The sequence below is a fragment of the Flavobacterium flavipallidum genome, assembly GCF_038289905.1.
Classification (GTDB): Bacteria; Bacteroidota; Bacteroidia; order Flavobacteriales; family Flavobacteriaceae; genus Flavobacterium; species Flavobacterium flavipallidum.
The window spans coordinates 1-115,343 of the sequence record NZ_JBBYHU010000005.1; the positions used below are offsets into that span (position 1 = coordinate 1).

Below are 115,343 nucleotides of genomic sequence, written 5' to 3' on the forward strand. Positions count from 1 at the left end.
AGTTTGAGCCGGAGTGATAGTATATGTAGCAGTTCCACCAGCCGGAGTAATTACCACCGAACCGTCATTACCACCTTTACAAGATACATTTACTTGGTTAGAAGCCGTAGCTGTTAAAGCATTAGCAGGTTCCGTGATTGTAACATCTACCGTTGTAGTACAACCTTTAGCATCTGTTACAGTGAAAGTATGTAAACCAGCAGTTAACCCAGTTTGAGCCGGAGTGGTAGTATATGTAGCAGTTCCGCCAGCCGGAGTAATTACCACCGAACCGTCATTACCACCTTTGCAAGATACATTTACTTGGTTAGAAGCAGTTGCTGTTAAAGCATTAGCAGGTTCCGTGATTGTAACATCTACCGTTGTAGTACAACCTTTAGCATCTGTTACAGTGAAAGTATGTAAACCAGCCGTTAAACCAGTTTGAGCAGGAGTGATAGTATATCCAGCAGTTCCGCCAGCCGGAGTAATTACCACCGAACCGTCATTACCACCTTTACAAGATACATTTACTTGGTTAGAAGCAGTAGCTGTTAAAGCATTAGCAGGTTCCGTGATTGTAACATCCACAGTTGTAGTACAACCTTTGGTATCTGTTACAGTGAAAGTATGTAAACCAGCAGTTAACCCAGTTTGAGCCGGAGTGATAGTATATGTAGCAGTTCCACCAGCCGGAGTAATTACCACCGAACCGTCATTACCACCTTTACAAGATACATTTACTTGGTTAGAAGCCGTAGCTGTTAAAGCATTAGCAGGTTCCGTGATTGTAACATCTACCGTTGTAGTACAGCCTTTAGCATCTGTTATAGTGAAAGTATGTAAACCAGCAGCTAACCCAGTTTGAGCCGGAGTGATAGTATATGTAGCAGTTCCACCAGCCGGAGTAATTACCACCGAACCGTCATTACCACCTTTACAAGATACATTTACTTGGTTAGAAGCAGTAGCTGTTAAAGCATTAGCAGGTTCAGTGATTGTAACATCTACCGTTGTAGTACAACCTTTAGCATCTGTTACAGTGAAAGTATGTAAACCAGCAGCTAACCCAGTTTGAGCCGGAGTGATAGTATATGTAGCAGTTCCACCAGCCGGAGTAATTACCACCGAACCGTCATTACCACCTTTACAAGATACATTTACTTGGTTAGAAGCCGTAGCTGTTAAAGCTGATGAAGGTTGAGAAATAGTAACTGTATTCGTTTTTGAAGAACAATTATCAGTAACAGTAAGAGTATAAACTCCAGCAGGAAGATTATTAACTGTAGTACTAGTTCCTACTACAGTATTTGAACTGTTTTTCCAAGAATAATTTACCGTTCCCACAGCACCTGTAACAGTACCAGCAGTTACAGAACCAGTACTGGTTCCGTAACAAGTTGCATCCGTTTTAGATGAAACACCAAGGTTTAATGTTGGATTTACTGTTACTGTTACTGTAAATGGAGTACCTGTACAAGCACCTGATTTAGGAGTTACAGTATATATTACATTTAATGCAAAATTATTTGTATTTGTTAAAGTGCCACTTATATTGTTTTGATTTGTTCCTGCAACATTTCCTGAAATACCTGAACTGTTTGCTGGAGCAGGCCAACTAAATGTTGTATTAGCTGGAACGGTATCGTTACCACCATTTGTAGGAGTGATAGTGAATGTTCCTCCACTACAAATTGTTGTTGTTTTGTTAGTTATTACTGGTGTTGTACAACATGGTGCTGCAGTAATATTAGATATAATTTCACTATCTACATTTTGAGGAGAAGATGAGTCCGTTACTGTTAATTTGATAAAGTAAGGAGTGCTGTTTCCAGGAGAGAATGTAGGTGATTGAATTGTAGAAAATTGAGTCCATGTCACTCCATCTGTTGAACTTTCCCATTTGTATGTATAAATATTATTTCCTCCTGTTGTAGTACTAGTTAAATTTATGCTTTGATATGATGTTCCTCCCGGACACGAAGCGGTATAATTAAATTTAGCTACTAATGGAGTATAGATAATTGTATTTCCATAAGTTCTGCATTTAGATTTGGCTATTCCACTACAGTCAATTCCGCAAATTGAACCACTACCACTTCCCCAACCAACAAAAGGGCTAGTCATTGTTAGTGCTTCACCACATGTCCATTGAAATGGTGTTGGGTCTACTGCTATTGTAGGGCTGCCATTACTTAATGATACATCAAAACATCTTGAATACGATATTGTATTTGAACCCGATGAAATATCTCCAGCTAAAAATATACCTTGTCTAGCTGAACCAGTTTCGTTTGTTATACTTACTGCCAGATATACATTTATAGTTCCCGATGAAGATGAACAGGCAGTAGTTGATAATGGTGTACCAATTAAATCAGATGCAAGATAGATTTTGTTTAGAGTAAATTCATTAGCTGAGCCCGGTGAATTCCAACAGGCTTTAGTGACCTGAGCTGTAGTAGTAAATGAGATAAAAGTAAAAAGTATAAAACAAAATAAATGTTTTAAAAAACTTTTCAATCCTACATCAAATTTTTGATTGGGTAAAATTGTTTTCATAATGATCAATTTTAAGGTGATTGGAGCTAGTTACAATAGCTAGTATGTAATTTTAATTTTAATGCTAAGCTACTTACATTAGATTTTTATAATAAATTTTCTCTTTGAACAACATAAATACTCGTTAAAAAGCGCTTTTTTTTGTAAAACAAACCCTAAAATTGAGTTAATGTTTTTTAGTGTTTTTGTTTAGTTCTAAAAAAAAAGGATAACTTAATTTTTTTTAAACTATTGATTGTTAATGAAATTTGCTTTAAATCATTAGTTTATTTCATGTTTTACTTGTTAACTAAATCGAAATTATATATTTAATATTAATCACGCAACAAAAATATCGATAAAATGCATAAAAAAAGGGTTAAATGCGTTAAAAATTAACAATTGAATTATTATTACTACAAATTAAAAGTCTTTTTTTTCTTTGTTAAAGAAAAAGTGTTAATTTATACTTTTCCACTTTTTTGAAATTATTAAAAAAATTTCCGATAATAGTTGTATCTTTCTATAAATGAAATTTTATAGAAAACTCTAAATGTAAAAACGAGATAGTATGAAGAATTTAGTATTAGTAAGGCATGCAAAATCCAATTGGGATATGCCATTAAAAGATATAGACCGGCCACTGGATCAAAGAGGTCTAATGGATGCACATTTAGTTTCTTCTAATATTCAAAAACATATTCCTAAAAAATATATTATTTGGAGTAGTCCTGCAAAAAGAGCACGCGATACAGCAGTTATTTTTGCTCAAAATATTTTGTATCCCATTGAAAATATTGAATTCAAAGACGATTTATACACTTTTGATGAAAAACAATTAGAAGGAATAGTCAAATCCTGTGAAAATACATTTGACAGTGTAATTCTTTTTGGTCATAATGCTGCAATTACAAATTTTGTTAATAAATTTGGTGATGTTTTTGTTGATAATGTTCCTACAAGTGGCTTTGTTTCGATGCAATTTGATACGGATAATTGGGACGATATTAATAAAGGGTTGACTAAAAAAATAATAACACCAAAAGATTTAAAATAAAGAATGTTTGATCAAAAATATATTGATAGAGAAAAAAGTTGGTTAGCATTTAATGCCAGAGTACTTCAGGAAGCAGCTGATGATTCGGTTCCATTATTAGACAGATTACGATTTTTAGGGATTTTTTCGAATAATTTAGATGAGTTTTTTAGGGTTCGTTTTGCTGCAATTCGTAGGCTGAGTTTGTCTGGAAAAACAGGAGAAAAAATACTTGGTGGAATTTCAGCTCAGCAATTGATTAAAGATATTACTGAAATTGTAATTGAACATCAAGCAGAAAGTTTGGCAATATTAAAAGATATTGAATCTAAACTTGAAACCGAAAATATTTTCATTATCAACGAAGATCAAATATCCGAGGAACAGGAGTTTTTCTTAAAAGATTTCTTTATCCAAACCTTAAGCCCTGAATTAGTAACAATCATTTTGAATGATTTGGCGGAGTTTCCTCTTTTGAAAGATAATGTAGGTTATTTGGCGGTTAAATTGGTAATGAAAAAAGATGCCGAAGTGCATTATGCTATTATCGAGATTCCTAAAACAATCAACCGTTTTGTTGTCTTACCATCAAATGATAATAAAAAATACTTAATACTTATTGATGACGTTATCCGACATAATCTAAAAAGTATCTTTAATATTTTTGATTATGAAAGTGTTAGCGCTCATATGATAAAAATTAGTAGAGATGCTCAATTAGAGATTGATAGTGATTTGAGCAAAAGTATGCTTGAAAAAATTTCTACTAGTGTAAAAGACAGAAGGATAGGGGAGCCAGTTCGTTTTATATATGATCAAACAATTGAGGACGATACTTTGAAGTTTTTTCTTGAAAAAATGAAAATTGTATCTACTGATAGTATTATTCCAGGTGGGAGATATCATAATAGAAGGGATTACATGGATTTTCCAAACTTAGGTAGATATGATTTATTGTATAAAAAAAATATTCCACTTCCTATTCCGGGACTTAGTTTAGAAGGTAGTATTTTAGAAAAAATTAATAAAAAAGACTATCTTTTGCATGCGCCTTATCAGTCGTTTTCTTATTTAACTAAGTTTTTAAGAGAAGCTGCTTTAGACCCAAAAGTGACAACTATTAAAATAACCTTATATCGTTTAGCTAAGAATTCGCAAATTATCAGTTCCTTAATTAATGCAGCCAAAAACGGTAAAAAAGTAACTGTTCAAATTGAATTACAGGCACGATTTGATGAAGCTTCTAATATTTCTTATGCTGAACAAATGCAGCAAGAAGGAATTGAGCTTATTTTTGGTATCAAGGGATTAAAAGTGCATAGTAAAATTTGTGTAATAGAAAGAATTGAAAACGGCAAAAACAAACGTTACGGTTTTATTTCAACAGGTAACTTTAACGAAGCTACTGCTAAAATTTATACCGATGTGACGCTTTTTACTAGTCACCAACAAATTTTAAAAGATATTTCAAAAATATTTGAATTCTTTAATATTAACTATCGAGTGCATCGTTACAAGCACCTAATTGTTTCACCACATTATACACGTTCTAAATTTTATAAATTCATAGATAGAGAAATTCTAAATGCCCGAGCGGGAAGAGTAGCTTATATGAAGTTAAAAATGAATAGTTTGTCTGATTTTGAATTAATTGACAAGTTATATGAAGCAAGTAACGCCGGAGTAAAAATTCAATTGGAAGTAAGGGGAATTTGTTCTTTAATTCCAGGTTTAAAAGGAATGAGCGAAAATATAGAAGCTATTAGTATTGTTGATAATTATTTAGAGCATTCCCGTATTTATATTTTTGCAAATGGTGGTCAAACCGAAGTTTATATTTCTTCAGCTGATTTTATGACCCGTAATTTAGATGGAAGGGTAGAAGTAACTTGTCCTATTTATGATCAGGATATCAAAAATGAATTGATAGAAAATTTTGATATTGGCTGGAAAGGAAATGTAAAAGCGCGTTTTCATTCGTATAAATTAGATAATAAATATCGTAAGAATGATGGCCAAAATATATTTAGAGCGCAACTTGAGACTTATAAATACTATCAAAGAAAAGTAGATTTATTGAAAGAGATTGTCTTTTAAAAATCAAAATAATAAAATTCAGAATGATTAAAATAAAAAAATTTGCTGCTATTGATATTGGATCTAATGCCATGCGATTATTGGTAACTAATATTGTGGAGCAGGAAGGTAAAGAAACTCAATTTAATAAAAGTGCATTAGTTCGTGTACCAATTCGTTTGGGACAGGATGCTTTTACCGTGGGGGAAATTTCTAGTGAAAATAGGGAAAGAATGGTTGATGCGATGAAGGCTTTTAATTTGTTAATGAAAGTTCACAAAGTTGAAGCTTACAAAGCTTTTGCAACTTCAGCAATGAGAGAAGCATATAATGGTAAAGAAGTTGTTGCACTTATAAAGAAAAAAGCAGATATTAAAATTGAAATAATTGATGGAAAAAAAGAAGCCGCAATCATTGCTTCAACCGATTTACACCATCTTTTAAAAACTGATCAAACCTATTTATTTGTTGATGTAGGTGGGGGAAGTACTGAATTTACTCTGTTTTCGAATGGCAAAATTGTTACTTCAAGGTCTTTCAAAGTAGGTACCGTACGTTTGCTTAACGAAATGGTTTGTGATGTTGTTTGGCAGGAAATTGAAAAATGGATTAAGACAAATACAGTTGATTTTGATGAAATTTCATTAATTGGATCCGGCGGAAATATCAATAAGTTATTCAAAATGTCAGGGAAAATGCAGGATAAACCATTGTCTTATTTATATATTAATTCGCAATATGCCTTTTTAAATTCTCTTACTTACGATCAAAGAATTTCCGAATTAGGATTGAACCCTGACCGTGCCGATGTAATTATACCTGCTGTTCGTATTTATTTAAATGCGATGAAATGGAGCGGTGCCAGAAATATTTATGTGCCAAAAATTGGACTTTCAGATGGTATTGTCAAAGCCATGTATTTTGGTAAAATATAAATAGTAGTATAAAATACGATATGAATAAAACAAGATTAGAAGCTTTTAGTGATGGTGTTTTAGCAATTATTATTACCATAATGGTCTTAGAATTGAAAGTACCCGAAGGAGAAAATTTTAATGATTTATTATCACTTCTACCTGTATTTGTAAGTTATATATTAAGTTTTATTTATGTAGGGATTTATTGGAATAATCACCATCATTTATTGCATAGTGCTACTAGGGTAAACGGAAAAATATTATGGGCTAATTTGCATTTACTGTTTTGGTTGTCTCTAATTCCTGCTTCTACTGCCTGGATGGGTGAACATGATTTTGCTAAAGCTACAGTGACTGTCTATGGTGTAGTACTTTTTATGTCAGCAATTGCTTTTACCATTTTACAGACTACTATAATTTGTATCGATGGGGGAAAATCATTTTTGGCTGAAGCCATTGGAAAAGATGTCAAGGGAAAAATTTCTCAGGTTTTATATTTGACTGCTATAATTGTTTCCTTTTTTAACCAATGGATTTCATTAGCAATTTATTTGATTGTTGCTTTGATGTGGTTAGTTCCTGATTCTAGAATTGAAAAGAAAATTTTAGAATCCAAATAAAACAAAAATTAAGCATTTAGATCCAATCCAAAAGTGGTTCTTAATAAATCAATATGCGGATTTATTTCATGTAAACGATTGTATCGATCTTGATCGTTTAAAGCTTTTTTAACCGCTACAGCTTCGTTTACAATAACTTCAATTGTAATGTTATGGTTGTGTAAGTGACCTTTTAAATGCCCTAAAAGTCCATTCATTTCCTTTTCGAAATCTAATTTAGATCCCTCATTAGGTAATTCAATACTGATAGTAGTTCCATTTAAAACCGGATCATTGATAAGCAATAATGATTCCATAATTTTGAAACCTTTGTCTCCTAAACGTTTTGCATAATTAGTCCATTGCAATAACATTTCTGTTTCTGTAAATGCTTCGGTAGGTAAGTCTAAAGTAGGTCTTACAACTGTTTTTTTGTTTTGTTCCAATTCTTTTTTGGCACGGATACTGGATAAGGATAAGGCCGAAAATTTTGGACCGGTAGATTCTACTTCAATTTTTTCTGAAGTTTTTGTTGGTTCCTGAACGGTAACTTCTATCGTAGGTTGATTTGTTGTATTAGGTATATTGGTATTTGTAACAACAGTAGTAGATTCAGTAGTTTTCGTTTGTTCAACTATTGAATAATCATTTTTCCTGAAATAAGTAGGCGGAATTATAAAGGACTCAGCTTTTTTTTTTCTCCATCAAAAGTGATAGAGGCTAACTGCATTAGGCAAAGTTCTACTAATAATCGTTGGTTTTGGCTTAATTTGTACTTCAAATCGCATTCATTAGCAATAGCAATTCCCTGTAAAAGGAATTCCTGAGAACATTTTTGAGCCTGAATACCATACATTTTTTGTGCCTGCTCTCCTGCTTCCAATAGACTTAAGGTAGAAGGTGTTTTGCATACCAATAAATCTCTGAAATGAGATGCTAGTCCAGCAACAAAATGATGTGCATCAAAACCTTTGGCTAAAATATCATTGAAAGTGATTAATAAATCTGGTATTTTATTTTCCAGAATTAAATCGGTTACATTTATGTAGGTTTCGTAATCTAAAACATTTAGATTTTCAGTAACTGCCTGACGCGTCAAATTGGTACCGCAATAAGAGACGACACGGTCAAAAATAGACAAAGCATCTCGCATAGCACCATCGGCTTTTTGAGCAATGATGTGCAAGGCATCGTCTTCAAATTCAATTCCCTGATTTTGTGCAACTCCGGCTAAGTGTTCTTTAGCGTCTTTTACGGTTATTCTTTTAAAATCAAATATCTGACAACGGGATAAAATCGTTGGAATGATTTTATGTTTTTCAGTGGTTGCTAAAATGAAGATGGCGTGCTTAGGTGGTTCTTCTAATGTTTTCAAAAAAGCATTGAAAGCTGCCGAAGACAACATGTGTACCTCATCAATAATATAGACTTTGTATTTTCCAGTTTGTGGTGGAATACGAACCTGATCAATCAAATTACGAATATCATCAACGGAGTTGTTGGATGCAGCATCCAATTCGAAAACATTGAAAGCAAAGTCTTCGTTTGGATCATCGTAACCCGGTTGATTTATTTTTCTGGCCAGGATTCGGGCACAGGTTGTTTTTCCCACACCACGAGGTCCGGTAAAAAGTAAAGCAGAAGCCAAATGATTATTTTCTATGGCATTTAATAAAGTATTGGTAATCGCTTTTTGACCTACAACATCATTAAATGTTTGCGGACGGTATTTGCGGGCTGATACTATAAATTGTTCCATAGAAATTTTTATTCGAAAGCAAATATAGGGTTTGAAAAATCAAAAAACAAGTTCCAAATTCCAAATAAAAAACTAAAGTTAAGTTTAATTTATAGATTTTATATTCTTTAGTAAAAGTAGAATTAATGCTAATAAAAGTATCCCATTAATTATTAATGAAGTAATAAGGATTTTAAAGTTAAAATTCTCTTTTGTTTTTTCAATATTTAAATTTTGTGATAATTTGTAAGCTCTTAATTGTTCCAATTGATAAAACCAATTTGACATTGTTCTATTTCGAATTTTTAAATTATCAATTTCACTACTAATTGAATCTAATTTTGTTGGATTATAAGTTGGTATTATTGGAATAGGAGGTAAACAACCTGGAGGAATTTCTACAGTTTGTGAAGGTAAACAGCTATCCAGAGAGATTGTATTATCGTTATCCAAATTAGCATAAACAATCCATAGATCTTTTTTGAATGGAAAAAAGTCACAGTTGTTATTTGAATCTTTACCTTTTATTATTGCGGATTTATAATTGCCTTTATAGAGTTCAATGATTCTAAAAGAATAAGTTCTTTTTATAGTATCTAGACTTATTAATTCTCCGTAAAAAACAATGTTTGAATATTTAAGACCTTGCGAAACCATCGTTTCTCTTTTATGTGGAGGGCAATCGCAACAATATATAGTATTAAACCATAAACAGAGCATTAATAAGAAGCTATTTTTCATTTTTTTATTTTATGAAATACTATCAATTTATGAAATTAATAGTAAATTATTTTGATGTTAAGTTCTACCTTTTCCTTGCTTTTATAGTAATATCCAATAACAATTGAGTGGTTTCATTATTAGAATTAGCAGCAAAACCTGATACATAAACACCTTTTTTTCCTGATTTGGATTGGATACCAAAAACGATAGCTTCATCATCTGGATTGGATTCTCCTTCATAACGATAAATATGTCTTATTTCAAATTTATCCGGATTCTTTAAAATAACATCTTCATGTTTGTTAAAGTCATAATTAAAACCGTTCTCATTTAATTCGTCCAAAGCTTTTGAAACCGAATCATAGTGGTAAATAGGATCCATGATGTAGAAAATTTTGAGGTTAAATAGACTTAAATATAATTAAATTATTTTAAATAGCTTGCAAATCCTTGCTAAAACAAGAGTTTTGTGCTTGTTGACATGGTTTTAAAATTGTAGTTTTGTACCACAGACCGCCTTATCGCTGTTCGCCTTGGCGGAGAGAGGAAAGTCCGGACACCATAGAGAAGCATAGCGGGTAACACCCGTCATCCCGTCTTTCGTGACGGGATAGGACAAGTGCAACAGAAAGTATGTACAGGTAATGCTGTAGTGAAACCAGGTAAACTCTATGCGGTGAAATACCAAGTATATCAGCATTTAAGGGTTTCTCGCCCGTTGCTGAAGGGTAGGTAGCTTGATCTTGTTGGTAACAACAAGGCTAGATAAATGATAAGGCTCCAATTCTATTGGAGACAGAATCCGGCTTATAGGTCTGTTTTTTTTCTTAAAAAATAAACCATTAAGAATTTAAGTTTCATTAAGTTTCTAACACTTAATTTTCTTTATCTCTTAATGGTTTAAAATTGAAATTTTATTGCTTATTCTTCTTCGCTGTCGTCATCAAAGTCATCTTCTTCTGTTTCTTCGTCAGTTTCAAATTCGAAAAAACTAAAAATAGATCCGCCGTAACTTTTTTGAAAAGAAAAATTTGGTAGTTGATCTAAAGTAGTATGTTTGGAATGTTCAATAATCATCATTCCTTCTTCATTTAATATATTGTTTTCAAAAACCAGTAAAACTACTTTTTCAAAAATAGACTGATCCAATCCATAAGGCGGATCGGCAAAAATGATATCGTAAGAAGTATTGCATTTTTCCAAAAACTTAAAAACGTCACTTTTGACAGCTGCAATCGGAAAATCAAATTCGGCAGCCGTTTGTTTAATGAATTTCACACAACCAAAATCACCATCGACCGATGTTATAGGTTCGCTTCCTCGGGATGCAAATTCATAACTGATATTTCCTGTTCCGGCGAATAAATCTAAAATTTTTAAACCGTCAAAATTGAAATGATTGTTTAAAATATTAAATAAGGATTCTTTGGACATATCGGTGGTAGGACGAACGGGCAAACCTTTTGGAGGATTGATGCGTCTTCCTTTGTATTTTCCTGAAATAATTCTCATGAATTGAAAAGTATAAAATGATTTCTGTTTTCAGCCTCGGTGAAATAATTATTCCACTTTAAATCTTCCACATCAATAAGCGAAACATTGCGAATGTATTTGTAAGCCATTTTGAAAAACGGACTTTCGGTTGTAATGTTTCCAATTAATTCCAATGGGAAATTTTCGGGATTCATATTCAGTTGTTCGGCTGTGAACAAAATGTAATAAATAAAATCTTCGGGAGTTTGAAATTCGAAAGAATTAAATAAAAGTAATTTTTGATTTTGAATAACGATGATTTCAAAATGAGTGGCACTAAAATGAACCATCATTTTTTTAGTATCAATATTTTTGGATGCATCCAATAATTTAGTGACTAAAATACTGTTGGCATGTTTGTATTCGAAAGAGCCAAATTTGTCAATAAAAAAATTATTCATATTTACATACGGAATATAAACTGCATTGATTCCATAGTTACTGATTTCGTCAAAGGCAAAAAAGTCAGTTTCAAAAACCTTAGTATTGTATTGCAAATAACTTCCCAGGTAATTTTCGTCAAAAAGTGGTTCTGGAACAAAGGTGGACAAATTGTTGTTGTGGATTACCAAAACCTCATCATATTGTTCATTCAATTCCGGATGTTCTTCAAAAGCATTGGCAAACAAATCTTCGATTTTTAAATTTTTATCAAAATTGCCAAACGGAATGTCCTTGAAAGAAGAAACCGTATTGTTAAGTGTGTCAAAACAACAAAAAGAAAGTCCGGTCAGTGAAACCTGAATGGATAGTTTTTTATATTTCTTTTCGGTGATGTCCATTGATGAAGATTTTTTCTGAAAGGCAAACTTACAAATTTATAATAGCAATATCAATTTAAAATTTAACACAAAGTATTACAATGGAAACACGATGATGTGCAAAGAATTTGTAATTAAAATTTACTCTTATATATATAGGTATAAAAACTTATGTTGGCTTCATTAAATTTTATAGTTCTACAGAGATACTTATATGACTTATGTGTTTCAAAAAAGCTATCTTTGAAACTAAATTATACTTCATGAATTCCGCTCAGTTTTATAGTCTTTTAAAAAAGAAATTCCCTTTTAATCCTACTTACAATCAGGAAATTTTTTTTCAAAAGATTGCCATTTTTTTGACAGAAACGACCAATGACCGACTTTTTGTCTTAAAAGGTTATGCCGGAACAGGGAAAACTACTGTAATTTCTACGATTGTAAATAATCTGACGGAAATTAATAAAAAATATGTTTTACTGGCGCCTACAGGTAGAGCAGCCAAAGTAATTGCTAATTATTCCGAAAAACCGGCTTTTACCATTCACAAGAAAATTTACTATCCTAAGAAATTTTCAGGTGGAGGAGTGACTTTTACTTTACAACCTAACAAACATAAAAATACGGTTTTCATTGTCGATGAAGCTTCGATGATTTCAGATGTAGATTCTGATTCTAAAATGTATGCCAATGGTTCTTTGTTGGACGATTTGATTATGTATGTTTATTCAGGAACCAATTGCAAAATGATTCTTTTGGGTGATACGGCTCAGTTGCCTCCGGTTAATTTAGATATAAGTCCGGCTTTGGATATCGATACTTTGAGTTTACATTATAATATGGATGTGGATCACATCGAGTTGAATGAGGTGATGCGACAGGAGGAAAGTTCGGGAATCTTATTTAATGCTACCGAATTACGTGAACTATTAAAGGATAGTTTCATTACCGATTTTCAATTTGATGTTCGGAAATTTAAAGATATTGTTCGATTAGTGGATGGCTATGATATTCAGGATGCCATTCATTCGGCTTACAGTAATTATAGTATTGAGGATACTGCTTTTATTGTTCGTTCCAATAAAAGAGCCAATCAATATAATGAGCAAATCCGTTCCCGAATTTTAGATAAAGAAAGTGAATTGGCTACCGGAGATTTTTTGATGGTGGTTAAGAACAATTATTTTTGGTTAAAAGATTCGGATGAAGCTGGTTTTATTGCCAATGGTGATATCATTGAGGTTTTGGAAATTTTTAAAATCGTAGAATTATACAGTTTCAAATTTGCTAAAGTCAAAATCAGAATGGTTGATTATCCCAGCCAAAAGCCGTTTGAAACTGTTTTATTATTGGATACCATAAAAAGTGAATCACCCTCATTGACTTATGAAGAATCCAACCGATTGTATCAAGAAGTTTTACAAGATTATGCAGATGAACCCAAATACAAACAATTCCAGAAAGTAAAAGCTAATGAATATTTCAATGGTTTGCAGGTAAAGTTTTCGTATGCTATTACTTGTCATAAATCGCAAGGGGGGCAATGGAATACTGTTTTTGTTGAGCAACCGTATTTGCCTAACGGAATTGACCGAGATTATATTCGCTGGTTATATACTGCCATGACTCGTGCTAAAAACAAATTGTACTTAATAGGTTTCAAAGACGAAAGTTTTGTGGATTAATTTTGTGTAATAAACCATTAAGGAATTAAGTTTAGTTAAGAGTTTTGAAAACCTTAATTTACTTAATGTCTTAATGGTAAAAAAAAAATACTATTACTTTTTAATTTTTAGATAGTGTTGCTATGCGATGTTGCAATCCCCATTCTAACATTTTGTCAAGAACATCACTCAATAATTTCCCTGATTCAGTTAATTCATATTCCACAGTAATTGGAGTAGTATCGTAAACTGTACGTTTAACCATACCGTTCATTTCTAAATCTTTCAATTCTTTGGATAACATTCTCGGAGTGATTTTTCCGATGGTTCGTTGAATATCACTAAAACGTTTCTTTTCAAATAATAAAGATCCAATTATTGGCAATTTCCATTTTCCACTTATAACATTCAAAGTATCATTTACTGCCAATACAAATTGTATTGGACAAGCTTTGGCTTCTTTAAAACTAACAATGTTTTTCATAAAGTATTCATTTAGTTGTTACTATACAAAAGTATACTGATATACTTTAGTATAGTAGTATATTTTATATAGCAAATGTACTTAACTTTGTCTAAAGATAAATTATAAAATATAAAAAAATGAATACAAAAATTTTAGTAACAGGTGCAACAGGGCATTTTGGAAAAGCAACAATAGAATTTTTGATTAATAAAGGAACTGACGCAAAAAATATTTACGCTTTAGTAAGAGATGCTACTAAAGCGGATGATTTATCAGCTAAAGGTGTAAATTTAAAAATTGGAGACTATAATGATTATGAATCATTAGTTTCTGCTTTTCAAGGAATAGATAAATTAGTATTGGTTTCGGGAACCGATTTAGCTAATAGAAGTGCGCAACAATTAAACGCAGTGAAGGCTGCCAAAGAAGCAGGAGTCAAACATATTGTTTATACTAGTTTTGAACGTAAAAATGAAACCGAAACTTCTCCGATTGCCTTTTTAGCACAATCGCATATTGATACTGATAATGCTATTAAAGCTAGTGGATTGACTTATACTATTTTGAGAAACAATCTATATTTGGATGTGTTACCAATGTTTTTAGGGGAAAAAGTTCTAGAAAACGGAATTTATTTTCCTGCAGGAGAAGGCAAGGCTGCTTATGTTTCCAGAAATGATTTGGCCGAAGCAGCTGCAAATATTTTAATCTCTGAGGGACATGAAAATAAAGAATATGCAACAAATAATATCGAGAATTATTCGTTTCAAGATGTTGCTGAAACTCTAAGTCAAATAACAAATAAAAATATCAGTTATTTTAGTCCGGCTTCAGAAGAATATGCTGAAGTTTTGAAAAATGCTGAAGTTCCGGCAGAATACATTGGAATGTTTGTAGGTTTTGGAGCAGCAATTGAACAAGGAGAATTTAATGCTGATAAATCTGATTTAGAAAATTTATTAGGAAGAAGGCCTCTTAGTTTAAACGAGTTTTTAGAACAAGTGTACTTATAATATAATAGGTATAAGTATAACTTTAAAAACGGACTTCATTTAGTCCGTTTTTTTATAAAATGATTTCATAGATAAAAAAGATGATTATATTTAATACCTAATAATAAGAAGTGATGAATACATTAAACGACCTACATAAAATTTCATCTACTTTTTCGAATACCGATAAAATGCCGGTGTTGTTCCTGGGACACGGTAGCCCCATGAATGCGATTGAAGAAAATCAGTTTGTAACTGGTTTTAGGAATTTAGCGAAGACACTGCCACAACCCAATGCGATTTTGTGTATTTCTGCGCATTGGTTTACACGAGGAACAAAAGTGACTGCTATGGAAATGCCCCGAACGATTCATGATTTTGGAGGTTTTCCCAGAGAATTGTTTGCAGTACAATATCCGGCGCAGGGAAGTCCTGAGTTAGCGATGGCAACTAAAGAATTGTTATTACCAACCGAAGTCGAACTCGATCATGAATGGGGATTGGACCATGGTGCCTGGAGTGTCATTAAACATTTGTATCCTGAAGCCAATGTTCCGGTGATACAGTTGAGTATTGATTATTCAAAACCGGCACAATATCATTTTGAGTTGGCACAACAATTAAGCAGTTTGCGACATAAAGGCGTACTGATTGTAGGCAGTGGAAATATTATTCACAATTTACGATTAGTTGATTTTTACAATATGGACAAAGATAATTATGGTTATGACTGGGCAATTGAAGCCAGAGAAAAAGTGAACTCTTATTTATTAGATGGAAATTTTCAGGCTTTGATTGATTATGAAAATCAGGGTAGCGCTTTGCAGTTAGCCGTTCCTACACCGGATCATTATTTACCGTTGATTTATACTTTAGGCTTAAAAGAAAAACAGGAAGAATTGAGTTTATTTAATGACAAATTATTAGGCGGTTCTTTGAGTATGACTTCCGTGAAGATTATGTAGGTAATTTGTATTTTGATTTTTTCTATATTTGTTAAATAAAAGTAATGATTATGAGTACGATAACATTTGAAGTTGACGATAAAAATCTTTCGTTTGTGAAAACACTTTTGGAACATCTGAAAGGGGTTAAAAATGTAACAGTTCAGGAGGAAGAGAGTTTTTATAAAACTGATTTTGTAAATTCAGTTAAGGAAGGACGAGAGGAATATAACAAAGGGGAATGTACGACCATTTCTGTTGAAGATTTATGGAAGTAAAATTTACCAAAAAAGCATTAGAACATTTAGAATTTTGGAAAAAATCTGGAAATAAGGGAATTCAAAAAAAGATTCAATTATTAATTGAGGATATTATGAAAACACCTTTTACAGGAATTGGGAAACCAGAAGCTTTGAAATATGAGTTGCAAGGAATTTGGTCCCGAAGGATAAACGAAGAACACCGAATTGTTTATGAAATTCCGGATGATGGAGTTTTATTAATACATAGTTTGAAAGGACATTACACTCGTTTAGTTATTTAATAAAACCTCACTATTAAGTGAGGTTTGTTTTTTTGTTGTTGAACTGATTTTGCTTAAAATGTTTTGTTAAAAATCTTATATTTGGAACTTTAAAAAATGGGATTACTAATTTAAAAAAATAATATTGAGGATAAAACAATTAACATTTACCCGCTTTATAGCTGCAATTTGTATTGTGATTTTTCATTATGGGAGTGGTTGTTATTTATTCAACAATGAATATTCATCATTTATTTTTAAACAAGCAAATATTGGTGTTAGCTACTTTTTTATTTTATCAGGTTTTGTAATGATTATTGCATATAATAATAGAAAACAAATCTTTTTTTTTGAATATTTCAAAAATCGTCTGGCTCGGATTTATCCCGTATATTTATTAGCAATTTTATTAATTTTAGGAATTAAGTTATTTAGAGATGTTAACTATATTGATTTAATTTTGAATGTGTTAATGTTACAATCTTGGATTCCTGATAAAGGACTTACAATTAATTATCCAGGATGGTCATTATCAGTAGAATTATTCTTTTACATAACTTTTCCATTTTTATTCAATTACATTTATAAAAAAATCAGTTTAAAAAATATTGGAATCTGTATTGTTTTATTTTGGTTGTTTAGTCAAATTATATTTAATATATCGGTAGGGACTGATTTGATGAAGCCTTTTATGTATAGTATTAAAGATCTACATTACAATCCTTTATTGCATTTTAATGAATTTTTAATTGGAAATTTAACAGGCTTGTATTTTGTTAATAAATTAAATATGAAAAAGAAAAACTATCTAGGATATATTTTATTTACATTTTTAGTTTTGTTTTTAGTATTGAGATTTTCATTTGGTATTAATTATCATAATGGATTACTTTCAGTAGTATTTGTTCCTTTGATTCTTTTAATTTCATTAAGTACTGATAGATTGACTAATTTATTCACTAAAGATATTTTTATCTTTTTAGGAGAAATCAGTTTTGGAATATATATATTACAAATGCCTGTTTGGATTATATTTTCAGATTATAGGATGAATAAATATTTTGGATTAGATAAAGAATCTGATTTTAGTATATCATTTTTTATTAGAGTAGGAATTCTATTTTTAATAGCAACAATTAGTTATTTGTATTTTGAAAAACCAATTAGGGATAAAATAAATAATTCACAATTAGTAAAATAATTAAATTAAAACAAACTTTGTAACGGAGAAATTATGTTACAAAAAACAAAAGAAATGAAAATAATAGCAGTCATTCCCGCCCGTTACGCCTCAACCAGATTCCATGCCAAATTAATGCAAGACCTTGGAGGGAAAACAGTCATTTTAAGAACTTATGAAGCAGCGGTAAACACCAATTTGTTCGATGATGTTTTTGTGGTAACGGATTCCAATTTGATTTTTGACGAAATTGTTACTCATGGTGGAAAAGCCATTATGAGTATCAAAGAACACGAATCGGGGAGCGACCGAATTGCTGAAGCGGTGGAAAACATGGATGTGGATATTGTAATCAATGTTCAGGGCGACGAACCATTCATCAATGCTGAACCTTTGAAAGAAGTTATCGAAGTTTTCAAAAATGATTTTGACAAAAAAGTAGATTTGGCTTCGTTGATGTATGAAATCAAAGATGAAGAAGAAATCAATAATCCGAATAATGTGAAAGTGGTGGTGAACCAAAATAATTTTGCGTTGTATTTTTCACGTTCGGTAATACCTTATCCAAGAGAAAAAAATGTTGGGGTTCGTTATATGAAACACATCGGAGTTTATGCTTTTAGAAAACAAGCTTTATTGGATTTCTATCATTTACCTATGAAAACTTTAGAAGCTTCAGAAAAATTAGAACAACTGCGTTATTTGGAATTTGGCAAACAAATTAAAATGGTCGAAACTACTCATGCAGGAATAGGAATCGACACCAAAGAAGATTTAGAAAAAGCAAGAAAGATTGTTTAGTCTTTTTTGCTTTTTTCAAAATAACCTTTCGAATCTATTTTAGTAGAATAAAAATTCAAAAATAAAACCACAAACATTAATACCAAAAGCGATTGGGTCATTACTAAGAATTTTCCAAAAGTGGCAACAGGATATAAATCGCCAAACCCAATTGTAGAAGATGTTACCATGCTGAAGTATACGGCATCAAACCAATGATTGAATTTTTGGTTGAGATAATTTCCGGTAGAATACAAGACAGCAAAACCAAAAACAATTTCCAGATAATTAAAAAACAATAACAGCATTGATCGTTTGTACGAACGCGGTTTTGAAAACAAGTCTGATGCAAATATTAATGTTGGAATATATAAAACAGTTTCAAGCATTACATAAATCATCAAACCTAAAATAACAGGAAATTGTTGCCATTGGTTTGAAATAATGATAAGTGGCATCGCTACTTTTGACAGGATGTAAAAATCCATTGCCAGATCTTCGTATTCTGTTCCTTTTTTCGAAGCAAAATATTTGATATAAATTCCAGGAAAAATTAATTGTGAACTGGATAAAAACAAACGCACAATTTTTTCAATTCCGTTATCATCCTGATGATCATTGTTCCAAATTGCCTTGATATTTTGAATACGTTTTTGAATCGGATTCAATTTTGGATCACGTAAATTGGTTACATTTCCTAAGAGCAATTTTCGCAAAATTTTTCTCATGAATTAAATTTGTTTTCGTGAATCTAAATTACAAATTATAAAAATTAGTATTCAAGATTATTAATTCATTTTTTCGATAATAATTAATTCATTGTGTTTTTCAACTCTGGGAACAGTTTTAATGATAAAGTTATCTTTATTAAATTCACTAACTAATTTTTGATTTCGAATATTATCGGCCTGATTCAATAACATGGTATTGAAAAGTATGTTTCCTTTATTATTAAGGAGAAAGCAAATTCGGTCTATAAAATAATTTTCAAAAAGAAAATTAGGCATTGTCGTATCCTGAAATATATCTACAATAATCAAATCATATTTCTCATGAGTTTTTAATACAAATTCAAAAGCATCGTCAATGATAATTTCGAGCTGCGGAATTTTATCTAATTTAAAATATTGATTAGCAAGTTTAGCCATTTCCGAATCAATTTCTACTCCAGTTATCTTTCCAGAAAAACCAATATCTTTAATTAAAGTTTTAATTACACTTCCTCCAGCAACTCCCAGTAAAAGAATATTTTGTGTTTTTTTTATTTTTTCAAAGCCAATATTTTTTAAGCCTAATTTTAAAATACGTTGTAAACTTCCATAGGAGTAATTTGTGTTTTCAGAATCCATGACTAAATCACCATCGGTCCAGGTAATTTCTATTGTTTTGCTATAGGTAGATTTTTGGGTGTGGATTTTTATAGGGTATAGATAACTTAATAGGCGTTTTAACATAAATAGGCTTTTTCTCAAAAATAACCTTTATATTCTAATTATTGTTTTTAACTACTAAAAATTCTTACCTAAAATAGTTAAAAAAAAAATAAAAAATTTAAAACCATGTGGTTTTGTTTTTCGTAGATAAGATAACCTTTAAAAATTTTAGCTATGAAAAAACTATTTATCTCTTGTATTGTGATTGCATTGACAATCAGTTCATGTTCTAATGACAACGTAATGATGTATACTCCGGAATTAACCATGGTTACTTCAAGTAATACATCAGGAAAAGTGACCTATGTAGATCTTTTGAAATCTCCTACGATGGTATCTTCTTTTATGATTTCTTCTTTGGATGCTGAAGGTATTTCGTATGATAGTAATGCTGATAATATTATTGTTGCTTCAAGAACGAATAATAGACTGGAAGCTTACTCAGGAGTAAAAAATGCCGTTTCTACTGGGGCTACGACTTTAAATTTAGCTTTTAGTGGTTCAAATCTTGATTTTACCAATGCGAGAGAAACAGCGGTTTCAGGTGATATTGTAGTAGTTGCTCAGGATCAATTGGCTTCAAATGGTTTGGTAAATAAATTATTGGTATACCAAAAAAGTGAAATGGGTTTTACACTTTTGAAATCCTTCACTACTGATTTTAAATTATGGGGTATTCATATGGAAGGAAACGATTTATATGCAGTTGCTGACTTAACATCAGATATTGTTTATTTTAAAAATTTCATGAGTAATTCCTCTGGAACAATTTCAGCTACTAAACGTATTACTATTGAAGGACTAGTACGTACGCATGGGATTACCTACTCAGCAAAGGATGATTTGATGGTTCTTACCGATGTAGGTAGCGCTGCTTCAGATTCAGATGGTGGATTAGTATATATTAAAAAATTCAAATCTGTTTTTGCTTCAACAGCTAACATGGGAACTATAGCTATGAGTAATCAAATTCGAATTTACGGAACCAATTCTCAATTAGGCAATCCTGTTGATGTAGCCTATGATCATGTTACAAATACAACTTACGTAGCTGAACGTTTAAACGGTGGAGGAAAGGTTATGAGCTTTTCGATGCCTACCATGTCTAGTGATGCTACCCCAATGAATGTAAGGGCTGAAGCTGGCGTTACTTCAATTTTTGTTGTAAGAAAGTAAAAGAAATAAGTTTTAAAAAAAATAGCCTTGAATATTGTAATTCAAGGCTATTTTTTTTGATTAGGAATGAAACTTTTAAAAGTTCCGTCTTTGTAGAAAAATACAATTTTTTCAATTTCTTCATCAAATAAAGGAAAGTTGTTTTGATTGTTGTTTTCAAAAGTATTTTCTTTTAGGTCTTGCTTGTTTTCTGAAAAAATAAGTTCGTTTTTATCTGAAACTTCGGGAGAATCGAAAAGAGAAGAGGAAATAGGTGTTTCTTTTTTGTTGCTTGAATTGGTTTTGGGAAAATTACCTTTCCCGTTCAAAATCCAATACAAATCAATTTCAGGATAAACTTCTAAAATTTTGAGAATAAAATCTAAACTAGGCTTGTTTCTGCCTGAAAGGAGATGGGATAAACTGGAACGTTGTACACCTATTTTATCAGCAAAAGCAGAAGCATTAATGCTATAATAATCTAGTATTATTTCAAGTCTTTTTATGAAATCATCTGTGTTTACCATTGTAAAATAGAAGTTTGATAGTGCTATTTACAAATGTAATCAAAAAAAAGTTGAATATCAAATTTACACGTGTAAACAGCTGTTTACAGGCTGAAAAGGTTCAATTTAAACTTGATATATAAATATTTAAATAACTGAAATAAATGTTTTTAGTAATGTTTTATGTGTATTGTAACATTTGTCAATTTCTTTTCGAATAGAGCTATATTTACTTTATCGAAGTGTGTTTACAATATTGAAATATTTCAAAAATATTATATTTACAAATGTAAAAATAAAGATGTTTACTTTTGTAAATCAAAATAAAACAGATATGAATTTAGAACAATTGTTTCTTGAAAATAAAGAAAAAACTATTGAAGGTCGTTATTTGACATTAGAGTCAATTGAACCGATATTAAACAAAATCAACACTAATAATCAACTCTCAATTATTGGTCAGTCTGTACAAGGTCGCCCAATTTATAAATATAATATAGGTGAAGGAAAAACTAAAATTTACCTATGGTCACAAATGCATGGTAACGAAAGTACCACAACAAAAGCTTTGTTTGATTTTTTAAACTTGCTTCATAATGGTTCTGATTTGGCGCAAAAGTTTTTATCTCATTTTACTTTTTGTTGTCTGCCAATGCTCAATCCAGATGGGGCTTTTTTATACACTAGGGCTAATGCTAATGAAATTGATTTAAATAGAGATTCTCAAGATTTGACGCAACCGGAAAGTAAATTATTAAGAGCTGTTTTTGAAGATTTCAAACCTGATTATTGCTATAATCTTCATGATCAGCGTACAATATTTGGTGTTGCTGATACGGGAAAACCAGCTACAGTTTCTTTTTTAGCACCTTCTTATAATCAAGAGAGAGAAATTAATGATTCAAGACAAAAAGCAATTAATATTATAGCTGAAATGAATTCGGTATTGCAGCAGTTTATTCCAGGTCAAGTAGGGCGTTTTGACGATTCATTCAATATTAATTGTATAGGGGATACTTTTCAATATTTAGGTGTGCCAACTATTTTGTTTGAAGCAGGACATTTTCAAGGGGATTATCACAGAGAAGTTACTAGAAAATATATATTTATGGCTTTAGTTTCTAGTTTTACAAAACTTAGCGAAAACGTTATAGATATTAATAGAACAGAAGAATATTTGAATATTCCTCAAAATAAAGTCGTATTTTATGATTTTATATATAAAAAGGTTAAAATAAATTATGATGGTAATGAAAAATTAACGAATTTTGCTGCTCAGTATAAAGAAGAATTAATAGATGGAGAGATCAATTTTAATGCTTACATAGCTAAAATTGATGATTTAGAAGGTTTCTTTGGACATGAAGAATTTGATGCTCAAGGTGCTTTATATAATGATGACCTAAATAGTTTTCCAAAAATTGATCAAAAAGCGAATTTTTCTTTAGGTAAAGAATATAAATTTGTCAATGGATTAATAAAAAAGTAATTTTTTGCATGACTTTATCATTTTTATGTATATTTTTATGCTTTAAAATGATAATAAATAATATAATTAAAGAAATATGAGTAAGTTCCGTTTAGATGAAGTAGATCATCAGATTTTAGACATGTTGATAGATAATACCAGAGTTCCGTTTACGGATATTGCTAAAAAATTATTGATTTCAGCTGGTACTGTGCATGTTAGGGTTAAAAAAATGGAAGATGCTGGGATTATCATGGGGTCTTCTTTAGTGTTGGATTATGATAAACTAGGCTATTCTTTTATTGCTTATGTAGGTGTGTTTTTAAATAACACTTCGCAAACTAAGTTTGTTTTACAACGCATTAATGAAATCCCTTTTGTTACTGTTGCTTCAGTAACTACAGGAAAATTTAATATTTTCTGTAAAATCAGAGCAAAAGACACTAAACATGCAAAAGATGTAATCTTTATGATTGATGACATTGATGGTGTTTATAGAACTGAAACTATGATTTCTCTTGAAGAAAGTATCAACGATAAGAAGCGTTTGATGCATACTATTTTCAAAAACATGTAATTTTTGACTTGAATGTTATTTGTAATAAATACCTCAAGTTTACTCTTGGGGTAATTTTTTATAGAAAAATCACAAAACAACTCAATTAACTAAATAATTAAACATAATTTATGTATACGCTCCCTAAAATAGAACGTTTCAATCAAAACGTTCTCTCTAAATATCATATTTACAACAGCGTTTTCATTACTTTACCTTTTGACTCAATTGATAATACAGGTGCTTTACTACCTCTTTTTACAGAGGTTTGTGATACAGGGTATAAAAAAATGGAAACACCAAAGGAGATTTTTGAATTCTTTTCTAAAAAATATTTACATACTGATGTAGAGGCAGATAAAATTGATTTAATGTTTCGTTTTATCCAATATATCGAACGTCAGATTGTATTGTTTGATGCTATAGAAGATGCCGCTTTTCCAATTGTAAATAATATGGAGGGACGCGGTTCTTTAAGAGATATTAAAGAAAAATCAGAAGCTAGAGGTAAAAACGAAGAACTAGCTGAATTTTTGGAAAACTTCAATGTAAGAACAGTTTTAACAGCACATCCTACACAGTTTTATCCTGGTCCGGTTTTAGGAATTATCAACGATTTGACTCAAGCTATTCGTGATAATAATCTGTTGCAAATCAAGCAACTTTTAGCACAATTAGGAAAAACACCTTTTATTAAAAATGAAAAACCAAATCCTTTTGATGAGGCGGTAAGTTTGATTTGGTATCTTGAAAATGTATTTTACAATACTGCAGGAGATTTGATGCACTATTTAGAAACAAATATTGCTCCAAATGGAAATATTAAGAATCCTATTATCCAACTAGGTTTCTGGCCAGGAGGAGACAGAGATGGAAATCCATTTGTAACTACAGACATCACCCTTAAAGTTGCTGATCGTTTAAGAACTTCTATTTTAAAATGTTATTATTTTGAAATGAGAAACTTAAAGAGAAAACTAACTTTCTCAGGTGTAGATTTCTTAGTTGCAGAGCTTGAAAATAAATTATACCGTTCAGTTTTCTATTCTACAGGTGAAATTTTTATCACTTTAGAAGAGTTTAAATCTCAATTAAATAAAATTAAAACTATTATAGTAGAGCAACATCAATCTTTATATGTTGATGAATTAGAAGCTTTATTGATAAAAGTAAACTTATTTGGATTCCATTTTGCAACATTAGATATTCGTCAGAATAGTAAAATACACGATGCAGTATTCAGAGATATTTTTGATTTCTATTTAGCAAATGGAAGTGAAGTTTTCCCTAAAAACTATTATGAATTATCTGAAGCAGAAAAATGTGAAGTTTTAACTCAGGTAAAAGGGAATTTGAATTCGGCTGATTTTAAAAATGAAATGACACAATCTACGATAGATTCAATCAGAGCGATTCAACAAATTCAAAAATCTAATGGTGAATTAGGTGCTAACCGTTATATCATTAGTAATAATGAAAATGCAGTAAACGTTTTAGAAGCTTATGCATTATTCAGATTGAGTAATTGGGAGCATCCATCTGTTGATATTGTGCCTTTATTTGAATCAGTAGACGATTTGCAAAATGCGCATAATGTTATGGAGCAATTGTATACAAATCCGGTTTATGCTGAGCATTTGGCTAACAGAGGTATGAAGCAAACTATTATGCTTGGTTTCTCTGATGGTACAAAAGACGGTGGTTATTTAATGGCAAACTGGAGTATTTATCAGGCTAAAGAACAGCTTACGGCTATGTCAAGAAAATACGGAATTAAAGTAATATTCTTTGATGGACGTGGTGGACCACCTGCTCGTGGAGGAGGAAAAACACATAAGTTTTATGCTTCTTTAGGACCTGAAATTGAAAATAAAGAAATTCAGGTAACTGTTCAAGGACAAACTATTAGTTCTAATTTTGGAACTTTAGATTCTTGTCGTCATAATTTAGAAAACTTATTGAGTGCCGGTGTAACAAATCAGGTTTTTAATAAAGATTTGAATAAATTATCAGATAGTGATAAAGAAACAATGACTCAGTTATCTGAGCTTGGATATGAAAAATATTTAAGTTTCAAGAATCATGATAAATTTATCCCGTACTTAGAAAAAATGAGTACGTTGAAATATTATGCTAAAACTAATATTGGAAGTCGTCCTTCAAAAAGAAGTAAGTCTGAAAAATTAGATTTTAAAGATTTAAGAGCTATTCCATTTGTGGGATCATGGAGTCAATTGAAACAAAATGTCCCAGGTTTCTACGGTGTTGGTTCGGCTTTGAAGCATTTTGAAGAAACTAATCAATGGGATAAAGTTCAGGACTTGTACAACCGTTCTATGTTTTTCAAAACATTGTTAGAAAATAGTATGATGTCATTGGCTAAGTCATTTTTCCCATTAACAGCCTACATGAGAAACGATCCTGAATTTGGAGAATTCTGGCAAAACATTTATGACGAGTTTTTAGAAACTAAAAGATTGTTGTTGAAAATTGCAGGACATAAAGAATTGATGGAAAATTACCCTGACGGTATAGCTTCAATTCAAATCAGAGAACGTATTGTATTGCCTTTGTTAACAATTCAACAATATGCCTTATTGCGTATTAATGAATTGAATAAAGAAGCAAATCCGGATGAAAAACTGATTAAAGTTTACGAAAAAATCGTAATGCGTTCTTTATTTGGTAATACCAATGCAAGTAGAAATTCAGCTTAATTTTTTATGAAAGCAATTGAGATTCCTGAAAACGAGTACTCGATATTCAATGCTACTTATATAAAAGCAGCTGGAGACGGAGATTTATATGAAGACTTAGAAATAAGTCTTCATGATTTTATTCGTTTTGTTCAGGATATTCCAATGGATAAATTTGATTATCGTTATGCTGAAGGCAAATGGACGATTAAAGAAATTATTCAGCACATCATTGATACTGAGCGTGTTTTTGCTTACAGAGCATTACGGATTTCCAGAAATGATAAAACCGCTTTACCGGGATTTGATGAAAATGCATTTGCTTTAAATACGGAAGCTAATAGTCGACATTTGCAAAGCTTATTGACTGAGTTGTCAATTGTTCGTCAAAGTACTTTGGCTCTTTTTAAAAGTTTTTCGGAAGAACAATTAAAAAGAATAGGAGTCGCTTCAAATAATGATATTTCAGTACGTGCGATTGGTTTTATTATTATTGGACATTTAAAGCATCATCAAAAAGTTTTTAAAGAAAGGTATTTGTAATATTATTGAAAACAAGAAGACCAAATTTCTAACTTGTTTTCAAATGACATTGTATTAGCAGGACTTGTAGAAGGCATTACGTAATAAGTAATGCCTTTTATTTGCCCGAAATTTTTAATAAAGTAGCGATGACTTTCTTTTCCGTTGAAGATGATTTTTTTGATATTAGGGTATTGCTTCAATTGGCTTTCAAAATCATTTGGTTTGTGATTTTTAATGTGAATATCTAAACTTCCTTTACGTTCGCAATTTTCCAAAACATCCCAGATTCCAATTTTATGTTTTTGTAATACTTTTATTTTTTCTTCGAAAACGTTAGCTACTGGTAATTGATTAAATAGCGTATAAATGATTTTCCAAAAAAGATTGCGCGGATGCGCATAATATTCCTGTTTTTTTAAAGAAGCAATTCCAGGCATAGTTCCTAAAATTAAAATTTCTGTATCTGAATTAACAAAAGGAGGAAAGGAATAAATCATAAAAACTTAGTTTATATTTTCTTCTTTTTCAATAATGGCTAAAGCCAGTCTGATTTTTTCGTAAGCCATTTTTTCTTCGAAATAATCAAAATAGGGTTTTAGAGCTGAAGGTTTTTCTAATTTAATTTGAGCTTTGGCAATTAAGTTAACTTCTTCTTTTGAAACAAATTGGTGTAAATCAATTGCAGCTCCGTCTGAATATAATTTAGCTAAATGTGACATAATGGTTCCAATGCCTAATTTTCTTTTTGAAGCAATTTCATCAATTGGTAAACCTTCCTGATACAAAGTTAAAGTTTCTTTATAAGTGCTGGATTCTTTTTTAGTTTTAATCTTTTTATCTTTTTGAAAAGCAATAATAGCTTTTATAAATGCGTTGCCATATTTTTCCAGTTTGGTTTTTCCAACACCATCAATTATTATAAATTCTTCTTCGCTCATTGGTCGATTAATTTCCATCTGGCGTAAAGTAGCATCGCTGAAAATAACATAAGCAGGTACTTCTTCTTCGGTTGCTATTTCGTAACGTAGTTTTCGTAAGGTTTCAAAAAGAGAATTATTGGCAACTTTTAGTTTATTGTTGCTTTTTTCGCTCTTTTGTTCTGTTGGTTTTTGAACTGTGGAGAGTTGTACTTTTTCACCTTCAAACAAAACTTTTTTTGCTAGTGGAGTAAGTCTAATTTTGTTTTGCTGATGAAAAGCAATTTCACAATAACCTAAATTGATTAATTGAATTATATATTGATTCCAGTCGTGCCAAGAAGTTTCGATACCTACACCATAAGTTTTTAAATTCTGGTACTCTTTTTCGTAAATATAAGCGTTTTTAGAACCTCTTAAAAAATCAACAATCACATGTAATGGTTCTGATTCATTAAGGCGGATAATGGCCGAAAGTGCTTTTTGAGCATGAATAGTTCCGTCAAAAAAAGCAGGAGGATTTTTGCAAACATCACAATTTCCGCAATTTTCGGTTACGATTTCACCAAAGTAGGAAAGCAATATTTTTCTACGACAACTTTGTGCATCGGCATATTGTTTCATTCGTTCCAGTTTGGCTAACTGGATTTCTGCATTTTGTCCTTGTGAAGCAAACTTTTGTAATTGGATCAAATCACCATAACTTTCGAATAAAATAGTTTCAGACGCTAAACCGTCACGACCTGCACGACCAATTTCCTGATAATAGCCTTCAATGTTTTTAGGCAAATTGTAATGAATTACCCAACGAACATTGGATTTATCAATTCCCATTCCGAATGCAATGGTTGCACATACCACCTGGCATTCATCATTTATAAAATCATCCTGAGTTTTAGAACGAAGTTCGGCATCTAAACCTGCATGATACGCTTTGGCTGCGATCCCAGCTTTCTGAAGTTTCTCAGCAAGTTCTTCGGTAGTTTTTCGGCTAAGACAATAAATAATACCCGAATCAGTAGGTTTTGAATCGATGAAATCAATAATTTGTTTTACTCGATCCAATGCAGGACGAACTTCCAAGCTTAGATTTTTTCGATCAAAAGAAGCGATGAAAACTGCCGGATTTTTTAAATTTAATTGATTGCTAATATCTTGACGTGTAGCTTTATCAGCAGTAGCAGTTAAAGCTAATATTGGAGTAGAAGGGAAGCGGTTTTTTAGATAACCTAAATTGGTATAAGAGGGTCTAAAGTCATGTCCCCATGATGAAATACAATGCGCTTCGTCAATTGCTATTAAACTTATCGTGAGTAAGCTAAAAATATTATCCAGATAGGATAAACTCTCCGGAGCAATGTAAATAAGTTTTACTGTATTATTTTTTAAATTATCAATATGTTTTTGTTGTTCTTCATCTGTTTGAGTACTATTGATGTAGCAGGCAGCAATTCCATTGGCTTTCAAGCTATCGACCTGATCTTTCATTAAAGCAATAAGCGGAGAAATTACAACCGTAATGCCTGGAAGCAATAAGGCTGGTAATTGAAAACAAATCGATTTTCCACCTCCGGTAGGCATGATTGCTAAACAATCCTGAGTATTTAATATGGTGTTGATGATTGCTTCTTGATTAGTTCTGAATTTTTCAAAACCAAAATTTTCTTTAAGTGTAGTGTGTAATATTGCAGAAGAGATCATTGTTGTGATTGGCTAAAAATTAAAAAGGAACTCTTTTTTTGAGTTCCTTTTTTGTGTTTTGTTTTATGAATTAATCTTCATCTTCGTCGTCGTCATCAGCGATGTCCTTGCTATCACCATCTTCATCATCCTCGTCATCAAGTTCAGGTTTGTCGCTATCATCATCGTCATCGTCGTCATCATTAATGTCGTCATCCAAATCTAAACCTTTGATAGGAGCGATTGGTTCGATTACATCATCGATATCATCATCTTCATCAAAGTTTTCAATTCTGTCAGCTAATTTAGTACTCACTTTTACTAAGTATATAGTGTCTTCAGTGCGAACTTCAACAGCTTCTACTAATTCGTTTTTAGCATTTTTAAAACGAATGATATCTTCGTCGTCATATCCATCAGGAAATTTTTCAACTAATAAGTTTAAAATTTCGTTTGTCAATTTAGCATACTCAACTATAACTCTTCTCATAAAAATGGTATTATAAATCTAATAAATAAGCAAAAATTAATGGTGCTACAATGGTAGCATCTGATTCAATAATAAACTTAGGAGTGTTGATGTCTAGTTTACCCCAAGTAATTTTTTCATTAGGAACAGCTCCTGAATAAGAACCGTAACTAGTTGTCGAATCGGAAATTTGACAGAAATAACTCCAGAACGGTACGTCATGCATCTCCATGTCTTGATACAACATTGGTACAACACAAATAGGGAAATCTCCTGCGATACCTCCACCTATTTGGAAGAATCCAATTCCGTTTTCACAATTTTTTGTATACCAATCAGCTAAGAAAGTCATGTATTCAATACCTGATTTCATAGTTGAAGCCTTCAATTCTCCTTTGATTACGTATGAAGCAAAAATGTTCCCCATTGTACTGTCTTCCCATCCAGGAACAATAATAGGTAAATTTTTCTCAGCAGCAGCATACATCCAGCTGTCTTTTAAGTCAATTTCGTAGTATTCTTCTAAAACACCTGAAAGTAACATTTTGTACATAAATTCATGAGGAAAATAACGTTCTCCTTTATCATCAGCATCCTTCCAGATTTTGTAGATATGTTTTTGTAATCTACGGAAAGCCTCGTGTTCAGGGATACAAGTATCTGTTACACGGTTTAATCCTCTTTCTAATAAATCCCACTCGTCTTGCGGAGTTAAATCACGATAATGAGGTACTCTTTCATAGTGAGAGTGAGCCACTAAGTTCATGATATCCTCTTCAAGGTTAGCACCTGTACAAGAAATAATTTGAACTTTATCCTGACGAATAACTTCGGCGAAAATTTTTCCAATTTCAGCTGTACTCATTGCACCTGCCATACTCACTAACATTTTAGATCCTTTGGCAAGTTGTTCTTCGTATGCTTTAGCGGCATCAACTAATGCTGCTGAATTGAAGTGTAAATAATGTTTTTCAATAAATTGACTGATAGGTCCTTTACTCATTTTATGGGATTTAAATGTTTAGTAAATTGTCGTATTTTGAATCTAAACCGGTTCAAATATAATGAAATTATAAATCTACTAAAGCTTGTATTTATTAATTATTTATTATTTGTAGCCTAAAATTTTTAATACTTCTTCAGAGGTTTGTTGCTCTGAAAAAACTTCTGTAGCCAGTATACCATTTTCGTCTCTGTCAATCAGAATATGTTTAGGTTGAGGGATTAAACAGTGGTGTAAACCTCCATATCCTCCGATAGTTTCCTGATATGCACCTGTATTAAAGAATCCAATATAAAGTGGCTTTTCTTTATTATATTTAGGTAAATAAATAGCATTCATATTTTGCTCCGAGTTATAGTAATCGTCGCTGTCGCAGGTTAATCCACCTAAAAGTACTCTTTCGTAAGTGTCGTTCCAGCGGTTTACAGCAAGCATAATAAAACGCTTATTGATAGCCCAAGTGTCAGGTAGAGTAGTGATGAATGAAGAATCAATCATGTTCCACTTTTCTCTGTCATTTTGTTGTTTTTGATAAAGAACCTGATAAATTGCCCCACCGCTTTCACCAACAGTAAAAGATCCAAATTCGGTAAAGATATGCGGAACATCTACTTCAGCCTCATCACAGGCAATTTTAATCTGATTGATAATTTCGTCAATCATGTATTGGTAATCATACTCAAAAGCCAAAGAATTTTTGATAGGGAAACCACCACCAATATTCAATCCGTCAAGAGTAGGGCATTCTTTTTTAAGAGCAATATATACTTTGATACATTTTACTAATTCGTTCCAATAATAAGCGGTATCGTTGATTCCGGTATTAATGAAAAAGTGAAGCATTTTTAATTCAAGATTTGTGTTTTCCTGAATTTGTTTTCTGTAAAAGTTAACAATGTTTTTGTAACCAATACCTAATCTTGAGGTATAAAACTCAAATTTAGGTTCTTCCTCGGCAGCAATACGAATTCCAATTTTGAACTTTCCTTTAATTTCTGCCTGAAGTAAATCTAACTCTTCGTAGTTATCAATAATCGGAATAGTGTTTTTATGTCCGTTATTGATTAATCGGGCAATATTAGTAACGTATTGGTCTCTTTTAAAACCATTACAAAGAATGTAAGTGCTTTTGTTTATTTTACCATTCTGCAAAAGATTCTCAACAATATTGATATCAAAAGCAGAAGATGTTTCTACGTGAATATTGTTTTTGAAAGCCTCATTCATAATGAACTCAAAGTGAGAGCTTTTAGTGCAATAGCAGTAGTAGTACTTTCCCTCATATTTGTTTTTCTCCATCGCGCGACGAAACCAGCTTTTGGCTTTGTTGATGTTGTTTGAAATTTGAGGTAAATATGTAAACTTTAATGGTGTTCCATATTTTTCAACCAACTTCATCAAATCGATGTTGTGAAATTGAAGGTTGTCTTTGTTTAATTTGAATTCTTCTTGAGGGAAGTAATAGGTTTGATTAATTAAGTCCGAATATTTAGTATTCATTTTGTTTAGGGATTTGTGTTTTTATTATAGTTTGACAAATTCAATTAGACTATAATTTAAACCCTAATATTTGCATAAATAATCTGTAGTTTTTCGTTTTCTAAGTTTAAAATCTGAAATACATCAAAGATAAAATGACTTAACACATAATTAGAACGTTTTAACATTCTTAAGAAAGAACGTTTGTCAACGTTTTGATTTGAGTTGTGATTTCTTTGTCTTTGATTTTTTTTCATTGCGACAAATGTAAAAAATAATATATAAGTGATGCAATCCTTTTTTTTAAAAAAAACACTTAAGATTTGTAATCTTCAAAGGCTTTAAGAATCAATTCATTCTCAACTTCTTGGTTGATTTTAATCTTTCCAATACCCTCAATTAAGGCAAACTGAATACTTCCGTATTCGTTTTTTTTGTCATGGATTAGCAATTCCATGATGGGTTCCATATCTTCTTCTTCAAAAATCACATCTTCATAGATTGATTTTAAAACACTTTTAATTTGGATGTATTCTTCTTGAGATATAAGTCCTTTTTTCCAAGAAATAAAACTTTCTAAAATCATTCCTACAGCAATTGCTTCTCCGTGAAGTAAGGTAGTTTTTGTTTCGCTTTCAAGAAAATATCCTTCAATCGCATGTCCTAAGGTATGACCAAAGTTCAGGGCTTTTCTAATATTCTTTTCAGTAGGATCTTGTTTTACTATTTCGTTTTTGATTTCAACCGATCTATAGATTAATTGATCAAGCGCGTCAAAATCAATTGTTGATATATCAAGAAATTCTTCCCAGTATTTTTTATCGTAAATCAAACCGTGTTTCAACATTTCGGCAAGACCGGAACGCATTTCATTTTGTGGTACAGTTTCTAAATATTGTGTATCTATAAGCACCATACTAGGTACATTGATTACTCCAATTTGATTTTTTAAATTTCCTAAATCAACTCCGTTTTTTCCACCAACAGAAGCATCTACCATAGAAAGTAAAGTAGTAGGAATGTGGATAAAATCAACACCACGTTTAAATGTTGATGCCACAAAACCACCTAAATCAGTTACAACACCACCACCTAAATTTAGAACCAAACTTTTTCTGTCTCCACCAAGTTCCGTAAGTACCTTCCAGATTTCAACACAGGTTTCAATGTTTTTATTTTCTTCACCCGCTTCAAATTCTATAATTTCAACATTTAAATCGGTTTCAATTTCCGGTAATAATTTTGGTAAACAAAACTCATTAGTGTTGCTATCTACGATAATAAAGATGTTTGAAAATTTATTATTACGAATATGTAGATTTAAAGCTTCTGTAGCATTTTCGTTAAAATAGATAGGATAATTATTGGCTTGGATTGTTTGCATTGTCATTAATTAATTTGAAATGCAAAATAAGGCATTTTCGATTAATTATTATTCATAACTCTGCTATATTTGTTCCAAATTTTGTAAAATAAATGAAAAAGATTTTTAAAAATACCGAAATAGCTTTTGCTTTAAAGAGCGATACCGAATTAGATAGAGCTTATTTTCTATTTAAGATGATTTCCAGTCAGCCTTTAGTTCGTATTGGAACCGCGGTGACTAACTTTGCTTTAAAAGTACATCTTCCTGTTGAAAAATTAATTCGTGCCAGCGTTTTTGATCATTTTTGCGGAGGTGTAAATGAAGAAGATTGTCTTTCAGTTGTTGATAAAATGTACACCAAAGGAGTATCTTCCGTTTTGGATTATTCCGTGGAAGGAAAAGAAGAGGAAGATCAGTTTGAAGCAGCATTGAAAATGACGCTAAAAACTATTGATTTTGCTAAGGAACGCAAAGCTATTCCATTTGCTGTATTTAAACCTACCGGAATCGGGAGAATAGATTTGTATGAAAAAGTAGGATCGAAAATTGCCTTAACAGCTGCTGAACAGGCTGAATGGAATAGAGTGGTGGAACGTTTCGATATAATCTGTATTGAAGCTCATAAAAAAGACGTAGCCTTATTGATTGATGCAGAGGAAAGCTGGATGCAGGATGCGGCCGACGATATCGTTGCCAATATGATGCGCAAATACAATAAAGAAAAAGCGATTGTTTTTAATACATTACAAATGTACCGTTGGGATCGTTTGGATTATCTGAAAAAATTACACGAAGAAGCTAAAACGGAAGGATTTCATATTGGGATGAAAATTGTTCGTGGTGCTTATATGGAAAAAGAAAATAATCGTGCGGCAGAAAGAGGGTATCCAACTCCAATTTGTCCTTCAAAAGAAACAACAGATATCAATTATGATGCAGCCATTGTGTATATGATGGAAAATATTGAGCAAATGGCCATTTTTGCAGGTACTCATAATGAAGAAAGCACCTATTATTTAATGCAGTTGATGGAGGAAAAAGGAATCCAAGCAACGGATTGTAGAGTTTGGTTTGGTCAATTGTATGGGATGAGTGATAATATCAGTTATAATTTGGCTTACAACGGATACAATGTGGCTAAATATTTGCCTTTTGGACCGGTAAAAGATGTAATGCCTTATTTAATCAGACGTGCTGAAGAAAATACTTCTGTTGCCGGACAAACCAGTCGCGAACTGAAGATGTTGAAAAAAGAACGTAAAAGAAGAAAAAACGGTTAATAAAACTGTTTACATAATAAAAAAAGCTGTCGGAACGATACGTTTTTCGACAGCTTTTTTGTTTATAGAAATTTAGCTTTTAATTCCGGAGTAGGAATCATACATTGTTCTTTTTTGCCGTACCATTTGTAGCGGTTTTTAGCAATGTAATCGTAAATGGAATCCCGAATTCCTATTGGAAATATTTTAAAAATCTGCAATAAAGTATAAATAGAATGAAATTCGGCAGCTATTTTTATGGCAGCATCCGATTTTAAATAATAAGCCTTTCCCGGTTCGTACAAAATAATACTATCCGTAGTTTTCTGGTCTATACCAATGTAATTACAAATTTCCTGACCTAATTCAGATTGTAAAGCCACAAATCGAAAAATATCCTTTTTGTCTCTTTCGATGATAAATTGTACCGCCGAATCACAAAGATTGCAAACGCCATCAAAGAGAATTATTTTTTTGTTTTTAGGTAGGTTTTGCATTTTGTGGTTATTGCGAGAAACGAAGCAATCTCATGAAGTTTATTGCTTTGATTTCATTATGTTAAATTATCTGATATAAATCTCCGATTTCGGATTAGTATCCAAGAAAATATTAATATTAGTAGTTTTTACTTTTATAATTTTTGTTTTAAAACCATTTAAATTGAAAACTAAAATATCATTTTCATAAGCAATTAACGAGTAGTTTCCATTCGAATCAGTTCTAAAAGATTCTTTGCTGTTTAAATTTGAAATATTAACATTAGAGATAGGTTTATTATCGGAATCATAAATCATTCCTGAAATTTTTTGCTTTTTTGAATTGTTGTTAAGAAGATCAAAAACTTCTTTAAATTTTTCAATTGTATTAATATTTTGATCTTTCAATGTGATTTTTATTACTCCATTTTTTCCTTTATCACCATAGATATTAAAATCTTTATCTTTTAAGACTTCAACTTCTTTAATATTATTTGGCTCAAAGAGATTTAAAATACTATTATCATGCCCCCAAATAAAATCATTGACAATTAATAAAGGATTTTCAGGTTTTTCATTTATAGCTTTGTAAAGTTCATGAGGGTTATCAGTATTTAGGCTTTCAGTAATGTTATTTGAATTTTGATTTTGCGCATAAATTGCAAAAGCATTTACAAAAAGAAGAATAAATACGAATGTGTTTGAATTTTTCATCAGTTAATTAATTAGTTTCGTAAATATAAGATGTTTCTTAAATAAAAATACCAATTACTAATAAAAAAGTGATTGTTTCGTGCCTAACAATGAACTTACTGAACATTATTTCTTCACCGCTTCCACCAAGTCTAATTCATCTAAACTCACCTTGGAAGTAAATAAACCATAATTTACAACAGCCTTATTTTTCTCAATCTTATCAATACTTCCCACGGCTTTTCCGTCCAACATTCGTACGCGGTCGCCTACTTTCAAAATCGGTTTTGGTTTTTCAACAACAGGTTTCAGTTTCTTTTCTTTCTTTTCCTTTCTGATTTCTTCAACCTGAACTTTTACTTCCTCGATAATTTCTTTTTTCTTAGCTACATTGGCCTTAGTTTCTTTTGGAGTTGCTTTTTTTCGTTTCGAATTTTCAATTTCTACAATTTTCAAAAATTCGCCAATCAGCTCTTTTTTATTTTTATTATTGAAATATTTTTCGGCCAAATCGTCTATTTTTTGACCAATATAAATCACTTTTTGGTTGCTGTCATACAATTCCTGATAGCTTTCCAGTTTTTGCTTGATTTTGCTATTGATGGATTCCATTTTTTTTCCTTCTTCCCGAGCCCTGATTTCTTCCTCTTTCAGATTTTGAGAAGTTTTTTCCAGTTTGGAACGTTCTTTTTGCAAATTAGCAATGGTTTTATCAAAACGCACTTTACCTACTTCAATTTTCTTTTTGGCCCGATTAATCAAACCAAAAGGAATTCCGTTTTTCTGTGCCACTTCAAATGTAAAGGAACTACCGGCTTGTCCCAGTACTAATTTATACATCGGTTCCAATGATTTTTCGTCAAAAAGCATATTGGCATTGGTTGCAAATGGTAATTCATTAGCCAGAATTTTTAAATTGGCATAATGAGTAGTGATAATCCCAAAAGCTTCCCGATGATAGAATTCTTCCAGAAAAATTTCTGCCAAAGCACCTCCTAATTCCGGATCAGAACCCGTACCAAATTCGTCAATTAAAAACATGGTTTTGCTATTACACTTTTTCAAAAAGTAGTTCATGTTTTTAAGGCGGTAACTATAAGTACTTAAGTGATTTTCAATAGATTGGTTATCTCCAATATCTGTTAAAATTCGATCAAACAAAAAGGTTTCTGAACGTTCATGAACCGGAATCAACATTCCGGATTGTAACATTAGTTGCAGTAAACCAACTGTTTTTAACGAAATAGTTTTTCCTCCCGCATTAGGTCCCGAAATCACAATGATTCGGTTTTCCTGATGCAATTCGATGGTTTGCGGATAGGTGATTTCCTTTTTTTGTTTGTTAGTCAAATATAAAATAGGATGATAAGCTTCTCTGAAATATAAACGACGTTCTTCGGTTATATTAGGAAGAATTCCGTTGATTTTGTTAGCATATTTTGCTTTGGCAGCAATAACGTCAATATCACTCAAAAAGTCCTCATATTCTTTTAGCAGCGGAACAAAAGTCCGAATTACATTGGATAATTGTTTTAAAATACGGGTGATTTCCTCTTTTTCCTCGTATTCTAAATTACTTAGTTCACGTGAGTATTTCAAAGTCATTTCAGGTTCAATATAAGCAATACTACCTGTTTTTGAACTTCCTAAGATGGTTCCGCGTACTTTTCGACGGTACATTGATAAAACAGCTAAAACACGACGGTTTTGCACAAAACTTTCTTTTATATCATCCAGATAACCCAAACCATTGTATTGTTGTAGCGCAACACCAAAACTTTGATTCACTTTTCCGCGAACCAAATTCATATTTCGGCGAATATCTGACAGAGCAGGAGAGGCGTTGTCTTTAATTTCGCCATATTTATCTACAACCACATCAATTTGAGTTACAATTTCCTTAGTAAATTCAACTCTGGACGCTCTGGCGTTGATATTTGGATAATAATCATCAAATTTTTTAAGAAATTGCAGCATCACATTAACTGTGGAAGAAAGTGTAGCAATTTTTCTAAAACTGCCTACTTCAAGAAAACTATCTTCAATAGACAGAAATTTGATTTCATGTGTGATGGCATCAAATCCGTGATTAGGAATCGCATTGTTATTTTGAAATGAAGAAACATATTCTGAAGTTTGTTTTAAAGCCTGCATCAAATCTTCCTTATCTCTGAATGGTGTGATTTTTAAAGCTTTTTCTTGACCAATTTCAGTATTACATATCTCTGAAATGGTTTCGAGAATGGTGGGAAACTGTAAATCTTGTAATGTTTTTTCGGTAATGGAAATCATTTTGTGTACTAAGTTGTAAAGGGTCAAAGTTACAAAGTTTAGTAGTTAAAATAGATGTAATTGTAGTGTAGTTTGCTAAAAACTTTACGAACTTTGTCTGAAAATTTTAAGAATGCAGCTCAACTTATCCTCAGAATGGCAAGTAATTTTGTCTGATGAAATACAAAAACCTTATTTTTCTGATTTGATGATGGAAGTGGAAAAGGAATATCAAGCCGGTATTTGTTTTCCGCCAAAAGAATTGATTTTTTCCGCTTTTAATTATTGTGATTTTTCAAATGTAAAAGTGGTTATCATCGGACAAGATCCTTATCATGGAGAAGGAGAGGCAAATGGTTTGTGTTTTTCGGTTAATGATGGTGTTAAAATTCCGCCTTCGTTGCGAAATATTTACCGAGAAATAAACGATGATTTGGATAATTTGATGATGCCTGCTTCGGGGAATTTAGAACATTGGGCTAAACAGGGAATCCTATTATTGAATGCTTCTCTTACAGTTCAAAAAGACAAACCCAATAGTCATAAACATTTGAAATGGAATCTTTTTACTGATGCTGTGATACAGAAAATTTCTGATGAAAAAGAAGGAGTTGTTTTTTTACTTTGGGGAGCTTTTGCACAAAAAAAAGGTAGCAAAATTGACCGCAACAAACATTTGGTTCTCGAATCCGGACATCCTTCACCTATGAGTGCTAATCAAGGGAAATGGTTTGGAAACAAGCATTTTTCGAAGACAAATACTTATTTAAAAGAAAAAAATAAATCAGTAATTGATTGGTTGTTTATTTAAGTGCTTCCCATTCTTCTTCGGTAGCTAATGATTTTTGATATTCCATTTCAACTAACCATTTTTCACCATGTTTTAGTAACAAAGCTTCAAAATGTATATACTGTTTTGTTGCTTTTTGAGTTGCTGTATTTGTAGATTCGAAACAAAATATTCCAGTTTCGTGGGCTGTTGTTGGACTGCCTATTCTTTGTGAAAAACGAAAGCTAACAGCATCTTTAGTTATTCCGTTTTTAGTATTTGAAAATCCAGGCTTCCAATGTTCTAACGCCACAGTCATTGGTTGTGAACGTTTATTGTTGCCAATAGATACCACCAAAACAGCATTTGGATTACATAAAACTTCGTATCCTTTAAAATCACCTTCCTTTACCGTTCTTGCTATTTCATTCCAATACGTTTTATTAATTTCAGCAATTCGAAGAGAATCCTGTCTGGTTTTATTTTGACTGATTCCTTTTATCGTGAATAAGAAAAAGAGCGTTACGAAGTAGGAGAAGTTGATTAAGTATTTCATGTTTGAGGAATATTCAAATTGGTATGTAAATCAAATTTAAGAATTTTAAAAATTAAATAAGCCATCTAAATTTCAATTAGAAACTTAAATGGCTCATTTTAAAATTATGATGTAACTAATCTATTTTTTAATAATATTCTCTAAAGTGGCTTTATTAGCTTCGTTTTTAACAGTGATGATGATTTCGGTATTGTTTTTAGTTTGTCCTTCGATCACATATAATTTAGTATTTTTCCCAAATTCAGTATCACTTTTATCAAAGTCAACATCACCAAATTTTAATGTGTTTCTGATATCGGCTGTATCAACCCACTTTTCATTTAAAACCTGAGTAGCTCTGGCAGAGTATTCAAAAGGTTTATTGCTAATATCATTCAAAACGCGGGCATTTGGGAAATAGTTGCAACGGGTATCTTTTCCACTAAAAACAAGGGCTACGAAGAAGCAACCTATTACTAAACCTACTAAATAGTAAGCAAAACGTTGTACAAATTTCATGAATTTAATTTTTGGGTAAAGGTAATTGAAAGTTTACTTAAAAAACAATTAAATTAATATCGTTATTAGGTAAATCAAACCATTCTCCAATGGCTCTGTTGGTTAGGATTCCGTGGTAAGTATAAACCCCGTTTTTTAAGCCTTTATCACAGCGAATAGCACTTTCTAAGCCCCCATCTTCGGCAATTTTTAATAAATAGGGAGTGATAATGTTACTAATTGATAAAGAAGCGGTCTTAGAATAGCGGGAAGGAATATTGGGAACGCAATAATGAAGAATATTGCTCTTTATGAAAGTTGGTTTTTCGTGTGTAGTAACTTCGGATGTTTCAAAACAACCTCCCATATCGATACTGACATCAACAATTACAGCACCTTTTTTCATGTGTTCTACCATTGTTTCTGTGACAACAATTGGACAACGTTCTAATCCGCGAATGGCTCCTATGGCTACATCACAACGTCTTAAGGCCTTCATCAAAGCTTTTGGTTGGATAGTTGAAGTAAAAATACGTTCGTTTAAACTATTTTGAAGTCGTCTTAATTTGGTAATCGAATTATCAAAAACTTTTACATTAGCACCTAATCCAATAGCTGCTCTTGCCGCAAATTCTCCAGCAGTTCCGGCACCTAAAATTACGACTTCAGTAGGAGGGACACCAGTAATATTTCCAAAAAGTAGTCCTCTTCCATGAGCATTAGCAATCATTAATTCGGAGGCAATTAAAATAGAAGCGGTTCCTGCAATTTCGCTAAGTGATTTTACAACCGGATAAGTGTCGTCAACATCTTTAAGGTATTCAAAAGCCAAAGCCGTAATTTTTTTCTTTGTTAAAGCTTCAAAATATTCTTTTTTCTTAGTTTTTAATTGAATTGCCGAAAGTAGAATCGTTTGATTATTCATCATATTGATTTCAGCAATTGTAGGTGGTTCGACTTTTAAAATCATCGGACAACCAAATACTTTTTGGGTATCTTTTGTAACTTCTGCACCGGCTTCAGAGTATTCTTTATCAGAATAACTGGCACTTTCTCCTGCTCCTGATTCAATCATTACGCGATGTCCATGACATACTAACGAACTTACCGCATCAGGTGTTAAACAGATACGACGTTCCTGATAGCTGGTCTCTTTTGGAATACCAATAAATAGTTCACCTTTTTTTTTGGCTACTTCCAGCTTCTCTTCTTGAGGTAACAACTGTTGTTTTGTAAATGGAGTTATTGATATTGACATCGTTTTTGGTACAATTAAAAAAGTAAAATTACATAAAAAGATTAAAAAAATAAGTTTTATAGTATGATAAAAACGTAAACGAATTCATTAATTAACATAAAGTTAGATTTTTAATAGTTTTGTTGTTTTCTCTTAAGAAGTATTTTCGGAAAAACACAAAAAATCAATTTAAAATACTGATATTCAGTAGTTAAAATTATTTTATTTTGGTTAAATTATTTTAGTTTTAAAAGCCTTTTTCCATCCGGAAGGGCTTCTATATTTATGACGGAATGATTATCGGGAATAAGATTAGCTATGTTTTCGGCCCATTCGATAAAACACCAATTTCCGGAATACAAATAATCATCCACTCCCATGTCAAGCGCTTCTGTTTCTTTTTTAAGGCGATAAAAATCAAAATGATAAATGATTTGATTATTTGCTGCTTCGTATTCGTTAACTAAAGAAAAAGTTGGACTACTGGTTGCTTCATTTACACCCAATGTTTTGCACAATTGTTTGATAAAAGTAGTTTTTCCAGCTCCCATTTCTCCATTAAAAAGGATGACTTTATTGGGTTTAGCCGCTACAATCAATTCGGCAACATTGCTTATTTCGTTTAATGAAAAAGTGATTTCCATGTTTTTAGTTTATTAGTCCTTATTCCTTAGTTCTTAGTCCTTCATTTTTGTTTACTAAACTAAGGACTAAGGACTAAATTCCTATTTTGGATTAAATATCAAGCAAGGAACAATCATTTCTTCTAATGAAATACCGCCATGCTGATAGGTATTTTTATAATAACTCACATAATGATTGTAGTTATTGACATAGGCCAAAAACAAATCATTTTTTGCAAAAATAAAAGAACTGCTCATATTTATTGCCGGTAAGCCAATTTTTTTTGGGTCTTTTATGGCATAAACATCCTTGCTTTCATAAGTTAAACTTCGGCCGGTTTTGTAGCGTAAATTCAAGCTGGTATTTTTATCACCAACCACTTTTGAAGGATTTTTTACGTTGATAGTTCCGTGATCGGTGGTTAGGATTAATTTGAAACCTAGTTTTTGTGCCTGTTGGATAATTTCCAGTAAAGGAGAATTTTTAAACCAACTTAATGTCAGTGAACGATAGGCTTTATCATCTGGAGCGAGTTCTTTTACGACATCCATTTCGGTTTTAGCGTGCGAAAGCATATCGACAAAATTGTAAACAACTGCAACTAAATCATTATCTTTTAGTGTTTTAAAGTTGTCTAAAAGTTTTTTTCCTGAAGCTATATTGGTAATCTTAAAATAGTCCGATTTGATATTCAAATTTAAACGCTTTAATTGTGCCGCCAAAAATTCGGCCTCAAATAAATTTTTTCCGCCTTCATCGGGATCATTTTTCCACAAATCCGGATGTTTTTTTTCCATATCAACCGGCAATAAACCAGAGAAAATAGCATTTCGGGCATATTGAGTAGCTGTAGGTAAAATGGAATAATAAGGAACTTCTTTTTCCAGTTTATAATAATCAGCTACTACATTTTCGAAGGCTTTCCATTGATCGTATCTTAAATTATCGATAACCACAAATAACACCGGTCTTTCTTTCTTTTTCAATTCGGGAACAACCAATTCCTTGAATAAAGTATGCGATTGAATAGGAGTATCGGCTTTAGGTAAAAACCAGTCTTCGTAATTGCGTTCGATGAATTTTCCAAACTGCGAATTGGCTTCTACTTTTTGCGATTCCAAGATTTCAATCATGGCTTGATCGTTGATATCTTCGAGTTGTAATTCCCAGAATAATAGTTTTTTATACAATTCTATCCAGTCTTCATAACTATTCACCATGCCCATTTCCATGGCGATTTTTCGAAATTCCTTTTGGTAATCCAAAGTGGTTTTTTGCGAAATCAGTTTCGAATTATCCAGATTCTTTTTTAAACTCAGCAAAATCTGATTCGGATTTACGGGTTTAATCAGGTAATCGGCAATTTTAGCGCCAATGGCTTCCTCCATGATGTATTCTTCTTCGCTTTTGGTAATCATAATCATCGGAATAGCGCTTTTTTTCTCTTTCATCTCCGAAAGGGTTTCCAGTCCGCTCATTCCGGGCATGTTTTCGTCAAGGAAAACAATGTCAAAGTTTTCGTTATCAAATATCTCGATGGCATCAAGACCATTGTTGCAAGTAGTGACTTCGTAATTTTTTTTCTCTAAAAAAAGGATGTGCGGTTTTAGATAATCGATCTCATCATCCACCCAAAGTATTTTTATTTTGTCCATATTGTGTAAAAATATTTTATCGTTCTTAATTGTCATTCCGAAGAATGAGGAATCTCATGAAGTACTGCTTAAAAAGTATAGAATACGATTTAAAACAGTTTATGTATAAACGCAAATAGTGCTGCATCATTGTGCAAAATACAGATTTTATGCGCTCTAAATTCCTAATATTATTATAAAATTTCTTTCTTTAGTCTTAGAGAAGAAAGAAAAAAGATGTAAGAAAATAGAACAGAGACTAACAACTATTACTTTAAAGTTGTTGATAACTTAGGATTTTCGTTGTGATGAATTATCTTATATTTGAATTTATTATTAATGGAAAATAAAAATGATAAAAATTTGGCTTAGTAACATCGAATTCAATGACAATAGTAAAGTTTCTCTTAATGAAAATGATATTGTTGTCATAGTTGGCCCAAATAATGCGGGAAAAAGTGCTACTTTAAAAGAAACTTCTTCAATGATTCGCAATAAAACGAAAAGAGGAAAAATTGTCTCTGATATTACAATTAATAATAGTGGTACTGAAGAAGATCTTGTTACTTATGTAAATAATTTTTCTCAAGAAATTTATACAGGCAGTCGTCAACCAGATTTACAAGGTTTCAATTTTAGAATTAATCAAGCTAATCTACCTCATTATTGGAATAATATGAATGATGGGATTGACCAATTAGCAAACATTTTTGTAAATATATTGTCAACAGAACAAAGACTAATTGCAGCAAACCCTCCACAGAGTATAAAAATAACAACAAATCCTCCTCAGCATCCTATTCATTTTCTCCAAAAAAATGATAAATTGGAATTACAATTTAGCGAATATTTTAAACAAGCATTTGGAACAGATTTAATTGTTCATAGAAATGCTGGTAATGAAGTTCCATTATATGTTGGAAAAAAACCAAAACCGAAAAAAGGTGAAGATAGAATTTCTGAAGGATATTTAAGAGAATTAGAAAAATTAGATTTACTACAACTTCAAGGAGATGGTATGAGAAGTTTTGTAGGATTTTTATTAAATGCATTCATATCACATCATAAAATGCTTTTTATTGATGAACCTGAAGCATTTTTACATCCACCACAAGCAAGATTATTAGGGAAAATGCTGGCAAAAGATTTGCCTTCCGAGAGACAGTTATTCCTAACTACACATAGTGAAGATTTTCTCAAAGGTTTATTAGATTCCAATGTTCAAAACTTAAAAATAATAAGAATTCAACGTAAAGATTCGATAAATGAAGTTAGCGTTTTAAACAGTTTAGATATAAACGAAATATGGGCTGATTCTTTATTGCGACATTCAAATGTTTTAAGTGGTTTATTTCATTCAAAAGTTATTATTTGTGAAAGTGATTCTGATTGTAGATTTTTTTCTGCAATATTGTCATCTTTATACGATGATTTAGGGCAAATTGCACCTGATGTATTATTTATTCACTGTGGTGGTAAACACAGGGTTCCAGTAGTTATTAAAGCATTAAAAAAACTGAATGTTCCTATGTCAATAGTAACAGATTTTGATGTTTTAAATAATATCAATCCTATAAAATCTATTTATGAGAGTCTTGGAGGAACTTGGAGTGAAGTGGAAAAAGACTGGAATCTTGTAAAGGCTGAAATAGAAAGTAAAAGACCTGAATTTTTAACAGAGGATTTAAAAGATGAAATAAAAGAAGTTTTTGATTCAACTTCTGAAAGAATTTTTCCAAAAGAAAAAATATCTGAAATTAATAGAGCTCTTAAAAAAGCTTCACCTTGGACAGAAGCAAAACAAGTAGGTAAAGCATATATTCCAAGTGGAAATGCTACCAAAGCATTCGAAAGATTGCAAATAAATTTTAAAGAAAAAGGCTTTTATATTCTTGAAGTAGGAGAGTTAGAATGTTTTGATAAAACAATAGGTAATCATGGACCAAAATGGGTTAATGATGTATTAAGTAAAGATTTGAAAAATGATTTGGAATTAGAAATAGCCAGAAATTTTGTAAAAGAGATTATTTAAAAACATTTTTTATGAAACCAAGAATAACTGTATTTTCGGAAAAAAAGTTGGTAGGTTTTAAGCAAAACATTAATTATGCTGTTTACGATCAATTTGAAAAATTGTGGAAGAAGTTTTAGAAAATTTAATTCAATTAGCAACTGAATTGCATCAAAGGAAAATAAAATGAATAGAAATAAAGAAAATAAAGATGAAAAATCAGTAATCCGTTCTTCTACCGCGGAGTACTTAACCTTTATTGCAGCTACGGGAGAAGGAGGCGTTGAAGCCATTTATGCGGATGAAAATATTTGGTTGACACAAAAGATGATGGGAGCACTTTACAACGTTAATGTAAGAACCGTTAACGAACATCTACAAAAGATATTTAAAGACAATGAATTACAAGACGAAGCAGTTATCCGGAAATTCCGGATAACTGCTTCAGATGGTAAAAATTATGATACGCAGCACTACAATCTTTCTGCAATTATTGCTGTTGGCTACAAAGTAAATTCTGAGAGAGCAGTACAATTTAGAAAATGGGCGACACAAATCGTACAGGAATTTACCATCAAGGGGTTTGCAATGGATGATGAGCGATTGAAAAATGACGGTACTATTTTAGGTAAAAAATATTTTGAAGAACAACTTCAACGGATTAGAGAAATTCGCCTAAGCGAACGTAAATTTTATCAAAAAATCACAGATATTTATAGTACAGCCATAGATTATGATATTTCAGCCAGTGCAACACAACGATTTTTTGCTACTGTTCAAAACAAACTCCATTGGGCAATACACGGACAAACAGCTGCTGAAGTTGTTGTGAATAGAGCCAATCACCAAAAAGAAAATATGGGTTTAACCAGTTGGAAAGATGCTCCTGGTGGAAAAATCCAAAAATTTGACGTCAGTGTAGCTAAAAATTATTTGACTGAAAACGAAATACAACAATTACAACGTTTGGTTTCAGCCTATTTAGATATAGCTGAAGATATGGCTATCCGTCAAATTCCGATGACTATGGAAGATTGGGAAAGTCGCTTGAATAAATTTATTGAAGCTACCGATAGAGAAATTTTACAAAACGCAGGAAAAGTAACTGCTGAAATAGCCAAAGCACACGCAGAAAGTGAGTTCGAAAAATACAGAATTATTCAGGATCGATTATTTGAAAGTGATTTTGATAAAATTATCAAAAGTCAACTTACTCCTAAAAAAGATTAAAATACGTCAAATTTAATATACATATTAACCCGTTGGGTGAAATTAGTTTTTTATGGTGATTTTTCGTCAGTTCGAGTGATTTTCCGTAGAAAATCGTATCGAGAACAAGAAAAATTTCATTAAAAACGGTTCTCGATACATTTTTTGTTTCGTTTCACTACACAAAAAACACTCGAACTGACGTTTTTAATAATTTCACCCAACGGGTTACATATTATACGGTTTAATACTTTTAAATGAAACCCAAAATCATAGCCCTCGAAGAAAAAAAACTAGTAGGTTGTAAGCAAAACATGAATTATGCGGCTTATAATCCGGTGCCGTTGTGGCAAAGTTTTATGCCAATAAAAAAGGAAATTACAAATACCATTGGTTCTGATTTGTTTTCGGTACAACAATTTCCAATAGATTTTTGGACTCATTTTAATCCTGAAACGGCGTTTGAAAAATGGGCGGCTGTTGAAGTAAGTGCTTTTGAAAATATTCCGTCAAATATGCATACGCTGGTAATTCCGGGTGGCTGGTATGCGGTTTTTGATTACAAAGGCGATGGTAGTAATGCTCCCGCTTTTTTTGAAGCCATTTTTAGTGATTGGATTCCCAATTCGGCTTATGTGGTGGATTATCGACCTCATTTTGAAATTTTGGGTTCCAAATACAAAAAAGGAGATCCTAATTCGGAAGAAGAAGTTTGGATTCCTGTTCGATTAAAATAATTATTTATGAATACACTAAGCTATTTTGATTTTCCTGCTATTTTATGGCAACTTTTTGTTATTGTTGTCTTAATCGGTTTTTTATTGCTAATCTATAAATTTGTCAAAAAATAAAGATTAGTTCATGACTGAAAAACAACGCTTAAAAGAATTGGCTCAACTTTTTCTAAAATTAGGAATCATTGGTTTTGGTGGGCCTGCAGCTCATATTGCTATGATGCAAAATGAAGTGGTCTTTAAACGAAAATGGCTTGACGAACAGCATTTTCTTGATTTGTTAGGAGCAACTCATTTAATTCCGGGGCCAAACAGTACCGAATTAGCTATTCACATTGGTCATGAAAGAGCAGGAGTAAAGGGTTTAGTCGTGGCAGGACTTTGTTTTATTTTGCCTGCCGTTTTTATCACCGGATTTTTTGCTTGGCTCTATAAAGAATACGGCCAATTTCCCGAAATTCAGCCTTTTTTGTACGGAATCAAACCTGCAATTATTGCGATAATCTTAGGCGCTATTTTTCCTTTGGCAAAAAAATCATTCAAAACCATTTCGCTTGGAATAATTGGTGTAATTGTGTTAGTACTATCACTTTTACATTTTAACGAAATTGCCTTACTTTTTGGAGCAGGATTTTTGTCGTTATTTTGGTTTTCGATACAAAATAACAAATCGGTTCAAAGGAATTGGATTCCTATTGGTATTTTGTCTGTTCCTAAGACAATTTTGATGACTAGTAATTGGAATTTATTTTTGATTTTTTTGAAAATAGGTTCGATTCTCTACGGAAGTGGTTATGTTTTGTTTGCTTTTTTGGATGCCGAATTGGTTTCAAAAGGACTTCTTAGCAGAACCGAATTAATTGATGCTATTGCAGTGGGACAGTTTACTCCAGGACCCGTTTTTTCATCGGTAACTTTTGTAGGTTATCAAATCAATGGTTTTAGCGGCGCAGCGGTTTCTACATTGGCTATTTTTTTGCCTTCCTTTGTTATTGTTGCTTTATTGAATCCTTTGGTTAAAAAGCTGCGCAATTCGAAATCTTTTTCGGTCTTTTTAGATGCAGTTAATGTAGCTTCGGTAGCTATCATTATATCCATTTGTATACAGATGGGAGCGGAAACCATTACTGATTGGCGCACCATTGTAATTGCCATTGTTGGGATTATTATCGCTTTTAGTTTCAGAAAAATAAATTCGGCATTTATTGTTGTTGGTGGCGCTTTTTTAGGATACGTATTGACTTTGGTTTAAAAAAAGAAGCCACTAAGTAAAACTTAATGACTTCTATGAACAAATAACTAATTAATAACTAATTAATAATAAATATTATTGCCAGCCACCACCAAGGGCTCTGTATAATTGAATGATGGCTTTATATTGTTGGAATCTATTGTCAACTAAATTCAGTTTAGCATTCAATGCATCGTTCTTAGAAGTTAAAACTTCCAGATAATTAGCTAAACCATAAGTCAACAATTCATCTGAAAAACTCGCTGCCGTTGTTAATGCTTCGGCTTGTTTTTCGCGAATGATTATTTTTCTGGATTCATTATTGTATAATGCTAATGCATCTGATACTTCTTTACCAGCTTTTAAAAGCGATTGTTCAAATTGTAAATAGGCTTTTTCCTGATTCGCTTTTGCAATTTCATATTTAGTTTTCAACTGTCTCTGATTGAAGATTGGTTGAGTTAAACCTGTTACAATATTGGCAAAAATAGAATTGGCACTAAATAATTCTTTAATGTCAATACTTTGTAAACCTCCGGTAGCAGTTACTTTTAAACTTGGATAAAAACTGCTTTTGGCTACATTTGTCAATTCAAAATTTGAAATCAAATTGTATTCGGCAGCAATTACATCCGGACGATTTCGAAGCAATTGTGAAGGTACTCCTAAAGTTATGGCAGGTTGTAATTTTTGAGCATTAAAATTACTGCGTTCTATTTTTGCCGAAGGTTCTCCTAAAAGTGTACTTAAAGTGTTTTCAAGAATGATCACCGAATTTTTTAAATCGGCAATAATAATTTCTGTGGCATATTTTTGAGCTTCTGTTTGTTTAACTCCCACTTCAGTTACATTTCCTGATTTTTTAAGTTGAATAATTGTTTCAACGCTTTTATTTCTGTTAATTAAAGTTTCCTCGGCTACTTTAATTTGTTCATCAACTGCCAGCAATTGATAATAAGTAGATGCAATATTAGCAATCAGTTCTGTTTTAATAGCTTGATTGGCAGCTGTAGTTTGTAAAAAAGCAGCGTTAGCAGAACGTTTATTACTTCTGATTTTACCCCAAATATCTGCTTCCCAGGAAAGTGTTCCTGTAAATTGATATTGGTTAATTGTTGTGTTTCTAACAATTGAACCCATTTGAGAATTTTTCGATAACTCCTGATGTGTCCAGTCAGTTCCTACTGAAACATTTGGTAAATAACCTGCTTTTCCTTGTTTCATAGTCGCTTCGGCTGCAACAAGGTTTTGCATGGCAATGCGGATATCTAAATTATTTTGTAAGCCTTTACGAATATATCCCTGCAAAATAGGATCAGTGAAAATTTTGTCCCAGCTTACATTGGCCAACGAATTTGTATCAGAAACTACGGTTTCACTGCGATACAAATTATCTGTTTTTACTTCGGGTCTTTTGTAATCTTTAGCTACAAAGCAGGATTGTACAGCAATTGCGGTAAAGCTTACTAAGGCAATTTTATATATATTATTTTTCATTTTCTTATTCTAAAGATTTAACATCCGATTCGTCAATAGGAGCAGGAAGTGGTTTTGTAGAAATTTTTTCCTGTAAATTTTGGAAAACAATAAACAAAACCGGAATTACAAAAACTCCTAAAATCGTTCCTATTAACATACCACCAATAGCTCCTGTTCCAATAGCTTTGTTACCTACAGCACCGGCTCCCTGAGCAAGCATCAATGGTAATAAACCTAAAATAAAGGCAAAAGAGGTCATTAAAATAGGTCGTAAACGGGCAACCGCACCTTCAATTGCGGCTTGTTGAACACTAAAACCTTTTCGTCGTGCATCTGCAGAGAATTCTACGATCAAAATGGCATTTTTAGCCAATAAACCAATTAACATGATTAGGGTAATTTGCAAATAAATGTTGTTTGTAACTCCAAATAAATAAGCAAAAATATACGACCCAGCTAATCCAATTGGTAATGATAATAATACCGCAAATGGAAGAATATAACTTTCATACTGTGCTGACAATAAGAAATAAACAAATACCAGACATAAAATGAAAATGAACAATGTTTGTCCACCAGCACTAATTTCTTCACGAGTCATACCCGAAAATTCATAACCATAACCCAAAGGTAACTTTTCACTGGCTACTTCTTCTACAGCTTTAATAGCATCTCCAGAACTAAAGCCTTTATTTGGTGCTCCAGTGATTTTAACTGAAGTAAATAAGTTAAAACGTTCGATAGCCTGAGGACCAAAAACTTTTTCCAGTTTTACAAATTGTGAAATAGGTGCCATTTGTCCGTTATTGTTTCGAACCAAAACTTTATTGAATGATTCAGGATCATTTCTAAACTGTGGTTCTGACTGGTAAACTACACGAAATTGTTTCCCAAATTTATTAAAGTTGGACGCATAAACACCTCCATAATAACCTTGTAATGTTCCTAGAATGTCTGTAACTGTTAATCCTGATTTTTTAATTGCAGGTACATTTAAATCAATACGGTATTGTGGATAATTAGCCGAAAAAGACGTGGTAGCATACTGAATTTCTGGACGTTTTGTTAGCTCGGCTAAAAATTCATCTTTTACTTTACTAAATTCTTGAATACTACTTCCTTTTTGGTCTTGCAATTGCATTTCGAAACCGTTTGAAAAACCAAAACCAACTAGGGTAGGACGGGCAAAAAACAATACTCTGGCGTCTTTTACTACTGCAGCACGTTTAAATAATTCTTGTACAACAGCTGTAACTTCCTGATTCGCATTTTTACGTTCGGCCCAAGGTTTTAATTTTACGATAACCATTCCGTAGTTACTTCCGGTACCACTAATTAAACTTCGACCAGAAATACGTAATATTTCTTTAATTTCCGGAATATCTTTAATTTGATTTTCAATTTTCAACAATACCTCTTCGGTTCTTTTTAAAGAAGTTCCCGGCGCCAATGAAACATCCGACATGATAGAACCTGTATCTTCATTAGGAACAAAGGCTTTAGGGGTAATTGTTGTCAATAAAATATAAAGTCCGGTAAAAAGTGCAATTCCGGCAAAAGCCATCCATTTTCTTTTTACAAAAAATTGTACAGAGCGTTTGTATTTAGCCGTAGTAACATCAAATCCTGAGTTGAAAGCAGCATAAAAACGTTCTAAGAAACCTTTTGGTTTGTTACTTCCGTGCTCTTTTAAGAAAATGGCACAAAGAGCAGGGGATAAGGTAAGTGCATTAATTGCTGATAGAACAATTGAAACCGCTAATGTTAAACCAAATTGTTTATAGAAAACACCCGAAGAACCACTAATAAACGATACCGGAATAAATACCGCCGACATTACCAGGGTAATCGAAATAATAGCACTACTAATTTCACCCATGGCGCTATGTGCAGCTTTTTTAGGATCGTGTTCACCGGCTTCCATCTTGGCGTGTACGGCTTCCACAACAACGATCGCATCATCCACAACAATACCAACGGCTAAAACCAAAGCAAATAAAGTCAATAAGTTGATGGTAAAACCAAATAAACTTAAGAAAAAGAACGTTCCAATAATAGCTACCGGTACTGAAATAGCCGGAATAAGTGTAGATCTCCAGTCTTGTAAAAAGATAAAAACTACGATAAATACTAAAATAAATGCTTCAATTAAAGTATGAATTACTTTAGAAATAGATTCGTCAAGGAAATCATTGGCATTAATTAAAGTGGTGTATTTTACCCCTTTCGGGAAATTTACAGATGATTTTTCTAATACCTGTAAGGAGTTTTCAATTACTTCCTGTGCATTAGAACCTGCGGTTTGGGCAATTGCTATCGCTACTGATTGATTACCATTAGTAAGTGTATTACTGGCATAATTTACAGCTCCCAATTCAATTTTAGCGACATCGCCTAATTTCAATACTTCACCATTAGGAGTGGAGCGCACAACAATTTCTTCAAATTCTTTTGTGCTTTGCAAACGTCCTCTGTATTTTAAAATATATTGAAAAGACTGGTCACTGCTTTCTCCCAATTGTCCTGGTGCAGCTTCAATATTTTGTTCTGCCAATAAAGAAGTAACATCTGAAGGAACTAAGCCATAAGCCCCCATTACGTCCGGTTTTAACCAAATACGCATCGAGTAGTCTTTTTGACCAAAAATCATCGCTTCACCTACACCAGCAACCCTCTTAATTTTTGGCAGAATGTTGATGTTGGCATAGTTTTGAAGAAAAGTCATATCATAATTTGGATTTTCACTGTATAAAGAGAAAATCAAGATATTATCACTTTGTCTTTTAGAAGTAGTAACTCCGGCTCTAGTAACCTCCTGAGGTAAAAGTGGTGTAGCACGTGAAACACGGTTTTGAACGTTTACTGCCGCTAAATCAGGATTAGTACCTAATTTAAAGTAAATGTTTATGGTTGCCGAACCATCATTATTAGAGGTAGAAGTCATATAAGTCATGTCTTCCACACCATTAATTTGTTCTTCTAACGGAATAACTACTGAGTTCATCACCACTTCAGCACTTGCACCTTGGTAATTTGCAGAAACAGTTACTGTAGGTGGCGCGATTTCCGGATATTGTGAAATGGGAAGAGAAATCAATCCCAATAAACCCAATATGACGATGATAATGGAAATCACCGTTGACAATACGGGTCTGTCAATGAATTTTGAAAACATATATCTTTATTTATTCGATTGTTAGTTAACTTTCTCTTTTTCAGTATTGATGATAGTTGTGTAGTCAACTAATTGCGGTTTGATTTCTGTTCCTTCAGCCACAATTCCTACACCTTCAATAAGAATTTTGTCATTTATATTTAATCCTTTATCAACAACAAAAAATTGTCCTCCTGGTACAGCTCGAACCTCTATAGGTATGGCTTTAACTTTATTTTCTTTATCAACTGTTAGAACTACACGTTTGTCTTGCATTTCTATTGTTGCGTTTTGAGGAATCAAAATAACATCTGTTAATTTAGTTGGAATTTGAATTGTACCACTTCCGCCAGAACGTAATAATTTGTTTCCGTTAGCAAAACTTGCTCTAACATTAAAAGATCCAGTTTGAGTATTGGCCTGACCACTTACTGTTTCTATTTTCCCCTTTTGAGAATAAGTTTCTCCATTGCTCAATATTAAGTTCACCATTGGCAAACGATTAATTTTTTCTTGGAAAGTTTTTCCTTCAGCAGTCATTGTAAAATCCAATTGCTGTTTTTCATTTACAGAAAAATAAGCATAAATGGTACTTACATCTGAAATTCGGGTAAGTGGTTCTGTAGTTTGACTACTCACATAACTTCCTAATCGTAAAGGTAAAGTCCCAACAATTCCATTCACAGGACTTTTAATAGTAGCATAATTAATGCGGGCAATAATACTTTGATAAGTACTTTTGGCACTTGCTAAATTGGCTTTGGCTGTTTCTAATTGCACATCACTAATGATATTTCTCTCTACAAGTGGTTTCAAACGATTCACTTCAACCTGTGCAGCAGCTACTTTTGCTTTAGCAGCACTCGCTTCTTGATCAGCTGTTTGTGTTTCTAATTTAAAAAGTAATTGTCCTTTTTTTACTTCCTGACCTTCCTGCACGTAAATTTTTTCAATATAACCATCTACTTTGGCACGAATATCTATATCAGTAACACCTTCTAATGTAGCAGGATATTCCGCAATTAGCGAAGTATTTGATTTAGACACATTAACTACTTTGTAAGGCATTACAGTAGGAGCTGCTTGCTCTTCTTTTTTTCCGCAAGCTACTAAGAGTATTAAACTCATAACGGTTAATGAAAGTTTTTTCATTGAGAAGGATTTATTTATTATTGTTATTTTTTAGTTCGATTTGTTTAAAATTATCAATTGTTTTTATAAACAATTTTTTTGCTTCAATTATGTGTGTCCTGTAAGCTTTCACGTTTTCTAAATTGCATTTTTCTTCAGAACAAGAAGCGGTTGCTTCTCTGTAATCAATAAGTCGGTCGATAATAATCATTTCTGAATCAATCAGTTTTAGAAAATTTGCAAGACGTTGACTCAAATTTGCAGGTTTGAAATATTTTTTACGATCACCGGCTTTTGTAAAAAAGGTGATCTTTTCTATGTTCAAAAGTAAATTCAAATTTGTCGAGATGGAACTCTTACTCGCTCCTAATTTTTCTACCAGAGCGTCAAATGTCAAGCCTGTTTTACAGCCGTCAGTTATTAGTGTTCCTAAAATTCTTGCAGCAAGAGGTGGAATATTATAGAGTTTTTCAAAATAGTTGCCGTACAACTCTATGATTTCTTCTCTTTCTTGTTTAATATCCATGTTTTTTTGTGCAAAGGTATGGTTAGTTCGGTAATTACCGAACTAACCGAACTTAAATTTGTGTTAATTTTATAAGAACAAATCTTTTTTTTAAATCTTAACAAAAAACTATAATAGTGAAGCCTTCATGTTGACTTAAAAAATAAAATTGAATTTCATTATATTTGCCGTCAAAACCAACTTATAGTGACGCAAATCAATAAACTTAAAATATTTAATGATCCTATCTATGGATTTATAAGTATCCCAAATGCTTTAATTTACGATTTAATTCAACATCCTTATTTTCAAAGATTAAGACGTATATCTCAAATGGGATTGTCCTATTTAGTTTATCCAGGTGCTAATCATACTCGTTTTCATCATGCCTTAGGTTGCATGCATTTAATGCAAAAAGCGGTAGATGTTTTACGTTTTAAAGCTGTTGAAATTTCAGAAGAAGAAGAAAATGCTTTATACATAGCTATTTTATTGCATGATATTGGACATGGACCTTTTTCACATGCAATGGAAAAAAGTATTGTTGAAGACGTTCATCATGAAGAGATTTCTTTATTGTTTATGCGCCAACTGAATGTGGAATTCAAAGGCAAATTAAGTCTGGCAATTAAAATTTTTGAGGGAGATTATCATCGAAAATTCATGTTGCAATTGATTTCCAGTCAGCTAGATATGGATCGAATGGATTATTTAAAACGCGATAGTTTTTATTCAGGTGTTGCTGAAGGAAATGTCAATTCAGAACGTTTAATCCAGATGATGAATGTTGAAGATGATGTTTTAGTCATTGAAGAGAAAGGGATTTATTCTGTCGAAAAATTTCTAATGTCGCGCCGTCTAATGTATTGGCAGGCCTATTTGCATAAAACAAGTCTGGTAGCAGAACTGGTGTTGACCAAAATTTTAAAAAGAGCCAAAGAGTTAACGATTAAAGGAGCAATCTTACCTTGTAGTGAACCCTTACAGTTTTTTATGCAAAATAAAATTGATTTAAATTCATTTGACACTGCTACTTTGGATTTGTTTTCACAATTAGATGATTTTGATATCATTAGCGCATTAAAAGCTTGGCAAAGACAGGACGATTTTATTTTGTCTTCTTTGAGCAAAATGATAATCAATCGTGATTTGCTAAAAATTCATTTAACAAGTGATAAAGTAGCCATTGATGATTTAACACCGTTAAAAGAACGTTTGGCATTAGAATACAATATTAGTATAGCAGATACTAATTATTTTATTTTTAAGGGAAAAATTAAAAATCAAGCTTATAATAAAGAAGCGGAGCCCATACGAATTTTGAAAAAAGATCGAACCGTGGAGGATGTAATTGAATCATCAGACCAGTTGAATTTGAAATCTTTATCAAAATCGGTGACCAAGTATTACATTTGTTTTCCAAAACAACTAGTTTAAAACCCTATTTGAAATCTATTTTTTTATATTTTTGTCGCAATGAAATTTACAGCAGAACAAATAGCGGGCGTTTTAGAAGGAGAAGTCGTAGGTAATCCTTTGGCTGAAGTACACGAACTTTCTAAAATAGAAGAGGGAAAAGTTGGTTCTTTGACTTTTTTATCTAATCCAAAATACAATAATTACATTTATACCACCGAAGCTACAATTACAATTGTAAACAAAAGCTTCATTCCTGAAACCGATTTAAAAACAACACTAATTAAGGTTGATGATGCTTATATGGCATTTTCAAAATTATTAGAGTTTTACGATCAATATAAAAAATCAAGCAAGCAAGGCATTGAACCACATACGGTATTAGCAGATGATGTTAAATACGGTGAAAACTTATATTTAGGAAGTTTTAGTTATGTAGGTAGTAATGTAGTTATTGGTGATAATGTAAAAATTTATCCCAATTGTTTTATTGGAGATAATGTTGTCATTCGTGATAATGTGACTATTTTTGCCGGCGCAAAAATATATTCGGAATCAGTAATTGGAAATAATTGTATTATCCATGCGGGAACTGTTATAGGTTCGGATGGTTTTGGATTTGCACCTAATCCTGATGGCAGTTATAAAAAAATACCTCAAATAGGAAATGTTGTCATTGAAGATGATGTAGAAATAGGAGCTTGTTCTACTATTGACAGAGCTACATTAGGTTCTACAAGAATTAGAAAAGGAGTAAAATTAGACAATCAAATTCAGGTTGCACATAATGTAGAAATTGGTGAAAATACCGTAATTGCTGCACAAACAGGAATTGCAGGTTCAACTAAAATAGGTAAGAATGCAATGATTGGTGGCCAAGTAGGTATTTCCGGACATTTAACAATAGGAAATAATGTTAGAGTTCAGGCACAATCAGGAATTGCAAGGAATATAAAAGATGATGAAGTTTTGCAAGGAAGCCCAACTTTTGGTTATTCTGACTTTAGCAAATCGTATGTTCATTTTAAAAATTTACCTAAAATAATTGCAGAAATAGACGAATTAAAGAAACAAATATTAAACCAAAAAAATGGAAACAATGGTTAAACAGAAGACCATCAAAACAGAAATCTCATTAACAGGGGTTGGGTTACATACCGGAAAAGAAGTTACAATGACTTTTAAACCTGCTCCAGTAAATAATGGTTTTACTTTTGTCAGAGTAGATCTTGAAGGACATCCTGTTATCGAAGCAGATGCTAATTATGTAGTGAATACTCAACGCGGAACTAATTTAGAAAAATTAGGAGTGAAAATTCAAACACCTGAGCACGTTTTAGCTGCTTTGGTAGGTTGTGATTTAGACAATGTAATCATTGAATTGAATGCTTCTGAATTGCCTATTATGGATGGTTCTTCTAAATATTTTGTTGAAGCATTAGAAAAAGCCGGTGTTGATGATCAAAATGCGGAACGCAAAGTTTATGTGGTAAAAGAAGTAATTTCTTTTACTGATGAAGCTAGTGGAAGTGAAATTCTGGTTATGCCTAGCGACCATTATACTGTAACTACAATGGTTGATTTTGGTACTAAAATTTTAGGTACACAAAATGCAACTTTAAAAAATATCAGTGATTTCAAAACTGAAATTGCTTCTTCAAGAACTTTTAGTTTTTTACATGAATTAGAATCTCTTTTGGATAATGGTTTAATTAAAGGAGGGGATTTGAATAATGCTATTGTTTATGTTGATAAAGAAATTTCTGCATCTACAATGGAAAATTTAAAAGTGGCTTTTGGTAAAGAAACAATCACTGTTAAGCCAAATGGAATTTTAGACAACTTAACATTGCATTATCCAAACGAAGCAGCTAGACACAAATTACTTGATGTAATTGGTGATTTAGCTTTAATTGGAACAAAAATCCAAGGAAAAATTATAGCTAATAAACCGGGTCATTTTGTAAACACTCAATTTGCAAAGAAAATGGCTAAGATGATTAAAATCGAGCAACGTAATTACGTTCCTGTTTATGATTTGAATCAGGAGCCTTTAATGGATATTCATAAAATCATGGCTATGTTGCCACACAGACCTCCATTTTTGTTGATTGACAGAATCATCGAAATGTCAGATAGTCATGTGGTAGGTATGAAAAATGTAACGATGAATGAGAATTTCTTCGTTGGACATTTCCCTGATGCACCAGTTATGCCAGGAGTTTTAATCGTTGAGGCAATGGCTCAAACAGGTGGAATTTTAGTGTTAAGTACTGTTCCAGATCCAGAGAATTATTTGACTTATTTCATGAAAATTGATAATGTTAAATTCAAACACAAGGTGTTACCTGGAGATACATTGATTTTCAAATGTGATTTGATTACACCTATCAGAAGAGGTATTTGTCATATGCAAGCTAATGCTTACGCTAATGGAAAATTAGTAGCTGAGGCTGAATTAATGGCACAAATTGCAAAAAAACAACAATAAAACAGTTACCCTCACTGTTACTTTAAATAGTAATTAATATAATTAATTATAAAAAACGAAAATAGATGAATCAACCATTAGCATATGTTCATCCTGGCGCAAAAATCGCCAAAAATGTGGTAATTGAGCCTTTTACAACCATTCACAACAATGTGGTAATTGGTGATGGTACTTGGATAGGTTCTAATGTAACTATCATGGAAGGAGCTAGAATTGGGAAAAACTGTAATATTTTCCCGGGTGCAGTTATTTCGGCGGTTCCTCAAGATTTAAAATTTGGTGGTGAAGATTCATTGGCAATCATTGGAGATAATTGTACTATTAGAGAATGTGTAACCATTAATAGAGGTACAGTAGCTTCAGGACAAACAGTTTTAGGGAATAATTGTCTTGTGATGGCTTATGCACACATTGCTCACGATTGTGTTATTGGGAATAATGCTATTATAGTAAACGGTGTGGCACTTGCCGGGCATGTGGTTGTAGGTAATCATGCGGTAATTGGAGGTTTAGCAGCTATTCATCAATTTATTCATATTGGTGATCACGCTATGATTTCAGGAGGATCTTTAGTTCGTAAAGATGTGCCTCCTTATACTAAAGCAGCCAAAGAACCATTGTCATATGTAGGGATTAATTCGGTTGGTTTAAGAAGAAGAGGATTTTCTACTGAAAAAATTAGAGAAATTCAGGATATCTACAGAATTCTTTACCAAAAAAATTATAATACAACTCAGGCTTTAGGAATTATCGAAGCCGAAATGGAGGCGACTCCTGAAAGAGATGAGATTATTGATTTCATCAGAAATTCATCCCGTGGTATTATGAAAGGTTATAGCGGAAGCTATTAATCATTTTAGAGTTTAGATTTCTAAACAGAATGTGTTCAATATAACAGAGTAATAAAAATTAAAATAAATATAGATGACTGATTTTTTCTAAAATCAGAAATCTTAAATCAAAAATTAAAATAATGGCATCTACATCAGATATTAGAAACGGACTTTGTATAAAATTCAATCACGATATTTATAAAATTATCGAATTTTTACACGTTAAACCAGGTAAAGGACCTGCTTTTGTGAGAACAAAATTAAAAAGTTTAACTACTGGTAAAGTATTAGATAATACTTTTTCGGCAGGACATAAAATTGAAGATGTTCGCGTTGAAACACATACTTTTCAGTATTTATATGCCGAAGGAGATCAATTTCATTTCATGAACAATGAAACTTTTGAGCAAATTACTTTGAATAAAAACATTCTTGATGCACCGGATTTATTGAAAGAAGGAACTAATGTAATGGTTCAAATTAATACTGAAACTGATTTACCTTTATCTGTAGATATGCCTGCTTCAATCATTCTTGAAGTAACTTATGCAGAACCTGGAATTAAAGGAAATACTGCTACTAACGCTACTAAACCAGCTACAGTTGAAACTGGTGCTACAGTAAACGTTCCGTTGTTTATCAACGAAGGTGATAAAATCAAAATTGATACCGCTTCAGGTTCTTATATGGAGCGTGTAAAAGAGTAATTTAATTGAAAAATTTAAAGATTGGAAAATTAAATAATTTTGAGCTTTATGTTTACAATATATTTTTTCAATCTTTAAATTCTTCAATCTTCAAATTAGTTTATGAAATTTACAAAAGCATATTCTTTAAAAGAAATTGCAGATTTACTAAAATGTGAATTTGTAGGAGACGAGAGTTTTGAAGTTTTAGGCATGAATGAAATTCATGTGGTAGAAAAAGGAGATATTGTTTTTGTGGATCATCCTAAATACTATGATAAAGCTTTAAATTCTGCTGCAACGATAGTATTGATTAATAAAAAAGTGGATTGCCCGGATGGGAAAGCTTTGTTGATTTCTGATGATCCATTTAGAGATTTCAATAAATTAACGAATTATTTCAAACCATTTCAGTATTCTACTGTTGCTATTTCGTCAACCGCTGTTATTGGAGAAGGAACAATTATTCAACCTAATTCCTTTGTAGGTAACGGAGTTGTAATTGGTAAAAACTGCTTAATTCATTCTAATGTTGCTATATATGATAACACGATCATAGGAGATAATGTAATCATTCATGCAGGTACAGTTTTGGGAGCCGATGCTTTTTATTATAAAAAACGTCCTGAAGGTTTTGATCAATTGCTTTCTGGAGGTAGAGTAGTTATACAAAACAATGTTGGTATTGGTGCACTTTGTACTATTGATAAAGGTGTTACCGGAGACACAACCATTGGAGAAGGAACTAAAATCGATAATCAGGTTCATGTAGGTCATGATACAGTTATTGGTAAAAAATGTTTAATTGCTTCTCAAACCGGAATTGCAGGCTGTGTTATTATTGAAGATGAAGTAACACTTTGGGGACAAGTAGGAACAACAAGCGGAATTACCATTGGTGAAAAAGCTGTTGTACTAGGGCAAACTGGTGTAACTAAATCGGTTACAGGAGGGAAAACATATTTTGGAACTCCAATTCAGGAATCCAGAGAATCCTTAAAGCAAATGGCTAATATCAAAAAGATACCTGAAATAATGGATAAATTAAATAACAAAGAAGCTTTGCATTAATTATTTGTTTTTTTCAATTAGCTTTATTTGTGTTATAGCTAACAAATGATTTCAATATATGACTTTTTTTTTGATAAGAAAACTGCACAAATAATTTCGAAAACCTTACTTTTGCATCATAAAATTTAAAAATCACATAAAATATATATCATGAGTGTTTTAGTTAACAAAGATTCTAAAATAATTGTTCAAGGATTTACAGGAAGCGAAGGTACTTTCCATGCTTCTCAAATGATTGAATACGGTACAAACGTTGTAGGTGGTGTAACTCCAGGAAAAGGAGGGACTTTACATTTAGAGCGTCCTGTTTTTAACACTGTGAAAGATGCAGTTGAGCAAGCAGGTGCTGATACTTCTATCATTTTCGTACCACCAGCTTTTGCAGCTGATGCTATTATGGAAGCTGCTGATGCAGGAATTAAAGTAATCATTGCTATTACTGAAGGTATTCCTGTTGCTGATATGATTCTTGCTAATAACTACGTTAAACAAAGAAACGCTAGATTAATTGGACCTAACTGTCCAGGTGTTATTACTCCAGGTGAGGCAAAAGTTGGTATCATGCCAGGTTTCGTTTTCAAAAAAGGTAATGTAGGTATCGTTTCTAAATCAGGAACTTTAACTTATGAAGCTGCTGACCAAGTTGTAAAACAAGGTTTAGGTATCACAACTGCTATCGGAATTGGTGGAGATCCAATCATTGGAACAACTACTAAAGAAGCTGTTGAATTATTAATGAATGATCCTGAGACTGAATGTATCATCATGATTGGTGAAATTGGAGGTCAATTAGAAGCTGATGCTGCTAAATGGATTAAAGCTGATGGTAACCGCAAACCAGTTGTAGGTTTTATCGCTGGAGAAACTGCTCCTGCTGGTAGAACAATGGGACATGCTGGTGCTATCGTTGGTGGTTCTGATGATACAGCTGCTGCTAAAAAACGTATCATGAGAGAAAATGGAATTCACGTTGTTGATTCTCCAGCTGAAATTGGTAAAAAAGTAAAAGAAGTTTTAGGTTAATTCTAAAATTCAATTTTATAATAATTAAGCCTCACATTTGTGGGGCTTTTTTAGTTTAAACAGAATTAATGAAATACATTTGCAGCCAATTAAAAATTAGCTTGCACAAAATATAAAATAAATACTATGTATAAAGAATTAGAAGGATTTAAAGTTACCAATCAGTTTTCATTAACAATCGAAGATAGCCTTGAAGAAGTCTGTAATGCCTCTGAAGGATCAGGTGTATTTTTAGTTTATGATGTTACGGAAGAAAAAGAGTTAATCATGGTAGGTTCAACAGGAACTGTTCAAAATGATGGTACTTTAAAAACTAAAAATGGCGGATTGTATGATAAAATTGTAAATGGTCATCAATTTGCTAAAACAGGTAGAAAATATTCCTGGCCTGCACAAATGAAAAAAGAAGCTATTACTCGTTTAGAAGTGGTTTGGTATGAAACTTACAACAGCGATTCAAAATTGATTCCAACTTTTGTAGAAGCACAGGTTTTACAAAATTTCTTAAATGAAAATGATAAATTACCTAGATGGAATGTAGCTTTCTAGTTTATTTTCAATAAAAAAGATCCTATTTTTAAAAAGCCTTACCAGAGTAAGGCTTTTTTTATAGCATTAATTTTATTAAACAGCTAAATGCTTTATATTTGTACCTCAAAATTTAAAATAAATTTATATCATAATATGAAATTACTTGAAGGAAAAGTAGCTATTATCACAGGAGCAAGCCGCGGAATTGGTAGAGGTATTGCTGAAGTTTTTGCAAAAAACGGAGCTGATGTAGCTTTTACTTACAGTTCTTCTGCTGAATCTGCTCTAGCATTAGAAAATGAATTAAACGCTTTAGGTGTAAAAGCTAAAGGATACAAATCAAACGCTGCTGATTTTGATGAAGCTCAAACTTTAGTAGACGCTGTTTTAGCAGATTTTGGAACTGTTGATGTATTAATTAACAACGCCGGAATTACTAAAGATAACTTATTAATGCGTATGTCAGAAGCTGATTTTGATCAGGTTATCGATGTAAACCTAAAGTCAGTTTTCAATATGACAAAAGCCATTCAAAAAACGTTCTTGAAAAAACGTGCTGGTTCTATTATCAATATTAGTTCGGTAGTAGGAGTTTCAGGAAATGCTGGTCAAACAAACTATGCTGCTTCTAAAGCTGGTGCTATTGGATTTTCAAAATCGGTTGCTTTAGAATTAGGTTCACGTAACATTCGTTGTAATGTTATCGCTCCTGGATTTATTGAAACTGAAATGACTGCTAAATTAAGCGAAGAAGTAGTTAAAGGATGGAGAGATGGTATTCCGTTGAAACGTGGAGGATCTCCAGAAGATGTAGCTAATGCTTGTCTTTTCTTAGCTTCTGATATGAGTGCTTATGTAACAGGTCAGGTGTTAAATGTTTGCGGTGGAATGCTAACCTAAAAAAGTTTTCAGTATTCAGTTTTCAGTAATCAGCTGAACACTGAACATTGATCACTGAATACTTCAAAATATGACAACAAACACCATACTACTCATTATTTGTTCCTTAATAATAGCAGCTGGGTTGTCTTATTTTCAATATTATTTTAAAGCCAAAAGTAGTTCTAAAATGAATTTACTTTTGGCTTTTTTACGTTTTATAGGGATTTTTGGCTTGTTATTATTGCTGATAAATCCAATAATTACAAGTATTAATACGGTAATTGAAAAACCAATTTTAGCCATTATAAGTGATAATTCTAGTTCGATTTCATATTTAAAAGCAGATAAAGATGCCAGTGAATTAGTCTCTACATTCAAATCTAATAATGAACTTAAGGAAAAATTCAATATTCAATCGTATCAATTTGATGCTGATTTGGTTGCTTTCCAAAAATTAGATTTTAAAGGAAAACAAAGTAATATTGATATTGTAGCCAAAAATTTAAAATCAATTAATAGAAATAAATCTTTTCCAACCATTTTAATTTCAGATGGAAATCAGACTTCTGGAAACGATTATGTTTATAGTTTTGATACTGCCAATAAAGTTTTTCCAATAGTTTTGGGTGATACTACGCAGGTTTTAGATTTAAAAGTCAACCAACTAAATGTCAATAAATATGCTTTTTTAAAAAATCAATTTCCTGTTGAAGTATTTTTACAATATTCCGGAAACAAACCAATTACTGCTGATTTTCAAATTTCGCAAGGAAATTCAATTTTGAATAAACAAAAAATTAGTTTTTCTCCAACCAAAAATACAGCTGTAGTCAATGTTCTTTTAAGTGCAGCTAAGATAGGGACACAATTATTTAAGGCTAGTTTATTTTCAAATGAAAAAGAAAAAAACAGCTATAATAATCATAAGAATTTTGCTGTTGAAATTATTGATCAAAAAACAAATGTGGCGATAATTTCGGCAATAAATCATCCGGATATTGCAGCTTTAAAACGTGCAATTGAATCTAATTCACAAAGAAAAGTAACCATTGTTAAACCGAAACAAATCAATCAGTTAAATGATTACAATGTTTTGGTTTTATATCAACCTACTGCTGAATTTAAATCGGTTTTTGAAAACAATAAAATAGCAGGATTAAATACTTTTATTATCACCGGAACGCATACCGACTTTAATTTTTTAGATCAATTCCAACAAGATTTTGATTTTAAAATAACTTCTCAAAAGGAAGATTATTTAGCTGAATTTAATTCCTTATTCAACCTTTTTGCAATAGATAATATTGGTTTTGAAAATTTTCCGCCTTTGCAAAATCCTTATGGAAGTATCAAAATAAATTCTAAATCAAATATTTTACTTTGGTCTAAAATTAGAGCTATCGAAACAAAGGCTCCATTATTGGCTTTTACGGAAAATAATGGTAAACGGGGCGCTTTTCTGTTTGGAGAAAACAGTTGGAAATGGCGTTTGGAGAGTCATATCAAAGAAAATTCGTTTGAGAAGTATGATGTTTTTATTGATAAAATCATTCAGTTTTTAGCTTCTAATAATTCCAAAAAATCATTAGTTGTCAATCATGAAAGTTTCTACAATTCTGGAGATGCAATCGAGATTACTGCGCAGTATTTTAATAAAAATTATGAGTTTGACGAAAAAGCACATTTGAATATTAGTGTTGTAAATTCTAAAACGAAACAAAGAAAAACGTATGATTTACTAAAAGGCAATAATGCTTACAAAGTCAATTTAGACGGACTAATTCCTGGAAGTTATCAATTTACAGTAACCGAATTAAATTCTAAATCGTCTTATTCAGGCCGTTTTGAAATTTTGGATTTTGATATCGAAAAACAATTTGTCAATCCTGATGTTGACCGATTAAAACAATTAGCTTCCTTAACGAACGGAAAATTGTATTATCCAAATCAAGCAGAAAAACTAATTCAATCACTTTTAGCTGATGAAAATTATAAATCTATCGAAAAAAATAACGTGAGTCGTTCACCATTAATCGATTGGAAATGGTTGTTGTTATTGATTTGTGTCATTTTTTCAGCTGAATGGTTTATTCGAAAATACAATGGTTTATTGTAAAACGTATTAGAAAAAAAGCTCTTGAAAAATACAGCTAAAATATTTTCTGAAAAAGGAATTTTAAATTTAGAGAAGCACACTAAAACACAGCAATTTATATTCCTGTGTCTATTAGTTGTTTGTTTAACGGGTTATATAAGGCCACCTATTGCTTTACTATTAGGATTACTTGTTGCTAATATTTCCGGTCATCCATGGTTGCATTTGAATCATATAATTATTCGCTTTTTACTTCAAGTTTCCGTTGTAGGTCTTGGGTTTGGAATGAATGTTAACAATGCTTTATCATCGGGAAAAGAAAGTTTTTTACTCACTGTAGCTACATTATTTAGTACTATTTTCTTAGGTAGATTTATTGGAAAATGGCTTAAAACAGATTTGAAAACATCTCATTTAATTTCCTGTGGAACAGCTATTTGCGGAGGAAGTGCCATTGCGGCGATTACTCCGGTTATCAAATCGGATGAAAAACAAACATCGGTTGCACTGGGAGTGATTTTTATTTTGAATTCAGTTGCTTTGTTTTTATTTCCGGCTATTGGTCATTGGTTAGAATTATCACAGGAAAATTTCGGAATGTGGTGTGCTTTATCTATTCATGATACCAGTTCGGTAGTAGGGGCGGCCAATAAATACGGCGCTGAAGCTTTAGCAATTGCTACTACTGTAAAATTAGCTCGTGCTTTATGGATTATTCCAGTTGTTATTCTCACGAGTGTTTTATTTAAAAACAAAACAGGCAAAATTAAAATTCCTTATTTTATTGGTTTTTTCATATTGGCGATGATTTTGAATACTTATGTAGGTTCAGTTTCCATAGTTTCTCCTTGGATTGTTTCGGTTTCAAAAATTGGTTTGACAGTAACTTTGTTTTTTATTGGTTCAGGATTGAGTAGTTCTGTTTTATTGTCAGTAGGAATCAAACCATTAATTCAAGGCTTACTTTTATGGGCTTTCATAGCTAGTTTGTCGCTATTGGCGATCTTGTACTTGAATTAAACTAATAGTTTATAAAATAAAAAAGGGTGAAATTCAATTCACCCTTTTCATAATTTATTTTTGATATTTCTTCTTTTTCAAAATATCCGAAGCAGTTTGATAAAACGAAATCGCATCGTTTACTAAATCAATTCTTTTTTCTTTCAATGGTTTTTCGTCATAGTATAATTGAAGATCATTAGCGACACCTTCTTTCGGTTTTAGAATCAAATTATACTGTTTTACCATTTGTTTAGGAGAAAGAATCGTTAAAACATGGTCTTTAATCAATCCTAAATCTTGATAGGTGGCAATTAAAGCTCTTGGCTTATAATCGGCTTTCATAACATCCTGACCAAAGAATTTCGATTGGTAATTAAAGTTCAATAAACCTAAAACAGTTGGCATTAAATCAATTTGCGACATTAATTGGGTATAATGTTTTGGCTCTATAAATCCGGGACTGTAAATCATCGCTGGAATGCGGTATTTGTCTAAAGGAAGTTCCGTTTTTCCGGCACTTGAAGCACAATGATCAGCAACGATAACAAAAACAGTGTTTTTAAACCAAGGTTGTTTTTCGGCCATTTCAAAGAATTTTCTCAAAGAATAATCAGTGTATTTTACACCACCTTTTCTAGATTTAGAATCACTGGGAATATCAATTTTGTTATTTGGATAAGTAAAAGGTCTGTGATTACTTACCGTCATCCAATGATTGAAAAAAGGTATATTTGACTTTGCCTCAGCATTCATAGTTTTGATTGCTTTGTTTGCCATATCCTCATCACAAACGCCCCAAATATTTGCAAAAGTGATTTCCTCAGGAGTGAAAGTTTTTTTATCTACAATATCATAACCATTTCCTGAGAAGAAATCCTGCATATTGTCAAAAAAAGCATCACCGCCATAAAGGTATTTTACCTGATAACCTTTGGATTTAAAAACACTTCCGGTGGAGAATTTATCCTTGTTGTCTTTTCGTTTTACAACACTTTCACCAGCAGTAGGTGGAAGGCATAATGTTACAGCTTCTAGTCCGCGAACCGTTCTGTTTCCTGAAGCGTATAAATTAGTAAACACCAAACTTTTGCTTGCTAAATCGTCTAAAAACGGAGTAATATTATCTTCATTACCATACATTTTCATAAAATCAGCACTATAACTTTCAATAGTAATTAATACTACGTTTTTATGGATTTCAGTACTGTCTGAATGAATGTTTCGGCTGCTTGAAAATCCATGAATATTTGGAATTTGTTTGTCTAATAATGCAAAAGCTTCATTTTTAGGTAAGGTTTTATAAAATTTGAAATAATCCAATTCACTATTCATAAAAGCCAGATAAAAACGGTAAATTCCATTTGCCTGCAATTCATTGGTAAAAACATTGGTTGCATTTTCACTTTTAGCCAAATTTGGCACAGCCCAAAGTGATAATCCAAACAACAATAAATACAAAACCGAGATTTGAATCTTTTCAAAAACCGAAGGGATATTTTCGATGTATATTTTAGATCTTTTAATGATGAAATAACTGATGATTGCTGCCACTAAAAACAATGTAGAAAAGATAGGAACAACAGGATAAGATTCCATGATATTACCAATAACTTCAGTAGTGTAAACCAAATAGTTCACCGCAATGAAGTTGTATTTTACGCCAAATTCATTCCAGAAGAAGAATTCACTAATGGCATTTTGCAGGATTAGAACAACGTATAAGAATAGTACAAATGCAAATAGCCAATACCTGATTTTATCCCTTTTTTTAGGTAAAAATAAAAGCAAACTGAACAAAAGTGTTTTAATTCCAACAAATAGTAACCCTACTTTTTCTAATCCGCCACCATATTCCGTTAGAATTGATTTTCCTGATAAAATATACAAAAATAGCGCTACTAATAATCCTAAATGAATATAACCATAAGGTTTTTGATATTTAGCATTGGAAATAAAAATAAGATATAACCACAAAAAAGCACTGGCTAAAATAAAGACAAAAACATCAGAAACAAGTCCTAATGAAAAAATCTTGACAATTTCTAATCCTGAAAATGAGGATTGAGTGATGGGATGAAAAACAAGTACAATTCGAAGAATAATACTAATAATTACATAAAATAAGCTAAGATTGATAAACGGAGCTAGTTTCTTGGTAAAGAACATATTTGAATTTATTTTTTGGTAAAATTAGTTATTTTGTGTTTATAAACTAAAAATGCTTCAGGTTAATCAACTTAAGTTTTACTTAAGATGTTTTTTTAGCCTTAAATTAGTACTTTTTTTAAATTACATTTGGTTTTATTTTTTGGTTAATTACATCAATAACACGGATATTAAATGCATATTTTAATTGTAGAAGACGAAATAGGAATTATGCAATTTCTTCAGCAGGGATTGGAGGAAGAAGGTTATCAAATTACCACTGCAAATGATGGTGCAAAAGGATTGGAGTTGGTACAAAATAATGCATTTGATTTAATATTATTAGATTGGATGCTGCCTAAAATGACTGGATTAGAACTTTGTAAAGCCATTAGAAATAATGACAAAAAAACACCTGTTTTATTTTTAACTGCCAAAGATACGGTTCAGGAAACAATTGAAGGTTTACAATCTGGGGCGAATGATTATATAAAAAAACCATTCAGTTTTGAGGAATTGGTTGAACGTATTAAAATTCATTTTAGAAATTCTGATGATTCCGAAATTTTAAAATTAGGCTCTATCTCTATTGATTTGCAAAAGCACCTTGTGTTTGTAAATAACAAAGAAATTTCGCTTACGCAACGCGAATTTGAATTGTTAACCTATTTAGTTAAAAACAAAGGAAAAGTTTGCCACCGAAATCAAATTATCGAAGATGTATGGGATATTCATTTTGAATATGATACTGGCGTGATAGATGTTTTTATGAATGCTATTCGCAAAAAATTAAATTTAAAAATAGATGAAGATTATATCAAAACCATTCGTGGTGTAGGTTATATCGCTAATGACTGATGAATTATGAAAAAACTTTCTTTTAAAAACCGTTTGGCTTTTCATTATATTATCACCACTGCATTGTTGATTTTTGTGGTTTTTTTTACTATTTATTCCATTGTAAAATTCAGCGTTTACAATCATTTGAACAATGATATTTTAAAAGAAGTTGAAAATCATCTTAATGAAATTGAAGTTCAGGACAATAATTATCGTTTAATTCATTTGACCGAATGGAATGAAAGAGAACACAATACATTAGATGTAAATCCTGTTTTTATTGAATTCTTGGACAGCCAAAAAAAGATAAAAGGAAAATCACCTAATCTAAAAAACGAATCATTGCATTTTAATTCTGAAATTGAAAACAATCAATTATTTGATTCTAAATTATTGCAAAATAAAATTCGTCAAATTCAGGTTCCTATTTATAATAAAACAAAAATTGTTGGTTATATAATAATCGCTATGTCGCTGGAAGATGCTTCGATAGTACTTCATAATTTATCGCAAACACTTATTATTGTCTATCCTTTAATTTTGTTGTTGCTGTTTTTTATAGCCCGTTTTATCGCTGGTAGAAGTATTAAACCTATTACTTCTATTATAGAAACAGCTGATGTTATTAGCAAAGACAATTTAAAATCCAGAATTGAACTTCCTCAAACAAAAGACGAATTGTATGTGTTGTCACAAACTATCAATAATTTGCTAAACAGAATTGAAACAGTTGTCGAAAGGGAAAAGCAATTTACGTCTGATGCTTCGCATGAATTACGAACGCCACTAACGGTTATTAAAGGAACATTGGAAGTATTAATTCGAAAACCAAGAACTCAGGAAGAATATCAGGAAAAAATCAATTATTGTGTTACCGAAGTTAATCGTCTTAATAATTTGGTAGACCAATTATTAATGCTCGCCCGATTTGAAGACCAAAACCAATCATTAAAAAAAGAAAATCTGGTTTTGAATGCGGTTATTTTTGAGGTTTTATCAAGATTCTCAACTGTAATTAATGCTAAAAACATCAAGATTATTACTGATTTTGATAAGGAATTTACAATTGTATCTGATCAATATTTATTAGCAGTTATCTTGAATAATTTAATTTCAAATGCTTTAAAGTATTCTAATCCAAACGATGTTTTAACTATTCGTTTATCTCAAGAAAACAACAAAGTACAATGTCATATTATTGATACCGGAATAGGAATTGCAACAGCCGATTTACAAAATATTTTCCACCAGTTTTTTCGCTCTAATGCAACTAACCACCCTGAAATTAAAGGAACAGGTTTAGGATTGTCAATTGTTAAAAAATTGACATCCTTGTTAGGAATAGAAATTGAAGTTTCCAGTCAGGAAAATCTAGGTACTCATATTATCTTAAGCATCCCTTAAGGAAAAGCTAATCTTTATCTTTTAATTTTGACTTAAAAATAAAATTTAAAGATGTTGGAGAAAATAATTGCTTTTAGCTTAAAGAATAAACTTATTGTTTTGTTATTTACATTGGGGATTTTTGGATTCGGAATTTTTTCGTTGTTCCAAATTTCAATAGGTGCAGTACCTGATGTAACAAACAATCAGGTTCAGGTAATCACAACCTCTCGTAATCTTTCGACTCAGGATATAGAACAATTTATTACTTATCCGGTTGAAATCGAAATGTCTAATTTGCCAGGTGTAAAAGAAATACGTTCTGTTTCTAAATTTGGTTTGTCGGTTGTAACCATCGTTTTCGAAGATGATTTAGGAACTTATCTACCAAGACAGTTAATCGCTGAAAAAATAAAATCGGCTACCGAAAAAATTCCTGAGGGTTTCGGAACACCAGAAATGGGACCTATAACAACTGGTTTAGGTGAAATTTACCAATACACACTTGAAGTAAAACCTGAATTTAAAAATAATTATTCTGTTACCGATTTAAGAACATTACAGGATTGGGTTATAAAACGCCAACTTTCCGGAATCAAAGGCGTTATCGAAATTAATACCTGGGGAGGTTATTTAAAACAATACGAAATAGCCATTTCGCCAGCACGTTTAAATGCGATGAATATTAGCGTTTCGGATGTTTTTAAAGCTTTGGAAAACAACAACGGAATTGCCGGAGGAGCTTATATTGAAAAAGTAAATCAAAGCTATTTTATTCGTGCCGAAGGAAAAACAAAATCTTTAGAAGATATAGGAAATATTGTAGTTACAAATCAAAATGGTTTACCTATTTTGATTAAAAATGTTGCCGAAATTCGTTTTGGTCACGCCAATCGTTTTGGTGCCATTACCGGAAATGGAGAAGGTGAGAAAGTTTTGGGACAGGTAATGATGCTTAAAGATGCTAATTCAAAACAGGTAATTAACGATGTAAAAGACAGGATTGCTGAAATTCAAAAAAGTTTACCCGAAGGAGTTTATATCAATGGCTTTCTGGAAAGAAGTGAATTGGTAGGTAAAACAACATTTACAGTTGCTGAAAATCTCATTTTAGGTTGTTTAATTGTTGTTTTTGTGGTGGTTTTATTACTTGGAAATTGGCGATCAGGACTAGTTGTGGCATCAGTAATTCCTTTGTGTTTGCTATTTGCAATTTCATTGATGAATATTTTTGGAATTGATGCCAATTTAATGAGTTTAGGGGCTATCGATTTTGGAATTATCATTGACGGAGCTGTAATCATTGTTGAGTTTATTGCTTTTCAAATTGCACATAAATCAAAGCATTTAGTCCATTTATCAGATGAAAATCGCCAACAGGAAATTGATCAGATTACCAATAAAAGTGCTTCCAAAATGATGAATTCGGCGATATTTGGACAATTGATTATTTTGATTGTATTTATTCCTATTTTATCTCTGTCAGGAATCGAAGGAAAAATGTTCAGGCCTATGGCAATGACTTTTAGTTTTGCTTTGGTGGGAGCAATGTTGTTCTGTTTTACTTATGTACCCGTTGTTTCTTCGTTGTTTTTAAAACCAAAAGAAGAAAATCCAGAGTCTTTTTCGAATAAATTAATAGCCAAATTAAATGCTTTTTATTTACCAATAATTCATTGGGCTTTAGCCAATACTAAAAAAGTTTTATACGGAGCACTAGGTTTGTTGACAATGGCGATTATATTATTTTCAACTATGGGAGGTGAATTTATTCCAACCTTGGATGAAGGTGATTTTGTAATTCAACCGGTTTTAAAAACAGGAACTTCTTTGAGTAAAACTATCGAAACAACCACTAAAATGGAAAAAATAATACTCAAAAATTTTCCTGAAGTTGAACAGGTAGTAAGCCGTATAGGTGCAGCCGAAGTTCCTACGGATCCCATGAGTATGGAAGAAAGCGATGTTATTGTGAAGTTAAAACCAAAATCAGAATGGGTTTCGGCTTCCAGTAAAGATGAATTAGCAGATAAAATTAAAGAGGCCATTGAGGAGCAGATTCCAAATATGGAAATCGAATTTACTCAACCCATCGAAATGCGTTTTAACGAGTTGATTTCAGGAACACGTTCGGATGTGGCTGTGAAAATCTTTGGAGAAGATTTAGATATTTTAGCTAAAAAAGCACACGAAATCGAAAAAGCAATTGCTAATATTGAAGGTGCTTCAGATATTATTATCGAAAAAACAGAAGGATTACCACAAATGAGTGTGCAATTTGACCGCTCAAAAATTGCACGTTACGGATTAAATATTGCGGATTTAAATGAATTAATAGCACTGGGTTTTGCCGGAAAAACAGTTGGTAATGTGTTTGAAGGGGAAAAACGTTTTGATATGGTTATCCGATTGGATCAAAATAACCGACATGATATAGATGATTTAAAAAATCTTTATGTTAGCACGCCTTCAGGAACAGAAGTCCCAATGCAGGAATTAGCTAAAATTGAATATACGCAGGGACCCGCTAAAATTTCAAGAGATAATACTAACAGGCGAATTGTTATTGGAATCAATGTTAGAAACCGAGATTTACAAAGTGTAGTTAAGGATATTCAAAAAATTGTTGATACTCAAATCAAGTTGCCTAGTGGTTATTATGTGAAATATGGAGGACAGTTTGAAAATCTTGAAAGTGCTAAAGCTCGCTTGCTTATTGCAGTTCCCATCGCTTTATTTTTAATATTCATATTGCTTTATTTTGCTTTTGACTCTATAAAAGAAGCTTTGATGGTATATTCGGCAATTCCGTTATCAGCAGTAGGTGGAATATTATTTTTATGGATAAGAGATTTGCCTTTTAGTATTTCAGCCGGAGTAGGTTTTATAGCGCTGTTTGGAATTGCAGTACTTAACGGAATTGTTCTAATCGAACATTTTAAAGAATTAAAACATCTGGGAATGAAAAATAAAGACGAATTGATTTTAAAGGGAACAACTGATAGATTACGTCCGGTATTGTTAACCGCAGCTGCCGCAGCCTTAGGTTTCTTTCCAATGGCTGTTTCAGCTTCAGCAGGTGCCGAAGTACAAAGACCATTAGCGACTGTGGTAATTGGAGGCTTGTTTACTGCCACTATTTTGACAATGATTGTGTTACCCGTTTTATATAAAGTATTTGATGGAAAAGAATTTAAAAAACCAAAGTTCAAAAATCATCATGCTAATATGACTATTATTTTATTGCTATTGAGCTCTTCTTTTGCATTTGCTCAAAATAAAACTAATGAATTAGATGGTTTAATTGCAATTGGTATTCAAAATAACAAAGCTTTACAAGCTTCAAAATTGCAAGTGGACAAATGGAAAGAAAATATTAAAAGTGCTTTTACTTTTGAAAAAACTAATATTTATTATAATTATGATCAAAATAACCTAGCTTATAATAACAAAGCTGTTTCAGTAATTGGAGCCCAACAAAGTTTTTTATTTCCTACTGTTTACGCTGCCCAAAAGAAAAGCAATACAGCCGAATATGAAAAGCAACAAGCAGTTTACGAATTAGAGAAAAACAAACTGAGTTTAGAGATTTCTAAGTTGTTTAACCACATTGTGTATTTACAACATCAGGAGATTTTGTATAAACGATTAGATAGTTTGTACCAAAATTTCTCTAAAGCCAGTAATCGACGTTTTGAATTAGGGGAAACCAATTATTTGGAGAAAATTACAGCTATGTCAAAAGCCAGACAAATTGCTTTAAAGCTTTCGCAAATTAGAAATGAAAAAGAAGCTAAGTATGATTTACTTCAGTATAGCATTCAGTCGGATGAGAAAATTAAAATAAATACAAGTGAAATTAAGCCTTTTGATTTATTAAGTGAAGAAAGAAGTAAGGTTGTTTATAACGAATATTTACAGTTAGTTAGGAAAAATCATGTAAATCAAATCAATTTACAAAAACAAAGTTGGTTGCCTGATTTGAATTTAGAATTTTTCAGAGGTTCTAATAAAGGATTGTCACGATCATTAAATGGTTTTCAGGTTGGGATTTCAGTGCCAATTTTGTTTTCTGGAAATGTAGCTAAGGCAAAAGTAGCGCAACTGGAATTGGAAAGTTGGGATGCTCAAATCCAAAATGAAAATCAAAAAATATATGCTTTTGTCGCAGGCAAGAAAAAGGAAATATTAAAATACCAGGATGCTATTAATTATTATGAACAACAGGGTAAAAAACTGGCTAATGAAATTTTAAAAGTAGCCAATAGTAGTTACAAACATGGTGAAATTGATTTTTTTCAATACATCCAAAGCTTGGAAAATGCAACAATAATTGAAGTAGAACATTTAGACAATATACTTCGATTTAACCAAACGCAATTAGATTACCAATACTTAAATTTTTAAATAAATTCTAATGAAAAAAATACTTAGCTTACTAGCTTTATCAATAGTTCTGTTTTCTTGTAAAGAAACCAAAACCGAAGAAACTCTTGTTGTAGACTCTGACTTAATTACAGTCACTCCAACACAGTTTAAATCGGCAGGAATGCTCATTGCAAGTCCAAAGCAACAAACTTTTGATGTTACTGTTAAAGTGACCGGAAAGGTTGATGTTCCTCCACAAAACCGTGCTCAAATCACTTCATTTGTTGGGGGGTATGTAAAGTCAACACAATTATTAGTTGGAGACAAAGTTGTAAAAGGTCAGCCTTTGTTAACACTTGAAAACACAGAGTTTTTAGATGTTCAAAAAGAATACCTGGAAGTGGCAGAACAAATTAATTATTTGAAATCCGAATACCTTCGTCAAAAGACATTATTTGATGAAAAAATTACTTCTCAAAAGAATTATTTGAAAGCCGAAAGTGATTACCGCCGGGCAAAGGGAATGCATCAGAGTTTGAAAGAAAAACTAAAACTTTTAAATATCAATCCGACTAATGTTGAAAAAGGAAAATTATCTTCAGTAGTGACTATTTATGCGCCAATTTCGGGTGATATTGTGGTGATGAATGCGCATTTAGGAATGCATATCAATCCTTCTGATGTTATTTTAGAGATTATACAAACGGATCATTTGCATTTAGAATTAGCTGTTTTTGAAAAAGATATTTTGAAAATAAAGAAAGAACAGGATGTTTTATTTACAGTTCCGGAGGCTTCTAAAGAAGTTTTTAATGCTAAAGTTCATTTAGTTGGAAAATCAATTGAAGGCAACGACAGAACGATAAATGTTCATGCGCATTTAGATGATAAAATCAAACAGCGTTTGTTAACAGGAATGTTTGTTGAAGCCAATATTATTGTTGATGCTAAAAAAGCTTTGGCAATTCCAAAAGATGCTTTATTGAATGAAGAAAACAAAAATTTCGTACTTTTATTAAGTAATAACAAAGATGGTAATTATATTTTTAAGAAAGTAGCGGTTGCTATTGGAGCAGTATCAGAAGACTATATAGAGCTTATTCCTAACTCTCAAATCAATGGGAATTCTAAAATTTTGACAAAAGGAGCTTATGATTTAGCAAATTAAATTTTGCTTAGATATTATGAAAAATAGTAATTTTTAAAATCAATAATTATGAATGACGCACATTTACACATGATTGTAAACCATTTTCCTATTGTTGGAACTATTTTGGGATTGTTGGTTTTGATGGGAGGAATTTATTTTAGAAGCAATTCTATAAAAAACACTTCTTATTTTTTATTTATCATAGCAACTGTTTTTACCGTTTTTAGTATGGCAACTGGTGAAGGTGCCGAGGAACTTGTTGAAGACATGCCTAACATAGGCCATGAAATCATACATAATCATGAAGAACTGGCTGAAAAATTAGCAATTATCATGTATTTATTAGGTGTAGTTTCGGTTATTGGTTTGATTAGCAATATTAGAAATCATCCTAAAGCCAAGTTCTTTTCTTATGCAATAGCTGTCATTGCAATAGTTGCAGTTTTGTTATCTTCAAAAGTAGGTACTTCAGGTGGTGAAATCCATCATACTGAAATTCGTCCTGATTCAGTTATAGCCAACAGTACTATTAAAGATACTGAAACAACGATGGATAAAGATTGAAGCTTTTTTAAGCTTTTAAGAATTTAGTTAAATTAAAAATTTGCTTGTAACTATTTTATAATATATATTTGCATCACAAAAAAAACAAGATTAATAAAAATCATAATGTTATCAAATCAATTGCATCATCATCATTTACATTATTGCTCTCAAGCGATGTGTTAATGGTATGCGTGTAAGTCATCATATTTATAAACCCGTTTGAGTACATCAAACGGGTTTTTCATTGTGTGTTAAGTCCTTTGTTGTACGCAAACACATTCAAAAACATAAAAAAACAAAACAATGGGTACATTAAAAATTGCAATTCAAAAATCAGGAAGATTAAACGAAGACAGTATTCAAATTCTTAAAGATGCCGGAATTTCTATCAACAATGGGATCGATCAGTTAAAAGCGGAAGCTTCTAATTTTCCGTTAGAAGTACTGTATTTACGTAACTCTGATATTCCTCAATACTTGATCGATGGAGTAGTAGATATTGCTATTGTAGGTGATAATTTATTGGTTGAAAAAGGAAAAAACATTGAAGTAATCCAAAAATTAGGATTTTCAAAATGTAAAGTTTCGGTTGCTGTTCCTAAAACTTTTGAATATAATTCAGTAAAAGATTTAGATGGTTTACGTGTTGCAACTTCTTATCCAAACACTGTAATTGAGTTTTTTAACAAATTTGGAATGACGGTAGATATTCATCAAATTTCAGGTTCGGTAGAAATTGCACCTAATATTGGTTTGGCTGATGCTATTGTAGATATTGTTTCTAGCGGAAGTACTTTGTTTAAAAACAACCTTAAAGAGGTTGAAGTAATTTTGAAAAGTGAAGCAGTTTTAGCTGTTTCTCCAAAAGTTTCTGCTGAAACTCAAAAAATCATTGATACGCTAAAATTTAGAATAGATGCTGTTTTAAGAGCTAGAAAATCAAAATATATTTTGATGAACGTACCAAACGATAAAATTGAAGACGTAAGTAATATTTTGCCTGTATTAAGAAGTGCAACTGTTATGCCGTTAGCTCAAGAAGGCTGGAGTAGTGTACATACAGTAATTGATAAAGATACTTTCTGGGAAGTAATTGACCAATTAAAAGCAGCAGGTGCCGAAGGAATTTTGGTTTGCCCAATTGAGAAAATGGTACTTTAGAATTTTAAATTTCAAAATTGAAAGCCCAAATTCCAAATTTGCTAAAGATTGGAATTTGGAGTTTTAAAAAATTGGAATTTATTTTAAATAATAAGTGATGAATAAAATATATAATCCAACACCGGATACCTGGGTTTCTATTTTAGAAAGACCTACGAAAACGGTAAACGATATAGAGGCAACAGTAAAAGAAATTTTTGCTGCTGTTCAAAAAGATGGTGATGTGGCTGTGGCCAAATATACAACTCAGTTTGATGGCGTATATTTTGAAAATAGCGAAGTTACTGCTGCTGAAATTGAAGTTGCTATTAATACTATTTCTGACGAATTAAAAGCTGCGATTTCTTTGGCAAAAGCTAATGTAGAAACATTTCATCAGGTACAAAAAACATCTCGAGTTTCTGTTGAAACTGCTGAAGGAGTACAATGCTGGCAGGAAAAAAGACCAATTCAAAAAGTAGGTTTGTACATTCCTGGAGGAACAGCACCTCTATTTTCTACGGTTTTAATGCTGGCTGTTCCTGCTAAAATTGCAGGTTGTAACGAAATTGTTTTGTGTTCGCCACCGGATAAAAACGGAAATATTAATCCAGCGATTTTGTATGCTGCCAATTTATGTGGTGTAACTAAAATTATTAAAGTAGGAGGAATTCAAGCTATTGCCGGAATGACTTTTGGTACAAAGGCAATTCCAAAAGTGTATAAGATTTTTGGACCTGGAAACCAATATGTAACCGTAGCTAAACAATTAGCAACTCAATTTGGAGTAGCTATCGACATGCCGGCTGGACCATCTGAATTATTAGTCGTTGCAGATGATACTGCTGTACCGGCTTTCGTGGCCTCTGATTTATTATCTCAGGCAGAGCATGGAACTGATAGTCAGGTAATTTTGGTGTCTACATCTAAAGCTATGATTGATGCTGTAGAAAGCGAAATTCAATCGCAATTAGAAGTGTTACCACGTAAAGCCATTGCTGAAAAAGCCATTGCTAATTCGAAATTAATTTATGTTGAAAACGATGAAATTGCATTGGAATTAATTGATGAATATGGTCCGGAACATTTTATTATTTGTGTACAGGATGAAGACTTTTACGTGAATAATATCGGAAATGCAGGTTCGGTATTTATAGGGAATTATACTCCTGAAAGTGCTGGGGATTACGCATCAGGAACCAATCATACTTTGCCAACGAATGGTTATGCCAAAAATTATTCAGGAGTAAATTTGGATAGTTTTATGAAATCAATGACATTCCAGAAAATTTCTGAAAAAGGAATTCAAAACATTGGAAAAGCTATTGAAATTATGGCAGAAGCTGAGGGTTTACAAGCGCATAAGAATGCGGTGACTTTGAGATTGAAAAGTTTAGAATAAGAAGCAAGAGACAAGAAGCAAGAAGTAAGAGAAGAAAAATATAGATTTCGTATAGAAGTCTTTCCTCTTGTTTCTTTCTTCTTTTCTCTAAAAATGAAAAACAATGAAAAATTTCGATATAAATACACTTATCCGTGACAACGTAAAGGTTTTAAAACCTTATTCATCGGCTCGTGATGAATTTGAAGATTTTGATACTGCCGAAATGGTATTTTTGGATGCCAATGAAAACCCATATCAAAACGGGGTAAACCGTTATCCTGATCCACAACAAGCTAATGTTAAAGTAGCCTTGGGACAAATTAAAAACCTAAAACCACAACAAATTCTTTTAGGTAACGGTAGTGATGAAGTTTTGGATTTGCTATTCAGAGCTTTTTGTGAACCTAAAGTTGACAATGTAATTACTTTGCCGCCTACTTACGGTATGTACGGTGTTTTGGCCAACATCAATAATGTGCAAAACAAAGAGATTTTATTGACTGCCGATTATCAACCACAAGTCGATAAAATTCTAGAAGCGGTAACGCCTACAACCAAATTGATCTTTTTGTGCTCGCCAAATAACCCAACAGGAAATTCATTTACTACCGAAAGTGTTACTACTTTATTGGAAAATTTCAATGGTTTTGTAGTGATTGACGAAGCCTATATTGATTTTTCGGATAAGGCAAGCTGGTTGGAAAAATTAGATCAATATCCTAATTTAATTATCACACAAACCTTGTCAAAAGCTTATGGTTTGGCAGGAATTCGTTTGGGAATTTGCTATGCTTCTGCTGATGTAATTGCTGTTTTAAACAAAATCAAACCGCCTTATAACGTAAACGAATTGACACAGCAACGTGCGTTGGAAAGATTAAGCGATCAGGAAAAAATAAACAGAGAAATAAGCTCGATTTTGGAGGAAAGAGATACTTTATTAGATGTTTTAAACAAAGTGTCTTTTGTAGAGAAAATTTATCCTACTGAAGCTAATTTTATCCTAATAAAAGTTGATGACGCTAACAAACGTTATGACGAATTAATAGCTAAAGGAATCGTTATTAGAAACAGAACCACACAGCCGCTTTGTGAAAATACTTTGCGTTTGACTGTTGGAACTTCTGAGGAGAATAAGAAATTGATGGAAGCTTTACAATCGATTTAAACACAAATTCCACAAATTAGCACAAATTTTTAAAAGTAGTCGTAGTAAAAAATAGAGTAGTAAAACCCCAAAAGAAATAGAATTTAAGCAATTTAGAATTTGTGAAAATCTATGGAATTTGTGTTTTAAAAAATATAAAAAATGAAAAAAGTACTTTTTATAGATCGTGACGGAACGATTGTTTTAGAACCGGAAGGATATCAATTAGACAGCTTGGAGAAATTAGAGTTTTTTCCAAAAGCATTTCAATATTTGGCAAAAATTGCTAACGAATTGGATTATGAATTAGCTATGGTTACTAACCAAGATGGATTAGGAACTGATTCTTTTCCGGAAGAAACCTTTTGGCCTACACAAAATTTCATTTTAAAAGCATTCCAAAACGAAGGTGTTTTGTTTGATGATATTTTCATTGATCGTTCCTTCCCTGAGGATAATGCACCTACTCGCAAACCACGTACCGGAATGTTGACTAAATACATCGATAATCCAAATTACGATTTGGCTAATTCTTTTGTTTTAGGAGATAGAATTACCGATGTAGAATTAGCTAAAAATTTAGGAGCAAAAGCCATTTTCTTAAAACAAGAAGACGGTTTAGGTGGAAGCGAAACTTCTGTAGCGCATAATGAATTGGAAGATACGATTGTTTTGCAAACTGTTGATTGGAAAAAAATCTATGAGTTTTTAAAATTAGAAGCTCGTACCGCTTCCATTACAAGAAAAACGCACGAAACAGATATTTATATCAAATTAAATCTGGACGGAACAGGAAAAAGCAACATCGATACCGGAATTGCTTTTTTTGACCATATGTTGGATCAAATTTCCCGTCACGGACAAATGGACTTGGATATCAAAGTAAAAGGTGATTTAGAAGTAGATGAACACCACACTATCGAAGATACTGCGATTGCTTTAGGTGAAGTTTATGCGAAAGCCTTAGGAAATAAATTAGGTATTGAGCGTTACGGATTCTGCTTACCAATGGACGATTGTCTGGCACAGGTAGCTATTGATTTTGGAGGAAGAAACTGGTTGATTTGGGAAACCGAATTCAAACGTGAAATGGTTGGAAAAATGCCAACAGAGATGTTTTTCCATTTTTTCAAATCCTTCTCTGATGGGGCCAAAGCAAACATCAACATCAAAGCCGAAGGCGATAACGAACACCACAAGATTGAAGCTATCTTTAAAGCTTTTGCGAAAGCGATAAAAGTAGCCGTAAAACGTGACACCGAAAAAATGATTTTACCTTCAACGAAAGGAATGTTGTAAAATATAGTTAGAAGTTAGAAATGGGAGTTTAGAAACTTCCCACTTCTAACTCCTGACTTCTAACTTAAAGTAATGAAAATAGTAATTATCAATTACGGAGCAGGAAATATTCAAAGTATTCTATTTGCAATAGAAAGATTAGGTTATACTGCTGTGTTGACCAATAATCCTGACGAAATTAAAGCGGCAGACAAGGTGATTTTTCCTGGTGTAGGAGAGGCGAGTTATGCCATGAAAATGCTTAAAGAAAGTGGATTGGACACTTTGATTCCTACTTTGAAGCAACCTGTTTTAGGTATTTGCTTAGGAATGCAATTGATGTGTAATCATACTGAAGAAGGCGATACGAAAGGATTGGGGATTTTTGATGTAGATGTGATAAAGTTTTCACCCAAGGTAAAAGTGCCTCAAATGGGATGGAATACAATTTATGATTTAAAATCGGATTTATTTAAAGATGTAGCCGAGAAAGAATATATGTATTTAGTGCATAGTTTTTATGCGCCAATGTGCAAAGAAACTATTGCGACTACTGATTATGAAGTGCCTTATTCTTCAGCTTTGGAAAATAAAAATTTCTTTGGTACACAATTCCACCCTGAAAAGAGCGGTGATGTCGGAGAGCAAATTCTAAAAAACTTTTTACTTCTAACTTCTAACTTCTAACTTTAATATGAGAATAATACCAGCTATAGACATCATCGACGGAAAATGTGTGCGTTTGTCCAAAGGCGATTACAATACTAAAATAATTTACAACGAAAATCCGCTTGAAGTAGCCAAAGAATTTGAGGCGCACGGAATCGAATATTTGCATTTAGTAGATTTAGACGGAGCTAAATCAAGCAAGATAATCAACTATAAAATTTTAGAGCAAATTGCAACCCAAACCAGTTTGAAAATTGATTTTGGTGGTGGATTAAAAGCGGATTCTGATTTAAAAATTGCTTTTGAAAGTGGTGCAAACCAAATTACAGGAGGAAGTATTGCGGTAAAAAATCGTGCTGTTTTTGAAAAATGGATTGCTGAATATGGTTCGGATAAAATCATTTTAGGAGCTGATGCCAATAACGAAAAAGTAGCCGTTTCGGGTTGGTTAGAAGATTCAAATGAAGATTTGGTTCCGTTTATCCAAGATTACCAATCAAAAGGAATTGAGTACGTAATTTGTACAGATATTGCTAAAGACGGCATGTTACAAGGACCAAGTTTTGATTTATATTCTAAAATTCTGGATCAGGCCAAAGGTTTAAAATTAATTGCTTCAGGTGGAATTTCTACTTTTGATGAATTGCCTAAATTAGCTAAATTAGGTTGCGAAGGAACCATCATCGGGAAAGCAATTTACGAAGGAAGAATTACTTTGAAACAATTAGAGAATTATATTTTAGAAGTTAAAAGTTAAGTGTTAAGCGTATAGACGAATTAACTCATAACCCATAACTCATAACTGAAAGAAAATGTTAACAAAAAGAATAGTCCCTTGCCTGGATATTAAAAATGGGAGAACAGTAAAAGGCGTTAATTTTGTAGATTTGCGCGATGCGGGAGATCCAGTGGAATTAGCTAAAATTTATTCGGATGAAGGTGCTGATGAATTAGTGTTTTTGGATATTTCGGCAACAGAGGAACGAAGAAGAACTTTGGTTGATTTGGTTCGAAAAGTAGCGGCAACGATCAATATTCCGTTTACGGTTGGTGGTGGAATTTCGGCTGTTGAAGACGTTGAAGTTTTATTGCAAAATGGAGCCGATAAAGTTTCTATCAATTCTTCGGCAGTTAAAAACCCACAGTTGATTAATGATTTGGCTCAGAAATTTGGAAGTCAATGTGTCGTTGTGGCCATTGATGCCAAGCAAATTGATGGAGAATGGATAGTGCATTTAGTTGGTGGAAAAGTACCTACCGAGATTAAATTATTTGATTGGGCAAAAGAAGTGGAGCAACGTGGTGCAGGTGAAATTTTGTTTACCTCGATGGATAATGACGGAACCAAAAATGGTTTTGCTAATGAAGCTTTAGCACATTTATCCTCTTTAGTGAATATTCCAATTATTGCATCGGGCGGAGCAGGGAATATGCAACATTTTGTTGATACCTTTGTAGAAGGTAAAGCAGATGCCGCCTTGGCTGCAAGTGTTTTTCATTTTAAAGAAATTGAAATCAAAACCTTGAAAAGGAAATTGAAAGATAATAATATAGAAGTCAGATTATAGAACATAGAAAAAAGAGAAAAGAAGCTAGATTATTTTAATCTTTCAATCTTTTAATTTTTCAATTATAAATTATAAAAATGAATATAGATATCAAAAGTGCGCACGGATTGATTCCAGCGATAATTCAAGATAGTGAGACCAAAAACGTTCTAATGTTAGGGTATATGAACGAAGAATCAATTCAAAAAACCATTGAAACTGGTAAAGTAACTTTTTTCAGTCGTTCAAAGCAAAGACTTTGGACAAAAGGAGAAGAGAGTGGTAACTTTTTGAACCTTGTGGATATCAAGAATGATTGCGATGGTGATACTCTTTTAATTCAAGCTCAACCTGTAGGTCCGACTTGTCACACTGGAGCAGATACCTGTTGGCAAACGCCAAATAATGCCAATTATGGTTTTATTTCTGAATTAGAGGAAACTATTGAATCAAGAAAAGAAAATGCCGACTTAGAACACAGTTATGTAGCTTCTCTTTTTGCAAAAGGAATTAATAAAATAGCTCAAAAAGTAGGTGAAGAAGCTGTAGAAGTAGTTATCGAAGCAAAAGATGCTAATGATAATTTATTCTTAGACGAAAGTGCTGATTTACTTTTTCATTATTTAATTTTATTGCAAGCAAAAGGATATAAAATAGACGATGTTATTAAGGTTTTAAAAAGTCGTCAAAAGTAACAGCCCCTTTTTGTGTTAATTTATTGTTAGAACGAGTCAATAACAGATTAAATTTCTGATGTTGATTCGTTTTTACTTTTCCACTCAAATGCAAACAGTTATATTTACCACTTTAAAGAATTGATTTAGAAATAATAACTCATGATTTTTGACAAAACTCATTTTTCAGAAGATTTGATAGATAATAAAATAGAAACGGGATTACATATTATATTAACTACCGACGAAGATGATTCTCGTCCCATTTATATTTCAGGAAATTTTAACGATTGGCGTACTCAGGATAAGGAATTTGTAATGGAACGCGTAGGTACGGGTTTGTATCATTTCAAATTTAAACATGATTTTCCTTTGCCTGAAACGGTGTTGTATAAATTCACAAAAGGGGATTGGAGTGCTGTAGAAATTGATGCTAATGGAGAACGCACCGAAAATCGTTCGACTAATCAACATACTGGAATCCAAAAAGAACATGTTTTTAGATGGAGAAAAAACTGGTTGCCATTTAAACAAAATTTTTTACCTCAAATTCAATTGATTTCGGATGAATTTGAAATTCCTCAATTAAATACTACCCGAAAAGTTTGGGCACTTTTGCCGCACGATTACGATAATTCTACCGAAAGTTATCCAGTAATGTATTTGCAAGATGCTCAAAATTTATTCAATGAAAATGCCAAATTTGGTAATTGGGAAATCGACAAAAAATTAGCGGTAATGTCTGAATACAAAGTTGGAAAAATTATCGTAATTGCTGTAGAACATGCCGAAGGAGGTCGCATACAGGAATACAATGTAGGTAAGACTGTTTTAGGAAAAGGTCTTGGAAAGAAGTACATTAAATTTTTGGTTGAAACCCTAAAACCTTATGTCGATAGTAACTTTAGAACTAAAAAGGAAAGAGAATTTACTGGAATAGGAGGAAGTTCGATGGGAGCTTTGGTTAGTATTTTTTCAGGATTAAGACATCCTGAAGTTTTTGGAAAACTAATGATTTTCTCGCCTTCACTTTGGGTTACCCCAAAAATCAAGATTAAAAATAAAGAAGGCGGAAGTACCAAAATCTATCTATACGCAGGTGGTGATGAAAGTGAAACCATGATCGAACATGTGGAAACGTTCAAAAAAAGAATGCTCGAAAATGATTTTGTTAATGATGAGATGAAAATTAATCTTAGTATTAACAAATTAGGTAAACACAACGAAACCTATTGGAGTGACGAATTTCCTAAAGCAATAGAATGGCTATTTTTCAATACTAAAGACAATTAAAATGAAAGTAACAAAAATTGATAGTTTAGAAAAATTCTCCGGAACGGTTTTAGTTCCCATTTATGAAACGGTTTCTAAAGATGTTCCATTAATTCAGTTTGAAGGTTTAGAAATTTCGTCTATAGTTTTCAGTGGAAAAAAAGATACTTATTACCTAGCCGAAAAAAACAATACTGTTTTTGTTTTTATTGGTTTAGGAAAAACAACAGATTATAAATCGTTAAAAACGATTTTCAGAAGAATTGCTTACAAAGAAAAAGACACATTTAGCTCAAATGTGTCTTTATTTTTTCCGGATATTTTTACTGAAGAACATTTAGAAGCTATTATTGTAGGTTTGCTTTTAGGAACTTATAATTTAGGTCATTATAAAAAACAGGATAATCATCCGTTTTTAAATTCCAATTTTGTACTCCAAATTTTATCTTCAAAAGATTATTCTAAAGTTATCGATAAAGCGATTAAAATTGCCAGAGCCCAACTTGAAATCCTTAGTCTGGTTGATCTACCCCCAAATAAAGTGACTCCAAAATATCTGGCACAATGGGCTCAAAACAAAGGTAATCAATACGGTTTTGAAGTAAAAGTACTTGGATTAGAAACCGCCAAACAAGAAAATTTGGGTGCTTTTGTAGCCGTTGGAAAAGGAAGCGAAAATGAAGCCCAATTTGTAATTATGAATTACAGTCCTAAAAATAATCAAGCGAATCTAAAGCATATCGGTTTGGTTGGAAAAGGAATCACCTTCGATACCGGCGGATTGAATATCAAAACAGCCGGAATGCTACATATGAAATGTGATATGGCTGGTGGAGCTGCTGTATTGGGTGCCATGCAATTAATCGCCGATTTACAATTGCCTGTGAAAGTTACCGCCATTGTTCCTTGCGCCGAAAATTCCGTTGATAGCAAGTCATTTTTACCCAGTGATGTCATTCACAGTTATAGCGGTAATACCATTGAAATAATAGATACTGATGCCGAAGGTCGATTGGTTTTGGCCGATGGATTGTCGTATTTAATTAAAAATTATAATCCTGAATATATTGTAGATGTTGCTACACTTACCGGAAGTAGTGTAGCTACTTTTGGTTACGAATGTGCAGCTTTGTTTAGTAATAATGAAGCTATTTCTAAAAAACTTCAGGAAGTAGGAGAAAGTATTGGGGAGCGTTTATGGCCTTTACCTCTATGGGATGATTATAAAAAAGACATCGAAAGTGATATAGCCGACGTTAAAAATTTTAGTGGAAAACCCGTTGCTGGCGCCATTAGTGCTGCTAAGTTCTTAGAGTTCTTTACTAAAGAACATAAAGCATGGGCACATTTGGATATAGCCGGGGTTGCATTTGGTGATGATGAATTTGCAAAAAGCAAACATGCAACCGCTTATGGCGTACACTTATTAGCAAAATTCATAGAAAACTTATGATAGTATGGAAAGTAATAAAAGCTTCGTTTGTATCTCAAATTATTTTAAAGGAACTGATTTTCTAATTCAGTTAAAAAAACTAGGTAATACGGTATATCTTGTTACTAGTGAAAAACTAAAAGACAAGCCTTGGCCACACGATCATATAGATGAGATTTTCTATATGCAAGGTCAGGATATCGATTGGAATTTGGAACATTTATTACTTGGCGTAGGCAATTTGATGAAGTCAACTAAAATAGACGCCATTGTTGCTTTAGATGATTATGATGTTGAAAAGGCGACGTATCTTAGAGAAAACCTCCGAATTGATGGAATGGGACAAACTACGGGACGTTATTTTAGAGATAAATTAGCGATGCGTATGAGAGCCAAAAGTTGTGGAATTCCTATTCCTGATTTTTGCTCTTTGTTTAATGACCATGACATCAATACTTTTGCTGATACGGTTTCGCCTCCATGGGTTTTAAAACCACGTTCAGAAGCTTCTGCATCTGGAATTATTAAGGTTTTTGACAAAGAAACCTTGTGGATTCATATCAATGAAATGGGTAATAACCGCTTTAAATATTTATTAGAACAATTTAAACCTGGTGCTGTTTATCATTGTGACAGTTTAGTTTTAGAACGTAAAAAAATATTCTCTCTGACTTCAAAATATTTAGCTACGCCAATGGAAATTTCGCAAGGTGGTGGCGTTTTTAGAAGTACAAATATTCCATATGATTCAGAAGACGATATCGAAATTAAGAAAGTTAATCAAGAAGTGCTAAAAAGTTTTGGTTTAAAAAATGGTGCTGCTCATAGTGAATTTATAAAATGCAATGAAGATGGAAAAATTTATTTTCTGGAAACTTCCTCTCGTGTAGGTGGCGCACATATTGCCGAAATGGTCGAAGCCGCTTCGAATATTAATCTTTGGAAAGAATGGGCCACTATTGAAGATGCTTTGGTAAAAGAAAAAAAGTATCAGTTGCCAAAACTGAAAAAAGAATATGCCGGTATCGTTTTGACTTTATCAAAATACCAACATCCTGATTTGTCTTCTTTTTCGGATCCCGAAGTTTGTTTCAGAGTTCCACTGGATTATCACGCAGGGCTAATCGTTAAATCGAATAAAAACGAAAGAGTTTTGGAATTACTCAATAATTATGTCGATCGTTTAATTGCAGATTATACTGTGGTTGTAGAACAGAATAAAGTAAGTAAATTGCATTAAAATTTAAGTTCATCATATTTAAGTTCAAAGAATAATCAATGAAAAATATCTATATTATACTTTTTTTGTCATTATTTATTTCTAATGAAATACAAGCACAACAACTTTTAAATACCAAAGCGGTTTCGTTTACTAAACAAGACAGCTTACGTGGAAGTATCACTAAAGAACGTGCCTGGTGGGATTTAAAACAATACCGATTAGATATAAAAGTCAATCCTTCAGATAGCACAATTACAGGATCTAACATAGTTAAATATCAAGTGTTACAAGAGTATAATGTAATGCAAATTGATTTACAAAAACCTTTAGAAATCAACAAAGTTATTCAGGACGGTATCGCCTTAAAATTTAGAAGAGAAGGCAATGTTTTTTGGATTGATTTAGTTGCTCCACAAAATAAAGGTGCAATAAAAGAGTTGACTATTTTTTATAGTGGAAAACCTAAAGTTGCTGTTAATCCGCCTTGGGAAGGAGGAATAAGCTGGAAAAAAGACAACAACGGAAAAGCTTTTATTGCTTCATCCTGCCAGGGATTGGGTGCAAGTGTATGGTGGCCTAATAAAGATCATATGTACGACGAAGTGGATGATATGTTCATAAGCGTTAATGTTCCTTCTGATTTAATGGATGTTTCCAATGGTCGTTTGCTTAGTGTAAAAAAACAGAATGATGGTACGTCTACTTATAATTGGTATGTTTCTAATCCTATCAATAATTACGGAGTGAATATCAATATTGGGGATTATGTTTCTTTTTTAGAAAAATATAAAGGTGAAAAAGGAATTTTAGATTGCAGCTATTATGTTTTGAGAGAGAATTTGGAAATAGCCAAAAAACAATTCAAAGAAGTTCCCCGAATGTTGAAGGCTTTTGAGTATTGGTTTGGTCCTTATCCATTTTATAAAGACGGTTATAAGTTAGTTGAAGTTCCTTATTTAGGCATGGAGCATCAAAGTTCTGTTACTTATGGTAATAAATTTCAAAATGGATATTTAGGAAGTGATTTGAGCGGAACGGGTTGGGGATTAAAGTTTGATTTTATCATTGTTCATGAATCCGGGCACGAGTGGTTTGCTAACAATATTACTTATAAAGATATTGCCGATATGTGGATTCATGAGAGTTTTACAAATTATTCCGAAAGCCTTTTTGTGGAATTTTTTTATGGTAAAGAAGCAGGAGCTGAATATGTTATCGGAACAAGAAAAGGCATTAAAAATGACAAACCAATAATAGGCTATTATGATGTAAATGAAGAAGGTTCAGGCGATATGTATCCAAAAGGAGGGAATATGCTGCATACTTTGCGCCAAATTGTAAATAATGATAAAAAATGGAGGCAAATTTTGAGAGGCTTGAATAGTACTTTTTATCATCAAACGGTCAACACAAAGCAAATTGAAAATTATCTAAGCGAAAAAACAGGAATTGATTTGAAACCGTTTTTCAATCAATATTTACGAGATATCCGAATTCCAAAATTAGATTACTATTTTAAAGACAAGCAATTATTTTATCGTTGGAACAATTGTGTTAATGGATTTGATTTACCAATTAAAGTTAGTATCAATGGAGTTGAAAAATGGATTAAACCACAAACAATCTGGAAAAGTGAGACTAATATTGCCGAAAATCCAAAATTAATTATCGATGATAATTTTTATGTGACCGGGGTGAATATTACAAATTAAAATAGACTAATTTTATCAGGAAATTCCAAATGCTTTTAAAATGAAAAAATATCACTTCTTCCTGTCTCTTTTTTTAATGGTATTTGGCATCAATTACGGCCAAAATACTAAACCCGTTCAAGTGGTGTTAGAAAGTAGTAAAGATTCTATAGAAGTCGCTCCCAGAATTAACTTGGATTCTATTCATTTTGCGCCTTCAAGTGAAATGCTTGATGAAGATAACTATTGGAAAATTATTGATAAATCATTAAAAGAAACTAACAATCAGGAAGATCAGGAAATTTTTCTTTCAGCCGAATTAGAAAAACTACCATTAAAAGAAATAATTGGTTTTCGCTTGAGAACCGACAAACTTTTATTCGATTCCTATACTTCAAATTTATGGTGTGCCAATTATATTATTAGTAATGGTGGTGCTGAAGACGGCTTTGATTATTTCAGATGTTGGTTGATTTCAAGAGGAAAAGAAGCCTATTATAAGACCCTCGAAAATCCAGATTACTTAGTTAATTTAGTTGGAAACGAACCCAAAACCTATGATTTTGAAGGTTTCTGGTATGTGGCCAATACAGCTTTTAAAAATCTTACCTACAAAGAAGCCGAAGAGTATATCGATTATGAAAATTTTAAAAGTACTGACGAAAATTATCCATTGTTAGAATTCAATTGGAATGTAGATGATCCAGCAACAATGGAAAAAATTTGTCCCGTTTTATTTAAAAAATTCTGGAAGAAATAATTTCCACTATAAGTCATTTATGTTTTGATTCCTGTTTTTACAGCTTCAAAGACTTATTTAGTAAAATCCTAAGTTGTTATCTATATTAGTTGTTTGTATTTTTTTTAAAAATTACCTTTCAAATAAACCAATTGTTCCACCTACCCAGTCTTTATCTTTATTATATTTCACGCCAATCATTTCGCCTCGACTCAAACGTACTAAATTGCCTAAAAGAGTAGGAGCGGCATCTTCTTTTTTCCAAGTACAAAGCATTCTTACTTCGGCTTTAACTTTACCATCTGGTGATTGTACTATAGGCTGATAGTTTACTTTTTTCTGAAGAATATACAATTCCTTATCAACAACAGCTTCAATATCTTCCTTTTTCACATGGAAAATCACACCTGAACCTGAAAAAGAAAACAAAGGTTTCAAAACATAATTTTCTAAATCTTCTGGAATTTCTTTTAGTTCACTTAATAAAGTAGTTTCTATAAAATATTTCCCTTTTAACAGCGGCAAAATAAACTTACTTATTCTGAAAAACCAATTGGGATGTCCAGCCCATTCTACATCCAATTCATCAGAAAAACTGAAATTCATTTTTAAATCAGGACGTAGATTCAATTCGTCAAAAATGACCCTGTTGTAAATGCGTTTTACCTGAATTTCGTCACCATTTTCGTTTTTATAAAATAACTGATTTCCTTTTTTAATCAAATCAGTTACGCATACAAAAGGGATTCCAAGATCTCTTTTGCAATAATAAAAATCAATTTTGGTGTTTTGTTTTTCAGGTTCTATTTCGAGTAAAATAACATTTTCTTTAGGATGATTGTTGCAAAAAACCTCCTCTAGAATTTTCATATAATCTTGTGAACTATAATCATTCAAAAACGGAGTAAGTTCATCAAGAAAAGGATAATATTTTTTGAATTTTTCAAATAAATTAACCTGATAATTAAATAGTGAAGGAAATCCTTGTACCTCAATTAATTTAGGTATTGTTTTTCCATCTTCTTCACAAATTCCAAAATCGATAGCTATAAAAGTACTATGATTGTCTTCATTAGGGACTTTAGTATTTAAATCTAATGATTTGTTAGTTAATTCTTTAAAGTTTTTTTGTTGAATTAAAGCTATAACATCATTACAGCCTTCTATAAGTTGCGCTTTTAATTCATTTGAAATAAAAAAAGGAGTTTCACCTAGTCTAAAAGTAGGTTCGTAATCAAAATCCTGAGCAATATCATTCTTTAATTTCTGGTATTTTTCAGAAGTAAATTGTTCGTTGAATAATTTTCTATATTTTGAAATCATTTATTTTTTGAGGAATTAATTTGACATGATTTTTTTAGATTTCATCAGGTCAGTTATGGCAGCACGCAGAAAATTAGGAATGAGAGTCTCATTGGTACGGTAAATTTTATCATCATCAACTAAGTCTTCAAGCATATTTCTAAATTTCCTTTTACCTTTCATTTTTCTTATTTTGTCTTTGACTTCCTTATCCCTCAGATGTGAGAGAAAACTAATTGGATCAGCTTCGGGGTGAAATTGCGTTCCTACGAGATGATCTGTAAAACGTACTCCCATGATCGCTCTTTCATATTGTACATTATCTCTAATTTTTTCCAGCGAAATAATTTTAGCCCCTTTTTTTGCAAAAACACTCAGTTTGGGTTGTACAACCTGATAATCTCTCGAATCAATGGCATAAAATGGGTCGGCTAATCCTTCGAATAACAAATCATTAAGGCCATCTTTAGTTTTATGAATAGTCATTACACCAAATGAAGTATCGTGTCTTTTAGTAATTTCAGCTAATCCAAAATGTTTACAAGCCATTTGAAAAGAATGACAGATAAAGAGGATGTATTTTTTTATCGGATTCTCTGTGTTCCATTTTACTACAGCATCAATAAATTCATAATATTTTTTATCCCAGTTTCCATCACCTTCTAAAGGGTTTCCAGGACCACCAGATGAAATATAAATATCAAACTCATCTATTTTGGGCAATTCACATTTTCCTCTAACATCAAATATTTTAAAAGAGACAAAAGGAGTGAATCGGTTTATAACTTCAATTAAACATCGCATCCCCTGATTGGGTTCGCCATTGTACATATCTAATATAGCAATTGATATACTTTTCTTTTTCATTAGTCCCACTTTTCAAAATAGTTATTCAAAGATAAGTTATTATTTTATAAGCCTTTAGTAAATTCAGAAGTTATAAAATCGACTACTTTAGTCAAATCATTTGTTTCTTCATAAACAGCCAATTGTTTGTCGGCGCCAGTACCATTTTTCAAAATTTGGTGAGCAAAATTGATATGTTCTCTACTTCCTAATTCATCAACCACATCATCAATAAAGTCAAGTAATTCTATAATTAGCATTTTAGTCTCCACTTCTTTTTGAAGTCCAAAATCAATCATGTTTCCTTCAATTCCATAACGTGCAGCTCTAAATTTATTTTCTTTAATCAAAGCCAATCGATAATTATTGAAACTCAAATTTTGTGAATTAAGTCGGTATAATTTAGCCACAACAGCTTGAATTATAGAGACTATACACATGGTTTCTTCAACCGTTAGGCACATATCGCAAATACGAAACTCTATGGTATCGTAAAAAGGATGCAAACGCAAATCCCACCAAATTTTCTTTGGATTGTCAATGCAATTAGTTTTTACCAAAGTATCTAAATAATTGTCATAAGAAGACAAGGAATCAAAATATTCCGGTAATCCTGTTCTAGGGAATTTATCAAAAATTTTTGTTCTGTAGGATTTGAAACCCGTTTGTCGACATTCCCAAAATGGAGAGTTTGTAGACAAGGAAAAAATATGTGGTAAAAAATAACAGGCCTGATTGATTAATTGTAACCCAATTTCGCGATTCTCAATTCCTACATGGCAATGCATTCCAAATATCAAATTAGAACGCGCGGCATCTTGTAATTCTTTAACGATATTATGATAACGAGGATCGTCGGTGATAAGTTGGTCCTGCCATTTAGCAAAAGGATGAGTTCCTGCACCACCTACAATTAATCCTTGTTTTTCGGCTAATTCAACAATTTTCGTCCTTAAAAATTTTATTTCGCATTCGGCTTCCTTTACATTTTTACAAACATTTGTCCCCACTTCTACAACCGATTGATGCATTTCGGCCTTTACCTGTTCGTTTAATAATATTTTTGCTCCATCAACAATTTTAGACAAATGGGAGCGTAGATCTCTGGTTTCAGGATCTATAATTTGGTATTCCTCTTCAATACCCAGTGTAAAAACCGGCAATTTTTTCATTTAAATATTTTCGATAATTATTTTAATCCAACAGCATTTTTCATAAAACTTCCCCAGGTCAGATTTATTTTTCCGGGTTTTTGTTTTTTTGCGGCAGCAATTGCCATTTTGGCCGCTTCTTCAACCACCCATTCAAAGTTTTCAGCACCTACCGAATTAATATCGGCATCGGGTGCAGGATTTCCAAAATCGATAGCATAAGGAATTCCATCTCTAACAGCAAATTCCACCGTATTAAAATCATAACCTAAACCTTTACAAAGACGAATTGTATAATCTTTGATAGTGGCTAATAATTTTTTATCTACCGGAGGACCGTCAAGAACATAACGCAAATGTGGTTCATTTCTTGGCTCGTATTGCATAATTTTTACAGTTTTACCACCTAAACAATAAACACGGAAATATTCAGTAAACACTATTTCTTCTTGTAATAACATAACCAGTTGTCCTGTTTCTTTATGTTTTTCCCAAAATTCTTCTTTGTTTTCTAAACGATAAACGTTTTTCCAACCACCACCGGCATAAGGTTTCATATAAGCTGGGAATTTTACATAGTCAAAAATTCCTTCCCAATCTAAAGGGTATTTTAAGTTTCTAAAAGATTTAGAAGTTGTATCGGAGGGATGTTCCACCGAAGGGAGAATAACAGTATTTGGTAGTGGCACACCTAGAGTATCGGCTAGGGCATTATTGAAAAATTTATCATCGGCACTCCACCAAAAAGGATTATTGATAACATTAGTTCCTGTAAGAGCAGCGTTTTTAAGAAAGGCTCGGTAAAATGGAACATCTTGGGAGATTCTATCAATAATAACTGCATATTCACCGCCTTTGTTTTGGATAACCTTGTCAATAGAAACGGCTTCGGCTACAATATCTTTTTCATTTTTTGAATTTACACGGTCAATAAAAGCTTGTGGAAAGGTATCTTCCATTCCAAATAGAATTCCGATTTTCTTCATGTTTGTTTTTGCTTTAATACTTTACTATGTTTTTTATTGGTTTAGCTAAATTTAATTCGGGATAAATAATGAGGAAACATTTCTTTCCAAAGTGGCCAATCGTGTAGTTTGTCCTGTCGGATATCTAACCAATGGTGCATATTTTTTTCAGATAATAATTTGCTCATTTTTAGATTAGCATCAAAACAGATATCCCAATTAGATGTTCCTAATGCAATGTCCATATTCCACAATTGATAGTCATTAAATCCCGGTAGAAAATCATCCGGTGTATGGTAGAAAACAGTATCATTATGAAAGCCATCTAAATAACTTTTGATATTAAAAATACCACTCATACTAAATAAATGGCTCACATAACCGGGATGCCTGAAGGCAAAATTTGCCGCATGAAAACCTCCAAAACTACAACCCGCCATCACTACTTTTCCCGAAGTGGTATTGAAACGTACTTTTTCTACAATTTCATGACAAATCATTTTGTCATACCAATCGTGATTTTCTATACGATGTACAGGGTGAATGTGTTTATTATAAAAACTATCCTTGTCAATACTGTCAGGACAAAATATTTGAATTAATCCTTGTTCAAGATACCATCTGGCAGATTCAATTAATCCCATGTCTTTGTTTTCATAATAACTCCCCATGGAAGTTGGAAACAAGATTACAGGATAACCTGAATGACCAAAGACTAACATTTCAGTGTCTCTATTTAAATTAGGTGAATACCATTTAAAATAATCTTCTTTCATAATAACTTTAATTTGGACAATTATAATGAAATTTATTACACAAAAGAGTCAAGTTAGGAGTGAAACAATGTTTTTAACAAAAACATAATATTCTCTTTGTTATTACTCAATGTTATCCGTTTTTTTTATTTAAATCGATTTTACATTAAGCAATTTCTTAACACAACAACACAAATAAATTGTTGTTTATCCAATGATACTTTGTTCAAATAACTGGACTTGATTTTTTAATCTTTCGATAAGCATATTCATCATACGCTTATTTAAACTTGAAGAGTTTTTGATATAAATTAGATATTCATCGACAGTAAATAAAGCAATCACCATTCCTTTTAATGCATTCCTGAATTTGATGTCTTTTTGAATGGCATTTTCAATAATAGTTAATTTTTTTTCTACACTAAGGGTGTAAAAATCCCTTTTGTATTTGCTAATGTAGTTATGAAAAGAAGCGATGAATAAATCATTTTGCAGTTTTAATATAGGTCTCAAAACCTCATTTTGAAAAATTTCATCCGAAGAAGATTGCGTGCTAACACTCCCGATAGCTTCGCCTCTGAATTCACTTAAAAAACGATCTCTCTGGCTCATCTTTTTTTCTTAAATATAGAAAAAAAATAATCGAAGTAATTTTATTTTAAAGTAAATCTTAGTCAAGAATAAAACATTTAACAACTATAAAAAACTATTAACTGTAAATCAGTTTATTACAAAAAAAAAAACACTAATAGCTATTAGCGGTTTCAGTTTTTATAGTGATGTAGCAATTATTTTGATAAAAGAGGTTCTTTGCAGTATTTTTTTTCTACATAAAAAGTACCAAATGGAATTAGAGAAGCAATTAGAATAATCCCTAAGTCTTTTTGACTCCAATTTTGTTCTTTTTTCAACAAAAGAGCTAAAATAATATAACCAATAAATAAAGCTCCATGCGCATAACCAAAGGGCTTAACAATAGTGTGGTAAAGTTCAGGGTTATTAGGTTTTAGAAAAATCATATTAGCCATTAAAACTAAAAAAGAAATTCCTTCAAGAAGAGCAGTAATTTTAAAAATCTTAAGCATGGATATTATTTTAAATATTTACCCGCAAAAATAATGATTATCATTGATTTTCCGGCTAATTAACCTCAAAGTAATTTACATTTGCAATCATAAAATTTTCATAATGAGCAAAAGGGATTTAAAGAAATATTTGAGCGAACTGGATAAAGAACAACTTCAGGAACAATTGATTGAATTGTATGAAAAATTTACTGCTGTAAAAGAATATTACGATTTTGTTTTTAATCCAAAAGAAGAAAAGCGATTACAGGAAGCTAAATTGAAAATTTCAAATGAATTTTTTCCTATTGGAAAAACCCGAAAAGCTAAAATGCGTCGATCTACAGCTCAAAAAATTATTAAACACTTTATTACGCTGGGTGTAGATCCATATATTACGGCTGACGTAATGTTATATACTATCGAAATAGCACAAACTTTCTCGGCAGAAAATCTTATCAAACAAGAAGCTTTTTATAAAAGTTTGTACAATTCTTTTGAACAAGCGGTTCAATTTTTAATTGCTAACGGTATTTTGAATGAATTTAAGAGTCGGATAAACGCAATTTACAGCGAGATTCTTGAGCAAAAATGGAAAAATAAGAATGATTTTTTACAAATTATCGAGCGATTTAACGAATAAAAAGGTGTAAATCAAATTATTTCAAATTAAGTTAATAATTTAAATTAAATATAACAAGATAACTGTTTTTTAGACGTATTTTTGCAAAAATTCAACAAAAAGCAATGTTCGATAGTACGATAGAAATAGAAAAAGAAGAAAAAAAAGAACTTTATGCCTACCAGCAGGGTGATATTGATGCCATTTTTGAGCGCATCGATAACGGTCCTGAAAGACACCATCTACTGTATCAGTTGCCTACAGGTGGTGGAAAAACAGTAATATTCTCAGAAATCGTACGTCGTTACATTTCAAAACACGATAAAAAAGTAGTTGTATTGACACACCGTATTGAGTTGTGCAAGCAAACTTCTAAGATGTTAAAAGGTTTTGGTGTTAGAAATAAAATTATCAATTCTAAAGTAAAAGATTTACCAGATCAAGATGAGTATTCTTGTTTTGTTGCCATGGTAGAAACCCTTAAAAACCGTATCAATGATGAAAAATTGATATTGGATAATATTGGTTTGGTAATTATTGATGAGGCACATTATAATTCGTTTAGAAAATTATTAAATTCATTTGCCAATGCATTTATATTAGGAGTAACTGCGACACCGTTGAGTTCTAATATTAAATTACCAATGAACCAAAGTTATAATGAATTAATTGTAGGAGACACCATTGGTTCCTTGATTGAAAAAGGCTTTTTGGCAAGAGCTACAACTTATAGTTATGATGTAGGTTTGACTTCATTAAAAGTGGGTATCAACGGAGATTATACGGTAAAGTCTTCAGACGATTTGTATACGAATACCCTGATGCAGGAAAAATTATTACATGCTTACACCGAAAGATCGTTAGGCAAAAAAACCTTGATTTTTAATAATGGTATCAATACATCATTATATGTATATGAAACTTTTAGAGAAGCGGGTTATGCTATTCGCCATTTAGATAACACCAGCAGTAACGAAGAAAGAAAAGAAATTTTACATTGGTTCAAACATACAAAGGATGCAATTCTAACTTCGGTTGGGATTTTGACAACTGGTTTTGACGAACCAACAGTAGAAACCATTATATTAAACCGTGCGACAAAATCATTGACATTGTATTTTCAAATGATTGGTCGTGGTTCTCGTAAATTACCAGGAAAAGACGAATTTACGGTTATTGATTTAGGTAATAATGCTGCTCGTTTCGGACTTTGGAGTGAGCCCGTAAACTGGCAACACATTTTTAAATCACCTGAATTTTATTTGGAGAATTTACGTGATGATGCCGAAATCGAGATGTATTTTAAATACACTATGCCTCCTGAATTAAGAGCTAAATTCAGTAAAACCGAAGATGTAACTTTTGATGTAGATGAAGAGCATAAATTAGCTATTAAGCAAAATTTGCGTTCTAAAGTGGTTTTGGATAAATCTTTGGATCAACACGCTACAATGTGTGTTTACAATACAGAAACTTTGCAGGAAGCTAAATTATTATCTAAGGAATTAGATGATGATATTGAGTGTCGTATTAAGCGTTACGCTAAATGTTTAAGCCAGTGTAGTAAAAACTATCGCGAATGGCTTGTTGAAGATTACAAGAAAAACCTAACCATCCTAATTGGGAAAAAGTATCGTGAGAAAATCATGAACGAACCTGATGAAGATGATGAATAAGCCTAAATAAAAATCTTTTTTAGATAAAAAATAATGTCAAAAACATTCTCAAACATTGGAATTTCAAAAACTTTAGTCCATACCTTAAATGGATTAAAAATTGTTACACCTACAACCATTCAGGAACAAGTAATTCCAATGCTTTTAGCTAATGAAACTGATATTGTAGGACTAGCTAAAACAGGAACAGGAAAAACAGCTGCTTTTGGATTACCAATTTTACAATTAATTGATAGTTCTAAAAAAAATGTACAAGCTGTAATCCTTGTTCCAACAAGAGAATTGGGACATCAGGTTTTTGATAATTTAGAAAATTTTGCACAAGATTTACCTGAAATTTCTATTGCAGCTACTTGTGGAGGAATTCCAATAAAGCCACAAATTGAGCGATTAAAAAATCCTACTCATATTGTAGTTGCAACACCTGGACGTTTAATCGATTTATTACAAAGAAAAGCCATCAGTTTAACCGAAACTCAATTTTTAGTTCTCGATGAAGCTGATGAAATGGTTAGTATTTTAAAGGAAAGCCTAGACGTAATTGTTGCTGAGTTACCTAAAAAACACCGCACATATTTATTTTCGGCTACAATGCCAGGAACAATTAAACAGTTGATTCAAAATTACTTGCACAAAAATGTAGTGCATGTAAGTGCCAACATGGAAACTTCTGGAAATGAACAAATTGATCATCAATACATTGTAGTAGATCCGATTGAAAAACTAGACGTTTTAATGCATTTTTTGAATTCCAGAGAAGGACAACGGGGAATTATCTTTTGCAAAACAAAAGCTGCTGTAAATAAATTGGCTAAAAACCTGGCAATCAATCGTTTTTCTTCAGGTGCATTACATGGTAGTTTAACTCAGGGAATTCGTGACCGCATTATGGATCAATTTCGTGAAGGACATATTAATATTCTAGTCGCAACTGATTTAGCTGCCAGAGGAATAGACGTAAAAGATATCGCTTATGTAGTCAATTATCATTTGCCGGATACTTATGAAAATTATGTACATCGAAGTGGAAGAACCGCTAGAGCAGGGGCAAACGGATTATCATTAACCGTTTTACAAGCTGAAGAAGAAATTGAAATTCCCGATTTTGAAAGAGAATTAGGTATTCAATTCAAACCATTTACAAAACCTTCAGTTGCCAGTATTGAAGACAATAATACCTTACTTTGGGCGAAACAAATTTTCAAAACCAAACCGAATCACGAGGTAGAAGCCGAATTAAAAACAAAAATCAAAACCATTTTTCATCATTTGACCAAGGATGAACTAATTGAAAAAATACTTGCCCATCATTTGTTACAAAATAAAAATCAGGCAGTAGAAAAACCCGAAAAAAAACTAAAACAAAAAAAATAAAAACAAACTCAGCATCTTTTGCTGACTCAGCAAGAGATGTTCTCTAAAAAAGGTACACAAATTATGGAAATCGTAATAATCGGAGGCGGTTTTGCAGGAATGAATCTGGCAAAAGAATTGTTGAATCAAGACGGAGTTCGTGTAACTCTTGTAGACAAAAATAATTATAATTTTTTTCCGCCACTTATTTATCAGGTAGCTACGGCTTATTTAGAGCCATCAAGTATTAGTTATCCTTTTAGAAAATTTTTTGCTGGTAAAAAGAACTTACAATTTCGTTTAGGAGAATTATTGGAAGTAGTGCCAACTGAAAATAAAGTAATCCTAAGCAATGGTGAATTGATTTATGATAAATTAGTTTTTGCAACAGGAGCAGAGACCAGTTATTTTGGAATGGAAAATGTTAAAAAGAATGCCATCCCAATGAAAACTTTGAACGATGCGATTGTAATGCGTAATACGTTGCTTAAAAACTTAGAAAAAGCAGCCATTACTAAAGATATTCGTAAGCGTCGAAAATTGTTAACAATTGTTGTTGCCGGAGGAGGACCTACCGGAGTTGAAATTTCAGGTATGTTTGCTGAAATGCGTAAAAACATTTTGTTAAAAGAATATCCTGAATTAGGAACTACTGCCAGTAATATTTATTTAGTTGATGGTGCTCCAGCTTTGCTGACACCAATGAGTAAAGAATCTCAGGAAGACACTTATAAAGCCATTACTGATTTAGGTGTTATCGTGAAATTGAACAATAATGTGGTTGATTATGTTGATGATACTGTTCATTTTGCCAATGGAGAAACTATTCAAACAAAGAATTTAATTTGGGCTGCCGGAGTTACAGCACGTGAATTTAAAGGATTGCCAACGGATGCATATGGACGTGGAAAACGTTTAAAAACGGATGCTTTCAATAAAATTGAAGCTACTGAAAACATTTACGCTATAGGTGATACTTGTATTCAATTTAATGACGAAGCGTTCCCTCATGGACATCCGCAAGTAGCTCAGGTTGCAATCCAACAAGGAATTAACTTGGCTAAAAACATTAAATTAGCTATGCAGCAAAAAGCTTTAGTTCCTTTTAAATATGTTGATAAAGGTTCGATGGCTATCATTGGAAAGGCAAAAGCTGTGGTTGATTTACCAAAACCTAAAATGCATTTTAAAGGTACTTTTGCTTGGCTTATTTGGTTATTCATTCACTTAATTTCATTAATAACTTACCGAAATAAAGTTAGAACGTTTTACAACTGGATGATTGCTTATTTCTCTAAAGATAATTCTTTAAGAATGATTATCAGACCAGATAAAAAAGTTAAAACGGAAGATATTGTAAAATAATTTTTTCTATAGACTTAAAGAAACCGATGCAGAGATGTGTCGGTTTTTTTGTGCGATTTTTCTAAATAAGAAATAGATTACTTTGAATAAAGTTGTTATATTTGAAAAAAAAAGTAATTAACCATAAAAATAGGCTCTAATGAAAGATGAACAAATTCCCGAAACAATTCCCGGAATTGACAATAATATTTATGCTGGATTTTTTGTTAGATTTGGTTCATTGCTTTTGGACGCAATAATTATGCTACCTTTAATTTATATAATTTTCTATATAAATGGACTCTCTATAAACATGTATTTTTATACAATAATCCCAAATTTATTATTTGGAATTTGGTATAATATATATCTACCTAAAAGATATGGAGGAACGCCAGGTAAATTAATAGCAGGTATCAAAATCATAAAAATTAACGGAAAACCTATAGCTTGGAAAGAAGCGATTTTAAGGCATTCTGTTTCATTACTATTAACATTTTTTAGTATTGTAACAATGATAATGTGTTTGCTAAAAGCTGATGAAACTGTTTTTGAAAGCCTTGATTGGCTAAAAAAAGCGGGATATTTAATGTCACTTGAACCAGTTCCTTTTAAGATACATGTTTGGGTAAGCAATATTTGGATTTATAGTGAATTTTTTATTTTACTTACAAATAAAAGAAAAAGAGCAGCACATGACTTTATTGCAGGAACAGTTGTCGTCAGAAGTATTTATGTTAGTAAAATAAACGAAATTATGTTTCCAGATAATAATGACAAGATTTAAGGTGTCCAATTTTAAAATACATATTTTTAAAAATCCTAAATAAAGGAGGCAAAAAACTTAAATATTAATCAAATAGCTCTCTTTATAGATTTTTTGATACACATCTTTGCTGAACATATACAATTGGGAAGGTTTTTTGGAAACACCGGTTTGTTTTTCGTCTAGTGCGATAATGTATTTTTTAGTAATTAATTTTCTTCTGAAATTTCTGTTATCAATCTCCACACCTAAAATAGCTTCATAAGTATCCTGTAAATCTTTAATGGTAAACTTATCAGCTAATAATTCAAAAACTATTGGTTTAGACAAGGCATCTTCTTTTAAATCGGTATAGGCTTCAGCAATAATTTTTTTATGGTCAAAACCAAGCTCCGGTAGTTGGTTAATGGGAAACCATTGCGGATTGTATTTGTTTTTTATTTGAACAACATCAGTAGGTAATAAAATATAATAGCCTATTGTAATAGTTCTTTCGCTAAAATGTTGATTTTGAGCCCAAATAATGTCTTTTTCGTTTTTTAAACGATTTGGATCCCCAAAAACCTTAAACTGCTTTTTGTACAACTGCTCTAAACCAGTCAGTTCTTTTAAAACTCTATTAGCTGTTTCATCTACTGATTCGTTTTCGTAGGTATGAAAACCTTTTAAAACATAATCATTTACCGAAGGAACTTCCGAATCATCAAATTTTAAAAACCGTTCAATAAGCAAAACATTTAATGATTTTGTGTTCTTGTCAAATCCAAAAATGACACAGTCAACAGAGATATTAGGAATTATTTCGGTTTGAAAATTTGCGTTGCTACTCATTCGTATCAGATATCAATCAGTTTAGTAATTGTACAAATTTAAAGATAAAATTTTAATTATAACTTCTGTATTTTTCTTTTGAAATCCATATTAAACGTAATTATAACATTAAATAATTATTTCTTAATATTTCTACAAAAAGATTAATATAATAACTCTTAAATCTGTAATATATGGCTTATAATATTGTTTAATATGAAAAAATAAAGATGTTTTTTTGTTTTGTATGAAAATAAAATTATACATTTGAAAAATAATAGTCAATATGACGTTTAATAAGTTTTCATTCTAAAACCAAAAAAAAAGCATGAAAGAAATTAAGGGCATCAAATCAAAAAACATTTTTTGGATGATGGTTATAGGTAGTATGATGATGAAAGTGAATGCGCAGGTAGTAATTACTAATACTAATTTTTCACTTGGAACTACAGGTCGAATAGGAGCTGGACTTTCACCAAATGGGGAAGGAAATATGTGGAAACCTTTAAATCTTTCAGGACAAGGTTCCTTGGGCGGTCGAATGGAACAAACGGATTATATAGATTTATTACCAGCTATTCATTTTACTCCAAAAAAAATTGGAGCTGATAGTACAAATGCTACTTTTCAAGTACGATTAGGAATGTATGCTGCTAACGGACAATTTGTTGGCAATGTTAGCAGTCGCTCTAATAACGGACTGACTTTTATTCTGCCGGAAGCTTATGTAGAAGCAACTAATATTCTGGGAAGCAAATGGTCAGCTTGGGCAGGTTCCCGTTTTCGCAGGTATGATGATATTCACATTAGCGATTATTTTTATTTTGACGACCATTCGTCACAGGGATTTGGAGTCAAATATAAAAATACCGAATTAACAATGTTAATGCCTGCATCTGCCGATTCTACAAATGTGTATCCTTATAATTACCAAATAACAGTTTCAGGAGCTACTAATCCTGCAATTCGTCAACGAATGGTTTGGATTGGAGAACAAAGTATTCATTTGCAAAACAAAGGGACAATCAAACTTCTAGGAGAATTTCATTATGTTTCTAAAAATTCTGCTGAAGCTTCTAAAAACTTTCCGTCCGATAAAGGCTGGGTAGTTGGAATCAAATACAACAATCCTTTCAAAACCGCTAAACCTGGTTCATTTAATCAAATTTCTGCCCGATTGGGTAGTGGTATTGCAAATGGTGGAGACAATGGGAACACTTATACTTGGGCAACTTATGGCGCACCGGATGAAAATGGAAAATATACTAAAGCCTATTCCTTTACAGCAGTAGAACACTTTTTGATAAATTTATCTAACAAATTTAGTATCAATGGTTACGCTGTTTTTACGAAGAGTAAAGGTGGTTCGGAAAGTAATAATACCGACGAATATTTTAATGGAAACCAACTTTATAATAGAAAAACCGATTTTGTGGTTGGAGTGCGCAACTTTTTTTATGTGACCAATTGGTTTCACCTAATTCAGGAAGTACATTATGCTACTAGAAAAGATGGAGATAATCCAGAAGCCAGTATGTGGAAATTTTCATTAGCACCTACCATTGTCCCATTGGGCAACAGAGATCCTTGGAGTCGTCCACATATACGCTTAGTTGCAACCGTTGCCCGATACAATGATTACGCTCGAGATCATAATTATTCACCGTTTTTACAAATCAATCAAAAACGCTGGGGATCTTACATTGGAGTTAAAACAGAATGGTGGCTTTTTTAATCCTTAAATTACTTATTATAAAAACATTAAATAATCTAATTTAAATTTATTTCTTAATTATAAACAACAAACAATATGCCTATTTTTGGAACATCTATATTATCATTTATGCCTTTCTGGACAGCCGAAGGAGGAGCATTTGCAATCAAAAAAACCGCTGAGTACGGATTTGATATGCTCGAAATCAATTTGCCGCATTCTTTTGATTTTGATGCCAAAAAAGTTAAAAAACAATTGGACGAAAAAGGCATTATGGGACGTTGTGGATATAATTTACCTAAAGATTGTCACATTCCATTATACCCGGAAAAAGCAACAATAGCAATCAAAAAAGCATTAGATATTGTAGCCGAAATGGACGGTGATTTTTTAGGAGGAGTACTGCATTCGGCAATTGGAACATTTACCGGAAATCCTTGCTCAAAAAAAGAAAAACAAATTGTAGAAGAAGTACTTCAGGAAGTGACTTTATATGCGTTGCAACAAAATATTACAATTGCTATCGAACCCATAAACCGTTACGAAAGTTATGTTTACACATCGACATCGGAAGTTTTAGATACAATTGAAAAAATCGGAAATCCAAATTTAGGATTGCATCTGGATACTTTTCATATGAATATCGAAGAAAATGATTTTTACAATCCGGTGATTCGTGCTGGGCGTAATCTAAAGCACATTCATATTACAGAATCAGATCGTGGAATGACAGGAGAAGGAAATGTACATTGGGATGATTTTTTTAAAGCTTTAGCCGAAATTGATTATCAGGGGCCGTTAGTTTTAGAGAATTTTTCTTCTCAAATTAGCGAATTAGTTGGTCCAACATCTTTATGGAGACCTTCCAAATATACTTCAGAAGCATTAGCTAAAGGAAGCTTAAAATTTATGAAAGAAATGGTTAACAAACATTATACAAACAATTTACATAATACATTATCACACACAAAATAAGAAACTATGGAGACAAAATTAAAAGCAGTTTGTTTTGGAGAAATCCTTTTTGATGTATTTCTGGAACACAAAAAAATTGGCGGAGCTCCGCTTAATGTTGCCACAAGATTAAATGCCCTTGGTGGAGAAGTGGCAATGATAAGTGCAGTAGGGGATGATACTAATGGTGAAAAACTAACGATATACCTTAATGATTTAGGAATTAATACTGACGGAATTGCGATAAAAGACAATTATCCAACAGGAATTGTAAATGTAATTTTGAACGAAAAAGGTAACGCTTCATACGATATTCATTATCCATCAGCTTGGGATAAAATTGAAAATTCATCTATAAATACTACTATTGTTGAAAATGCCGATTTTTTAGTTTACGGAAGTTTAGCCTGTAGAGATACCGTTTCTAAAAAAACACTCGCCGAATTATTAGCTGTAGCAAAATACAAAATATTCGATGTCAATTTAAGAGTGCCGCATTATACCAAGAATAATATTCTGGATTTATTACATGCCGCCGATTTCATCAAATTCAACGATGAAGAACTTTATGAAATATGTGAAGGTTTGGGTTCTGAAATAAAATCATTGGAACAAAATATCATTTTTATTGCCGAGAAAACAAATACTGATACTGTTTGTGTGACTTTGGGAGCTCATGGCGCTATTTTGTATTACAACAAAAAATTCTACCGCAATTCTGGATTCAAAGTAAATGTTGTTGATACCGTAGGTTCAGGAGATTCTTTTTTAGCGGCTTTAATCACGCAACTACTTTGCGGAAATAATCCGCAGGATGCCATCAATTTTGCTAGTGCAATAGGAGCAATTGTAGCTCAACACGAAGGAGCAAATCCGTTAATTTCTGCAACAGAAATCAAAGAATTCTTAGACGGTTTTGAACAACAAAAAAAGAGATTCAGAAAAACATTTTAACCAATAATCTAAAAACCAACAAAATGATGTCTATTGAAAAAACAACTGTCATCGAAGATGAAAAACACTTACAGAAATTAATAGAAACTGTCCAATTAGATGCTACAGAAAGCAAACAATCCTCAGTAAAAAAAATAGCGGTGGTAAGCAAAGAATACGCTTTTCAGTTCGTTATTATTACGACCTTATTTGCTCTTTGGGGAATTGCCAATGATTTAACCACGCCAATGGTCTCGACTTTTAAGAAAGTAATGCCAGAATTATCCAATACACAGGCTTCTTTAGTTCAATTTGCTTTCTATTTTGGCTATTTTTTTATGGCTTTACCGGCAGCTTTGTTTATTAGAAAATACAGTTACAAATCCGGAATTATTTTAGGGCTTCTTTTATATGCTACTGGTACATTTTTATTTTATCCGGCGGCGCATTATCAAAGTTATACATTTTTCCTTTTTTCGTTATGGATTATCACCTGTGGATTAGCGTTTTTAGAAACAACATCCAATCCTTTGATTCTGTTTTTAGGTCATAAAAAAACAGCAACTCAACGATTAAATTTTGCCCAGGCGTTTAATCCAGTTGGTGCAATTACAGGATTAGTAATGGCGCAATTCTTAGTTATTAAAGAGATTAAATCTGATGATTATTCCCCTGAAGCTTTTAAAGCTTTAACATCAAATGAATTAGCTGCAATCAGAGAAAACGATTTAGAAGTTATTAGTATTCCTTATATTGGATTAGGACTTTTTGTTCTGGCAATTTTAATTCTTATTTGTTTTACTAAAATGCCAAAAACGCCACAAGAAGACAAAATGTCTATCAGTGAATCTTTCAAAAAACTTTTTGCCAATAAAAATTACAAATACGGTGTAATTGCTCAAGCTTTTTATGTGGGAGCGCAAATTATGTGTTGGACTTTTATTTTTCAATATGTTGATAATATCAATAAAACCTTTGGTTTAGAACTTACGGCAACTTATTACAATATTGCTGCAATGCTATTGTTTTTATTAGGAAGATGGGTTGGAACAGCCATTATGAAAAACACCAATCCTTCTAAAATACTGATGCTATTTGGAATTGGAGGTGTGATTTGTGCAGCCGGAGCTATTGTATTACAGGGAATGCCGGGATTAATTTCACTTATTTGTATATCAATTTTTATGTCGATTATGTTTCCAACCATTTACGGAATTGCCTTAAAAGATATGGGCGACGAAGCTAAAATTGGATCAGCTGGATTGGTTATGGCAATTGTTGGCGGTGCTTTAATGCCTGTTTTACAAGGAAGTATTTTAGACTTGGGCGGCTCAGGATTTTCAGATATTAAATTTTTCGGATTTATTACAGAGGTGAATTTCTCATTTATTTTGCCGCTAATTTGTTTAGCTGTTGTAAGTTGGTACGGAAAAATGACTTATAAGACGATCTAATAAAAAAAATTATTTTGTTGAAAACCGATCTGAATCTCTGATTTGGATCGGTTTTTTTCATTACAAACAACAGAAAAATTTTTATTGATCAAAAAAAATCATAAACACTAATCAATGACAAACAATAAAAATCATGGTATATACGGCTTATTTAGCAATATTACTTTTGAATTATAATTTATATTATGTAAAATACAAAATAGCATTTAATAAAAAAACAAGAAATTTAATAACATAAATCAAATTGTAAAGTTCTACTATTGTAATGAATGATTAAAATAAATATTACAAAAAACATTTTTGTAAAACAACAACTTTAAACCAAAATGGAATTTATTTTAACTCATTTATTTATTAATTTTACGCAACTAATTTTTCGGAACAAATGAATATAATTGCAGGACAAATCGCAGAATTTTTAAAAAATCATGCTCCTTTTAATCAGCTTAGAAGTGATGAATTAGCTGAAATAGCCAGTAATATTCGTGTAGTCAATTTAGAAAAAAAACAAACATTATTTAAAACCAATGATGCATTACATGATTCATTTTATGTGGTAGCTTCCGGAGTGGTTAATATTTCTGTGATTGTTGATGCTGAGGAAAATATTATCGATAAATGTCATGAAGGAAGTATTTTTGGTTTACGTCCATTTTTTGCTAAAAACAATTATAAAGTAACCGCTAAAGCCCGTGAAGATAGTTTAGTTTATGCTATTCCAATTTCGGTTTTTAAACCATTATTAGCTAATAATGCGGAGGTTTTGAATTTTCTTTTAGAAAATTTCGCCAGTAATTTACCGGAAGACCGTTCATCTAAAGGTAATTTAGTTTCTGATAGTGGTTTTTATTCTGAAAAACAATCCGAAGCGCAATTTTTTCAGACATTAGCCTATAACACCACTCCCCTTTTAGCAACTTCTGATAATACGGCTCAGGAAGTAGCACAAATGATGGCTGAATCTTTAAAGAATAATGTGATTATTTTTGAAAAAAACGGACCAATTGGAATTGTAACTCATGCTGATTTGGCTTCAAAAATTGCAACCGGACGTTACCCAATTAATATACCGGTAAGCAATATTATGTCGTCGCCTGTCGTTACTGTTTTGGAGAATGTTTCCTTAGCCGAAGCACAGTTATTAATGTTAAAAAATAATGTCACGCATCTTTGCGTAACTATTGACGGAACAGATAAATCAACCATAAAAGGAGTTATTTCTGAACATGATTTGATTGCAGCTCAGGCTAGTAATCCTGGCGTTTTGATTAAAGAAATTAAACGTTCCTTGTCATCTAATGAGTTGAAAGAAATTCGTAAGCGTTTAACCAATTTGATTCAGTCATCGATTCAAAAAAACATTCCGTTAACGCATATTACGAATATCGCCAGCGAAATTAATTTTGCTATTTTGAAACGTGCTGTCGAATTGTCTATTTTAGATTTAGGCTCACCTCCTGCTCGTTATGCTTGGTTAAGTATTGGTAGTCAGGGACGTAAAGAACAACTGTTATTAACAGATCAGGATAGCTTTTTGGTGTTTGAAGATGTTCCGCAAAACAAATATATTGAGGTAAAAGATTACTTCTTAAAATTAGGAAAAAAGACAACTGCTACCTTAGAAAAAATCGGATATGAATTATGCCCGTACGGACACATGGGAAGCAATATGATGTGGTGTAAGTCATTGAGTGACTGGATTAAACAGTACAACAACTGGATGAATGCGACAAGAGAAAATACAGATAATTTAAGCGGTATTTTCTTTGATTATGAATTGGTAATTGGAGAGCAAAAAATTGAAACAGCCATAAACAATATCATTTATGAAAATGCAATTAACAACACATTGTTTTTTGATTTTTTAGGTAATGAAGCGTTGAGAAAAAATGCTGCTTTGAGTTTTTTCAAAAAATTTATAGTTGAAGAAGAAGGGATTCATAAAGATAAATTCGATATTAAAACTCGTGCATTGATGCCACTTATTGACGGAGCCCGACTTTTAATTTTAAGTTATGATATCAAAGGGATTAACAATACCTATACCCGATTCAAACAATTGGCTATTGCTGATCCGAAACATTCAGAAATTTATTTGAATTGTGCCGAAGCTTATTTGTTTTTGACAAGGATAAGAACTTTAGAAGGTTTAAAAAACGAAAATTCCGGGCAATATATTAACCTTGAAGAACTGTCAAAAATTGACAGAGAAAAACTTAAAAATGCGCTAATTCCTATGAAAGAATTAGAAGAATTAATTAAAGATAACTTTCAATTGACCCAATTCTCATAAACTTATGTTAGACTGGTTAAAACATATCAACAAAGAACATCCAGAATTTTGGAAAGAATATACAGCTAAATTTTCCAAAAAGTCAAAGCGCTATGTTATATTATCTACTAAAGCTACAGGAGATTCTATTGAAAAAGATGTAATAACTTTTATTAGTGCCTTTGCAGTAGAAAATGACACTATTATGATTAAAGATAGTTTTGAAACTATTTTATTGCAGTATCGCTTTTTACATGATAATCGCCTTTCAAATGAATACATTATTGAAAGCCGATTGCTAAAACTATCAGAACCTGAAGCTTTAAAATCTTTTGTAGAATATTTAGGAAACGGAATTATCGTGGGACATCAAATTGAAAAAGATGTTGCTATGATCAATGCCACTTTGGAACGAATGGATTGTGGCAAATTACGTAATGAAGCTTTAGATATTGATATCATGCATCGAAAGTTACATGAAATCACAGAAGACAAAGAATTTTCACTCGACGAGCTATCTGATTTCTATAAAATTCAAAAGATTGAAGGTGATTCAGCAACTGAAGAAGCTTATAAAATTGCCTTACTCTTTTTAAAATTAAAATTAAAATTAGGATTAAAATAAAAAAAACTGCTTCAAATTTTGAAGCAGTTTTTTTATTATCTATTTTCTTTCATTTTGAATCTCTTCAATAATTTCAGGATTTAACAAAGTAGTTGTATCTCCATAATCTGTGAAATTACCTTCTGCAATTTTTCTCAAAATACGTCGCATAATTTTACCGGAGCGAGTTTTAGGTAAACCAGAAACAAACTGAATTTTATCAATTTTAGCAATTGGACCTACGTGATCCGTGATGTATTGATTAATTTCAATGAATAAATTCTCTTTTTTTCTAACTTCACCTGTTTCTTTTAAAATAACATAACCATATAAAGCATTTCCTTTAACATCATGCGGAAATCCTACCACAGCACTTTCGGCTACTGCTGGATGCTCATTGATAGCATCTTCAATTGGTGCTGTTCCTAAATTATGGCCTGATACAATAATAACATCATCTACTCTACCTGTAATTCGGTAATAGCCTACTTCATCACGTAAAGCGCCGTCTCCTGTAAAAAATTTACCTGGATATTTAGAAAAGTAAGTGTCTTTATAACGCTGGTGATCATTCCAAATCGTCCTAGCCATACCTGGCCAAGGGAATTTAATACATAAACTACCTACTACTTGATTACCTTCGATTTCATTACGCTTTTCATCCATCAAAACAGCTTGAATTCCTGGTAAAGGAAAAGTTGCATAGGTTGGTTTAGTTGGCGTAATAAATGCTAAAGGTGAAATCATAATTCCTCCGGTTTCAGTTTGCCACCAAGTATCAACTATTGGACATCTCTTCCCTCCTACGTGATCATTATACCAGTGCCAAGCTTCTTCATTAATTGGCTCACCAACAGAACCAATTACTTTTAAACTTTTAAATGGGAATTTTTGAACATATTCTAATTTTTCTTTTGCTAAAGCCCTAATAGCTGTTGGAGCTGTATAAAATTGGCTCACGCGGTGCTTTTCGATGACTTCCCAAAAACGACTGAAATCAGGATATGAAGGTACTCCTTCAAAAATTACGGTAGTTGCACCATTCAATAAAGGACCATATAAAATATACGAATGTCCTGTGATCCATCCGATGTCGGCTGTACACCAATGGATATCATTTTCTTCGTAACTAAATACATTTTTAAAAGTATAGGCTGTAAAAACCATATAACCAGCTGTGGTATGAACCATTCCTTTTGGTTTTCCGGTTGAGCCTGAGGTATACAAAATGAACAGAGGATCTTCAGCATCCATGATTTCGGCCACACAGTTATCAGAAGCTTCATCTAATAGTGGCTGTAACCAAATATCACGTCCTTCTTTCATACTTACAGCAGTATTAGTTCTTTTTACAACCATTACTGTACTTACTGACGGACATTGTTGTAAAGCTTCATCAACAATCTCTTTTAGTTCAATAGTCTTGTTACCTCTATAACCTCCATCAGAAGTAATCACCATTTTACTTTCGCTATCATTAATTCTTGTAGACAATGCCTTAGCGGAAAAACCAGCAAAAACAACCGAATGTATAGCTCCAATTCTGGCACATGCTAAAATGGATACTGCTAATTCAGGAATCATTGGTAAATAAATACATACACGATCTCCTTTTTTTATGCCTTGTTCACGTAGTACATTAGCCATTTTACACACTCTTTGGTGTAATTCATTGTACGTTATATGTAATGCTTCTTCTTCGGGATTATTAGGTTCAAAGATGATAGCAGTTTTTTCTCCCCTTTTATTAAGATGCCTGTCAATACAGTTTTTAACAATATTTAATTTGGCTCCGGCAAACCACTGAACTTCAGCCTCTGCCATATCAAATTCTACTACTTTATCCCAAGGTTGATACCATGTGAAATTTTCCTCAGCTATTTTTCCCCAAAATTTTCTAGGTTCACGAATAGACTTATTGTAATGTTTGAAATATTGTTCTAAATTATCAACTTTATAGTAACTCATCCTTTGCTTATATTTTTTTATAAATATATTAAATATCTATGTATTCTTATTAATAAAATAAATCATAAATCAACGCAATTTAATCAAAATAATGAAATGTAATATTAATATAAATGCAAATTATTAAAAAAATAACCAAATAACAGCTTTTTTGCTCAAACCCAAAACTTTAGAAAATCGCTACTCATTCTGACTTAGTAACCTAATTCTTTCTATTTTTCAACTAAAGAATTATTGTATAAACTACACTAATAAAGAAAAAATTTTATCACAATAATATAACGGAGCTGTACTAAATTCTTGATTAAATACCTTTATAAGGTAAGAAGATATAATTCAATTGATAAAAATTTTAGTTTATATATTGTTATGCTAACCATTTTAACAAACAAAAAAGGCGAAGTAAATTAATACCTCGCCTTCCTGAATTAACTATAATTGTAACTAATTATACAATTTTTTTCATTGCTGTCATAGACTCTCTCAACCAAGCTCCAACTTCTTCAACAGGGTGGTTACGGATGATTGAGTTAACATCGATTAATTCTTTGTTATCCACACCGTTGCTTCCGTCATTGAATGGACGACCAACTAAGTTAGATGGTGCATTTTTAACATAATCAGCGATTAATGGTTTACAAGCGTGATCGAATAAGTAACATCCGTACTCAGCTGTATCAGAGATTACACGGTTCATTTCGAACAATTTCTTTCTTGCAATTGTGTTAGCAATAAGTGGAGTTTCGTGTAATGACTCGTAGTAAGCAGATTCTTCAATGATTCCCGAATCAGTCATAGCTTCGAAAGCCAATTCAACTCCGGCTTTCACCATTGCAACCATTAAAGTTCCGTTGTCATAATATTCTTGCTCAGAGATTTCAACATCTGCAGCAGGCGTTTTCTCGAAATTTGTTTCAGCAGTAGCAGCTCTCCAGGTTAATAAGTTTTTATCGTCATTAGCCCAGTCTTCCATCATTG

General features: G+C 32.1%; 102 protein-coding genes and 1 other RNA gene (1 of these 103 running past the window's edge). 63 read left to right on the forward strand and 40 right to left on the reverse strand.

What is annotated here, in order from left to right; all coding sequences use genetic code 11:
• The coding region (locus AAEO59_RS03865) for a PKD-like domain-containing protein (RefSeq protein WP_341699426.1) at window positions 1-2,541 on the reverse strand (2,541 nt) is incomplete at its 3' end.
• A 550-nt stretch (window positions 2,542-3,091) separates the two neighbouring features.
• On the opposite strand from AAEO59_RS03865, the gene AAEO59_RS03870 reads away from it, so the two are divergent.
• From AAEO59_RS03870 to AAEO59_RS03885, 4 genes are read left to right on the forward strand one after another with little or no spacing between them, the layout of a single operon-like run.
• Window positions 3,092-3,577: a SixA phosphatase family protein gene (locus tag AAEO59_RS03870; RefSeq protein ID WP_341699427.1), complete on the forward strand. Its 486-nt coding sequence runs from the start codon at window positions 3,092-3,094 to the stop codon at window positions 3,575-3,577.
• Window positions 3,578-3,580: 3 nt separating this feature from the next.
• Entirely contained in the window at window positions 3,581-5,653 is a 2,073-nt protein-coding gene (gene ppk1 / locus AAEO59_RS03875) for a polyphosphate kinase 1 (RefSeq protein WP_341699428.1), read from the forward strand.
• A 23-nt stretch (window positions 5,654-5,676) separates the two neighbouring features.
• Entirely contained in the window at window positions 5,677-6,567 is an 891-nt protein-coding gene (locus AAEO59_RS03880; protein ID WP_341699429.1) for a Ppx/GppA phosphatase family protein, read from the forward strand.
• A 20-nt stretch (window positions 6,568-6,587) separates the two neighbouring features.
• Entirely contained in the window at window positions 6,588-7,169 is a 582-nt protein-coding gene (locus AAEO59_RS03885) for a TMEM175 family protein (RefSeq protein ID WP_341699430.1), read from the forward strand.
• Between the two features lie 8 nt (window positions 7,170-7,177).
• Here the strand turns inward: AAEO59_RS03885 and AAEO59_RS03890 are convergent, their stop codons facing one another.
• The 4 genes from AAEO59_RS03890 to AAEO59_RS03905 form a co-directional block, all read right to left on the reverse strand.
• Window positions 7,178-7,594 (reverse strand): DNA polymerase III subunit gamma/tau, encoded by a 417-nt coding sequence (locus AAEO59_RS03890; RefSeq protein WP_341699431.1) that lies wholly within the window; start codon window positions 7,592-7,594, stop codon window positions 7,178-7,180.
• 227 nt (window positions 7,595-7,821) lie between these two features.
• Window positions 7,822-8,907, reverse strand: a complete 1,086-nt coding sequence (dnaX, locus tag AAEO59_RS03895) for a DNA polymerase III subunit gamma/tau (protein ID WP_341699432.1) — start codon at window positions 8,905-8,907, stop codon at window positions 7,822-7,824.
• An 84-nt stretch (window positions 8,908-8,991) separates the two neighbouring features.
• On the reverse strand, window positions 8,992-9,627 hold the full coding sequence (locus AAEO59_RS03900; RefSeq protein WP_341699433.1) for a hypothetical protein: 636 nt from the start codon (window positions 9,625-9,627) through the stop codon (window positions 8,992-8,994).
• Window positions 9,628-9,691: 64 nt separating this feature from the next.
• Window positions 9,692-9,991 (reverse strand): hypothetical protein, encoded by a 300-nt coding sequence (locus AAEO59_RS03905; RefSeq protein WP_341699434.1) that lies wholly within the window; start codon window positions 9,989-9,991, stop codon window positions 9,692-9,694.
• A gap of 123 nt (window positions 9,992-10,114) precedes the next feature.
• Here AAEO59_RS03905 and rnpB point away from each other — a divergent pair.
• An RNA gene (gene rnpB / locus AAEO59_RS03910) (RNase P RNA component class A) lies at window positions 10,115-10,435 on the forward strand.
• A 95-nt stretch (window positions 10,436-10,530) separates the two neighbouring features.
• Here rnpB and rsmD read toward each other — a convergent pair.
• Together rsmD and AAEO59_RS03920 are read right to left on the reverse strand one after the other, a co-directional pair.
• The gene (gene rsmD / locus AAEO59_RS03915) at window positions 10,531-11,121 is read right to left on the reverse strand and encodes a 16S rRNA (guanine(966)-N(2))-methyltransferase RsmD (RefSeq protein ID WP_341699435.1); all 591 of its coding nucleotides are present in this window, start codon (window positions 11,119-11,121) and stop codon (window positions 10,531-10,533) included.
• Window positions 11,118-11,924, reverse strand: a complete 807-nt coding sequence (locus AAEO59_RS03920) for a DUF3822 family protein (RefSeq protein WP_341699436.1) — start codon at window positions 11,922-11,924, stop codon at window positions 11,118-11,120. Before AAEO59_RS03920 ends, rsmD begins: the two co-directional genes overlap by 4 nt.
• 242 nt (window positions 11,925-12,166) lie before the next feature.
• Between AAEO59_RS03920 and AAEO59_RS03925 the strand changes: the two genes are divergently transcribed.
• Window positions 12,167-13,588, forward strand: a complete 1,422-nt coding sequence (locus AAEO59_RS03925; protein ID WP_341699437.1) for an ATP-dependent DNA helicase — start codon at window positions 12,167-12,169, stop codon at window positions 13,586-13,588.
• Window positions 13,589-13,688: 100 nt separating this feature from the next.
• Here the strand turns inward: AAEO59_RS03925 and AAEO59_RS03930 are convergent, their stop codons facing one another.
• Window positions 13,689-14,051, reverse strand: a complete 363-nt coding sequence (locus AAEO59_RS03930) for a winged helix-turn-helix transcriptional regulator (RefSeq protein ID WP_341699438.1) — start codon at window positions 14,049-14,051, stop codon at window positions 13,689-13,691.
• Between the two features lie 119 nt (window positions 14,052-14,170).
• On the opposite strand from AAEO59_RS03930, the gene AAEO59_RS03935 reads away from it, so the two are divergent.
• The 6 genes from AAEO59_RS03935 to kdsB all read left to right on the forward strand — a co-directional run bounded on the left by AAEO59_RS03935 (window position 14,171) and on the right by kdsB (window position 18,473).
• Window positions 14,171-15,046 (forward strand): SDR family oxidoreductase, encoded by an 876-nt coding sequence (locus AAEO59_RS03935; RefSeq protein WP_341699439.1) that lies wholly within the window; start codon window positions 14,171-14,173, stop codon window positions 15,044-15,046.
• Window positions 15,047-15,159: 113 nt separating this feature from the next.
• Window positions 15,160-15,990 (forward strand): 4,5-DOPA-extradiol-dioxygenase, encoded by an 831-nt coding sequence (gene ygiD, locus AAEO59_RS03940; RefSeq protein ID WP_341699440.1) that lies wholly within the window; start codon window positions 15,160-15,162, stop codon window positions 15,988-15,990.
• A gap of 50 nt (window positions 15,991-16,040) precedes the next feature.
• Window positions 16,041-16,247, forward strand: coding sequence for a DUF2683 family protein (locus AAEO59_RS03945; RefSeq protein WP_341699441.1), 207 nt, complete (start codon window positions 16,041-16,043; stop codon window positions 16,245-16,247).
• Window positions 16,238-16,513, forward strand: coding sequence for a Txe/YoeB family addiction module toxin (locus AAEO59_RS03950; RefSeq protein ID WP_341699442.1), 276 nt, complete (start codon window positions 16,238-16,240; stop codon window positions 16,511-16,513). Before AAEO59_RS03945 ends, AAEO59_RS03950 begins: the two co-directional genes overlap by 10 nt.
• A 124-nt stretch (window positions 16,514-16,637) precedes the next feature.
• A complete protein-coding gene (locus tag AAEO59_RS03955) occupies window positions 16,638-17,693 on the forward strand; it encodes an acyltransferase family protein (protein WP_341699443.1) in 1,056 nt (351 codons plus the stop codon).
• A gap of 54 nt (window positions 17,694-17,747) precedes the next feature.
• Entirely contained in the window at window positions 17,748-18,473 is a 726-nt protein-coding gene (gene kdsB, locus AAEO59_RS03960; RefSeq protein WP_341699444.1) for a 3-deoxy-manno-octulosonate cytidylyltransferase, read from the forward strand.
• On the opposite strand, the gene AAEO59_RS03965 is transcribed toward kdsB, so the two are convergent.
• Together AAEO59_RS03965 and AAEO59_RS03970 are read right to left on the reverse strand one after the other, a co-directional pair.
• Window positions 18,470-19,180, reverse strand: coding sequence for a potassium channel family protein (locus AAEO59_RS03965; protein ID WP_341699445.1), 711 nt, complete (start codon window positions 19,178-19,180; stop codon window positions 18,470-18,472). The two genes, kdsB and AAEO59_RS03965, sit on opposite strands and share 4 nt — an antisense overlap.
• 60 nt (window positions 19,181-19,240) lie before the next feature.
• Window positions 19,241-19,906 (reverse strand): spermidine synthase, encoded by a 666-nt coding sequence (locus tag AAEO59_RS03970; protein ID WP_341699446.1) that lies wholly within the window; start codon window positions 19,904-19,906, stop codon window positions 19,241-19,243.
• A 153-nt stretch (window positions 19,907-20,059) separates the two neighbouring features.
• On the opposite strand from AAEO59_RS03970, the gene AAEO59_RS03975 reads away from it, so the two are divergent.
• Window positions 20,060-21,061: a hypothetical protein gene (locus AAEO59_RS03975; protein WP_341699447.1), complete on the forward strand. Its 1,002-nt coding sequence runs from the start codon at window positions 20,060-20,062 to the stop codon at window positions 21,059-21,061.
• A 47-nt stretch (window positions 21,062-21,108) separates the two neighbouring features.
• Here AAEO59_RS03975 and AAEO59_RS03980 read toward each other — a convergent pair whose 3' ends face one another.
• Window positions 21,109-21,567 carry a helix-turn-helix domain-containing protein gene (locus AAEO59_RS03980; RefSeq protein WP_341699448.1) on the reverse strand — a complete coding sequence of 153 codons (459 nt, stop codon included), beginning with the start codon at window positions 21,565-21,567 and terminating at the stop codon, window positions 21,109-21,111.
• A gap of 313 nt (window positions 21,568-21,880) precedes the next feature.
• On the opposite strand from AAEO59_RS03980, the gene AAEO59_RS03985 reads away from it, so the two are divergent.
• The 4 genes from AAEO59_RS03985 to AAEO59_RS04000 all read left to right on the forward strand — a co-directional run bounded on the left by AAEO59_RS03985 (window position 21,881) and on the right by AAEO59_RS04000 (window position 26,809).
• On the forward strand, window positions 21,881-23,035 hold the full coding sequence (locus AAEO59_RS03985) for a M14 family metallopeptidase (RefSeq protein ID WP_341699449.1): 1,155 nt from the start codon (window positions 21,881-21,883) through the stop codon (window positions 23,033-23,035).
• 76 nt (window positions 23,036-23,111) lie between these two features.
• Window positions 23,112-23,591, forward strand: a complete 480-nt coding sequence (locus AAEO59_RS03990; protein ID WP_007139244.1) for an Lrp/AsnC family transcriptional regulator — start codon at window positions 23,112-23,114, stop codon at window positions 23,589-23,591.
• 110 nt (window positions 23,592-23,701) lie between these two features.
• The gene (locus AAEO59_RS03995; protein ID WP_341699450.1) at window positions 23,702-26,287 is read left to right on the forward strand and encodes a phosphoenolpyruvate carboxylase; all 2,586 of its coding nucleotides are present in this window, start codon (window positions 23,702-23,704) and stop codon (window positions 26,285-26,287) included.
• 6 nt (window positions 26,288-26,293) lie between these two features.
• Window positions 26,294-26,809 carry a DinB family protein gene (locus AAEO59_RS04000; RefSeq protein WP_341699451.1) on the forward strand — a complete coding sequence of 172 codons (516 nt, stop codon included), beginning with the start codon at window positions 26,294-26,296 and terminating at the stop codon, window positions 26,807-26,809.
• A 2-nt stretch (window positions 26,810-26,811) separates the two neighbouring features.
• On the opposite strand, the gene AAEO59_RS04005 is transcribed toward AAEO59_RS04000, so the two are convergent.
• From AAEO59_RS04005 to aroB, 6 genes are all read right to left on the reverse strand, one after another.
• Window positions 26,812-27,288, reverse strand: a complete 477-nt coding sequence (locus AAEO59_RS04005) for a DNA-deoxyinosine glycosylase (RefSeq protein WP_341699452.1) — start codon at window positions 27,286-27,288, stop codon at window positions 26,812-26,814.
• Window positions 27,289-27,294: 6 nt separating this feature from the next.
• Window positions 27,295-29,409 (reverse strand): DNA helicase RecQ, encoded by a 2,115-nt coding sequence (gene recQ, locus AAEO59_RS04010; protein WP_341699453.1) that lies wholly within the window; start codon window positions 29,407-29,409, stop codon window positions 27,295-27,297.
• Window positions 29,410-29,479: 70 nt separating this feature from the next.
• Window positions 29,480-29,878, reverse strand: coding sequence for a DNA primase (locus AAEO59_RS04015; RefSeq protein WP_341699454.1), 399 nt, complete (start codon window positions 29,876-29,878; stop codon window positions 29,480-29,482).
• A gap of 10 nt (window positions 29,879-29,888) precedes the next feature.
• Entirely contained in the window at window positions 29,889-30,860 is a 972-nt protein-coding gene (locus tag AAEO59_RS04020; RefSeq protein ID WP_341699455.1) for a deoxyhypusine synthase family protein, read from the reverse strand.
• A gap of 105 nt (window positions 30,861-30,965) precedes the next feature.
• Window positions 30,966-32,360 carry a type III PLP-dependent enzyme domain-containing protein gene (locus AAEO59_RS04025; protein ID WP_341699456.1) on the reverse strand — a complete coding sequence of 465 codons (1,395 nt, stop codon included), beginning with the start codon at window positions 32,358-32,360 and terminating at the stop codon, window positions 30,966-30,968.
• Window positions 32,361-32,655: 295 nt separating this feature from the next.
• Window positions 32,656-33,723, reverse strand: coding sequence for a 3-dehydroquinate synthase (gene aroB, locus AAEO59_RS04030; RefSeq protein ID WP_341699457.1), 1,068 nt, complete (start codon window positions 33,721-33,723; stop codon window positions 32,656-32,658).
• Window positions 33,724-33,815: 92 nt separating this feature from the next.
• Here aroB and AAEO59_RS04035 point away from each other — a divergent pair, with 92 nt between their 5' ends.
• Window positions 33,816-34,985, forward strand: coding sequence for a proline dehydrogenase family protein (locus AAEO59_RS04035; RefSeq protein ID WP_341699458.1), 1,170 nt, complete (start codon window positions 33,816-33,818; stop codon window positions 34,983-34,985).
• Between the two features lie 62 nt (window positions 34,986-35,047).
• On the opposite strand, the gene AAEO59_RS04040 is transcribed toward AAEO59_RS04035, so the two are convergent.
• The 3 genes from AAEO59_RS04040 to AAEO59_RS04050 form a co-directional block, all read right to left on the reverse strand.
• Window positions 35,048-35,461, reverse strand: coding sequence for a thiol-disulfide oxidoreductase DCC family protein (locus AAEO59_RS04040; RefSeq protein ID WP_407934916.1), 414 nt, complete (start codon window positions 35,459-35,461; stop codon window positions 35,048-35,050).
• A gap of 66 nt (window positions 35,462-35,527) precedes the next feature.
• On the reverse strand, window positions 35,528-36,154 hold the full coding sequence (locus AAEO59_RS04045) for a carboxypeptidase-like regulatory domain-containing protein (RefSeq protein ID WP_341699459.1): 627 nt from the start codon (window positions 36,152-36,154) through the stop codon (window positions 35,528-35,530).
• 105 nt (window positions 36,155-36,259) lie between these two features.
• Entirely contained in the window at window positions 36,260-38,425 is a 2,166-nt protein-coding gene (locus AAEO59_RS04050; protein ID WP_341699460.1) for an endonuclease MutS2, read from the reverse strand.
• A gap of 112 nt (window positions 38,426-38,537) precedes the next feature.
• Between AAEO59_RS04050 and ung the strand changes: the two genes are divergently transcribed.
• On the forward strand, window positions 38,538-39,215 hold the full coding sequence (ung, locus tag AAEO59_RS04055; protein ID WP_341699461.1) for a uracil-DNA glycosylase: 678 nt from the start codon (window positions 38,538-38,540) through the stop codon (window positions 39,213-39,215).
• Here the strand turns inward: ung and AAEO59_RS04060 are convergent.
• The 5 genes from AAEO59_RS04060 to porX form a co-directional block, all read right to left on the reverse strand.
• The gene (locus AAEO59_RS04060; protein WP_341699462.1) at window positions 39,208-39,729 is read right to left on the reverse strand and encodes a hypothetical protein; all 522 of its coding nucleotides are present in this window, start codon (window positions 39,727-39,729) and stop codon (window positions 39,208-39,210) included. The two genes, ung and AAEO59_RS04060, sit on opposite strands and share 8 nt — an antisense overlap.
• A 120-nt stretch (window positions 39,730-39,849) precedes the next feature.
• Window positions 39,850-40,227 carry a DUF4258 domain-containing protein gene (locus AAEO59_RS04065; RefSeq protein WP_341699463.1) on the reverse strand — a complete coding sequence of 126 codons (378 nt, stop codon included), beginning with the start codon at window positions 40,225-40,227 and terminating at the stop codon, window positions 39,850-39,852.
• 37 nt (window positions 40,228-40,264) lie between these two features.
• Window positions 40,265-41,464, reverse strand: coding sequence for an alanine dehydrogenase (locus tag AAEO59_RS04070; RefSeq protein ID WP_341699464.1), 1,200 nt, complete (start codon window positions 41,462-41,464; stop codon window positions 40,265-40,267).
• 215 nt (window positions 41,465-41,679) lie between these two features.
• On the reverse strand, window positions 41,680-42,087 hold the full coding sequence (tsaE, locus tag AAEO59_RS04075; RefSeq protein WP_341699465.1) for a tRNA (adenosine(37)-N6)-threonylcarbamoyltransferase complex ATPase subunit type 1 TsaE: 408 nt from the start codon (window positions 42,085-42,087) through the stop codon (window positions 41,680-41,682).
• Window positions 42,088-42,168: 81 nt separating this feature from the next.
• Window positions 42,169-43,722, reverse strand: a complete 1,554-nt coding sequence (porX, locus tag AAEO59_RS04080; RefSeq protein WP_341699466.1) for a T9SS response regulator signal transducer PorX — start codon at window positions 43,720-43,722, stop codon at window positions 42,169-42,171.
• 331 nt (window positions 43,723-44,053) lie between these two features.
• On the opposite strand from porX, the gene AAEO59_RS04085 reads away from it, so the two are divergent.
• The 4 genes from AAEO59_RS04085 to chrA all read left to right on the forward strand — a co-directional run bounded on the left by AAEO59_RS04085 (window position 44,054) and on the right by chrA (window position 48,907).
• A complete protein-coding gene (locus AAEO59_RS04085; protein WP_341699467.1) occupies window positions 44,054-45,733 on the forward strand; it encodes an ATP-dependent nuclease in 1,680 nt (559 codons plus the stop codon).
• Between the two features lie 165 nt (window positions 45,734-45,898).
• A complete protein-coding gene (locus tag AAEO59_RS04090; protein ID WP_341699468.1) occupies window positions 45,899-46,942 on the forward strand; it encodes a virulence RhuM family protein in 1,044 nt (347 codons plus the stop codon).
• A gap of 236 nt (window positions 46,943-47,178) precedes the next feature.
• On the forward strand, window positions 47,179-47,658 hold the full coding sequence (locus AAEO59_RS04095) for a GyrI-like domain-containing protein (RefSeq protein WP_341699469.1): 480 nt from the start codon (window positions 47,179-47,181) through the stop codon (window positions 47,656-47,658).
• Between the two features lie 124 nt (window positions 47,659-47,782).
• A complete protein-coding gene (gene chrA, locus AAEO59_RS04100; protein ID WP_341699470.1) occupies window positions 47,783-48,907 on the forward strand; it encodes a chromate efflux transporter in 1,125 nt (374 codons plus the stop codon).
• Window positions 48,908-48,982: 75 nt separating this feature from the next.
• Here chrA and AAEO59_RS04105 read toward each other — a convergent pair whose 3' ends face one another.
• Genes AAEO59_RS04105 through AAEO59_RS04120 form a run of 4 tightly spaced genes read right to left on the reverse strand, consistent with a single transcriptional unit; the run spans window position 48,983 to window position 55,176 of the window.
• Window positions 48,983-50,383, reverse strand: a complete 1,401-nt coding sequence (locus tag AAEO59_RS04105) for an efflux transporter outer membrane subunit (protein ID WP_341699471.1) — start codon at window positions 50,381-50,383, stop codon at window positions 48,983-48,985.
• Window positions 50,384-50,387: 4 nt separating this feature from the next.
• Entirely contained in the window at window positions 50,388-53,540 is a 3,153-nt protein-coding gene (locus AAEO59_RS04110; RefSeq protein WP_341699472.1) for an efflux RND transporter permease subunit, read from the reverse strand.
• Window positions 53,541-53,561: 21 nt separating this feature from the next.
• Window positions 53,562-54,671: an efflux RND transporter periplasmic adaptor subunit gene (locus tag AAEO59_RS04115; protein WP_341699473.1), complete on the reverse strand. Its 1,110-nt coding sequence runs from the start codon at window positions 54,669-54,671 to the stop codon at window positions 53,562-53,564.
• A gap of 10 nt (window positions 54,672-54,681) precedes the next feature.
• Window positions 54,682-55,176 carry a GbsR/MarR family transcriptional regulator gene (locus tag AAEO59_RS04120; RefSeq protein ID WP_341699474.1) on the reverse strand — a complete coding sequence of 165 codons (495 nt, stop codon included), beginning with the start codon at window positions 55,174-55,176 and terminating at the stop codon, window positions 54,682-54,684.
• A gap of 186 nt (window positions 55,177-55,362) precedes the next feature.
• Between AAEO59_RS04120 and AAEO59_RS04125 the strand changes: the two genes are divergently transcribed.
• From AAEO59_RS04125 to AAEO59_RS04175, 11 genes are all read left to right on the forward strand, one after another.
• Window positions 55,363-56,592, forward strand: a complete 1,230-nt coding sequence (locus AAEO59_RS04125) for an HD domain-containing protein (RefSeq protein ID WP_341699475.1) — start codon at window positions 55,363-55,365, stop codon at window positions 56,590-56,592.
• A 39-nt stretch (window positions 56,593-56,631) separates the two neighbouring features.
• A complete protein-coding gene (gene lpxD / locus AAEO59_RS04130) occupies window positions 56,632-57,678 on the forward strand; it encodes a UDP-3-O-(3-hydroxymyristoyl)glucosamine N-acyltransferase (RefSeq protein WP_341699476.1) in 1,047 nt (348 codons plus the stop codon).
• Window positions 57,671-59,062, forward strand: a complete 1,392-nt coding sequence (locus AAEO59_RS04135) for a bifunctional UDP-3-O-[3-hydroxymyristoyl] N-acetylglucosamine deacetylase/3-hydroxyacyl-ACP dehydratase (RefSeq protein ID WP_341699477.1) — start codon at window positions 57,671-57,673, stop codon at window positions 59,060-59,062. The genes lpxD and AAEO59_RS04135 overlap by 8 nt, the downstream gene beginning before the upstream one ends.
• A 65-nt stretch (window positions 59,063-59,127) precedes the next feature.
• Window positions 59,128-59,913, forward strand: a complete 786-nt coding sequence (lpxA, locus tag AAEO59_RS04140) for an acyl-ACP--UDP-N-acetylglucosamine O-acyltransferase (RefSeq protein ID WP_341699478.1) — start codon at window positions 59,128-59,130, stop codon at window positions 59,911-59,913.
• A gap of 122 nt (window positions 59,914-60,035) precedes the next feature.
• Window positions 60,036-60,602, forward strand: coding sequence for an elongation factor P (efp, locus tag AAEO59_RS04145; RefSeq protein WP_341699479.1), 567 nt, complete (start codon window positions 60,036-60,038; stop codon window positions 60,600-60,602).
• Between the two features lie 102 nt (window positions 60,603-60,704).
• Window positions 60,705-61,652 (forward strand): UDP-3-O-(3-hydroxymyristoyl)glucosamine N-acyltransferase, encoded by a 948-nt coding sequence (locus tag AAEO59_RS04150; protein ID WP_341699480.1) that lies wholly within the window; start codon window positions 60,705-60,707, stop codon window positions 61,650-61,652.
• A 150-nt stretch (window positions 61,653-61,802) separates the two neighbouring features.
• Window positions 61,803-62,675: a succinate--CoA ligase subunit alpha gene (sucD, locus tag AAEO59_RS04155; RefSeq protein WP_341699481.1), complete on the forward strand. Its 873-nt coding sequence runs from the start codon at window positions 61,803-61,805 to the stop codon at window positions 62,673-62,675.
• A gap of 126 nt (window positions 62,676-62,801) precedes the next feature.
• The gene (locus tag AAEO59_RS04160; protein WP_341699482.1) at window positions 62,802-63,224 is read left to right on the forward strand and encodes a hypothetical protein; all 423 of its coding nucleotides are present in this window, start codon (window positions 62,802-62,804) and stop codon (window positions 63,222-63,224) included.
• Window positions 63,225-63,359: 135 nt separating this feature from the next.
• On the forward strand, window positions 63,360-64,106 hold the full coding sequence (fabG, locus tag AAEO59_RS04165) for a 3-oxoacyl-[acyl-carrier-protein] reductase (RefSeq protein ID WP_341699483.1): 747 nt from the start codon (window positions 63,360-63,362) through the stop codon (window positions 64,104-64,106).
• Window positions 64,107-64,176: 70 nt separating this feature from the next.
• On the forward strand, window positions 64,177-66,204 hold the full coding sequence (locus AAEO59_RS04170) for a hypothetical protein (protein ID WP_341699484.1): 2,028 nt from the start codon (window positions 64,177-64,179) through the stop codon (window positions 66,202-66,204).
• 57 nt (window positions 66,205-66,261) lie between these two features.
• On the forward strand, window positions 66,262-67,203 hold the full coding sequence (locus AAEO59_RS04175; RefSeq protein ID WP_407934917.1) for a YeiH family protein: 942 nt from the start codon (window positions 66,262-66,264) through the stop codon (window positions 67,201-67,203).
• 54 nt (window positions 67,204-67,257) lie between these two features.
• Here AAEO59_RS04175 and AAEO59_RS04180 read toward each other — a convergent pair whose 3' ends face one another.
• Window positions 67,258-69,351, reverse strand: coding sequence for an LTA synthase family protein (locus tag AAEO59_RS04180; protein ID WP_341699485.1), 2,094 nt, complete (start codon window positions 69,349-69,351; stop codon window positions 67,258-67,260).
• Between the two features lie 174 nt (window positions 69,352-69,525).
• Between AAEO59_RS04180 and AAEO59_RS04185 the strand changes: the two genes are divergently transcribed.
• From AAEO59_RS04185 to AAEO59_RS04270, 18 genes are all read left to right on the forward strand, one after another.
• Window positions 69,526-70,188 carry a response regulator transcription factor gene (locus tag AAEO59_RS04185; protein ID WP_341699486.1) on the forward strand — a complete coding sequence of 221 codons (663 nt, stop codon included), beginning with the start codon at window positions 69,526-69,528 and terminating at the stop codon, window positions 70,186-70,188.
• 6 nt (window positions 70,189-70,194) lie between these two features.
• Entirely contained in the window at window positions 70,195-71,574 is a 1,380-nt protein-coding gene (locus tag AAEO59_RS04190; protein ID WP_341699487.1) for a sensor histidine kinase, read from the forward strand.
• A gap of 51 nt (window positions 71,575-71,625) precedes the next feature.
• Window positions 71,626-75,960, forward strand: a complete 4,335-nt coding sequence (locus AAEO59_RS04195) for a CusA/CzcA family heavy metal efflux RND transporter (protein ID WP_341699488.1) — start codon at window positions 71,626-71,628, stop codon at window positions 75,958-75,960.
• 10 nt (window positions 75,961-75,970) lie between these two features.
• The gene (locus AAEO59_RS04200) at window positions 75,971-77,089 is read left to right on the forward strand and encodes an efflux RND transporter periplasmic adaptor subunit (protein WP_341699489.1); all 1,119 of its coding nucleotides are present in this window, start codon (window positions 75,971-75,973) and stop codon (window positions 77,087-77,089) included.
• Between the two features lie 48 nt (window positions 77,090-77,137).
• Window positions 77,138-77,635, forward strand: coding sequence for a hypothetical protein (locus AAEO59_RS04205; RefSeq protein ID WP_341699490.1), 498 nt, complete (start codon window positions 77,138-77,140; stop codon window positions 77,633-77,635).
• A gap of 285 nt (window positions 77,636-77,920) precedes the next feature.
• Window positions 77,921-78,778 carry an ATP phosphoribosyltransferase gene (gene hisG / locus AAEO59_RS04210; RefSeq protein ID WP_341699491.1) on the forward strand — a complete coding sequence of 286 codons (858 nt, stop codon included), beginning with the start codon at window positions 77,921-77,923 and terminating at the stop codon, window positions 78,776-78,778.
• A 97-nt stretch (window positions 78,779-78,875) separates the two neighbouring features.
• Entirely contained in the window at window positions 78,876-80,159 is a 1,284-nt protein-coding gene (hisD, locus tag AAEO59_RS04215) for a histidinol dehydrogenase (RefSeq protein ID WP_341699492.1), read from the forward strand.
• 103 nt (window positions 80,160-80,262) lie between these two features.
• Window positions 80,263-81,309, forward strand: a complete 1,047-nt coding sequence (gene hisC / locus AAEO59_RS04220; protein ID WP_341699493.1) for a histidinol-phosphate transaminase — start codon at window positions 80,263-80,265, stop codon at window positions 81,307-81,309.
• 141 nt (window positions 81,310-81,450) lie between these two features.
• Window positions 81,451-82,587, forward strand: a complete 1,137-nt coding sequence (gene hisB, locus AAEO59_RS04225; RefSeq protein ID WP_341699494.1) for a bifunctional histidinol-phosphatase/imidazoleglycerol-phosphate dehydratase HisB — start codon at window positions 81,451-81,453, stop codon at window positions 82,585-82,587.
• Window positions 82,588-82,659: 72 nt separating this feature from the next.
• Window positions 82,660-83,253, forward strand: coding sequence for an imidazole glycerol phosphate synthase subunit HisH (gene hisH, locus AAEO59_RS04230; RefSeq protein WP_341699495.1), 594 nt, complete (start codon window positions 82,660-82,662; stop codon window positions 83,251-83,253).
• A 7-nt stretch (window positions 83,254-83,260) separates the two neighbouring features.
• A complete protein-coding gene (gene hisA, locus AAEO59_RS04235) occupies window positions 83,261-83,992 on the forward strand; it encodes a 1-(5-phosphoribosyl)-5-[(5-phosphoribosylamino)methylideneamino]imidazole-4-carboxamide isomerase (protein WP_341699496.1) in 732 nt (243 codons plus the stop codon).
• Between the two features lie 55 nt (window positions 83,993-84,047).
• Window positions 84,048-84,803 (forward strand): imidazole glycerol phosphate synthase subunit HisF, encoded by a 756-nt coding sequence (hisF, locus tag AAEO59_RS04240; RefSeq protein ID WP_341699497.1) that lies wholly within the window; start codon window positions 84,048-84,050, stop codon window positions 84,801-84,803.
• Between the two features lie 77 nt (window positions 84,804-84,880).
• On the forward strand, window positions 84,881-85,477 hold the full coding sequence (gene hisIE, locus AAEO59_RS04245) for a bifunctional phosphoribosyl-AMP cyclohydrolase/phosphoribosyl-ATP diphosphatase HisIE (RefSeq protein ID WP_341699498.1): 597 nt from the start codon (window positions 84,881-84,883) through the stop codon (window positions 85,475-85,477).
• A gap of 141 nt (window positions 85,478-85,618) precedes the next feature.
• A complete protein-coding gene (locus AAEO59_RS04250) occupies window positions 85,619-86,749 on the forward strand; it encodes an alpha/beta hydrolase (RefSeq protein ID WP_341699499.1) in 1,131 nt (376 codons plus the stop codon).
• A 1-nt stretch (window position 86,750) separates the two neighbouring features.
• Window positions 86,751-88,181 carry a leucyl aminopeptidase family protein gene (locus tag AAEO59_RS04255; RefSeq protein ID WP_341699500.1) on the forward strand — a complete coding sequence of 477 codons (1,431 nt, stop codon included), beginning with the start codon at window positions 86,751-86,753 and terminating at the stop codon, window positions 88,179-88,181.
• A 4-nt stretch (window positions 88,182-88,185) separates the two neighbouring features.
• Entirely contained in the window at window positions 88,186-89,400 is a 1,215-nt protein-coding gene (locus tag AAEO59_RS04260; protein ID WP_341699501.1) for an ATP-grasp domain-containing protein, read from the forward strand.
• Between the two features lie 38 nt (window positions 89,401-89,438).
• Window positions 89,439-91,094: a M1 family metallopeptidase gene (locus AAEO59_RS04265; RefSeq protein ID WP_341699502.1), complete on the forward strand. Its 1,656-nt coding sequence runs from the start codon at window positions 89,439-89,441 to the stop codon at window positions 91,092-91,094.
• A gap of 40 nt (window positions 91,095-91,134) precedes the next feature.
• Window positions 91,135-91,833 (forward strand): DUF4240 domain-containing protein, encoded by a 699-nt coding sequence (locus tag AAEO59_RS04270; RefSeq protein WP_341699503.1) that lies wholly within the window; start codon window positions 91,135-91,137, stop codon window positions 91,831-91,833.
• Between the two features lie 111 nt (window positions 91,834-91,944).
• On the opposite strand, the gene AAEO59_RS04275 is transcribed toward AAEO59_RS04270, so the two are convergent.
• The 7 genes from AAEO59_RS04275 to AAEO59_RS04305 form a co-directional block, all read right to left on the reverse strand.
• Window positions 91,945-93,135: a hypothetical protein gene (locus tag AAEO59_RS04275; protein ID WP_341699504.1), complete on the reverse strand. Its 1,191-nt coding sequence runs from the start codon at window positions 93,133-93,135 to the stop codon at window positions 91,945-91,947.
• Between the two features lie 15 nt (window positions 93,136-93,150).
• The gene (locus tag AAEO59_RS04280; RefSeq protein ID WP_341699505.1) at window positions 93,151-93,981 is read right to left on the reverse strand and encodes a type 1 glutamine amidotransferase; all 831 of its coding nucleotides are present in this window, start codon (window positions 93,979-93,981) and stop codon (window positions 93,151-93,153) included.
• 44 nt (window positions 93,982-94,025) lie between these two features.
• A complete protein-coding gene (locus AAEO59_RS04285; protein WP_341699506.1) occupies window positions 94,026-95,132 on the reverse strand; it encodes a carboxylate-amine ligase in 1,107 nt (368 codons plus the stop codon).
• Between the two features lie 17 nt (window positions 95,133-95,149).
• Window positions 95,150-96,097, reverse strand: a complete 948-nt coding sequence (locus AAEO59_RS04290; protein WP_341699507.1) for an ATP-grasp domain-containing protein — start codon at window positions 96,095-96,097, stop codon at window positions 95,150-95,152.
• Window positions 96,098-96,138: 41 nt separating this feature from the next.
• Window positions 96,139-96,852, reverse strand: a complete 714-nt coding sequence (locus tag AAEO59_RS04295; protein ID WP_341699508.1) for an alpha/beta fold hydrolase — start codon at window positions 96,850-96,852, stop codon at window positions 96,139-96,141.
• 186 nt (window positions 96,853-97,038) lie between these two features.
• Complete coding sequence (locus tag AAEO59_RS04300) at window positions 97,039-97,443, reverse strand: glyoxalase (protein WP_341699509.1); 405 nt, start codon at window positions 97,441-97,443, stop codon at window positions 97,039-97,041.
• A 176-nt stretch (window positions 97,444-97,619) separates the two neighbouring features.
• Window positions 97,620-97,916, reverse strand: coding sequence for a DUF3817 domain-containing protein (locus AAEO59_RS04305; protein ID WP_341699510.1), 297 nt, complete (start codon window positions 97,914-97,916; stop codon window positions 97,620-97,622).
• Window positions 97,917-98,019: 103 nt separating this feature from the next.
• On the opposite strand from AAEO59_RS04305, the gene AAEO59_RS04310 reads away from it, so the two are divergent.
• The 5 genes from AAEO59_RS04310 to AAEO59_RS04330 all read left to right on the forward strand — a co-directional run bounded on the left by AAEO59_RS04310 (window position 98,020) and on the right by AAEO59_RS04330 (window position 103,677).
• A complete protein-coding gene (locus AAEO59_RS04310; protein WP_341699511.1) occupies window positions 98,020-98,538 on the forward strand; it encodes a DUF6155 family protein in 519 nt (172 codons plus the stop codon).
• 104 nt (window positions 98,539-98,642) lie between these two features.
• Window positions 98,643-100,193, forward strand: a complete 1,551-nt coding sequence (locus AAEO59_RS04315) for a DEAD/DEAH box helicase (RefSeq protein WP_341699512.1) — start codon at window positions 98,643-98,645, stop codon at window positions 100,191-100,193.
• Between the two features lie 33 nt (window positions 100,194-100,226).
• Entirely contained in the window at window positions 100,227-101,567 is a 1,341-nt protein-coding gene (locus AAEO59_RS04320) for a DEAD/DEAH box helicase (RefSeq protein ID WP_341699513.1), read from the forward strand.
• A 63-nt stretch (window positions 101,568-101,630) separates the two neighbouring features.
• Window positions 101,631-102,911 (forward strand): NAD(P)/FAD-dependent oxidoreductase, encoded by a 1,281-nt coding sequence (locus tag AAEO59_RS04325; RefSeq protein WP_341699514.1) that lies wholly within the window; start codon window positions 101,631-101,633, stop codon window positions 102,909-102,911.
• A 139-nt stretch (window positions 102,912-103,050) separates the two neighbouring features.
• Window positions 103,051-103,677, forward strand: a complete 627-nt coding sequence (locus AAEO59_RS04330; protein ID WP_341699515.1) for an RDD family protein — start codon at window positions 103,051-103,053, stop codon at window positions 103,675-103,677.
• A gap of 57 nt (window positions 103,678-103,734) precedes the next feature.
• On the opposite strand, the gene AAEO59_RS04335 is transcribed toward AAEO59_RS04330, so the two are convergent.
• Window positions 103,735-104,487, reverse strand: a complete 753-nt coding sequence (locus AAEO59_RS04335) for an NUDIX hydrolase (protein WP_341699516.1) — start codon at window positions 104,485-104,487, stop codon at window positions 103,735-103,737.
• A gap of 307 nt (window positions 104,488-104,794) precedes the next feature.
• Here AAEO59_RS04335 and AAEO59_RS04340 point away from each other — a divergent pair, with 307 nt between their 5' ends.
• From AAEO59_RS04340 to AAEO59_RS04365, 6 genes are all read left to right on the forward strand, one after another.
• Window positions 104,795-106,201, forward strand: a complete 1,407-nt coding sequence (locus tag AAEO59_RS04340) for a carbohydrate porin (protein WP_341699517.1) — start codon at window positions 104,795-104,797, stop codon at window positions 106,199-106,201.
• 75 nt (window positions 106,202-106,276) lie between these two features.
• Window positions 106,277-107,155, forward strand: a complete 879-nt coding sequence (locus tag AAEO59_RS04345) for a sugar phosphate isomerase/epimerase family protein (RefSeq protein WP_341699518.1) — start codon at window positions 106,277-106,279, stop codon at window positions 107,153-107,155.
• A gap of 6 nt (window positions 107,156-107,161) precedes the next feature.
• On the forward strand, window positions 107,162-108,088 hold the full coding sequence (locus tag AAEO59_RS04350; protein WP_341699519.1) for a carbohydrate kinase family protein: 927 nt from the start codon (window positions 107,162-107,164) through the stop codon (window positions 108,086-108,088).
• A 23-nt stretch (window positions 108,089-108,111) separates the two neighbouring features.
• On the forward strand, window positions 108,112-109,521 hold the full coding sequence (gene fucP / locus AAEO59_RS04355) for an L-fucose:H+ symporter permease (protein WP_341699520.1): 1,410 nt from the start codon (window positions 108,112-108,114) through the stop codon (window positions 109,519-109,521).
• A gap of 385 nt (window positions 109,522-109,906) precedes the next feature.
• A complete protein-coding gene (locus AAEO59_RS04360; RefSeq protein WP_341699521.1) occupies window positions 109,907-111,814 on the forward strand; it encodes a DUF294 nucleotidyltransferase-like domain-containing protein in 1,908 nt (635 codons plus the stop codon).
• A 4-nt stretch (window positions 111,815-111,818) separates the two neighbouring features.
• Window positions 111,819-112,418, forward strand: a complete 600-nt coding sequence (locus AAEO59_RS04365) for a 3'-5' exonuclease (protein WP_341699522.1) — start codon at window positions 111,819-111,821, stop codon at window positions 112,416-112,418.
• A gap of 39 nt (window positions 112,419-112,457) precedes the next feature.
• On the opposite strand, the gene acs is transcribed toward AAEO59_RS04365, so the two are convergent.
• Window positions 112,458-114,365: an acetate--CoA ligase gene (gene acs, locus AAEO59_RS04370; RefSeq protein WP_341699523.1), complete on the reverse strand. Its 1,908-nt coding sequence runs from the start codon at window positions 114,363-114,365 to the stop codon at window positions 112,458-112,460.
• A 448-nt stretch (window positions 114,366-114,813) separates the two neighbouring features.
• Window positions 114,814-115,343, reverse strand: the final stretch of a protein-coding gene (ilvC, locus tag AAEO59_RS04375) for a ketol-acid reductoisomerase (protein WP_341699524.1). It continues 943 nt past the right edge of the window; the window shows 530 of its 1,473 coding nt (coding positions 944-1,473); the start codon falls outside the window, past its right edge; the stop codon is at window positions 114,814-114,816.

Bases quoted from the DNA above. Each gene is read 5' to 3' on its own strand.
- efp (WP_341699479.1), top strand. From the start codon at position 60,036: ATGGCATCTACATCAGATATTAGAAACGGACTTTGTATAAAATTCAAT.
- AAEO59_RS04095 (WP_341699469.1), top strand. From the start codon at position 47,179: ATGAAACCCAAAATCATAGCCCTCGAAGAAAAAAAACTAGTAGGTTGT.
- AAEO59_RS04335 (WP_341699516.1), bottom strand. From the start codon at position 104,487: ATGAGTAGCAACGCAAATTTTCAAACCGAAATAATTCCTAATATCTCT.
- sucD (WP_341699481.1), top strand. From the start codon at position 61,803: ATGAGTGTTTTAGTTAACAAAGATTCTAAAATAATTGTTCAAGGATTT.
- dnaX (WP_341699432.1), bottom strand. From the start codon at position 8,907: ATGGAACAATTTATAGTATCAGCCCGCAAATACCGTCCGCAAACATTT.
- hisG (WP_341699491.1), top strand. From the start codon at position 77,921: ATGGGTACATTAAAAATTGCAATTCAAAAATCAGGAAGATTAAACGAA.
- AAEO59_RS04200 (WP_341699489.1), top strand. From the start codon at position 75,971: ATGAAAAAAATACTTAGCTTACTAGCTTTATCAATAGTTCTGTTTTCT.
- AAEO59_RS04265 (WP_341699502.1), top strand. From the start codon at position 89,439: ATGAAAAATATCTATATTATACTTTTTTTGTCATTATTTATTTCTAAT.
- AAEO59_RS03935 (WP_341699439.1), top strand. From the start codon at position 14,171: ATGAATACAAAAATTTTAGTAACAGGTGCAACAGGGCATTTTGGAAAA.
- AAEO59_RS04330 (WP_341699515.1), top strand. From the start codon at position 103,051: ATGAAAGATGAACAAATTCCCGAAACAATTCCCGGAATTGACAATAAT.
- AAEO59_RS04050 (WP_341699460.1), bottom strand. From the start codon at position 38,425: ATGATTTCCATTACCGAAAAAACATTACAAGATTTACAGTTTCCCACC.
- AAEO59_RS04170 (WP_341699484.1), top strand. From the start codon at position 64,177: ATGACAACAAACACCATACTACTCATTATTTGTTCCTTAATAATAGCA.
- AAEO59_RS04325 (WP_341699514.1), top strand. From the start codon at position 101,631: ATGGAAATCGTAATAATCGGAGGCGGTTTTGCAGGAATGAATCTGGCA.
- AAEO59_RS04275 (WP_341699504.1), bottom strand. From the start codon at position 93,135: ATGATTTCAAAATATAGAAAATTATTCAACGAACAATTTACTTCTGAA.
- AAEO59_RS03990 (WP_007139244.1), top strand. From the start codon at position 23,112: ATGAGTAAGTTCCGTTTAGATGAAGTAGATCATCAGATTTTAGACATG.
- AAEO59_RS03880 (WP_341699429.1), top strand. From the start codon at position 5,677: ATGATTAAAATAAAAAAATTTGCTGCTATTGATATTGGATCTAATGCC.
- AAEO59_RS04310 (WP_341699511.1), top strand. From the start codon at position 98,020: ATGAGCAAAAGGGATTTAAAGAAATATTTGAGCGAACTGGATAAAGAA.
- ppk1 (WP_341699428.1), top strand. From the start codon at position 3,581: ATGTTTGATCAAAAATATATTGATAGAGAAAAAAGTTGGTTAGCATTT.
- AAEO59_RS04070 (WP_341699464.1), bottom strand. From the start codon at position 41,464: ATGTCAATATCAATAACTCCATTTACAAAACAACAGTTGTTACCTCAA.
- AAEO59_RS04290 (WP_341699507.1), bottom strand. From the start codon at position 96,097: ATGAAGAAAATCGGAATTCTATTTGGAATGGAAGATACCTTTCCACAA.
- AAEO59_RS03970 (WP_341699446.1), bottom strand. From the start codon at position 19,906: ATGTTAAAACGCCTATTAAGTTATCTATACCCTATAAAAATCCACACC.
- AAEO59_RS04280 (WP_341699505.1), bottom strand. From the start codon at position 93,981: ATGAAAAAGAAAAGTATATCAATTGCTATATTAGATATGTACAATGGC.
- recQ (WP_341699453.1), bottom strand. From the start codon at position 29,409: ATGATCTCTTCTGCAATATTACACACTACACTTAAAGAAAATTTTGGT.
- AAEO59_RS04065 (WP_341699463.1), bottom strand. From the start codon at position 40,227: ATGAAATTTGTACAACGTTTTGCTTACTATTTAGTAGGTTTAGTAATA.
- fucP (WP_341699520.1), top strand. From the start codon at position 108,112: ATGATGTCTATTGAAAAAACAACTGTCATCGAAGATGAAAAACACTTA.
- AAEO59_RS04260 (WP_341699501.1), top strand. From the start codon at position 88,186: ATGGAAAGTAATAAAAGCTTCGTTTGTATCTCAAATTATTTTAAAGGA.
- hisB (WP_341699494.1), top strand. From the start codon at position 81,451: ATGAAAAAAGTACTTTTTATAGATCGTGACGGAACGATTGTTTTAGAA.
- hisH (WP_341699495.1), top strand. From the start codon at position 82,660: ATGAAAATAGTAATTATCAATTACGGAGCAGGAAATATTCAAAGTATT.
- hisC (WP_341699493.1), top strand. From the start codon at position 80,263: ATGAAAAATTTCGATATAAATACACTTATCCGTGACAACGTAAAGGTT.
- AAEO59_RS04035 (WP_341699458.1), top strand. From the start codon at position 33,816: ATGAAAAAGATTTTTAAAAATACCGAAATAGCTTTTGCTTTAAAGAGC.
- AAEO59_RS04020 (WP_341699455.1), bottom strand. From the start codon at position 30,860: ATGAGTAAAGGACCTATCAGTCAATTTATTGAAAAACATTATTTACAC.
- AAEO59_RS04320 (WP_341699513.1), top strand. From the start codon at position 100,227: ATGTCAAAAACATTCTCAAACATTGGAATTTCAAAAACTTTAGTCCAT.
- AAEO59_RS04025 (WP_341699456.1), bottom strand. From the start codon at position 32,360: ATGAATACTAAATATTCGGACTTAATTAATCAAACCTATTACTTCCCT.
- AAEO59_RS03870 (WP_341699427.1), top strand. From the start codon at position 3,092: ATGAAGAATTTAGTATTAGTAAGGCATGCAAAATCCAATTGGGATATG.
- AAEO59_RS04180 (WP_341699485.1), bottom strand. From the start codon at position 69,351: ATGTTCTTTACCAAGAAACTAGCTCCGTTTATCAATCTTAGCTTATTT.
- AAEO59_RS04090 (WP_341699468.1), top strand. From the start codon at position 45,899: ATGAATAGAAATAAAGAAAATAAAGATGAAAAATCAGTAATCCGTTCT.
- AAEO59_RS03965 (WP_341699445.1), bottom strand. From the start codon at position 19,180: ATGAGAAAAATTTTGCGAAAATTGCTCTTAGGAAATGTAACCAATTTA.
- AAEO59_RS04345 (WP_341699518.1), top strand. From the start codon at position 106,277: ATGCCTATTTTTGGAACATCTATATTATCATTTATGCCTTTCTGGACA.
- AAEO59_RS04185 (WP_341699486.1), top strand. From the start codon at position 69,526: ATGCATATTTTAATTGTAGAAGACGAAATAGGAATTATGCAATTTCTT.
- AAEO59_RS04270 (WP_341699503.1), top strand. From the start codon at position 91,135: ATGAAAAAATATCACTTCTTCCTGTCTCTTTTTTTAATGGTATTTGGC.
- AAEO59_RS04150 (WP_341699480.1), top strand. From the start codon at position 60,705: ATGAAATTTACAAAAGCATATTCTTTAAAAGAAATTGCAGATTTACTA.
- AAEO59_RS04060 (WP_341699462.1), bottom strand. From the start codon at position 39,729: ATGAAATACTTAATCAACTTCTCCTACTTCGTAACGCTCTTTTTCTTA.
- AAEO59_RS04285 (WP_341699506.1), bottom strand. From the start codon at position 95,132: ATGAAAAAATTGCCGGTTTTTACACTGGGTATTGAAGAGGAATACCAA.
- AAEO59_RS03925 (WP_341699437.1), top strand. From the start codon at position 12,167: ATGAATTCCGCTCAGTTTTATAGTCTTTTAAAAAAGAAATTCCCTTTT.
- AAEO59_RS04135 (WP_341699477.1), top strand. From the start codon at position 57,671: ATGGTTAAACAGAAGACCATCAAAACAGAAATCTCATTAACAGGGGTT.
- lpxA (WP_341699478.1), top strand. From the start codon at position 59,128: ATGAATCAACCATTAGCATATGTTCATCCTGGCGCAAAAATCGCCAAA.
- ygiD (WP_341699440.1), top strand. From the start codon at position 15,160: ATGAATACATTAAACGACCTACATAAAATTTCATCTACTTTTTCGAAT.
- AAEO59_RS04040 (WP_407934916.1), bottom strand. From the start codon at position 35,461: ATGCAAAACCTACCTAAAAACAAAAAAATAATTCTCTTTGATGGCGTT.
- porX (WP_341699466.1), bottom strand. From the start codon at position 43,722: ATGGACAAAATAAAAATACTTTGGGTGGATGATGAGATCGATTATCTA.
- AAEO59_RS04250 (WP_341699499.1), top strand. From the start codon at position 85,619: ATGATTTTTGACAAAACTCATTTTTCAGAAGATTTGATAGATAATAAA.
- AAEO59_RS04005 (WP_341699452.1), bottom strand. From the start codon at position 27,288: ATGATTTATTCCTTTCCTCCTTTTGTTAATTCAGATACAGAAATTTTA.
- AAEO59_RS04110 (WP_341699472.1), bottom strand. From the start codon at position 53,540: ATGTTTTCAAAATTCATTGACAGACCCGTATTGTCAACGGTGATTTCC.
- AAEO59_RS04160 (WP_341699482.1), top strand. From the start codon at position 62,802: ATGTATAAAGAATTAGAAGGATTTAAAGTTACCAATCAGTTTTCATTA.
- AAEO59_RS04000 (WP_341699451.1), top strand. From the start codon at position 26,294: ATGAAAGCAATTGAGATTCCTGAAAACGAGTACTCGATATTCAATGCT.
- AAEO59_RS04315 (WP_341699512.1), top strand. From the start codon at position 98,643: ATGTTCGATAGTACGATAGAAATAGAAAAAGAAGAAAAAAAAGAACTT.
- AAEO59_RS03930 (WP_341699438.1), bottom strand. From the start codon at position 14,051: ATGAAAAACATTGTTAGTTTTAAAGAAGCCAAAGCTTGTCCAATACAA.
- AAEO59_RS03995 (WP_341699450.1), top strand. From the start codon at position 23,702: ATGTATACGCTCCCTAAAATAGAACGTTTCAATCAAAACGTTCTCTCT.
- fabG (WP_341699483.1), top strand. From the start codon at position 63,360: ATGAAATTACTTGAAGGAAAAGTAGCTATTATCACAGGAGCAAGCCGC.
- AAEO59_RS03945 (WP_341699441.1), top strand. From the start codon at position 16,041: ATGAGTACGATAACATTTGAAGTTGACGATAAAAATCTTTCGTTTGTG.
- AAEO59_RS03905 (WP_341699434.1), bottom strand. From the start codon at position 9,991: ATGGATCCTATTTACCACTATGATTCGGTTTCAAAAGCTTTGGACGAA.
- chrA (WP_341699470.1), top strand. From the start codon at position 47,783: ATGACTGAAAAACAACGCTTAAAAGAATTGGCTCAACTTTTTCTAAAA.
- AAEO59_RS04190 (WP_341699487.1), top strand. From the start codon at position 70,195: ATGAAAAAACTTTCTTTTAAAAACCGTTTGGCTTTTCATTATATTATC.
- hisIE (WP_341699498.1), top strand. From the start codon at position 84,881: ATGAATATAGATATCAAAAGTGCGCACGGATTGATTCCAGCGATAATT.
- lpxD (WP_341699476.1), top strand. From the start codon at position 56,632: ATGAAATTTACAGCAGAACAAATAGCGGGCGTTTTAGAAGGAGAAGTC.
- AAEO59_RS03950 (WP_341699442.1), top strand. From the start codon at position 16,238: ATGGAAGTAAAATTTACCAAAAAAGCATTAGAACATTTAGAATTTTGG.
- AAEO59_RS03885 (WP_341699430.1), top strand. From the start codon at position 6,588: ATGAATAAAACAAGATTAGAAGCTTTTAGTGATGGTGTTTTAGCAATT.
- AAEO59_RS04300 (WP_341699509.1), bottom strand. From the start codon at position 97,443: ATGAGCCAGAGAGATCGTTTTTTAAGTGAATTCAGAGGCGAAGCTATC.
- acs (WP_341699523.1), bottom strand. From the start codon at position 114,365: ATGAGTTACTATAAAGTTGATAATTTAGAACAATATTTCAAACATTAC.
- AAEO59_RS04105 (WP_341699471.1), bottom strand. From the start codon at position 50,383: ATGAAAAATAATATATATAAAATTGCCTTAGTAAGCTTTACCGCAATT.
- kdsB (WP_341699444.1), top strand. From the start codon at position 17,748: ATGAAAATAATAGCAGTCATTCCCGCCCGTTACGCCTCAACCAGATTC.
- AAEO59_RS04305 (WP_341699510.1), bottom strand. From the start codon at position 97,916: ATGCTTAAGATTTTTAAAATTACTGCTCTTCTTGAAGGAATTTCTTTT.
- AAEO59_RS04340 (WP_341699517.1), top strand. From the start codon at position 104,795: ATGAAAGAAATTAAGGGCATCAAATCAAAAAACATTTTTTGGATGATG.
- AAEO59_RS03975 (WP_341699447.1), top strand. From the start codon at position 20,060: ATGAAAAAACTATTTATCTCTTGTATTGTGATTGCATTGACAATCAGT.
- AAEO59_RS03980 (WP_341699448.1), bottom strand. From the start codon at position 21,567: ATGGTAAACACAGATGATTTCATAAAAAGACTTGAAATAATACTAGAT.
- AAEO59_RS04015 (WP_341699454.1), bottom strand. From the start codon at position 29,878: ATGAGAAGAGTTATAGTTGAGTATGCTAAATTGACAAACGAAATTTTA.
- hisA (WP_341699496.1), top strand. From the start codon at position 83,261: ATGAGAATAATACCAGCTATAGACATCATCGACGGAAAATGTGTGCGT.
- ung (WP_341699461.1), top strand. From the start codon at position 38,538: ATGCAGCTCAACTTATCCTCAGAATGGCAAGTAATTTTGTCTGATGAA.
- AAEO59_RS04360 (WP_341699521.1), top strand. From the start codon at position 109,907: ATGAATATAATTGCAGGACAAATCGCAGAATTTTTAAAAAATCATGCT.
- AAEO59_RS04255 (WP_341699500.1), top strand. From the start codon at position 86,751: ATGAAAGTAACAAAAATTGATAGTTTAGAAAAATTCTCCGGAACGGTT.
- AAEO59_RS03900 (WP_341699433.1), bottom strand. From the start codon at position 9,627: ATGAAAAATAGCTTCTTATTAATGCTCTGTTTATGGTTTAATACTATA.
- AAEO59_RS03985 (WP_341699449.1), top strand. From the start codon at position 21,881: ATGAATTTAGAACAATTGTTTCTTGAAAATAAAGAAAAAACTATTGAA.
- tsaE (WP_341699465.1), bottom strand. From the start codon at position 42,087: ATGGAAATCACTTTTTCATTAAACGAAATAAGCAATGTTGCCGAATTG.
- AAEO59_RS04045 (WP_341699459.1), bottom strand. From the start codon at position 36,154: ATGAAAAATTCAAACACATTCGTATTTATTCTTCTTTTTGTAAATGCT.
- AAEO59_RS04205 (WP_341699490.1), top strand. From the start codon at position 77,138: ATGAATGACGCACATTTACACATGATTGTAAACCATTTTCCTATTGTT.
- hisF (WP_341699497.1), top strand. From the start codon at position 84,048: ATGTTAACAAAAAGAATAGTCCCTTGCCTGGATATTAAAAATGGGAGA.
- AAEO59_RS04115 (WP_341699473.1), bottom strand. From the start codon at position 54,671: ATGAAAAAACTTTCATTAACCGTTATGAGTTTAATACTCTTAGTAGCT.
- aroB (WP_341699457.1), bottom strand. From the start codon at position 33,723: ATGCAAACAATCCAAGCCAATAATTATCCTATCTATTTTAACGAAAAT.
- AAEO59_RS04120 (WP_341699474.1), bottom strand. From the start codon at position 55,176: ATGGATATTAAACAAGAAAGAGAAGAAATCATAGAGTTGTACGGCAAC.
- AAEO59_RS04195 (WP_341699488.1), top strand. From the start codon at position 71,626: ATGTTGGAGAAAATAATTGCTTTTAGCTTAAAGAATAAACTTATTGTT.
- AAEO59_RS04350 (WP_341699519.1), top strand. From the start codon at position 107,162: ATGGAGACAAAATTAAAAGCAGTTTGTTTTGGAGAAATCCTTTTTGAT.
- AAEO59_RS04085 (WP_341699467.1), top strand. From the start codon at position 44,054: ATGATAAAAATTTGGCTTAGTAACATCGAATTCAATGACAATAGTAAA.
- AAEO59_RS04295 (WP_341699508.1), bottom strand. From the start codon at position 96,852: ATGAAAGAAGATTATTTTAAATGGTATTCACCTAATTTAAATAGAGAC.
- rsmD (WP_341699435.1), bottom strand. From the start codon at position 11,121: ATGAGAATTATTTCAGGAAAATACAAAGGAAGACGCATCAATCCTCCA.
- hisD (WP_341699492.1), top strand. From the start codon at position 78,876: ATGAATAAAATATATAATCCAACACCGGATACCTGGGTTTCTATTTTA.
- AAEO59_RS04365 (WP_341699522.1), top strand. From the start codon at position 111,819: ATGTTAGACTGGTTAAAACATATCAACAAAGAACATCCAGAATTTTGG.
- AAEO59_RS03920 (WP_341699436.1), bottom strand. From the start codon at position 11,924: ATGGACATCACCGAAAAGAAATATAAAAAACTATCCATTCAGGTTTCA.